Source organism: Psychrobacter sp. GP33, from assembly GCF_014119005.1.
In the GTDB taxonomy this organism is placed as follows: domain Bacteria; phylum Pseudomonadota; class Gammaproteobacteria; order Pseudomonadales; family Moraxellaceae; genus Psychrobacter.
The window spans coordinates 173,014-288,356 of sequence record NZ_JACGYX010000002.1 but is presented as its reverse complement, the minus strand read 5'-3'; the positions used below and the strand labels follow the sequence as shown (position 1 = coordinate 288,356).

At 42.7% G+C, this 115,343-nt stretch carries 102 protein-coding genes, 4 tRNA genes and 1 riboswitch (2 of these 107 only partly in view); of the genes, 40 read left to right on the top strand and 66 right to left on the bottom strand.

The window, feature by feature from the left end; all coding sequences use genetic code 11:
- From H2245_RS03740 to panD, 10 genes are all read left to right on the top strand, one after another.
- Positions 1 to 95 carry the final stretch of a hypothetical protein gene (locus H2245_RS03740; protein ID WP_259365067.1) on the top strand. The gene continues 1,858 nt to the left of window position 1, outside the view, so 95 of the gene's 1,953 nt are visible here — the last part of the coding sequence; its start codon lies off the left edge, out of view; its stop codon occupies positions 93 to 95.
- A 210-nt stretch (positions 96 to 305) separates the two neighbouring features.
- Complete coding sequence (gene lolB / locus H2245_RS03735; protein ID WP_182406016.1) at positions 306 to 935, top strand: lipoprotein insertase outer membrane protein LolB; 630 nt, start codon at positions 306 to 308, stop codon at positions 933 to 935.
- An 89-nt stretch (positions 936 to 1,024) separates the two neighbouring features.
- Positions 1,025 to 1,999, top strand: a complete 975-nt coding sequence (gene ispE / locus H2245_RS03730; RefSeq protein WP_182406014.1) for a 4-(cytidine 5'-diphospho)-2-C-methyl-D-erythritol kinase — start codon at positions 1,025 to 1,027, stop codon at positions 1,997 to 1,999.
- A 130-nt stretch (positions 2,000 to 2,129) separates the two neighbouring features.
- Positions 2,130 to 2,708 (top strand): hypothetical protein, encoded by a 579-nt coding sequence (locus H2245_RS03725; RefSeq protein WP_182406012.1) that lies wholly within the window; start codon positions 2,130 to 2,132, stop codon positions 2,706 to 2,708.
- Positions 2,709 to 2,870: 162 nt separating this feature from the next.
- A tRNA-Gln gene (locus tag H2245_RS03720) sits at positions 2,871 to 2,946 on the top strand.
- A 216-nt stretch (positions 2,947 to 3,162) separates the two neighbouring features.
- Positions 3,163 to 3,238, top strand: a tRNA-Gln gene (locus H2245_RS03715).
- Between the two features lie 91 nt (positions 3,239 to 3,329).
- Positions 3,330 to 4,274 (top strand): ribose-phosphate pyrophosphokinase, encoded by a 945-nt coding sequence (locus tag H2245_RS03710; RefSeq protein WP_182406010.1) that lies wholly within the window; start codon positions 3,330 to 3,332, stop codon positions 4,272 to 4,274.
- 405 nt (positions 4,275 to 4,679) lie between these two features.
- Positions 4,680 to 5,339 (top strand): 50S ribosomal protein L25/general stress protein Ctc, encoded by a 660-nt coding sequence (locus H2245_RS03705; RefSeq protein ID WP_182406008.1) that lies wholly within the window; start codon positions 4,680 to 4,682, stop codon positions 5,337 to 5,339.
- 247 nt (positions 5,340 to 5,586) lie between these two features.
- On the top strand, positions 5,587 to 6,168 hold the full coding sequence (gene pth, locus H2245_RS03700) for an aminoacyl-tRNA hydrolase (protein WP_182406006.1): 582 nt from the start codon (positions 5,587 to 5,589) through the stop codon (positions 6,166 to 6,168).
- Positions 6,169 to 6,382: 214 nt separating this feature from the next.
- Positions 6,383 to 6,763 (top strand): aspartate 1-decarboxylase, encoded by a 381-nt coding sequence (panD, locus tag H2245_RS03695; protein ID WP_182406004.1) that lies wholly within the window; start codon positions 6,383 to 6,385, stop codon positions 6,761 to 6,763.
- A gap of 181 nt (positions 6,764 to 6,944) precedes the next feature.
- Here the strand turns inward: panD and H2245_RS03690 are convergent, their stop codons facing one another.
- The 3 genes from H2245_RS03690 to H2245_RS03680 form a co-directional block, all read right to left on the bottom strand.
- Entirely contained in the window at positions 6,945 to 7,625 is a 681-nt protein-coding gene (locus H2245_RS03690) for an RDD family protein (RefSeq protein WP_182406002.1), read from the bottom strand.
- A 290-nt stretch (positions 7,626 to 7,915) separates the two neighbouring features.
- A tRNA-Arg gene (locus H2245_RS03685) sits at positions 7,916 to 7,992 on the bottom strand.
- A 181-nt stretch (positions 7,993 to 8,173) separates the two neighbouring features.
- Positions 8,174 to 8,263 (bottom strand) — tRNA-Ser (locus H2245_RS03680).
- Between the two features lie 491 nt (positions 8,264 to 8,754).
- Here H2245_RS03680 and H2245_RS03675 point away from each other — a divergent pair.
- Positions 8,755 to 9,552: a hydroxymethylpyrimidine/phosphomethylpyrimidine kinase gene (locus H2245_RS03675; protein ID WP_182406000.1), complete on the top strand. Its 798-nt coding sequence runs from the start codon at positions 8,755 to 8,757 to the stop codon at positions 9,550 to 9,552.
- 100 nt (positions 9,553 to 9,652) lie between these two features.
- On the opposite strand, the gene H2245_RS03670 is transcribed toward H2245_RS03675, so the two are convergent.
- From H2245_RS03670 to H2245_RS03640, 7 genes are all read right to left on the bottom strand, one after another.
- Positions 9,653 to 10,222: a YggT family protein gene (locus H2245_RS03670; protein ID WP_182405998.1), complete on the bottom strand. Its 570-nt coding sequence runs from the start codon at positions 10,220 to 10,222 to the stop codon at positions 9,653 to 9,655.
- 208 nt (positions 10,223 to 10,430) lie between these two features.
- On the bottom strand, positions 10,431 to 11,261 hold the full coding sequence (proC, locus tag H2245_RS03665; protein WP_182406242.1) for a pyrroline-5-carboxylate reductase: 831 nt from the start codon (positions 11,259 to 11,261) through the stop codon (positions 10,431 to 10,433).
- 233 nt (positions 11,262 to 11,494) lie between these two features.
- Entirely contained in the window at positions 11,495 to 13,099 is a 1,605-nt protein-coding gene (tilS, locus tag H2245_RS03660) for a tRNA lysidine(34) synthetase TilS (protein WP_182405997.1), read from the bottom strand.
- Between the two features lie 203 nt (positions 13,100 to 13,302).
- Entirely contained in the window at positions 13,303 to 14,112 is an 810-nt protein-coding gene (locus H2245_RS03655; RefSeq protein ID WP_182405995.1) for an acetyl-CoA carboxylase carboxyltransferase subunit alpha, read from the bottom strand.
- A gap of 239 nt (positions 14,113 to 14,351) precedes the next feature.
- Positions 14,352 to 15,881 carry an exopolyphosphatase gene (ppx, locus tag H2245_RS03650; protein WP_182405993.1) on the bottom strand — a complete coding sequence of 510 codons (1,530 nt, stop codon included), beginning with the start codon at positions 15,879 to 15,881 and terminating at the stop codon, positions 14,352 to 14,354.
- A gap of 276 nt (positions 15,882 to 16,157) precedes the next feature.
- On the bottom strand, positions 16,158 to 17,459 hold the full coding sequence (hemL, locus tag H2245_RS03645) for a glutamate-1-semialdehyde 2,1-aminomutase (protein ID WP_182405991.1): 1,302 nt from the start codon (positions 17,457 to 17,459) through the stop codon (positions 16,158 to 16,160).
- Positions 17,460 to 17,507: 48 nt separating this feature from the next.
- A complete protein-coding gene (locus H2245_RS03640; protein WP_220464371.1) occupies positions 17,508 to 17,861 on the bottom strand; it encodes a zinc ribbon domain-containing protein YjdM in 354 nt (117 codons plus the stop codon).
- Positions 17,862 to 18,174: 313 nt separating this feature from the next.
- On the opposite strand from H2245_RS03640, the gene H2245_RS03635 reads away from it, so the two are divergent.
- The 4 genes from H2245_RS03635 (at position 18,175) to H2245_RS03620 (ending at position 21,743) form a co-directional block, all read left to right on the top strand.
- Positions 18,175 to 18,948 carry a folate-binding protein YgfZ gene (locus H2245_RS03635; RefSeq protein WP_182405989.1) on the top strand — a complete coding sequence of 258 codons (774 nt, stop codon included), beginning with the start codon at positions 18,175 to 18,177 and terminating at the stop codon, positions 18,946 to 18,948.
- A gap of 391 nt (positions 18,949 to 19,339) precedes the next feature.
- Positions 19,340 to 19,543, top strand: coding sequence for a CsbD family protein (locus H2245_RS03630; RefSeq protein WP_182405987.1), 204 nt, complete (start codon positions 19,340 to 19,342; stop codon positions 19,541 to 19,543).
- Between the two features lie 924 nt (positions 19,544 to 20,467).
- Positions 20,468 to 21,112, top strand: coding sequence for a hypothetical protein (locus H2245_RS03625; RefSeq protein ID WP_182405985.1), 645 nt, complete (start codon positions 20,468 to 20,470; stop codon positions 21,110 to 21,112).
- 259 nt (positions 21,113 to 21,371) lie between these two features.
- Positions 21,372 to 21,743: a hypothetical protein gene (locus H2245_RS03620; RefSeq protein WP_182405983.1), complete on the top strand. Its 372-nt coding sequence runs from the start codon at positions 21,372 to 21,374 to the stop codon at positions 21,741 to 21,743.
- A 59-nt stretch (positions 21,744 to 21,802) separates the two neighbouring features.
- Here H2245_RS03620 and cutA read toward each other — a convergent pair whose 3' ends face one another.
- On the bottom strand, positions 21,803 to 22,114 hold the full coding sequence (gene cutA / locus H2245_RS03615) for a YqfO family protein (RefSeq protein ID WP_182405981.1): 312 nt from the start codon (positions 22,112 to 22,114) through the stop codon (positions 21,803 to 21,805).
- A gap of 62 nt (positions 22,115 to 22,176) precedes the next feature.
- Positions 22,177 to 22,824 carry a DNA-3-methyladenine glycosylase gene (locus tag H2245_RS03610; protein ID WP_182405980.1) on the bottom strand — a complete coding sequence of 216 codons (648 nt, stop codon included), beginning with the start codon at positions 22,822 to 22,824 and terminating at the stop codon, positions 22,177 to 22,179.
- Positions 22,825 to 23,169: 345 nt separating this feature from the next.
- Here H2245_RS03610 and H2245_RS03605 point away from each other — a divergent pair, with 345 nt between their 5' ends.
- Entirely contained in the window at positions 23,170 to 23,652 is a 483-nt protein-coding gene (locus H2245_RS03605; protein WP_182405978.1) for a hypothetical protein, read from the top strand.
- A gap of 145 nt (positions 23,653 to 23,797) precedes the next feature.
- Here H2245_RS03605 and purC read toward each other — a convergent pair whose 3' ends face one another.
- The 4 genes from purC to H2245_RS03585 form a co-directional block, all read right to left on the bottom strand.
- Positions 23,798 to 24,511: a phosphoribosylaminoimidazolesuccinocarboxamide synthase gene (purC, locus tag H2245_RS03600; RefSeq protein ID WP_182405977.1), complete on the bottom strand. Its 714-nt coding sequence runs from the start codon at positions 24,509 to 24,511 to the stop codon at positions 23,798 to 23,800.
- Between the two features lie 117 nt (positions 24,512 to 24,628).
- The gene (locus H2245_RS03595; protein ID WP_259365066.1) at positions 24,629 to 24,946 is read right to left on the bottom strand and encodes a hypothetical protein; all 318 of its coding nucleotides are present in this window, start codon (positions 24,944 to 24,946) and stop codon (positions 24,629 to 24,631) included.
- A 136-nt stretch (positions 24,947 to 25,082) separates the two neighbouring features.
- Positions 25,083 to 25,988: a 4-hydroxy-tetrahydrodipicolinate synthase gene (dapA, locus tag H2245_RS03590; protein ID WP_182405975.1), complete on the bottom strand. Its 906-nt coding sequence runs from the start codon at positions 25,986 to 25,988 to the stop codon at positions 25,083 to 25,085.
- A gap of 399 nt (positions 25,989 to 26,387) precedes the next feature.
- On the bottom strand, positions 26,388 to 27,851 hold the full coding sequence (locus tag H2245_RS03585) for a Do family serine endopeptidase (RefSeq protein ID WP_182405973.1): 1,464 nt from the start codon (positions 27,849 to 27,851) through the stop codon (positions 26,388 to 26,390).
- A gap of 410 nt (positions 27,852 to 28,261) precedes the next feature.
- On the opposite strand from H2245_RS03585, the gene H2245_RS03580 reads away from it, so the two are divergent.
- Complete coding sequence (locus tag H2245_RS03580) at positions 28,262 to 30,430, top strand: sodium:proton antiporter (RefSeq protein WP_182405971.1); 2,169 nt, start codon at positions 28,262 to 28,264, stop codon at positions 30,428 to 30,430.
- 97 nt (positions 30,431 to 30,527) lie between these two features.
- On the opposite strand, the gene tmk is transcribed toward H2245_RS03580, so the two are convergent.
- Together tmk and mltG are read right to left on the bottom strand one after the other, a co-directional pair.
- The gene (tmk, locus tag H2245_RS03575; RefSeq protein WP_182405969.1) at positions 30,528 to 31,214 is read right to left on the bottom strand and encodes a dTMP kinase; all 687 of its coding nucleotides are present in this window, start codon (positions 31,212 to 31,214) and stop codon (positions 30,528 to 30,530) included.
- 72 nt (positions 31,215 to 31,286) lie between these two features.
- Positions 31,287 to 32,651 (bottom strand): endolytic transglycosylase MltG, encoded by a 1,365-nt coding sequence (mltG, locus tag H2245_RS03570; RefSeq protein WP_220464370.1) that lies wholly within the window; start codon positions 32,649 to 32,651, stop codon positions 31,287 to 31,289.
- 95 nt (positions 32,652 to 32,746) lie between these two features.
- Here mltG and H2245_RS03565 point away from each other — a divergent pair, with 95 nt between their 5' ends.
- Complete coding sequence (locus H2245_RS03565; protein ID WP_182405967.1) at positions 32,747 to 33,511, top strand: DpnI domain-containing protein; 765 nt, start codon at positions 32,747 to 32,749, stop codon at positions 33,509 to 33,511.
- Positions 33,512 to 33,521: 10 nt separating this feature from the next.
- Here H2245_RS03565 and H2245_RS03560 read toward each other — a convergent pair whose 3' ends face one another.
- The gene (locus tag H2245_RS03560) at positions 33,522 to 34,100 is read right to left on the bottom strand and encodes a hypothetical protein (protein ID WP_182405965.1); all 579 of its coding nucleotides are present in this window, start codon (positions 34,098 to 34,100) and stop codon (positions 33,522 to 33,524) included.
- Positions 34,101 to 34,267: 167 nt separating this feature from the next.
- Between H2245_RS03560 and H2245_RS03555 the strand changes: the two genes are divergently transcribed.
- Positions 34,268 to 34,456: a DpnD/PcfM family protein gene (locus H2245_RS03555; RefSeq protein ID WP_182405963.1), complete on the top strand. Its 189-nt coding sequence runs from the start codon at positions 34,268 to 34,270 to the stop codon at positions 34,454 to 34,456.
- A 5-nt stretch (positions 34,457 to 34,461) separates the two neighbouring features.
- Here the strand turns inward: H2245_RS03555 and H2245_RS03550 are convergent, their stop codons facing one another.
- Together H2245_RS03550 and H2245_RS03545 are read right to left on the bottom strand one after the other, a co-directional pair.
- Positions 34,462 to 35,379 carry an aminotransferase class IV gene (locus tag H2245_RS03550; RefSeq protein WP_220464369.1) on the bottom strand — a complete coding sequence of 306 codons (918 nt, stop codon included), beginning with the start codon at positions 35,377 to 35,379 and terminating at the stop codon, positions 34,462 to 34,464.
- Between the two features lie 68 nt (positions 35,380 to 35,447).
- Positions 35,448 to 36,134 carry a hypothetical protein gene (locus H2245_RS03545; RefSeq protein WP_182405961.1) on the bottom strand — a complete coding sequence of 229 codons (687 nt, stop codon included), beginning with the start codon at positions 36,132 to 36,134 and terminating at the stop codon, positions 35,448 to 35,450.
- 435 nt (positions 36,135 to 36,569) lie between these two features.
- On the opposite strand from H2245_RS03545, the gene aroE reads away from it, so the two are divergent.
- On the top strand, positions 36,570 to 37,445 hold the full coding sequence (aroE, locus tag H2245_RS03540; protein ID WP_259365065.1) for a shikimate dehydrogenase: 876 nt from the start codon (positions 36,570 to 36,572) through the stop codon (positions 37,443 to 37,445).
- Here aroE and H2245_RS03535 read toward each other — a convergent pair.
- The gene (locus H2245_RS03535; protein WP_182405959.1) at positions 37,442 to 38,554 is read right to left on the bottom strand and encodes an FUSC family protein; all 1,113 of its coding nucleotides are present in this window, start codon (positions 38,552 to 38,554) and stop codon (positions 37,442 to 37,444) included. The two genes, aroE and H2245_RS03535, sit on opposite strands and share 4 nt — an antisense overlap.
- Before the next feature lie 364 nt (positions 38,555 to 38,918).
- On the opposite strand from H2245_RS03535, the gene H2245_RS03530 reads away from it, so the two are divergent.
- Both H2245_RS03530 and H2245_RS03525 read left to right on the top strand, forming a co-directional pair.
- Entirely contained in the window at positions 38,919 to 40,739 is a 1,821-nt protein-coding gene (locus tag H2245_RS03530) for an acyl-CoA dehydrogenase C-terminal domain-containing protein (RefSeq protein ID WP_182405957.1), read from the top strand.
- Between the two features lie 189 nt (positions 40,740 to 40,928).
- The gene (locus tag H2245_RS03525; protein WP_182405955.1) at positions 40,929 to 41,417 is read left to right on the top strand and encodes a hypothetical protein; all 489 of its coding nucleotides are present in this window, start codon (positions 40,929 to 40,931) and stop codon (positions 41,415 to 41,417) included.
- Between the two features lie 57 nt (positions 41,418 to 41,474).
- Here H2245_RS03525 and H2245_RS03520 read toward each other — a convergent pair whose 3' ends face one another.
- Together H2245_RS03520 and ybaK are read right to left on the bottom strand one after the other, a co-directional pair.
- A complete protein-coding gene (locus tag H2245_RS03520; RefSeq protein ID WP_182405953.1) occupies positions 41,475 to 41,849 on the bottom strand; it encodes a 5-carboxymethyl-2-hydroxymuconate Delta-isomerase in 375 nt (124 codons plus the stop codon).
- Between the two features lie 121 nt (positions 41,850 to 41,970).
- On the bottom strand, positions 41,971 to 42,441 hold the full coding sequence (gene ybaK, locus H2245_RS03515) for a Cys-tRNA(Pro) deacylase (protein WP_182405951.1): 471 nt from the start codon (positions 42,439 to 42,441) through the stop codon (positions 41,971 to 41,973).
- A gap of 251 nt (positions 42,442 to 42,692) precedes the next feature.
- Between ybaK and plsB the strand changes: the two genes are divergently transcribed.
- Positions 42,693 to 45,452 (top strand): glycerol-3-phosphate 1-O-acyltransferase PlsB, encoded by a 2,760-nt coding sequence (gene plsB / locus H2245_RS03510; protein WP_404944653.1) that lies wholly within the window; start codon positions 42,693 to 42,695, stop codon positions 45,450 to 45,452.
- Between the two features lie 153 nt (positions 45,453 to 45,605).
- Here the strand turns inward: plsB and ettA are convergent, their stop codons facing one another.
- Positions 45,606 to 47,267: an energy-dependent translational throttle protein EttA gene (gene ettA / locus H2245_RS03505; RefSeq protein WP_182405946.1), complete on the bottom strand. Its 1,662-nt coding sequence runs from the start codon at positions 47,265 to 47,267 to the stop codon at positions 45,606 to 45,608.
- A gap of 80 nt (positions 47,268 to 47,347) precedes the next feature.
- Positions 47,348 to 47,527: a hypothetical protein gene (locus tag H2245_RS03500; RefSeq protein ID WP_182405944.1), complete on the bottom strand. Its 180-nt coding sequence runs from the start codon at positions 47,525 to 47,527 to the stop codon at positions 47,348 to 47,350.
- A gap of 198 nt (positions 47,528 to 47,725) precedes the next feature.
- Here H2245_RS03500 and H2245_RS03495 point away from each other — a divergent pair, with 198 nt between their 5' ends.
- Together H2245_RS03495 and H2245_RS03490 are read left to right on the top strand one after the other, a co-directional pair.
- Positions 47,726 to 48,019: a GNAT family N-acetyltransferase gene (locus H2245_RS03495; RefSeq protein ID WP_182405943.1), complete on the top strand. Its 294-nt coding sequence runs from the start codon at positions 47,726 to 47,728 to the stop codon at positions 48,017 to 48,019.
- 269 nt (positions 48,020 to 48,288) lie between these two features.
- Complete coding sequence (locus H2245_RS03490; protein ID WP_182405941.1) at positions 48,289 to 48,582, top strand: 4a-hydroxytetrahydrobiopterin dehydratase; 294 nt, start codon at positions 48,289 to 48,291, stop codon at positions 48,580 to 48,582.
- A 141-nt stretch (positions 48,583 to 48,723) separates the two neighbouring features.
- Here H2245_RS03490 and H2245_RS03485 read toward each other — a convergent pair whose 3' ends face one another.
- Positions 48,724 to 48,879, bottom strand: a complete 156-nt coding sequence (locus H2245_RS03485; RefSeq protein WP_025646712.1) for a DUF1328 domain-containing protein — start codon at positions 48,877 to 48,879, stop codon at positions 48,724 to 48,726.
- Between the two features lie 358 nt (positions 48,880 to 49,237).
- On the opposite strand from H2245_RS03485, the gene H2245_RS03480 reads away from it, so the two are divergent.
- Positions 49,238 to 50,560 (top strand): trans-acting enoyl reductase family protein, encoded by a 1,323-nt coding sequence (locus tag H2245_RS03480; RefSeq protein WP_182405939.1) that lies wholly within the window; start codon positions 49,238 to 49,240, stop codon positions 50,558 to 50,560.
- A 794-nt stretch (positions 50,561 to 51,354) separates the two neighbouring features.
- Positions 51,355 to 51,780, top strand: coding sequence for a hypothetical protein (locus H2245_RS03475; RefSeq protein ID WP_182405937.1), 426 nt, complete (start codon positions 51,355 to 51,357; stop codon positions 51,778 to 51,780).
- A 147-nt stretch (positions 51,781 to 51,927) separates the two neighbouring features.
- Here the strand turns inward: H2245_RS03475 and H2245_RS03470 are convergent, their stop codons facing one another.
- The gene (locus H2245_RS03470) at positions 51,928 to 54,480 is read right to left on the bottom strand and encodes a Tex family protein (RefSeq protein WP_182405935.1); all 2,553 of its coding nucleotides are present in this window, start codon (positions 54,478 to 54,480) and stop codon (positions 51,928 to 51,930) included.
- 379 nt (positions 54,481 to 54,859) lie between these two features.
- On the opposite strand from H2245_RS03470, the gene ompR reads away from it, so the two are divergent.
- Positions 54,860 to 55,627 (top strand): two-component system response regulator OmpR, encoded by a 768-nt coding sequence (gene ompR / locus H2245_RS03465; protein WP_259365064.1) that lies wholly within the window; start codon positions 54,860 to 54,862, stop codon positions 55,625 to 55,627.
- An 84-nt stretch (positions 55,628 to 55,711) separates the two neighbouring features.
- A complete protein-coding gene (locus H2245_RS03460; RefSeq protein ID WP_182405933.1) occupies positions 55,712 to 56,866 on the top strand; it encodes a GTP-binding protein in 1,155 nt (384 codons plus the stop codon).
- Between the two features lie 134 nt (positions 56,867 to 57,000).
- On the opposite strand, the gene H2245_RS03455 is transcribed toward H2245_RS03460, so the two are convergent.
- The 5 genes from H2245_RS03455 to ubiG form a co-directional block, all read right to left on the bottom strand.
- Complete coding sequence (locus tag H2245_RS03455; RefSeq protein ID WP_182405931.1) at positions 57,001 to 57,267, bottom strand: DksA/TraR family C4-type zinc finger protein; 267 nt, start codon at positions 57,265 to 57,267, stop codon at positions 57,001 to 57,003.
- A gap of 135 nt (positions 57,268 to 57,402) precedes the next feature.
- Positions 57,403 to 58,197: a substrate-binding domain-containing protein gene (locus H2245_RS03450; RefSeq protein ID WP_182405929.1), complete on the bottom strand. Its 795-nt coding sequence runs from the start codon at positions 58,195 to 58,197 to the stop codon at positions 57,403 to 57,405.
- Positions 58,198 to 58,372: 175 nt separating this feature from the next.
- The gene (locus tag H2245_RS03445) at positions 58,373 to 59,167 is read right to left on the bottom strand and encodes a YciK family oxidoreductase (protein WP_182405927.1); all 795 of its coding nucleotides are present in this window, start codon (positions 59,165 to 59,167) and stop codon (positions 58,373 to 58,375) included.
- A 129-nt stretch (positions 59,168 to 59,296) separates the two neighbouring features.
- Complete coding sequence (locus H2245_RS03440) at positions 59,297 to 60,007, bottom strand: HAD family hydrolase (protein WP_182405925.1); 711 nt, start codon at positions 60,005 to 60,007, stop codon at positions 59,297 to 59,299.
- 11 nt (positions 60,008 to 60,018) lie between these two features.
- The gene (gene ubiG, locus H2245_RS03435) at positions 60,019 to 60,855 is read right to left on the bottom strand and encodes a bifunctional 2-polyprenyl-6-hydroxyphenol methylase/3-demethylubiquinol 3-O-methyltransferase UbiG (RefSeq protein WP_182405923.1); all 837 of its coding nucleotides are present in this window, start codon (positions 60,853 to 60,855) and stop codon (positions 60,019 to 60,021) included.
- 450 nt (positions 60,856 to 61,305) lie between these two features.
- On the opposite strand from ubiG, the gene H2245_RS03430 reads away from it, so the two are divergent.
- Positions 61,306 to 61,926, top strand: a complete 621-nt coding sequence (locus H2245_RS03430; protein ID WP_182405920.1) for a thiol:disulfide interchange protein DsbA/DsbL — start codon at positions 61,306 to 61,308, stop codon at positions 61,924 to 61,926.
- A 103-nt stretch (positions 61,927 to 62,029) separates the two neighbouring features.
- Here the strand turns inward: H2245_RS03430 and yjgA are convergent, their stop codons facing one another.
- The 8 genes from yjgA to mazG all read right to left on the bottom strand — a co-directional run bounded on the left by yjgA (position 62,030) and on the right by mazG (position 70,258).
- Complete coding sequence (gene yjgA / locus H2245_RS03425) at positions 62,030 to 62,539, bottom strand: ribosome biogenesis factor YjgA (RefSeq protein ID WP_182405919.1); 510 nt, start codon at positions 62,537 to 62,539, stop codon at positions 62,030 to 62,032.
- 91 nt (positions 62,540 to 62,630) lie between these two features.
- Positions 62,631 to 63,572: an RNase adapter RapZ gene (rapZ, locus tag H2245_RS03420; protein WP_182405917.1), complete on the bottom strand. Its 942-nt coding sequence runs from the start codon at positions 63,570 to 63,572 to the stop codon at positions 62,631 to 62,633.
- A 122-nt stretch (positions 63,573 to 63,694) separates the two neighbouring features.
- Positions 63,695 to 64,585 (bottom strand): pantoate--beta-alanine ligase, encoded by an 891-nt coding sequence (gene panC, locus H2245_RS03415; RefSeq protein WP_182405914.1) that lies wholly within the window; start codon positions 64,583 to 64,585, stop codon positions 63,695 to 63,697.
- A 47-nt stretch (positions 64,586 to 64,632) separates the two neighbouring features.
- Positions 64,633 to 65,433, bottom strand: coding sequence for a 3-methyl-2-oxobutanoate hydroxymethyltransferase (gene panB, locus H2245_RS03410; RefSeq protein WP_182405912.1), 801 nt, complete (start codon positions 65,431 to 65,433; stop codon positions 64,633 to 64,635).
- Between the two features lie 60 nt (positions 65,434 to 65,493).
- Positions 65,494 to 66,084 carry a 2-amino-4-hydroxy-6-hydroxymethyldihydropteridine diphosphokinase gene (folK, locus tag H2245_RS03405; RefSeq protein ID WP_182405910.1) on the bottom strand — a complete coding sequence of 197 codons (591 nt, stop codon included), beginning with the start codon at positions 66,082 to 66,084 and terminating at the stop codon, positions 65,494 to 65,496.
- A 161-nt stretch (positions 66,085 to 66,245) separates the two neighbouring features.
- Positions 66,246 to 68,711 carry a polynucleotide adenylyltransferase PcnB gene (gene pcnB, locus H2245_RS03400; protein ID WP_182405908.1) on the bottom strand — a complete coding sequence of 822 codons (2,466 nt, stop codon included), beginning with the start codon at positions 68,709 to 68,711 and terminating at the stop codon, positions 66,246 to 66,248.
- Positions 68,712 to 68,922: 211 nt separating this feature from the next.
- Positions 68,923 to 69,360 (bottom strand): helix-hairpin-helix domain-containing protein, encoded by a 438-nt coding sequence (locus tag H2245_RS03395; protein WP_259365063.1) that lies wholly within the window; start codon positions 69,358 to 69,360, stop codon positions 68,923 to 68,925.
- Positions 69,344 to 70,258 carry a nucleoside triphosphate pyrophosphohydrolase gene (gene mazG, locus H2245_RS03390; protein ID WP_220464368.1) on the bottom strand — a complete coding sequence of 305 codons (915 nt, stop codon included), beginning with the start codon at positions 70,256 to 70,258 and terminating at the stop codon, positions 69,344 to 69,346. Before mazG ends, H2245_RS03395 begins: the two co-directional genes overlap by 17 nt.
- Before the next feature lie 198 nt (positions 70,259 to 70,456).
- Between mazG and H2245_RS03385 the strand changes: the two genes are divergently transcribed.
- Complete coding sequence (locus tag H2245_RS03385) at positions 70,457 to 71,944, top strand: phosphomannomutase CpsG (protein ID WP_182405906.1); 1,488 nt, start codon at positions 70,457 to 70,459, stop codon at positions 71,942 to 71,944.
- Between the two features lie 115 nt (positions 71,945 to 72,059).
- Here H2245_RS03385 and H2245_RS03380 read toward each other — a convergent pair whose 3' ends face one another.
- The 13 genes from H2245_RS03380 to sdhC form a co-directional block, all read right to left on the bottom strand.
- Entirely contained in the window at positions 72,060 to 73,424 is a 1,365-nt protein-coding gene (locus H2245_RS03380) for a UDP-glucose/GDP-mannose dehydrogenase family protein (protein ID WP_182405905.1), read from the bottom strand.
- Between the two features lie 80 nt (positions 73,425 to 73,504).
- Positions 73,505 to 75,166 (bottom strand): glucose-6-phosphate isomerase, encoded by a 1,662-nt coding sequence (gene pgi, locus H2245_RS03375; protein WP_182405903.1) that lies wholly within the window; start codon positions 75,164 to 75,166, stop codon positions 73,505 to 73,507.
- A complete protein-coding gene (locus tag H2245_RS03370; RefSeq protein ID WP_182405901.1) occupies positions 75,159 to 76,031 on the bottom strand; it encodes a UTP--glucose-1-phosphate uridylyltransferase in 873 nt (290 codons plus the stop codon). The genes pgi and H2245_RS03370 overlap by 8 nt, the downstream gene beginning before the upstream one ends.
- 79 nt (positions 76,032 to 76,110) lie before the next feature.
- The gene (gene galE, locus H2245_RS03365; RefSeq protein ID WP_182405899.1) at positions 76,111 to 77,151 is read right to left on the bottom strand and encodes a UDP-glucose 4-epimerase GalE; all 1,041 of its coding nucleotides are present in this window, start codon (positions 77,149 to 77,151) and stop codon (positions 76,111 to 76,113) included.
- 120 nt (positions 77,152 to 77,271) lie between these two features.
- Positions 77,272 to 78,147 carry a succinate--CoA ligase subunit alpha gene (gene sucD / locus H2245_RS03360; protein ID WP_062534534.1) on the bottom strand — a complete coding sequence of 292 codons (876 nt, stop codon included), beginning with the start codon at positions 78,145 to 78,147 and terminating at the stop codon, positions 77,272 to 77,274.
- Positions 78,148 to 78,247: 100 nt separating this feature from the next.
- On the bottom strand, positions 78,248 to 79,414 hold the full coding sequence (gene sucC / locus H2245_RS03355; RefSeq protein ID WP_182405897.1) for an ADP-forming succinate--CoA ligase subunit beta: 1,167 nt from the start codon (positions 79,412 to 79,414) through the stop codon (positions 78,248 to 78,250).
- 138 nt (positions 79,415 to 79,552) lie between these two features.
- Positions 79,553 to 81,001: a dihydrolipoyl dehydrogenase gene (gene lpdA / locus H2245_RS03350; protein WP_182405895.1), complete on the bottom strand. Its 1,449-nt coding sequence runs from the start codon at positions 80,999 to 81,001 to the stop codon at positions 79,553 to 79,555.
- Between the two features lie 340 nt (positions 81,002 to 81,341).
- Complete coding sequence (odhB, locus tag H2245_RS03345) at positions 81,342 to 82,571, bottom strand: 2-oxoglutarate dehydrogenase complex dihydrolipoyllysine-residue succinyltransferase (protein ID WP_182405894.1); 1,230 nt, start codon at positions 82,569 to 82,571, stop codon at positions 81,342 to 81,344.
- Between the two features lie 196 nt (positions 82,572 to 82,767).
- The gene (locus H2245_RS03340) at positions 82,768 to 85,632 is read right to left on the bottom strand and encodes a 2-oxoglutarate dehydrogenase E1 component (protein ID WP_182405892.1); all 2,865 of its coding nucleotides are present in this window, start codon (positions 85,630 to 85,632) and stop codon (positions 82,768 to 82,770) included.
- A gap of 1,077 nt (positions 85,633 to 86,709) precedes the next feature.
- Positions 86,710 to 87,420 (bottom strand): succinate dehydrogenase iron-sulfur subunit, encoded by a 711-nt coding sequence (locus tag H2245_RS03335; RefSeq protein WP_182405890.1) that lies wholly within the window; start codon positions 87,418 to 87,420, stop codon positions 86,710 to 86,712.
- Between the two features lie 195 nt (positions 87,421 to 87,615).
- On the bottom strand, positions 87,616 to 89,466 hold the full coding sequence (gene sdhA, locus H2245_RS03330; RefSeq protein ID WP_182405888.1) for a succinate dehydrogenase flavoprotein subunit: 1,851 nt from the start codon (positions 89,464 to 89,466) through the stop codon (positions 87,616 to 87,618).
- A 269-nt stretch (positions 89,467 to 89,735) separates the two neighbouring features.
- Complete coding sequence (gene sdhD, locus H2245_RS03325; RefSeq protein WP_310734118.1) at positions 89,736 to 90,122, bottom strand: succinate dehydrogenase, hydrophobic membrane anchor protein; 387 nt, start codon at positions 90,120 to 90,122, stop codon at positions 89,736 to 89,738.
- 20 nt (positions 90,123 to 90,142) lie between these two features.
- On the bottom strand, positions 90,143 to 90,529 hold the full coding sequence (sdhC, locus tag H2245_RS03320; protein ID WP_182405885.1) for a succinate dehydrogenase, cytochrome b556 subunit: 387 nt from the start codon (positions 90,527 to 90,529) through the stop codon (positions 90,143 to 90,145).
- Between the two features lie 1,245 nt (positions 90,530 to 91,774).
- Here sdhC and gltA point away from each other — a divergent pair.
- Complete coding sequence (gene gltA / locus H2245_RS03315; protein ID WP_182405883.1) at positions 91,775 to 93,067, top strand: citrate synthase; 1,293 nt, start codon at positions 91,775 to 91,777, stop codon at positions 93,065 to 93,067.
- A gap of 126 nt (positions 93,068 to 93,193) precedes the next feature.
- Here the strand turns inward: gltA and H2245_RS03310 are convergent, their stop codons facing one another.
- Positions 93,194 to 94,093, bottom strand: coding sequence for a hypothetical protein (locus H2245_RS03310; protein WP_182405881.1), 900 nt, complete (start codon positions 94,091 to 94,093; stop codon positions 93,194 to 93,196).
- A gap of 130 nt (positions 94,094 to 94,223) precedes the next feature.
- Positions 94,224 to 94,748 (bottom strand): type IV secretion protein Rhs, encoded by a 525-nt coding sequence (locus H2245_RS03305; RefSeq protein WP_259365062.1) that lies wholly within the window; start codon positions 94,746 to 94,748, stop codon positions 94,224 to 94,226.
- 267 nt (positions 94,749 to 95,015) lie between these two features.
- Here H2245_RS03305 and H2245_RS03300 point away from each other — a divergent pair, with 267 nt between their 5' ends.
- Together H2245_RS03300 and ribBA are read left to right on the top strand one after the other, a co-directional pair.
- Positions 95,016 to 96,305 carry a replication-associated recombination protein A gene (locus H2245_RS03300; protein ID WP_182405879.1) on the top strand — a complete coding sequence of 430 codons (1,290 nt, stop codon included), beginning with the start codon at positions 95,016 to 95,018 and terminating at the stop codon, positions 96,303 to 96,305.
- A gap of 154 nt (positions 96,306 to 96,459) precedes the next feature.
- Entirely contained in the window at positions 96,460 to 97,572 is a 1,113-nt protein-coding gene (gene ribBA / locus H2245_RS03295; RefSeq protein WP_182405877.1) for a bifunctional 3,4-dihydroxy-2-butanone-4-phosphate synthase/GTP cyclohydrolase II, read from the top strand.
- Between the two features lie 149 nt (positions 97,573 to 97,721).
- Here ribBA and H2245_RS03290 read toward each other — a convergent pair whose 3' ends face one another.
- From H2245_RS03290 to H2245_RS03265, 6 genes are all read right to left on the bottom strand, one after another.
- Positions 97,722 to 98,099 carry an acyl-CoA thioesterase gene (locus tag H2245_RS03290; RefSeq protein ID WP_404944657.1) on the bottom strand — a complete coding sequence of 126 codons (378 nt, stop codon included), beginning with the start codon at positions 98,097 to 98,099 and terminating at the stop codon, positions 97,722 to 97,724.
- Positions 98,100 to 98,303: 204 nt separating this feature from the next.
- Positions 98,304 to 99,218 carry a hypothetical protein gene (locus H2245_RS03285; protein ID WP_182405874.1) on the bottom strand — a complete coding sequence of 305 codons (915 nt, stop codon included), beginning with the start codon at positions 99,216 to 99,218 and terminating at the stop codon, positions 98,304 to 98,306.
- 71 nt (positions 99,219 to 99,289) lie between these two features.
- Positions 99,290 to 100,279 (bottom strand): uroporphyrinogen-III synthase, encoded by a 990-nt coding sequence (locus H2245_RS03280; RefSeq protein WP_182405873.1) that lies wholly within the window; start codon positions 100,277 to 100,279, stop codon positions 99,290 to 99,292.
- A gap of 97 nt (positions 100,280 to 100,376) precedes the next feature.
- Positions 100,377 to 101,390: a hydroxymethylbilane synthase gene (hemC, locus tag H2245_RS03275; protein ID WP_182405871.1), complete on the bottom strand. Its 1,014-nt coding sequence runs from the start codon at positions 101,388 to 101,390 to the stop codon at positions 100,377 to 100,379.
- Between the two features lie 147 nt (positions 101,391 to 101,537).
- A complete protein-coding gene (locus H2245_RS03270; RefSeq protein ID WP_182405869.1) occupies positions 101,538 to 102,275 on the bottom strand; it encodes a LytTR family DNA-binding domain-containing protein in 738 nt (245 codons plus the stop codon).
- 417 nt (positions 102,276 to 102,692) lie between these two features.
- A complete protein-coding gene (locus H2245_RS03265; protein ID WP_182405867.1) occupies positions 102,693 to 103,844 on the bottom strand; it encodes a histidine kinase in 1,152 nt (383 codons plus the stop codon).
- Between the two features lie 128 nt (positions 103,845 to 103,972).
- On the opposite strand from H2245_RS03265, the gene argH reads away from it, so the two are divergent.
- The 3 genes from argH to thiC all read left to right on the top strand — a co-directional run bounded on the left by argH (position 103,973) and on the right by thiC (position 108,255).
- Positions 103,973 to 105,346, top strand: coding sequence for an argininosuccinate lyase (gene argH / locus H2245_RS03260; protein WP_182406232.1), 1,374 nt, complete (start codon positions 103,973 to 103,975; stop codon positions 105,344 to 105,346).
- 169 nt (positions 105,347 to 105,515) lie between these two features.
- Entirely contained in the window at positions 105,516 to 105,812 is a 297-nt protein-coding gene (locus tag H2245_RS03255) for an oxidative damage protection protein (RefSeq protein WP_182405864.1), read from the top strand.
- A 135-nt stretch (positions 105,813 to 105,947) separates the two neighbouring features.
- Positions 105,948 to 106,071: riboswitch (TPP riboswitch) on the top strand.
- Between the two features lie 240 nt (positions 106,072 to 106,311).
- Entirely contained in the window at positions 106,312 to 108,255 is a 1,944-nt protein-coding gene (gene thiC / locus H2245_RS03250) for a phosphomethylpyrimidine synthase ThiC (RefSeq protein WP_182405862.1), read from the top strand.
- Between the two features lie 101 nt (positions 108,256 to 108,356).
- Here thiC and H2245_RS03245 read toward each other — a convergent pair whose 3' ends face one another.
- Together H2245_RS03245 and H2245_RS03240 are read right to left on the bottom strand one after the other, a co-directional pair.
- A complete protein-coding gene (locus tag H2245_RS03245) occupies positions 108,357 to 109,247 on the bottom strand; it encodes a fructose bisphosphate aldolase (RefSeq protein WP_182405860.1) in 891 nt (296 codons plus the stop codon).
- Between the two features lie 252 nt (positions 109,248 to 109,499).
- A complete protein-coding gene (locus H2245_RS03240; protein ID WP_182405858.1) occupies positions 109,500 to 110,387 on the bottom strand; it encodes an EamA/RhaT family transporter in 888 nt (295 codons plus the stop codon).
- A 332-nt stretch (positions 110,388 to 110,719) separates the two neighbouring features.
- Here H2245_RS03240 and H2245_RS03235 point away from each other — a divergent pair, with 332 nt between their 5' ends.
- From H2245_RS03235 to H2245_RS03225, 3 genes are read left to right on the top strand one after another with little or no spacing between them, the layout of a single operon-like run.
- Positions 110,720 to 112,630 carry an ABC transporter ATP-binding protein gene (locus tag H2245_RS03235; RefSeq protein ID WP_182405856.1) on the top strand — a complete coding sequence of 637 codons (1,911 nt, stop codon included), beginning with the start codon at positions 110,720 to 110,722 and terminating at the stop codon, positions 112,628 to 112,630.
- Between the two features lie 30 nt (positions 112,631 to 112,660).
- Complete coding sequence (locus H2245_RS03230; RefSeq protein WP_182405854.1) at positions 112,661 to 113,551, top strand: alpha/beta fold hydrolase; 891 nt, start codon at positions 112,661 to 112,663, stop codon at positions 113,549 to 113,551.
- Positions 113,552 to 113,559: 8 nt separating this feature from the next.
- Entirely contained in the window at positions 113,560 to 114,177 is a 618-nt protein-coding gene (locus H2245_RS03225) for an alpha-ketoglutarate-dependent dioxygenase AlkB (RefSeq protein WP_182405852.1), read from the top strand.
- 31 nt (positions 114,178 to 114,208) lie between these two features.
- Here H2245_RS03225 and H2245_RS03220 read toward each other — a convergent pair whose 3' ends face one another.
- Entirely contained in the window at positions 114,209 to 114,403 is a 195-nt protein-coding gene (locus tag H2245_RS03220; protein WP_182405850.1) for a hypothetical protein, read from the bottom strand.
- A protein-coding gene (locus H2245_RS03215) for an NADP-dependent oxidoreductase (RefSeq protein ID WP_182405848.1) crosses the window boundary here: on the bottom strand, positions 114,404 to 115,343 show its 3' portion. It continues 59 nt past the right edge of the window; the window shows 940 of its 999 coding nt (coding positions 60-999); its start codon lies off the right edge, out of view; the stop codon is at positions 114,404 to 114,406. It lies immediately after the preceding gene.

The following is a 115,343-nucleotide window of genomic DNA, read 5'->3' as shown; positions in this document are numbered from 1 at the left end:
GTAACACCGATAAAGTAAATGCCCTACTCGCGGATTTGCAACAGCGGTTTTCCTTCGGGCAAGACAATGTGACAGATCGTATTCAGCTGTATTAACCATAACTCATTTAAATATCCGCTGAGCTATTTAGTCGTCATTGCTCGCTTGTCATCAGCCTTTAAGCTATCTATCAATAAAAAAAGAACAACATGCCATAACTGAGTAACAAAAAACCGTTAAGCTTAAGCGTTTGCAAGTTTCGGTTGCATTTTTTGCAATCATTTTTCTAATTGATTTTTTTAATTGATATACTTTGAGGAAATGTTATGTTTGCTACCCAAGCAGCCCCCTTTAAACCTACAAATAAATCCACAAAACTTGCCATCTTTGGCGCAGTCACTGCTATTCTGGCACTGACGACTGGCTGCCAGTCACTACCTAAAGCCAATACCACACAACCAATCCCAACCATTCAAACGCAAAAACTCGATAACTTTAATATCACAGGTAAAATTGGTGTTTCGGCGCCAGCAAATGGTGAAGCCCAAGGCGGCAGCGCATTTTACGCTTGGGCTCAAGAAAACGAGCGCTTTGCCATTGAATTAATCGGTGCATTGGGAATTGGCAAAACCAATATCGAATATGACGGTAAAACGGCAACATTGGTTAGCGAAAAAACTGGCACCTTAACTGCCAATAACCCAGAAACTTTGCTGCAAAAAGCCACGGGCTGGCAAGCGCCAATTTCTCAAATGCCTTACTGGATTTCTGGACGTGCTGCGCCATCCGATAGATCGCCACAGGTTGATAACCAAAATCGTTTGGTAAGCTCTGCAAATGGCAATTGGACCGCAAGCTTTACTTATAAGGGCAATGATAAGTTGCCAAATAAAATCAGCGCCACCCAGCCCACGGGTCAAAAAGTAGTGATGACTCTTAACCATCAAGGTCGCTAAGCGATATATGGTTATTAATGACTGCTTAATAATCATTAACAGCTAAAAGTTAAAACTAAAAAACGGATGGCTAATAAAGATATATGACTATGGCTAAAAGCATCTTCCTAGCACCAAGCGTCCAAAACAATAAACAATGTACTATTACGCGCCTATCTCCGGCAAAAATTAATCTGTTTTTGCATATTACTGGTAAGCGTTCGGATGGTTATCATGATCTGCAAACCGTGTTTCGTTTGCTTAATTGGGGCGACTATCTGCATTTTTTGGTATCAGATAAAGCAACAGTTATAGATAAAATAGCAGATGTTGATTGTCTTTGTCGCCAGTTACTCTTATTACATGGTGCCGATAGAATAACCAGCCATTTAGAAGACAATTTGATTTTCAAAGCCGCACACGCATTATTGGCAGCGGCGATAGCATCAAATAAGCTGCCCAAGCAACTTCCTCAAATAAAAATTAGGTTAGATAAACATTTACCAATGGGCGCAGGCTTGGGCGGTGGTTCATCCAACGCTGCCACAACATTAATGACGCTCAATGAGATGTGGCAATTTAATTTTAATCGTGATGAGTTGATAAAAATCGGTACCGAAATTGGTGCGGACGTACCGATATTTATCTTTGGGCAAGATGCCATTGCGATGGGTATTGGTGAACAATTGACTACCATTGATTTGCCTGCCCAGCAATATTTAATATTAACGCCTGCCGCCCATGTCAACACCGCTGAACTGTTCGCGCACCCAAATTTACGACGAGATATTGCCCTCTTATTGATTGAAACCATTAAAAACCAGTCCAATGATTACATGCAATATTTAAATACGCCTTATCGAAATGTCTTTACGCCTGTGGTAACGAGCCTCGCACCAGCTGTCGATACAGCCTTACGATACTTACAGGGTTTAGAAAAAATATCATGTGGCACAGCTCGTATGACCGGCTCTGGTAGTACGGTATTCTTACCGCTGGATACAAGTGTTGCTAGTGATAAGGTACTTTTAGCAAAGTGGATTGAAGATGCACCTTGTAAGGCGTATGTAGTGGGAAGTTTATGATATGGGCTATAAATTATATTAGATTAAAATATTACTAACTCGACATATATTTGCTTACGAAGCAAACTAGTAGGTCGTTTGTTTTAAAAACGAGAATATCTTATAAACTCTAAAATAAGTTGCTATTAATATGAGCTACTCATATCTAAATAAGAGTCTAATAATATCCACAGTTTTTGTTTGCCTGTCATTAAATTTAACTGGGTGTATACCACTATCCAAATCTCATGATGAATCTAATTCTAATGGATCATCTGATAATATCGCTTTGCTACAGCAACTAGAAACAGAAGCAAAAGATGACTCTCAAAAAATTGCTACTTCTCATCAGGATGCTAAAGCCAGCTCACATGCTGAACTGTTTACTTATGCAACTACTCTTTCAATGCGCGAGATCAATTTTGTTTTGAAAGGCAAATACGTTATCAAAAATAACTGCTTATACTTTGTTCAAAATAATAATACGTACCTTAGTCCTATTTTTTATCCAGATAGAGCTATTCTTTTTGAGAATGAAAACGCTATCTCTCTAAATGGAACCAAAGTTAAACTCGGTGAGGAAGTTATTACGAGTGGTAAAATTAAAGAACGTATAGGTAACTACTATTTACGAAAAGGTGACACTGTTATCGATGACCCAGAGAATACAGCTTGTTTGACAGAACCCGCTGTGTTTATGAGTGGTAGAGTGGTGAATCCTCTCGTCTAGAGGAACCTCGTACAGAATCAATTTACGGTTCAAAAACTTAATAAAAAACTTCTATCCACTGCAATAGTAGCGATACAACCCACACTGAATAACTTAGTTTTGAATAAAAGGCTCAAATGACTTGCAAAGTCTGAATATTTATTTATAATAGGTCGCCTCAATAGGGGTATAGCCAAGTTGGTAAGGCATCAGGTTTTGATCCTGACATCCGTTGGTTCGAGTCCAGCTACCCCTACCATATTTTCAGTTCGCATGATTCTGATAGCTCATTTAATATGAACTATAGGATAGCAATTGACAACACCCTTCCAATTTCGGTATAGTTCGCAACGAACACCGTTAAGGAAAGTTGGTTATTAGACAGTCTATCTGTGTAGTAAGCAAATCAAAAAGGCAGCAACGTTATGCTAATGTTATTTATTAGCCAACAGCGTATGTTTAGCCTGAACATTACAGGGGTATAGCCAAGTTGGTAAGGCATCAGGTTTTGATCCTGACATCCGTTGGTTCGAGTCCAGCTACCCCTGCCATTTTCTACGATTCATCCATCACATTTTCTTAATTTGAGCAGTGTACACTGCTTAGCGGTCGCTGCTTGAGTTAATCAATAGGACTTCAGTCATGCCTTATTTGGCGATTTTTACCGGTACTGCCCACCCTGAATTAGCGAAAACCGTAGCCGACCACCTTCACATTCCTCTTGGTAAAGCTGACATCACGCGTTTTTCTGATGGCGAAATTGCTGTTGAAATCAAAGAACATGTCCGCGGTAAAGACGTCTTTATCATGCAGCCAACTTGTGCGCCGACCAATGATAACTTGATGGAGATCATGATGATGGCGGACGCATTGCGTCGCTCAAGTGCCGGTCGTATCACTGCTGTAATGCCCTATTTTGGTTATGCCCGTCAAGACCGTCGTCCACGTTCGGCGCGTGTGCCTATCTCTGCGAAAGTCGTTGCTGATATGCTTAACATTGTGAGCATTGACCGCGTAATGACTGTTGACTTGCACTCAGATCAAATTCAAGGTTTCTTTGACATTCCTGTTGATAATATTTATGGCACGCCTGTGTTATTAAATGACTTACAAAAACAAGATTATGACAACATCATGGTGGTTTCACCTGACGTTGGCGGTGTAGTACGTGCGCGTGCTATGGCAAAACTATTAGGTGATGCCGACCTAGCCATTATTGATAAGCGCCGCGCCCGTGCCAACGAATCGCAAGTGATGCATATCATTGGTGATGTTCGTGACCGCGATTGCGTGATTGTCGATGATATGGTTGATACGGCTGGTACGCTATGTAAAGCCGCCCAAGCCTTGAAAGACAACGGCGCGCGCCGTGTCCTTGCCTACATTACTCACCCAGTATTGTCTGGTAATGCACTGAAAAATATCAGTGAATCATCATTAGATGAAGTGGTGGTTACCGATACTATCCCATTATCTGCTGCTGCTAAAGCTTGTTCTAAAATTCGTCAAGTTTCTATCGCGCCAATGCTGGCTGAAAGCTTACGCCGTATTAATAATGAAGAATCTATCAGCGCAATGTTTGAATAACACCGCTGCTTGTACCCATTAAGCGAAATCTTTATATATTATCTATAACCAGACGCATCCTAGCTAACCCTCAATGAATGAGATTTGGCAGGATGCGTTTGCTGTAAGCCTTTATTATTACTACAAAAGCACGTATAATGCGCGCCTGTATTGACTAAATGCTTGTATAAGCTGGTCGGTATTATTCGAAGTGTGGATTACCCTGCGTATGACTGTCTGTGATGGTAATAATATTACCGTCATCATTGATGATTATGTGTAGTGGATAGCTCATAGTTTCATTATTAACGATAAACGTTATGGTTGATAATGAAGTATCAAAGTTATCTTTAGGCATTAGTGGGCTGGTCGCAAGCCTACTATTTAGATCCGCGACTTCATTACTCTTTTTATAGGATTATATCCATGAGCACTAATCATTTTGCATTAAATGCCGTTGACCGTTCTGCAGACCAACAAGGTAAAGGTGCGAGCCGCCGCCTACGTAAGCAGAATCTAGTTCCTGCTATCATTTATGGTGGTAACGAAGAGCCAACAGCAATCGCTATCAAGCATAACGAGTTGGTAAAAGCGCTTGAATTTGAAGCCTTCTTCTCTCATATTTTGACCATCAACGTTGATGGCGAAGAGTATCAAGCAGTGATTAAAGCGCTACAGCGCCATCCTGCTAAAGGCTACCCAATGCATGCTGACTTCCAGCGCGTTGTGAAAGGTCAAAAAATCAACATGAATGTTCCTCTACATTTCACTGGTGCTGAAGATGCGCCTGGTACTAAAAAATCTGGTATCCTATCTACAGTAGTCACTGATGTTGAAATCGTTTGCCTACCATCACAGCTACCTGAATATTTAGCAGTAGACGTATCTGGCATGGAAATTGGCGATTTGTTCCGTTTATCAGACATTAAATTGCCCGAAGGCGTTATCATCTTTGACCTTGATATGGAAGATGCACACGACCGTACTATCGTGAACATGCAAGCACCTACTGTTGAAGAAGTTGATACCGATGCTGTCGATGCTAGCGAAGTTCCTGCAACTGCTCAAACTAAAGACGCAGAATAATAAGCAAAACCTATATGGTTGTTAAGTTGCGTACGATATACGCTACTATCAATCTGCAGGCTTGTTATTAAACTCAGCAGGAGATGCATGTCTCCTGCTGTTTTTGTAAGTAACATATGGAAATCTAGGGAGTTTTAAATACCTGCCAGATTCCTGATAGTTATATTCTTATTGACCGTCATTTTTAGTTACTGTCACCCTTTTTTAGCGTCACCTGTTATTTATTGATTATCAGCAGAGTATTCTTATGTCCATAAAACTTATCGTTGGTCTTGGCAATCCTGGTCAGCAATATATGTTTACGCGCCATAATGCGGGCTTTTGGTTTGTTTTCCATTTAGCCGAGCAGTTTAATATTGCGCTCAGTCCTGACAAAAAATTTCACGGTCTGACTGGTCGTGGGCAGATTCATGGGCATGATGTGCGGTTATTATTGCCACAAACCTTTATGAATAAGTCTGGTGACTCTGTCGTGCCGATGGTGAATTTTTATGGCATTGATAATGATCAGATGCTGATTGCGCATGATGAGCTTGATATACCCGCTGGTAGCATTAAGCTAAAAACAGGCGGTGGTCATGGTGGGCACAATGGTCTACGTGATATCACACCGCATCTTGGCAGTGATTTTCATCGTCTGCGCGTGGGTATTGGTCATCCGGGTCATAAGTCTAAAGTCAGCGGTCATGTGCTGTCTAAAGCTTCACCTGATGAGCAAATTGGTATTGATAGTGCACTGACAGCAGCATTTGAGGCATTGCCATTAATTATGAATGGCGATCTTGAACGCGCTCGTGAAAAAATTAACGGCTTTAAACTACCTAGTTAATACTCATTTTATTATTGATACTGAAATCAATCAGCTATGATTATTTCTATTTACGCTTAGCCTTTTTACATTTAGCTTTTTGACTATGCTATAGCGCCTGACTCTGTTATAAGCCTTATGCTTGTTTATATATGATGCTCATGCTTTTATTAATTGTAACTCGTCCCCATTAACAGATTACTTTTTTACTTTTGTTACGCTAAGGAAGCACCCTATGCTACTTAATATGCTGAAATGCAAATTGCACCGTGCCCGCGTCACGCATGCTGAACTCCATTATGAAGGCTCATGCGGCATCGACAGTGATTTACTCGACCTTGCTGGTCTGCGTGAAAATGAGTCAATTGACATCTATAACGTGACCAATGGTCAGCGCTTTCGCACCTACGCTATTCGCGCGGAAGCAGGCTCTGGCATTATCTCGTTAAATGGCGCTGCCGCTCACATGGCAGATCTTGGTGACATCGTCATCATTTGTGCGTATGCTCAGTTTAGTGAAGCAGAAGCCGATGTCTATATGCCAAAATTGGTTTATTGTAACGAAGACAATAGCGTCAAAGACACCGCCAATATTATTCCGGTACAAGTTGCCTAATCGCCAACATTAGGCTGATAAGTGCGATTTTTTGTCTTAAAAGATTTATAATTCAAAAAAAAGGCTAAGTCGCAATAGACTTAGCCTTTTTTATATTTTTAGATTCAAAACCGGAAAAACTAAAGTTAAAATTATCGCTAATAGTTATCACTCGCTAATAGTTATCACTCGCTAAATAGAACTAGCGATTCTTTTTACGATTTCTAAACCCGCGCCATAAGCCTTCTTGGGCAACTTTTGGCATTTTTAAAGTAATGGTGTTTGAGAGCATGTCTTGTACCGCAAGACCGCGGCGGTTAAACAAACAAAAGATATAATTAAAAATAAAACCAAAAAAGGCGCTGGTCAATAATACTGCACGTGAGCCACCAATTAGACTACCAATAATCACGCACAATACCGGCATCAAGCAAGCCGCTAGAATACGTTTGAAAGACTGCGCCCATGTTAGCAAGTGACCAGCATTATTTACCGTTTTAAGCCGCCACGTTTGCATACCTAACGTCTGCCCGCCCCGCCGCCAAAACATGCCATAGAAGCCTACTAGCGTCAGCACAAATGAGGGCGTCATAATAAAGTTCTGATACCAAGTTGGCAATGACTGCGCCTGTGCTGATTCAGTACCCGTCTGCATAGTCAGCAAAGTGCCAATCACTGTTAGTACGGTGCCAACCAAAAACAGTAATGCCAAAATCAACATCCCATCATAGACAATAGCAACAACGCGCTCCATTGGATGGGCAATCATTGGCTCATGGATGGGTTCCTGCATATTTGGCGGGCGCTGCTGCGACGGTGGCTTACCTTGAACGCTAGAGGTAACCGCAGATTTTGGCGTACTTTTTGGCATAGTTTTAGACATGGCACGAACTCATAGCAAGCAAGAAACAGTGCCACTATTGTACCGTAATTTGGGCTACATATCGGATATTATCCGTCACCAATATAAAGCAGATAATGGGCAAATTTTACAATGATGAGCGCTAAAAAAATTCTGATGAACAAATAAAATGATAAGCGGTAGCGATAAAAGTTATGCAGGAAAAGCCATGGAAGAATGGCTAAAGAGAAAGCAAAAATTAACAGACATAAAAAAACCGCCAAATTGTCATAAGACAGGCGATTAATTTAGTGTTCTAGTGATAATGCAAATGGTGCGCTTGGAGAGATTCGAACTCCCGACCCCTTAGTTCGTAGCCAAGTGCTCTATCCAACTGAGCTACAAGCGCGTACTTTGCACATCATCTACTACGCAGTGTTTAACTTTGTAGTAAATTAGGTTGGTTATTATATAGATAATTTAGCAGTTGTCAATATCTTTTTTCATTAAAATCTAAAATTCTTATTTTAATTACTAGCCAATATTCTGACGCTTGTTGCTATATTAACTCTACTAATAAACCGAATTAATGGCGGTGAAGGAGGGATTCGAACCCTCGATACGCTTACACGTATGGTTCCTTAGCAGGGAACTGGTTTCAGCCACTCACCCACTTCACCGAACGATGTAAGACTCTTCGTATGACAACTGATCATCATATAAAAAACGGTATCAATGCTAATGATACGTCTTATGTCGTGGGCGCTCATTATAGCAAAGCCAAACAGAATTGCAAGCCTTAGCGGACGATTTCCTCATACTTTTGCAATAATTTCATTCATTCGAACAAATTTATTGCGTTATTAGGTGAATTTAGAGGTTGAGCAGCGTTATTTTAGCTGTGTTAGGCTGGTTTTAAGGGTTTAAATATCAAGGATTTTGTCATAGCGTATTATTTGTAAGCGAGCATTATAGAATAGTGGCTAAAATGACAACTTACCTAATATCGCTACTATGGCTTTTTAATGGCGGGAGCGCTATAGTCTTGAAGCGGTAAGGCAATAAGATAATTTAAAAAAATAAATACTTTGCCCTACTTTATCCAGTGATACCGTATTGATTCATTTCTTAATACTAATACCGATACTAAAAAAATAGATAAGGAGACGTTATGCGTCCAGTTGTGCTGTGTTTTTCAGGACTAGATCCATCAGGTGGCGCAGGACTACAAGCCGATATCGAAGCGATTGGGCAAGCTGGTGCACATGCTGCCATTGCGTGTACAGCGATTACGGTACAAAGCTCGCAGCAAGTATTTGGTTTTGAAGCCTGTGCAGCTAATTTGGTCAAGGCGCAAGCGACTACGGTGCTTGCGGATTTGCCCGTCAGCGTGATTAAGTCGGGGATGCTGGGCACGACGGATAATATCGCCATGCTCACCCAGCTATTTGCCGATACCATTATCCCAGCGCGTACGCCCTTTGTGCTCGATCCGGTGCTGGTTGCCAATAGTGGCGGTAGCTTAGGCGATGAGCAAACGTTGGTTGCTGCCTTTCTTAAGCTATTGCCCTACGCGACGTTAATCACGCCCAATACGCATGAACTGCGAGCATTAAGTGGCGAGCAGGATTTGCATATTGGCGCACAGAAGCTTTGCGCACAAGGGACACATGCAGTACTGGTAAAGACGTCGCATGATTTTGAGACAGGCGATATTGAGCAGTATTTATATATTAAAGGTGAGATGGTGCATAAAAGTGTGTTACCGCGCTTAGACGGCGAATTTCATGGTTCTGGCTGTTCACTTGCAAGCTTTATTGCTGGACGCTTAGCCATGGGTGATACGGTGGTTAATGCGGTTATGGCAGCAGATAGTTGGATTACGCAAACGCTGCGGACTGCCGACGCGCCACATCCGAATAATGCTCAAGCGCAATTAATCCCTAATCGCTTTGTATCTTTTAAATAATAGCTTTACATAAACTGCTTATTCAAGCATAAAAAAGACGCGTTATTATTGAGTAATAACGCGTCTTTTTATTAAAACTTTTTAAATAATTTTAACTAGCTTAGCCCAGCATAGGCATAAAATTCGAGGCGATGCCGCCAATAAAAATCTCAAGTAAGTAAAAGGCAAAGAAGGCAATCATGGGTGATAGGTCAAGCATGCCTAAGTTTGGCGTGATACGGCGAAATGGTGCTAAAATCGGCTCTGCCAAACTCATGATAATACCAATAATCGGATGCTGAGACTGTGTAAAGACCACAATCCAACTCACAATAATTGACCCTATAACAAGGTAACGACACATACGCAAGAAGTCGAGTACTAGACTAATTGTACCGGTAAAAAACAGTGGCACGGGCGCAATGCCTGTATGCGTCAATGCGGCCTTGCCGGCAATATCAATCAGTCGAATCAGAAGCATCAATACAATCGCTGCAAGGCTGATACGCCCTTGGGCAACGGTCGGAAAGATACGCCCAAACACATCGACAATATGGGTGGCTTTATAAGCTGGAGCAACTAAAGGGTCGCGTGCATCCATCCCAGCAAATTGCAGCATAAAACGGATAAACACCAATAGCATGGCAAAGGTGGTGACCAAATCAAAAAGTTGTAATAACGTATTGTTCATGAAGCGCTACTCAATATGCCTGTGCTAATAAAGAATAACAGCCAGATTAACGGCGGCTAAGTAAGGGGGACTGCTCTTGCTACTTGTCTATATGGTTTAAAATGGCGACTTTTATAATATCTATATTTAGAACGTTTATATTAAAAATTCCTAAGGTTATAAAGACCGCTACTTTTACATAATTTGCATAAAATGTTTTTAAATCGATTTATTTTATCTCTTCGCTGATCGCTTGGCTACGCGCGTAACAGGCTTGCATTGCTTCAGCAATATGCTGTCCAATCTGATTGTCTTGCATCGATTCAATCGCTGCATGAGTGGTGCCTTTAGGCGATGTTACTTTGCGGCGTAGCTCAGCAGGACTATCTTGACTGCCCGTTGCCATAGTTGCAGCGCCAAGCACTGTCTGCATCGCTAGCGCTGTGGCTTGTTCTTTATCCAGCCCCAATGCAACCGCGCCATCGACCATCGATTCAATAAAATAAAATACATAGGCAGGTGCAGAGCCGGCAACTGCAGTAACGGCATGCATGTGTGCTTCATCCGTAACCCACATCACCAAGCCTGACGCTGCCATCACTGCTGCTGCCAACTGTTTTTCAGCGGAGCTAATGGATTCAGTAGCATACAGTCCAGTTGCGCCCATTTGGATAGTAGCCGGGGTGTTGGGCATGGCACGCACAATATTCGGATAGCCACCCAGCATTTGTGATAACGCGGCTGTCGATAAACCTGCCGCCACTGAAATAACCAGCTGTTTATCTAACACGTCGGCAAATTCACTGACAACAGTTTTCATCATCTGCGGCTTGACCGCCAGTATCACCACATCGGCATCAATAACGGCAGCTTTTGGCTCGATGCTGGCATCCACAGTATTGATCTGTTGGGCAGTGAAAATATCTCTAGTCTCAGAACTTGGCGCTGATACGGTAATCAGCGCAGGCTTAACACCACAAGCCAGCAAGCCACTAATTAAGGCTTGCGCCATATTACCGCCGCCAATAAAACTTATCTTTTTATTATCTAATGCATTCATTAATTCAGACATTCAACTCTCCTCATCACCGTCCTGCACTGCGCAAATAACCGCATTTTTAGCGTGACGGCAGGGCATATAAAAGGACACTTAGTCTATCATACTGCTACTTTTGCCGTTTAATAAATTGATAGGACATAAAAAAGGCAACGGTAAATTTTTAAATCCAGCCCAATGCGGAGTGAAACTTAAGGGATAGTAGCTGTAAAGCCGAATGATAAGGTGCCTGTGCGTCATTTTGATGACAAGGTACAGTGCAAATGACTGCTTATGCTACTGTCTAATACATTGCCAAAATCATCGCTCGTACTATCTATCGACGACTTATCTATCGACGACTTATCTATTCCTAACACCCAGCTGGTAAATGGAGATAGTAATAATAATGGCAACTCTACATCGGTATCAGGCAAGACTACGCTAACAACCACTAAGCTATCACGCAGCCATACAGGTATGCTAAGCGTTTGCATCAATTTTTTACCAGCTTGAGGGCGAGTAGCTAGTGCAGTTTGTAGCCGTTGTTGCCGACCTAATAAAGTAATTTTTATCAGTAGGGTGTCTGTATTGTTAAAGTGAGGATGCAACTGATTTGAGATTAGTTTTAATAAATGCTCATATATATCCGGTATCAGTTGTAATTGCCAGCTGTAGCTCTTATCGGCACGTAAGATGATATTATTTGGCTTATCATCAGAACAGTCATTAGAAGAATAGACGGATGTTAATAATTGCGTTTGCTCAACTAGTGGCATAGCAAGCCAATCTAAAAAGGAATGGCTTAGCCTAAATAGTTGCTGACGATAGCGATGAATGCGGTAAGTATTAGTATTGGCATACCAATCTAGTGCTGTTTGATGATTGGCATCAATACGGGCTATGAGCGCCAGCATATCATCAACCAGTTGCTTTGCCGGCGGTAGCGGCTCATCTTGCGCCAGCCAATAATGCAGCAATTGGCGTTGCCGATAAGGAGGCAACGTAGATAGTTTATCAATATCAAGTACACGCTGAAATGGCGGATAACATAGTGAAGTAATAGCAGTGTGCTGACAATCCTCATGAGCTTGCGCGCTTACACTAGCATGCGCATCGGCAAGCAATTGGGCACTACGCGCAATATTATGCACCACATTGGCATTATAACGGGCTAATATCGGCATGATATCGCGGCGCAGCCCGCTACGTACGTTATCGCCACTATCATTAGTAGGGTCATTGATATAAGGCAGCTGTAAGCGCTCAGCATAACTTGTAATATCTGCGCGACTGACGCTCAACCAAGGTCGCCATAAACTATTATGCCGTGCGCCCTGTCTGTGTTCACGCCATGCTTGCATCCCTGATAAACCATTCACTCCCGCCCCTTGTATCAAGCGCATGAGCACAGTCTCGGCTTGGTCATCGGCATGATGGGCAAGGACTAGCACATCGCCCTGATTAATATGCCTGTACATCGCTTGATAGCGCGCTTGCCGTGCTGCTTGTTCATCCTGCCCTGCTACCGTAACTGGTAGAATATAACAAGGCATCTGCTGTACTTGCGCCCAATTTGCCACATGCTGTGCCCAGTTATCACTATCTACTTGCAAGCCATGATTGACATGTAGAAGCTGCGGTAAAAAAGGCAATTTACCGTTCCGATATAGCTGCAAACACAAGGCAGCGAGTGCCAAAGAATCCCGTCCACCACTGCATGCTAGCCAAATTCGACGACCCTGTAGCTGTTCACCACATTCAGCCAAACTGGCTAATAGCGCTGCTGCTAAATTTTTATCTATCGGCACTGAAGCGTTTATGGGCTCAATAGGATAGGAACGGATGGCACGGCTACTCATAATTTATCCTATGAATTTATTGGCTTTTACTAACACGGCTTTTGTTAACTTATGGTCTATTAATATGGATTTTATTAACATGGTTTCATTTATTTTACATATAAAAAAACGTGCCACTAAGTAGCACGTTCATTATTGTATCATTTGTTATCTTGTCACTTAATCTTAAAATTAATAGCTCTTAAAATCAATTACCCTTAAGATTAAACAGCTAAAGGTAACATCACGTTAGAATTAAAAGTTTTAAGCTTCTGATAACGCTGTTCACAACGATCGGTCGCGTCCATTTTCTGCAGCTCATCCATCTGCTCAGTCAGCAACGCTTTAAGCGAGTTCATCACCGGCTGCGGATGAATGTGCGCGCCTTCACCTTCTTCAATAACGGCATCAATCAAGCCCATCTGATATAAATTCACAGCATTTAATTTCAGCGCTTCACTGGCATCTTTAGCTTTTTCAGCGGTTTTCCATAAAATTGACGCACAGCCTTCAGGAGAGATGACCGAATAAATACTATTTTGCAGCATATTTACTTTATCACCAACGCCAATGGCGAGCGCGCCACCTGAACCACCCTCACCAATAATCGTGACGATAATAGGCACTTTTAAGCTAGAAAACACTGCGATGCTCTCAGCAATGGCTTGCGCCTGTCCACGTTCTTCAGCGCCAATACCAGGATAGGCGCCTTGGGTATCAACAAATGTCATCACTGGAATATTAAAGCGCTCTGCCATTTTTACCAAACGTATTACTTTGCGGTAGCCTTCAGGATTTGCCATACCAAAGTTATGTTCGATACGTTCTCGCGTACTGCGTCCACGGTGCTGACCAATGACCATCACCGGCTTACCGTCTAAGCGCGCCAAACCACCAATAATGGCTTTGTCATCGGCATAGGCTCGGTCACCATGCAATGCATCAAACTCAGTAAACAACTGATTAACATAATCCATAAATAATGGACGTTTGGCGTGACGTGCTAGCTGAACGCTATCCCAGACGGTACTCATAGACGTATCCTTTTTTATCGTTTTATAAGGGTGATGATAGAGGGTAGACCTGTTATATGGGTGAGCAGTACACTTGTATACTCAACAAAAGCTATAGTAGCACAGTTAATATGCCATGACATTACTGAGCACACTGCTTTTGTAATAGGATAATAAGAATAAATTGTCACGCCTGCATGAGATGATAAATCAGTGTTATTCACAATATTAGCACTGCGATACTAAATTATAATTCCAAGCTATTCTGCTTCAACAACATTAAGCTTGATACCCCATTTAGCAAACTGGTCTATATCCGCGTAAAGATCGGAATATAAAAATGCGTAATGCTCTTTATCCGTGCTCACTGTAATCTGCCAGCAATTGGTGTCGGTCACGACCAGCTGCATTTGAGGCAAGTCATATTCACTACGGCTATGATGCGCTAAAACCGAAAGCCTGAGCAGCAAACATAAATAGACCAGTTGCTCACCACCAATCGTAATGGTTTGCTCAATCATATCACTTTTTAACTTGCGTCTATGACTCAGCATCAATTGCGCCATGCGTTTTTGATCCACTTGTGAGAATCCCGGAATGTCTGAGTTCTCAAGCAGATATGCGCTGTGCCGATGGTAGTTGGTATGACTGATCGCCAAGCCAATTTCATGCAAAAATGCCGCGCGTCGTAGCAAGTCGCCATCATCATTACTCAGCTGCAAGTCGTCTTGAACTTGTTTGAATAAATGACGACTGGTTCTGACCACTTGGCGGGCTTGTTTTTTATCTACCGAATAGCGCTTAATCATCGCCAGCACGCTTCGGTCGCGCACGTCTTCACTGGCAAAACGCCCCAGCATGTCATACATTACGCCCTCGCGCAGCGCCCCATCCGAGTAAGCGATGGTCTCAATACCAAGCGCCTTCATAGCTGCCCGTAATACCGCAACCCCTGCCGGGAAAACAGCTTTACGGTGCTCTTTGACCCCTTCTAGTTCGATATCATCAACATTACCGATTTGTATGAGTAATTTCTCTAATTTCTTAACGCCATCATAAGTGATGCGCTCTTGCTCGTCTGCCCAGCCTTCTGCTACCAGCGCATTACGCACCGCCTTAATCGTGCCACTTGAGCCGATAACACTGCTCCAGCCCATTTTTTGGTATTGACCATTAATGGCAAGTATTTTTTTACGGGCAGCGGTTGTGGCATTATGAAAGGCTTTTTCAGTAATTTGACCGTCCGCAAAAAACAGCTGGGTGAATGCCACACAACCCATCTGTAAACTTTCAGTCAATAACGGATCAAAGCCCTGACCAATGATAAATTCAGTCGAGCCACCACCAATATCAATCACCAGACGCTTATCACTACTGGCATTAGTGTGCGATACGCCTAAATAAATCAAACGTGCTTCTTCACGTCCAGCAATCACCTCAATGGGCTTGGGCAATATTTTATTAGCCCGGCTGATAAAGTCATCAGCATTTTTGGCTTGACGTAACGCATTGGTCGCGACAATCCGAATACGATCATGTGATACTGAATCAAGACGCGCCACAAAACGGCTCAGACAATCAAGCCCGCGTCGCTCAGCTGCTGCCCCTAATATATTATTTTCATCCAAACCTGCAGCTAACTGCACTTTTTCAGATAAGGAAACCACCTTGCGCACCTCGCCATGATCAAGCCGAGCAATAGCCAAATGAAAACTGTTCGAGCCAATATCAATGGCAGCCATTAATTCATCTTCAGCGAGCGGCGTAGTTGCAAAAGTGTTATTAAGCATAAGTTAAATGGTTACCGTATGGAAGGAGTAAAATAATTGAGATAGTAAGGTAGGTTAGTGAGAATACACGAGCCAAGAATTTCGTCATTAAAACATGTCTGTCAAACCCTGGCAAGCCACATAAAAAAGCCAGCACCGTCGCTGATGCTGGCTTTTTATTGTTGCCAATGACAAAACTATATTAAGTTCAAAATGATACTAAGCACGAAATGATACTAAGCACAAAACACTCAAGGCAAATTAACAATGGCTATATAAACCGTATGCCCTAACTTATTATGCTTGTGCCATTGCCGCCAATACCTCATCAGCAGCTTGAATAGACACATCCAAATCTTCCTGACTGTGCTTGATTGACATAAAACCTGCTTCATAAGCAGAAGGCGCAAGATAAATGCCGCGATCTAACATGCCATGAAAAAAGGTATTAAAGGCGGCAATATCGCACTCGGTCACATCATCAAAATTCTTTGGCGTTGCCGTCGCATTCTCTTTAACAAAGAACATGCCAAACATACCGCCAAGCTTATTGGTGCGTAGTGGAATCGCATATTTATCTGCAGCAGCTTGTACGCCATCGATAAAGTAATCTACCTTATCTGCCAACTCGTCATAAAAACCAGCAACGGTCAAATCTTCAAACATGGCAATGCCTGCGCGCATAGCTAGTGGATTACCAGATAATGTGCCTGCTTGATAAACGCCACCAAGCGGCGCAATGCATGACATAATTTCTGTTTTGCCACCAAACGCCCCAACTGGCAAGCCTGCACCGATAATTTTACCAAAACAGGTTAAATCAGGGTCGATACCAAAATGCGCTTGGGCACCGCCAAGTCCGACGCGAAAGCCGGTCATCACTTCATCAAATACCAATACTGCACCATGCTCGGTACATTGAGCGCGCAACGTATCATGAAACGCTTGCTCAGGAATAATCATATTCATGTTGCCCGCAATAGGCTCAACGATGACGCAAGCAATCTCAGCGCCCCATTTATCAAAGCAATCAATAATCGCTTGCGGGTCATTATAAGGCAAGGTCAGCGTATGCTTGGCAAAGTCAGCCGGTACGCCTTTTGAGGTTGGCTCACCGATATCAAGCATCCCTGAACCAGCTTTTACCAATAAGCTGTCCGAATGTCCATGATAACAGCCTTCAAACTTCACGATTTTGTCGCGTCCTGTAAAGCCGCGCGCCAAACGAATGGCACTCATCGTGGCTTCCGTACCAGAGCTGGTCATACGAATCATCTCAACGCTTGGCACAAGCTCGCAAATCTTATCGGCAACCGTAGTTTCAAACGGCGTTGGCGTACCAAAACTTAATCCATCATCGGCGGCTTTTTTAACGGCATCAATTACTTTCGGATGCGCATGACCCAAAATCATTGGACCCCATGAGCCCACATAATCGATATATGCATTATCTTCAGTATCATACATCTTACTACCATTGGCGCGGTGCATAAACACAGGTGTTCCGCCAACCCCAGCAAAGGCACGTACTGGAGAGTTTACGCCACCCGGGATATGCTTGCGCGCTTGGGCAAAAAGCTGTTCGTTTTTAGTGCTCATAACGGTTCTCTATTTAATAATTATCTATTTTATTAACCATACAGCAGCTTACGCTTTTTTAACCACAGATGATTTTAATTTCATCGGACCATAGCCATCGAGTCTACAGTCAATATCGTGACCATCGGTCGCATCCGGTAGTAGGCGAATACTTTTTGCCTTGGTGCCTACCTTAATGACAGTAGACGACCCTTTCACCTTTAAGTCTTTAATAACCGTCACCGCATCGCCATCTTGCAGCTCGTTACCAACAGCATCACGAATCACGGCGTCCTGCTCATCTGCTTGTGCTGCATCGTCTCCAGCTGCTGACCACTCATGAGCGCACATCGGGCACACCAGTAGCGCACCATCTTCATAAGTATATTCAGCAGCGCATTTTGGGCAATTGGGTAAGCTCATAATATCCTCGTCAACCATCATTAATTAGAGTTATTCTACTAGCAATATTGTACCTGAAGTCCAAAGCTTTCACCAATTCACTCAGCTATCGTCAAAGCGTCGTATACCATTTAGAATCTAAACCATAGTGAACAACGAGGTGATTTTTGTACGACTGTTTTTTATGCTACTCTTCTTGCCACCTTTCCCATTATCATCAACTTCACACTCGTTATAGTCATGATATTTATATTAGCCTCATTTAATCAGCCTATACTCCTAACTTATAACGGTCTGACTTTATAAATACTTTTTCATTACAAGGATAATAACAATGACTGATTTATCAAACCAAGCGGGGCAAGCGTCACTTCCCCAATTCGTGCAACTGACTCTTGAAGGTATGGATGCCGAAAAGTTCTTACAAGGTCAACTGACCTGCGATGTAACCAAACTTGGGCTTAGCTATCAAGCTGCTGCCATTGGCAACTTAAAAGGTCGTATTGAATTTGGTATTTGGATAAAAAAACAAGCCGAACAGCACTTTGATATCGTCATCAGTGCCGATTGTGCCGACGCTTTACAAGCGCATCTAAAGAAGTTCGGTGCGTTTTCCAAGTTTGAGACCAGTACACCAATAGCGATTTATCCGTGTGTATTGGACGAGCTACCGACCTTTAGCCATAACGAAGCGCATGATACGGTTGAGAATATCCAAGCATGGATGCAAGCCAGCCTTGCACAGGGTAACTACTGGATAGTCGCTGCTACCCAAGGTGAGTTTCAGCCGCAAGAGCTACGTCTGCATCAACGCGGCGGTATGGACTACGATAAAGGCTGCTACCTTGGGCAAGAAGTCATCGCCCGTATTTATTTTAAATCAGCACCCAAAGCCTTTTTACATTACGTCAGCGGTACAGGCAACACACCAGTCGCAGGCGAGCACTTAGGTAAAATCCAAGTAGTAAATGCCATAGCTACTGGAGCAGATAACGAATCTGACTTTAAAGCGCTGATTGTTGCGCGCCCAGAACACCTAATTGACAGTAAGCTAGTTATACTAGATTTGCCAACTGCATTACAAGCCGACGTTGCTCGCCCAAAATAGCGTTGTATATGTAAAACTGCATCTATAAAACAGCAGTGCGTGTCACATAAATAGGTTAACACTTACCATTATTGTTACTTATTATAAATAAAGTATCACCTACGCTCACACAACTACTGGACTAATAACATAGCACAGGCATTTACCATCATTAAGCAACACTATAAACATTGCTCATACAGACAGCGTTCCGCGAACTGCTTATATTAGACATCAGCAGTAAGTAAGATGTTATTTATGCTGTGTTGATACTGCGAAGCACAATATGAGCAAAACAGACATGTACAACAATTTATGATCATCTTTAATAAAAGGCGTTACCTATTTGGTCAGAGCAGTTTTTACAGCTCACTAAATAAAATGCGCGATAACTAGAATAAGGAATAATAAAATGAACGAACATACGCTAAAAGGTGAATGGAACCAAATCAAAGGTTCAGTAAAACAGAAGTGGGCAGACCTGACTGACGATGATTTATTACACGTAGAAGGTAGCCGTGACAAATTGGTTGGTAAAGTGCAAGAGCGTTATGGTCACAGCAAAGATGATGCAGAGCGTGAAGTTGATGCATGGCGTACTGATAACAAATATTAATAGAAGACTATAAACTGACGTAGTTTATTAGTATGAATAAAAAAAACCGCATTGATTTATCATGCGGTTTTTTTTATTGCTGTTAATATATGGCTGATAATTAATGATTTTATCAAACGACAAATACGATAACACCGCATAGCAATAAATTGTTATGCGGTGTTATGGTTAACGATCCTTGTTACCTATCATGACTGCAATACCCTGCATCCTTGCAGGTCATTCAGTATAGTATGACAGTTGAGCATCCTGCTCATTTTTACAACTACTGCTGGCAGTAACTGCCGTCAGCATAGGTTATGTGTCCTTACTTCAATAACTTTTATCATCCTGATGCCAGTTATTAAATTGTTATCCTTAACACGGTATACTCAATCCTTGAGTCACATTCCCTAATGCCGTGCAGCTATAATGTCAAAATATTGCACCCTTGTTAAGTCGCGTTAACGACATTACGCGTAAGCATATGCTTACATGGAATACATAGATTGTCTTTTTCAAGCTTATTTTTAAGCACACATCAGTATGACAAAAACTTAAATTATTATTACTAGATATTTCATAAATTATCTATGGCATGCTTAATAAATACACTGAGGTCTTATGGTGTATGACTATCGTAAGAAAAACCAGCTTGAGCATTAGCGATAAATGGACGTTTGTGCAACCCCTTCCTCACCAAAAGCTTGGTATTCTTACGTAAGCGCGTGCTTTATTTACAACTTAATAACGCCCAAGACATCTCCCACCAAGTTTTTAGCCGTAAGATAGGTATGTAAGCAATTATTTCAAGAAACTATTAATAGCGGGTTTTAATTAGGATTTTGAAATTACTAATTAAAAATAATGCTAAATATTTTTAACTAAAATGGCGTTTATTAAAATAACTAACTGCTGAAAAATAAATTATTAGGATATTTTTTTATGAAAGTTGTACCACGTTTTAATATGAAAACTATCTTATCGTCGACACTAACTGCTGCCTTGCTGACTACGACTATTGGCTCTACTGCAATGGCATCGGATTATGGCAATCAGAACTATAACAACCAAAATCATAATAATCAGTCATCTGTTTATCGAGATGGAAACTTTGGTACTATCGCACAAAAGCTGCGTAGAGATTTGAGCCGTAGTGGCTATCAAGTGATGGATGTTCAAGCCGATACCTATCGTGGCAACCAATCGCTTGTCGTCTATGCTAAAAAGAACAACCAGCCGTATGAGATTAAATATACTTACCCTGGACTAAAGCTTATCAGCTCAAGCCAAAAAGACTGGTCGAACGTATGGAAAGATAAAGACCGTCAACATGGCAATAATTATCATAATAATAAGCACAACAACAATGATGTTGAAGATAACATTAAAAAAGAAGCACGCTATTCTGCGGTCAAACAGCGCGCGATTAATAAAGTCAGAGAGATGGGCTATACCATTAAAGATATTGAGCTAAAAGAAAAAAACAATCGTGGCATATTTGAAATAGAGGCAAAACGTGGCAATCAGGACTATGACATAGTCCTAGGTTATCCTAACTTGAATGTGATTAAACTTGAAAAAGATTGAGAGTAAAATACTGCCTAATAAAAGAGTAATCGAAAGAAAACTATGACTTACAGAACCCTTAATTACAGAACCCTTAATTACAGAACTATAGGATTGCGGTATTAAAAGCAGTATTAAGATAAGTTTCGGCGTCGGTTTTGATTTGACGCCTTTGGTCAAATAAATCAGTCCTTGGTTTATTTGGCTTTTTTTTATAAGATTTTAACCTGTCCTTGATAGTTCTTTCTAAAAATAACAACCCCGATAATGAGATTGCATTATGAGAACCAAATTATTATTAAAAACGGCTGCTGCCACTGGCATTGTCGCCGCTCTACTAACAGTCACCACAGGCTGCGCCACGACGCCCGGCTATAATGCGTATGGCGACATTTATGAAGATGTCTACAAAGACAGCAACCTGTATAAAAAACATAAAAAAACCATCAAGTCGATTGATAAAGATTTGTACCAGCCAGCAGTTGAGCAAACTGCCGCCAATAAAGTCAATAGTATGGGCTATCGGGTCAAAGACGTTAAGTATAAGAGAGGCGATCGCATCATTAAAGTAAAAGCTGAGCGCGGTCGTGAGGATTATAAGATCGAGCTGGGTTATCCTAACTATAATGTGCTTAATGTGAAAAGAGACTAGCAAGTTACTGGCTACGAAATCAGTGCTCTATAAACTTAGTATTTTATAAAGCCAGTGCGCTACAAATCAAGCACTTCAACCACATCATAAGCAGGCGTCTCATAAGGATGCGCCTGCTTCAGTGCAGCAATAACCTCAGCGATTCTCTCTTCATCCACCACCATTTCAACCCGCCATTCCTCAACAGTCTCTAAATTATCTTGCGAGCCTATATGAGGATTGCTACCGTCTAGCGGCATAAACTGCCCCGCTCCCTTTACCTGCCAACAGCACTGCTCATAATTGCCAATACTGCCAGCACCAGCGGCAAATAAAGCCGATTTAACAACTTCTAAAGCTGCTTCTGGAATAAAAACGGTGAGTTTATACATAAGATAGCCTTAATAAAAATACGTATTGATAAGAAATAGCCATTTATAAGATAAAACGGCGTTTATTTCTTAGATAATGAAGGGTGATTCGTCCATATATAACGCAGTAGCCAGTCCTTTGCATCGCCTGCGTAATCGATACCGATACGGGGTCGGAGCGATACTGGTGGCTGGCAACCATCATCTTCAATCCATACATCTGATTCTGGCTCAATGGATTTGCCATATAAACTACGATCAATCTCTAAACGTAGCGTCAGTTTCCCTGGTCCAGCAAACTGTTTTGGATGCATAAATTGTTTGTCTAAACTGAGCTGTTGCTCTTCAATCAAGCGGTCGCTATTTTCAGTTAGAAACCCTGCTCGTATCAGCACGGCTTCAGGCGATTCCGCCATGCCAGTCACCAGATTAAGCATATGATGGATACCATAAGTCAGATAGACATAGAATATGCCACCCTGCTGATACATCACCTCTGTCCGTGCCGTACGCGTACCGGCATGGGCATGACAAGCGGCATCACCCTCACCAATATAAGCTTCGGTTTCAGAAATACGCATTCGCAAGACTTTTACCTTACCGTCACTATCTGTCAGCTGACGGCACAAGACTTTCCCAATCAAATCCGCTGCAACAACACAAGTTGGACGGGTAAACCAGCTCGGCTTCAAAATAACGGGCAGCGTTAATGACTGTTTTGGCGTTAGCATATTCTATGACCTTTTTTATTTATAACTACTTTATGGATAACAATATAAAATTAGCATAAATAAACAAGTGATCGTGTTGATGATGTGAATAAAGACTGTTTTAAACACTTTAGGGATAAGTATTATTTAATGAGCTATCATTTAGAAAAAAATAGTTCATTACACAAAGCGCGTAAGTAATCACATAAGAACAAACAATAAAGCTCATATGTATACTTCAGGTGAAGTTAAGGCAGCCTCATTACCTATCGCAACCTATGATATACAGACAGTTAACGCAGTAAAATAGTACTCTTGATTGTAGTTATACAACACTAAAAATAACGACACTAAAGGGATAAAACTATGAGCAACGATAAATCAACAGAAAAAAATAAGCATAATGACAATAAACAAGCAGACAATAAAAAAACAGATGTAAAGGATCAAAACTCTGATTCTAAAGATCAAAACGCTACTGAAAATTCTAATAATAAGGATGATAAGAATACCAACCAATCCAAATCTGAAGATAATAAAGAAAAAGACAACAAATCGTCAAAAACAGAAAATAAAGAAAAAGATGATAATAATGGCGCTAATAAAAATAGCTCCAACGATAAATCAGATTCCGATAAAGATAGTTCGGATAAAGACAGCTCAGATAAGAACGCTTCTGACAAAGACAGCGCTGATAAAGATAGCAAAGGTGATGACTCTAGCGATGAAACCTTAGCAGAAACGGCGACTACTAAAGCAAAAGAAATGGTTGGTACGCTTGCTGATAAAGCAGCAGATGCGATGGAGTTCGCGGCTAAGAAAATTAAAGAAGTGCGTAAAGAAGACTGATTTGAGAAAGTAGTAACTTACCAACCATTAATTACAAAAAGCCCTATCATAATTAGGGCTTTTTTATATGACCATTTAAAACAAAAAACTGAGCACATGGCTCAGTTTTTTTTTATTCTTTACTGCGTTTCAGCTTTAGCAAAGTCTAATCTAAAGGTACGCCAATACGTTTTGCTACTTCTTCATAGCCTTCAATAACGTCACCTAATGACTGACGGAAACGGTCTTTGTCCAGTTTCTTTTTTGTGGTTTTGTCCCAAATACGACAACCATCCGGCGAGAACTCGTCGCCTAGCACGATACGGTCATGAAATACGCCAAATTCTAGCTTGAAATCTACGAGCATTAAATCACCAGCATCAAAGAGCGCAGTCAATATCTCATTAACCTTATGGCTTAATACTTTCATTTCTTCCAGCTGCGCATCCGTTGCCCAGTCTAGCGCCACAGAGATAGACTCATTGACCATCGGATCACCAAGTGCATCGTCTTTATAAAATAATTCAAAGGTTGGTGGCGTTAATGCCGTGCCTTCTTCTAAACCAAGGCGGCGCACAATGCTACCTGCAGCAAAGTTACGCACCACACATTCAACAGGAATCATATCAAGGCGCTTAACCAGTACTTCATCGGCTGACAGCTGCTTTTCAAAATGCGTCTCAACGCCCGCTTCGCTCAGCTTTTGCATGATAAACGCATTAAAGCGATTATTAACCACGCCTTTACGCGCCAACTGTTCGATGCGTTTGCCATCAAGCGCAGAGGTATCATCACGGAAATGGAGAATTAAAAAATCATGGTCTTCAGTTTCATAGACAGATTTTGCTTTGCCTTTATATAGCAGTTGTTGTCTTTGCATCTTAGGTTCCTGTTCGTTCAAGCGGATATAGTGAAAACGCGCAGCTATCGCCAAAATTTAAATAACGTAATTTCTAAGTACGATAAAAACCTTAGCGATATAGGTGAAGATTAGTGCTTATTCAGAGGTGGCAGCAGTTACAGCACGCTCAGGCTTTGGCAATTGGTACTGCTTGCCTGCGTCATTTTGTAATGTCAGAGTATTTTCGCCCACCGAAGGCGTTGGGTATAATGGTACAAAAGCTGCCGTGTTTTGATTGGCTGGCAACTGTAGTGGGGCCATCTTTTTGCTGTCTTGATAGTCAAGACTGCCGTTATCACGTTTGCCAATAACGCCTTTTGCCGTCTGGCAGCCACTCAAAACCAAGGTGCTACCCAAAATTATGGTCAGCATGGCAGGGAGTATTTTTGTGGTGGTCAATGCGGTATTCATCATAATATCTCTACGTTATAGGCTGTCTAATCTAAAAACGATCTAAACTAACCTTTTAAAAATAGTGCTTATTAAACGGCATTCATTAAATACCGGTCATTAAAAGAATGTCTTTAAAAGACATTCTTTCAAAAAACGATTAGATAATTTTTGCTTGAGTTAATGCGTTATCAATCGTCGCATAATGCTCTTCTGCGAGCCAAACCAGGGGCAACCGTATACCAGTGTCTATCATGCCCATTTTATATAAGGCATATTTGGTTGGCATTGGGCTTGAGTCAATAAATAAGTCATGATGCAGATGTTTAATCACATCGTGCGCAGCATGAGCGGCATCGTAATCACCGCGCAGAGCAGCAGCAAAAGTTTCGCTCATCGCTTTTGGCGCGACATTGGCAGTCACCGAAATATTACCTTTAGCGCCAACTTTCATCAGCTCTAATGCAGTGGCATCATCACCGGATAATACTACCATTCTATCACCAACGGCTTTAATCAGTTGCTCACCGCGCTCTAATGAGCCAGTCGCATCTTTAATCGCAACGATATTGTCAATATCTGCCAAACGCTCAACCGTCTCTTGTGAGATATCGACCACGGTACGACCGGGTACATTATAAAGCATTTGCGGAATATCGACTGCTTCGGCAATGGCTTTGTAATGCTGATATAAGCCTTCTTGCGGCGGCTTGTTATAATAAGGAGCAACCAATAACGCGCAATCCGCACCAGCATCAGCAGCTTCTTGGGTCAGCTTAATGGCTTCCACAGTATTGTTAGCGCCAGTCCCTGCAATGACAGGAACGCGACCATTGACATGCTGCACAAAAAAGCGAATCACATCGCTGTGCTCTTGCATAGATAAAGTGGCAGACTCGCCTGTGGTACCGACAGCGACAAGGCAATGAGTGCCTTGTTCAATTTGCCAATCTATGAGGTCTGCAAGACGTTCATAATCGACTGTGCCGTCGGGATGCATGGGCGTTACCAAGGCTACCATCGAGCCTTGAAGTCGGGTTTTGATATCGTCGTACGCTGTGCTCATAACTGTGCCTTACTGTCGTATCCTAGCTTTTATAAAAGCTATTACATGATAGGTCGTGGGCAAGGATATAAAGAAGCCTTGCTCAATAGGGGGTATTTGCAGCTTTGCAAATGATAGTTAACACGTATGTGACGTTTAAATATCACGTTAAAACCGTTCAATAGTGTAGCATATTTTGATTTGCCAACCAGCTATCAATTATGCGCTTCTTACTGCCCGTTTTGCTGATATAAGGCAGTAAAACGGGCATTTTGAACTACGCTGGTTGTGGCATATCTTTGTGTTACTAAATTTATATTAGCTAACCAAGTTAAAAGTTAGTGTAGCGTAATTGCTAGTTATGAGTAAAAAATATTTTTTACGTGTTTTGAAGAGTTTGATTTTTTTCATCAAACACATTTATTCAATACGTAAGCCAATGATGGCAGGAATACCTTGGCGCATAACTTCAATGGTAACCACGCCTTTTTTGGGTAAGGATGCTATAGCGCTAGAAAAATCAGTGACTTTCGTAATTTTCTTTTGGTGCAAGTTAGTGATGATATCACCTGTCATCAGACCTGAGCGCGCTGCTAATCCGGTGGGATCAACGGCAGTGATTAACACCCCTACAGCCCCAGTTTTACCGTTGCTCGACATCTCAGCTTTTTCCTCAGGGGTCAAATTGCGCAAGCGCAGCCCTAAGCGTACCTCATTAGCCATCTGATTGGCGCTATCAGCAGGGACATCACTTGGCGCAGTGCTCAACGTACCGCTGAGCAATAATGGTTTGCCATCACGCTGGAGCTGCACGCGAAACGCGTCATTAGGACGGGCACGATTGATTAAATTGAGCAAATCTGATGCTTCGATAATCTTAACATCATTATATTGCAAAATAATATCACCGGACTTTAGGCCTGCTTTTTGTGCTGGAGAGTTGGGCGCAACACGCGTTAATAGTGCGCCTTGCGGACGCGATAACTTATAAACTTCAGCTAAATTGCGATCGATATCTTGCGGATAAATACCCATATAAGCGCGAGCAACGGAGCCGCTAGTTTTAAGCTGCTGATAGATATCCATTGCCGCATCAATTGGAATGGAGAACGATAAGCCCATATAGCCGCCCGTGCCACTAAAGATACGCGAGTTAATGCCTATTACTTCTCCACGCTGATTAAATAAGGGACCGCCTGAGTTACCCGGGTTTAGCGCCACATCAGTTTGAATAAAGGGTACGCTGGTCTCACGAGAAAAACTACGTGATTTGGCACTGACGATACCAGCAGATGCTGAATAATCAAAGCCAAATGGCGAGCCAATTGCCAATACGGGCTCCCCTACTTTTAAGAGATTAGAGTTGCCAATTGGTAAAGCAGGGAAATTATTGCCCTTCACTTTTAACACCGCCACATCTGAACGTTCATCGCTGCCTACTAAGGTCACATCCAGTTCGGTGCGGTCATTTAACGTCACAGTGATTTTATCTGCGCCTTCAACGACATGATGATTGGTCAGCATATACCCATCAGCGGTAACAAAAAATGCGGTGCCATAAGCGTGCTCAATTGCTGGGGTCGCAGCTTGTTCAGGAATACGCAATCGATCGCCAAAGAACTGTCGTAACAGCTCAGCCGTTTGTGCCTTAGCAAGCTCCGATTCACTAATGGTTTTGGTCACGTTTACTCGCGCAACGCCAGGGGTCACCTGCTGAACCAACTCTGAAAAGTCAGCGGTCGTCACTGCCGCATGAGCGCTTGGCATCATTGCCATAGTAAGCGGTGCACTCATTGCCGTTCCTATCATGACGGCTAAGGCGCTACGTTTTAACCAACGTTTTAATTGAAATTGTGGTGGAGTCGTCAAAAAGTTGCTGTGCATATTTTCACCCTTCTTTGGTATGAATAGCGGGAGATTAAGGTCAGTATATCCTGACTGCCTTACTCATTGTTATAGGATTTATAATGCGATTTATTATGCAAGATAATGGCGCCTATTGCTATGGTCAACGCAAGATGATGCACAGAACTATGTAGAAAGCTACACACAAAGCTAGGCAAGTCTGCACGGGCCGCCAGTGTAATCGGGAAAATAAAACATGATATGATGACGATAAGCAGCTCCAGTATACTGAGAAAGAGTGGAAAATACAGATTGATTGTCCGTCTGTTTCTTAGTATCAGGGTAGAGAGTCAATGGTGACTTATCAGCTAAATTGTGGTCATGAATAGATTAGCGTTGTGCTGCGATAGATAGGTGCAGTGTGTCACATTCAAAAAAAGGATTAATTTATGGATACCGCCCTATTGTTATCTGGCGTGGTTGGGATTGGCATTGCTGCCCAATGGTTGGCTTGGTACTTGAAGCAACCGTCCATTTTGTTTTTATTATTGATTGGTATTATTGTTGGCCCTGTTTTGGGTTATTTTGATCCCGACTTGGTATTGGGCGAGCTGTTGTTTCCCTTTATATCGTTGGGCGTGGCGATTATTTTATTTGAAGGGTCACTGACTTTAGAGTTTGATGAAATTAAACAGCACGGTAAGGTCGTCCAGCTTTTAGTGTCGGTAGGGGTGCTGATTACCATTGCTATTGTCGCGCTATCTACCTATTTATTATTCGATGTTGATCCAATTATTGCTTTGCTATTCGGGGCGCTGGTTTGTGTAACAGGTCCAACAGTGATTACGCCATTATTGCGTAGTGTGCGCCCAAATAAAACCATCTCCAATATTTTAAAATGGGAAGGTATTATCATTGACCCCATTGGTGCGATTGCCGTGGTATTGGTTTATGAATATATCATCTCAGGTGGCGAAGCAAGCAGTCTGTTGCTATTTGCTAAAATCGTGCTATTGGCAACAGCATTAGGTTTGGCGGGCGCGTGGCTATTGGCGTTTTTGATGCGTCGACATATGATTCCTGAATTTTTGCGCAATGTTTTTACCTTAGCCTTTGTGCTGCTGTTGTTTTCGATATCTAACCATTTAGAGCATGAATCCGGTCTATTAACCGTGACCGTACTTGGGGTGGCGCTTGCTAACTGGCCAAAGTTCCCACGCGAAACCATTTTAGAATTTAATGAATCGTTAACCATTTTATTGGTATCGGTGCTGTTTATTATTCTTGCCGCGCGCGTTGAGCTGACCAGCCTCATCAATGTCGGTGTTGCCGGGCTGGTGCTACTTGCCATCGTAATGTTTGTGGCACGTCCGCTGGTGGTTTGGATTGCTTCGATTGGCTCAAACCTAAAAACCAATGAAAAACTAATGATAAGCTGGATTGGTCCGCGTGGTATTGTTGCCGCTGCCATCTCCTCATTATTCGCTATTCGCTTGCAAGATTACGACTTGCAAGGCGTTGAGCTACTCGTACCTTTAGTGTTTATGGTCATTATTGGTACGGTAATGATTCAAGGTTTGGGCGCAAAAATGGTCGGCAATTGGCTTGGCGTACGTGAACCTGAGACCAATGGTATTTTAATTGTCGGCTCAAATCCTGTGGCGCTTTTGATTGCGACCTCATTAAAAGAGCAAGGCTTTGATGTGATTGTCGCGCACAGCAACTATACCAATATTGCCAGCGCGCGCATGAGCGGTTTGCGCACTTATTTCGGTAATCCGGTTTCTGACCATGCCGACCATCATCTTGATTTGATTGGTATCGGGCATTTATTTGCTTTGAGTATGGATAAGGAATTAAATACCTTGTCCGAGATTCATTATCGGCATGAGTTTGGCGAACAAAATCTCTACCGCTTAAAATTTAGTGATGAAAAAGTCAAAAGTGAGCGCAATGATAAACAAGCGAATTTTCATTCCAAATGGCTGTTTGGCAAAGACGTCACTTATACCAAGCTTGCCAGCATGCTATCCAAAAAAGCACGTATTAAAATTACCAATATCACAGACTCTTATAGCTTTGAGCAGTATAAGGCGGACAATAAGCAATTTGTACCACTGTACACCATTGATAAAGAAGGTAAATTGCACGTCATTACGGATAAATTCGATGGTACAGTGCCGCGTGACCGCAAACTTGTGGCTTTGGTCGTTGATGATGAGGTGCAGCCAAAACCTGTTGATGTGACCGCCAAGCAAGAACAAGCGCGCGCGGTGGCTGATGCTCATTTTAATGTCCATGCTAAAGCACCAGAAAAACGTAAAGAGATTGAGCTAGCAGAAGAACGTGCTAACGAACTAACTGGCGAACCTGTAACCGAAGAAGTTATAGAAGAGAGCACTCTTTTAATTAAGGAAAGCTCAGCCACTCCAATAAAAAATAATGCTAACGGCAATGCTAATAATAATGGCAAGACCAAGAGCAGTGGCAACGCAACAAAAACCAAAAAAGGCGGGTTAGACCGTAATCGTTTACCAGACTCAAATAATGGAACGGATAACAGCGCAGATAGTGTGACGGATAGCAATATAGATAACGATGACCAACCCACTCCTTAAGCATCAAGTTGTAGTGAATTAAACGTTAAAGAATAAAAACCCCCAGCGTTATCGTTGGGGGTTTTTATTGAGCCTTGATAACTCTTAAAACGTAATATTAGTTTAGCTCAAACTTTTCCTGTATCACTTGCCAAATACGCGCGCTCACTTCATCGGTGCTACCTGTCGCCTCAATACGGCAAATGCGCTCCGAATGATTGGTAGCAAGTAGCGCAAAGCCTTCATGGACGCGAGTAAAAAAGGCGCTGGCTTGCTGCTCAAAACGGTCGGCAGCACTGCGCTTACCTGCACGCGCCATGCCCTCATCTACAGGCAAATCAAGCCACAAAGTCAAATCCGGTAACTGCGGGATAAATTGCTCAATTAAAGAATCTATCTTTGCCAACATTACCGTATCACCATGCGCCCGTCCAAAGCCTTGATATGCCACAGTTGAATCGATAAAACGATCACATATCACCCACGTTCCACTCTGCAAGGCGGGCATAATCAGCTGTTGCACATGGTCGCAACGCGCGGCAAACATTAATAACAGCTCAGTATCGTCATTAATATCAGTCGCTGGGTCTAGCAATATCGTGCGTAGACGCTCAGCAAAGGGACTGCCGCCCGGCTCGCGGGTACGTACATAGTCAATACCGTTTGCTTGCAGACGCGCGCACAACGTATCAATGGCAGTGGTTTTACCAACGCCCTCTGTGCCCTCAAAGCTGATAAAGCGCCCTAATGGCAGCGCGTTTGCTATGGCGTTTGTGTCGGCTTTAGCATTTAAAGATAGTGACATGAGATTGCCTTATATAAATTATATGCGCAACTATCATTACTGACAGCTAAAACGGCTTACGTTCAAAACGACTTATTGCGCGAGTGCTTGAGCTTTTTTCTCACGCATGACGCTCAGATAGTCTTTGACCGCTTGATTGTGTCCTGCCAAGCTATTGGTAAATTTATGACCACCATTACCCGTTGCTACAAAATACAACACATCGCTGTCGGCAGGATGCAGCGTTGCTTCAATCGATGATGCTGATGGTAGAGCGATAGGTGTCGGCGGTAAACCGTCGATTTGATAGGTGTTATATGATGTTTTTTCGTCGATGTCTTTGCGGCGGATATTACCTTCATAGCCACTGCCCATACCATAGATGATGGTCGGGTCAGTCTGCATGCGCATACCTTTCTTCAAGCGATTATTAAACACTGCTGAGACCAAAGGACGCTCTTCTGGCACGCTGGTTTCTTTTTCAATAATAGACGCCATAATCAGCGCCTCATAAGGAGTTTTATACGGCAGATTGGGCGCGCGATTCTCCCATGCTTTGGTCAATGCTTTTTGTTGAAGCTTATATAAGTCGGTCAATATCTGCTTGTCCGTTGCCCCTTCACCATAATAATAAGTATCGGGTGCGAACCAGCCTTCAAGATTATGATTGACGATATAATCGCGGCTGTTGGTCACTGCGCTCGGCAGGATACCATTTAGCTCTAGCGTTTGGGCAATACTGGCATTGTCAGCGTCCTTAGTAAGTACTTCTTTTTTGATACCTTCAGCGTCGCGTAGGGTTTGGTACAAGTCCTTTGAGGTTTTGCCTTCTATGACTTGAACCTTAATCATTGCCACTTTTGCGCCTTGCTCGAGCACTTTTAGCACGCTGGCAAGCGATGGGTTTTCCGGTAATTGATAGACACCGGCATGCAATGGCGCATCAACTTGCGACTTAATATATATCTTTGCCAGACTGGTAGAGAATAACGGCACATTTTGCCACTGTGGCAGCAAGCCATAATAGGTATCGCCATGCTCTACCGTTATCATCTGTTGTGGTTGGTTAATACGTCCGAACAAGGTTTGATAAATCATTACCAAAACAAAAGCGGCAATCAACCCCAGCACTAGCAATATCTGATAGCTACGCTGCATAAAAAAAGACGAGTTATCCGCTTTGTAGCGGTGAGTACTGCTGGATTCATTGATAAGTGAGATGTCCGTTGCCGGTGCTTTATCTGCTTCTACCTTATGTGCACTATGTACAGTCTCGCTTGACACCGGCTCACTCGGTACAGGCTTACTGTTTACAGAATCGCTTGATAGAGGCTCAGCACCATCAGTCTGTATCGGCTCTGAGGCTGGCGGTACGGCTGAATGGTCACTTGGACTGCTATCATGATTGTCTGATGAATCAGTATGATGAGAAGGTTTTTCAGGGTTTGGGGTGCTCATGGCGACTCATAGGGCAGAAGTTTGCTAGAATTTAGCACTGAACCGTGTGCTTTTCAATATTATTTGATAAGACGTTAATAAAATGGCATTAATTTATGAATCTACATTTTAATAAAAAACTGGCAGAGAACTATCGCTCACCGTCACAAATCATTCGCGTGCTGAGTGAAGATTGGGTCAAAAATAATGGCTATTGTCCCAATTGCAATACACCGTCATTATCCGAATTTGCCAACAATCAACCTGTCGCTGATTTTTATTGCCCCAGTTGTGCTGAGCAATATGAGCTTAAAAGTAAAAAAGGCACACTGAGCCATATTATTAATGATGGCACGTATGACACCATGATGCAGCGTCTCAATAGTGACGATAACCCTAGCTTTTTCTTTTTAACGTATTCAAAAGAGCTGAGCGTCAATAACTTTTTAATCATTCCCAAACATTTTTTTAAGCAAGATATGATTGTTAAACGTAAGCCATTATCAATCACGGCAAAGCGCGCTGGCTGGGTTGGCTGCAATATTGATTTGCGCAAAGTACCTGAATCGGGCAAGGTGTTTTTGGTTAAAAATCAGGAAATTATCGCAAAAAATATTGTCAGCCAACAATTCCAGCAAACGATATTTCTACGCGCACAAACGCAGCGAGCGCGTGGTTGGACATTAGATGTTTGGCAGTGCATTGATAGACTTGATGAGCAGTTTACTTTACAACAAGTCTATCATTTTGTTGACGAGCTAAAAGGCAAATATCCTGATAATCATCACATTCAAGATAAAATCCGTCAGCAATTACAAGTGCTACGCGATAAAGGCATTATTGAGTTTTTAGCGCGTGGACATTATCGAAAAATAAAATAAATACTACGGCTTATATTAAGCGTTTTTCAGGATAGCCTTTAGGGCGCAACTTTCCTTTTTTATCCTTATAAGCCGGTGTCGTTAGCGTTTTTTGCTCATCCCAAAGCGGTAGATATTCGCAAGCGACCAAACGTTCATGATAACGATGAGGCGGATACTCTATTTCCAACTCGTCATTGACAGGAAAAAAGGGCTGTTCATCAATATCTAAATAGGTATAGCGTCTATTCTTGACATAATCTTGCCAGTACCAGAGCAGCTCAACGGGTGTGCGCACAGGTTTGGTGAAAGCTTGCCGTTTTATAGTAATGGCGCACATTATATATTCATAATGCGGTAAACGATGCACGCCTTGCTTGACCACATCACGCCGTAAATGCGCATATTCAAACATACCACCGTAGGCGATATATTTTTTGTAGTCTTGCAAATACATGACCCCAAATGCCTGTTTGGTATGCGGTAATAAATGAACAACTTTATTAGGTTTATGTTTCGCCTTATGGCAAATTTCATTGAAAATTAATAATCGACGAATGGGAAGTGGCAGTCGTTCTTCTTTATAACTCAAGCGATAAATTGAGCGCATCGATATCTCTCCTTTAAAACGTTCTCCTTTATAAAATAATCATTGATCGATTTTCCTGCTGACACAAGCCTGCGTAACAAAAGACGATCACTTCTTTTGAGTCGCCCCAATAATAAGGTGAGATAATATTGCCAATAAATAGTATTAAAGTTTGCGAGCGCATAGACATGAATAAAGCAGTAACCGTAAAAAGTATTTTTTATATAGAAATAACGGAAACTTTAAGCAGAGTGATTAAGGTTAATGCTAACGACGAGCAAAGCGCCCTATTAAATGTTCAAGCACTTTATCAAAATAAAGAAGTTGTTTTAGGTTCAGAAGATTATCAGAGTACGGAATTTGAAGTTGTTGAATAAAATGCTTATGCAAAATTGATTATTTCACCCGTCAGCAATCTTAGCGAACTCACTGGCATCACACCGCGCAGTGCATTACAAAAAAATAGTTGTGATAAATAAGGCAAATCCTCATCCATCAGCGGTCGTTCCATAATCGGTGTCGCAGACGTTGCAAATCCATCTAAGATAACCGCGCGCATCACGCCATGAACACCGGAACAGTCAAGCGGCGGCGTAAACCATTGGGTAGTGTCGGATTGTTCTGCTGTATCGGAAGTTTGTTTTTGAGAATTGAGACGATAAAACACATTGCTCATCGTGCCCTCAATCCAGCGCCCAGTCATATCACACACCAAGCCTTCACCAAATTTTTTATCAAGATTCGGTGCTGTCTGATTAATACCCTGTAGCTCGCCACTTGCCAGCACATTGTCTAAACGGTTTAAGCTTTTTAGTCCAGCAAGTGGTGCAGGTAGGCAAGCAAGTTGTGCAGTTAGACACACCGCAGATATGGCAGGCTGCAAGGGCACTATTAGACCATCGGGCAGCTGCCAATGTTCGGGTGTGGTGATAGTCATTGCAGTTATTTTTAGCCATATCTCGCAGGCACTACCAGATACACAGGGTAAAAATCCATAGCCGCGTATCGCTTGCGCAGCCCGAGTGATAATAAGTTTTAGCATACCTTGCTCCAACGTTTGAGCATGGGTTTGCAATTTTAATAATAAAGCATGGCTATCAAGGTTAAACTGTAAGGCTATTGCATGAGAATCGATACGCTGACGATGATAATCTTGCCATAATATTACGCCATCTATCACGCCCATCGTAGTAAAAAACCCATCGCCATATGCCAGCCCACGATTATCAAGACTGACATTATTTGCACATTGCGACTCTCGGGATTGCAAGCATATCCAGCCGTCAGAATTATTTATCATTAATTAGCGGTTACCAATTATTTTGAATAGCTTATGACTGAGGAGTGATCATCTACGAATTGTGACATTTATTTACTTTTTGCGTCTGGCTCGACGACTGCAGCTTCCGCCTCTGACTTATTGAGCACGAGCATACAGCTATAAAACTCGCATTTTGCCAGTTCTATTTTTTGACCACCAATCGTTTTGTTTTTGATAATTTGACCGTTCAACATGTCTGCAAGTACTTTACCGCCATCGTCACCCATCAGTTGCCGTGCCAATTTATATGCTTTTTTGGCGTGAGCACGGCTCAGCTCTTTTTCTTTTTCAGTGTCAGTTGGATTGGCGAAATACCAGCCTACTTCCAGATATTTGGTAGAGTCGATAAGGTCTAAGTAAGGCGCATCGGTATCCATGAAACGGTATTTAGTTGCAGGATTACTGGCATAGTCTAGACTATTCTCATCTGTACTCATAACCTTACCAAAAGTAGCTTTTATCTTATCAAAATCTTGAATAGTCAGCGTCTCAACACTGTCTTTGCTCCATGTCGATAAGTCATAATTGACTGGTGTACCTTGTCCAACTGTAGCCCCATCTAAATCAGCATCAGCAGCAGAGCGAGAGGCCAATGGCTCTTTTTCAGTACTTTGCTCGGTACTGTCTGCTGCCACATCGCCGACGGACTGATTTGCGCTATCACACGCGCTTAAGGATACGCCCGCTATCATGGTGATACCGATCACAACATTCTGTAGGATGTTATTCCGCATGGATCATTTACTCACAGTATTATAGGAATCCCTAAATAATATTAGCAAACGTATATCGCTGCCAATAAGGATAGGTATAAAAGGGTTTTTAGGGATTGCACAGCTTTATTGCTCAATTTTAATACTTGGTTTTATTAATTGATAATTAGCACTGGCAATGGTTAAATCAAGATATTTTATAGTGTACCCAACTGCTCAGCCATTGACTAGCCTTTACGTTACGCGTAACAATCGCAGGCGATACAAATTTGTTAAGAACCTTGTTCAGCGCTTATTTGATATACTGTTTAGGGAAGCTATAAAGATTTTGCTAGTGATTTTTTATTAAAAAACACTTACTCCATTATCAATATTCAGCAAGCAGCACCGTCAGTATTTTTATAGTGCTATCATTCATTTACAATGAGTAAATCACGCATGATGAGCGAAACAACTATGACCCAAGCTATGCAGCACTTTATCGTTATTGGCAATCCGATTGCCCACAGTAAATCCCCTGAGATTCATGAGGTATTCGCTAACCAAACAGGCTGTGCTATCCGTTATGGGCGTCAATATTGCCCCGATGATGCTGCAAGCTTTACTGCGGTGGTTGAGGCATTTTTTCAAGGCGGCGGTGTGGGTGCAAATGTTACCGTGCCCTTTAAGCAGCTGGCTTACGATCTGTGTTTGGCGCAGGGCGGTGTGTCTGAACATGCGCGTATTGCCGGTGCCGTCAATACGTTGTTATTAAATCAGGATATGCTGAACAATGGCGCAGCGGTCAACGAGGCGCTGTATGGTGATAATACCGATGGACAAGGCTTGGTCAATCATATCAAAAGCTTAGGCTGGCAGCTTCAAGGCGCACGCGTAGCGCTTATTGGTGCAGGTGGTGCAGCGCGCGGGACGATACTGCCTTTGATTCAAGCCGGTATTGAGACACTAACCATTGCCAATCGTACCATGAGTAAAGCCGCAGACTTGGTAGCGGAGCTAAGCGTAGCAAGCCCAAGTATTGATGCGCATAAAATAACCAGCTGCACGACAACAGAGTTATCAGGACATTTTGATGTGATTATTAATGCCACCTCTATCGGGCTGAGTGGCGATACGCTGCCTTTATCTGCCCACTTAAGCTGTAATCAGGCATACGATATGATGTACGGGCGCGAGTTGCCATTTTTACAGCATTTTACCGATCGTGGCGCGCAAATCTCTGACGGTTATGGAATGCTGATTGGGCAAGCCGCACTTAGTTTTGAGCGTTGGACAGGTCATACCATTGATGTCACGCAGGCAACGACGATACTGAAAAACCAATCCACCTAACCCATGTTTTTATTATCATCAAATTGGTTGAGTAACCAATGTTCAAATCGGCGCAGTGGTGTTCTCAGGGCAGTTGAATGCATTGCCAACCCACCACTTAATCCCATCAGACAACCAAGCGCGGTATCAAACAGCCGCGCCTGAATAATCTCAGCATACATCTCAGGCACAAGCGGCAGACCACTGCCATATTCGGCAATAAATATCGTCAATGGTGTGATAAATATCACCGCAAGCCCATAATGGCGATCAATCAACGACTCAATACTCAAAATCATAACCAATAATGCCGTTGCCACGCCCCACGCCGACAATCCCCACGATAGCATCCAACTTGCCAGCCCAATACCAACCATCGTTCCAAGCAAACGGTGCAACTGCTTGATCCATATCGTACGCAGATGAATTCCTTGGATAATAATAAAACAGCTCACCGCTGCCCAATAAGGATTGGACATCTCAAGAGTCATGGCCAGTAACAAAGTTAAGCTCACAAAAGCCGTCACAATCAGACTTTCGCTAATGGTATCTGGCTCATAAGCATAGCTTGGCGCTGGCAATACAGGGCGCGTAAGAACTAAAAACAGCGAATAAAATAGCGCCATAATAACCGCAAAGCTACTGCCCAGCAGTACCATACCTGTTGCTGGCAAAACTTGTGCTAAGGGCAATGGAATAAAAAGCGCAATCGCCATCGCCATCATAATAAACAACCCTGACGGTGGCGGCTGCCGATAATAACGCCCCAATAACACCACAACAAAGGATACTACGGTAAAAACAGGCAATCTTAAAATAGGTACTTGCTGAGCAATCAGTCCAAGCGCAAAACATAGCGACATAGCAAAGCTCCATGCCAGCATGGTCACTATTCGATACGGCAGTTTGCCTACTAATGGTAAATTCAATATCACCATCGCGCCCAATGATGCCTTTATACCTGACGGCAAATCTCCAAAGTAGACTCCCACAAATACCGGTGCACTGATGGCAATCGCCGCCATAAAGGGCACATGCCACGGTCTACGACTTTTATTAACCGTGAGCAGATGTGTGACCTCTCCATCAATTAGGCGTTTAAGGGCGGTCAAAGTCTGCGAGGTACTCATGTACAAAAATCCTAATAGATGATACTTGATTTTAGTCTATCTAATACTGATTTATAATTTAAAGTAATACACATTTATAAAAGGTATGAATATTAGTTAACTATAGTAGTTTTGTATAACTAGAAAATCTATACTAACAAGAACTCTGTAAGGCATATACAGAGTAAGCAAATCTTAAGACCTATTATAAAAGGCATTATCACAACGTTATTATGTTTACAGAGAAATATATCATTTTTAATACGACCGTTTATTACTTTTAGCTAACCGTCTTAGGCATTTAACTGAATCCATTAAAATAAATACACTTATGTGGATTCGCTTAGCACCTATTGACCACTGCCACCAATTAAAGAGAATCATTATGTTAACTTACAAAGCTCCACTACGTGACATTAAGTTTTTAATTAACGACGTATTTGACTTTCAAAAGCATTATAAAGACTTGGACAATGGTGCTAATGCCGACCCTGAAACCATCGATATGATTTTGCAAGGCATGGCAGATTTTGCTCAAGATGTGTTGTTGCCTATTTATCAAACCGGCGACGAAGAAGGCTGTCATTTTGAAAATGGTGTAGTAACTACTCCAAAAGGTTATAAAGAAGCGTACAAGCAGTTTGTGGAAGGCGGCTGGCATGGTATTTCTTATCCTGAGGAGTACGGTGGCATGAATTTGCCCATGTCAATCAACCTGATTAAAGCGGAAATCATCGGTACGGCAAACTGGCCGTGGGCGATGTATCCAGGATTATCAACCGGTTGTATCAATACCTTGATGCAATACGGCACGGATGAGCAAAAAGAGACCTATTTGCATAAATTGGTAGAAGGCGCATGGGCAGGCACTATGTGTTTGACCGAGCCACAGTGCGGTACAGATTTGGGTCAAGTCAAGACCAAAGCCATTCCGCAAGGTGACGGTAGTTATAAACTGTCTGGAACGAAGATTTTTATCTCAAGTGGCGAACATGATTTAACTGAAAATATTATACACATCGTGTTGGCACGCCTACCGGATGCACCAGAAGGCACACGTGGCATTTCATTATTTATTGTGCCTAAATTTTTACCAAATGCTGAAGGTGAAATTGGCGAACGTAATGGTGTAGCTTGTGGTTCTATTGAACATAAAATGGGTATCCACTCTTCAGCAACGTGCGTATTGAACTTTGATAATGCCACAGCTTATTTGATTGGTGAGCCAAATAAAGGTCTAAAGGCGATGTTTACCTTTATGAATACCGCTCGTATCGGTACCGGTATCGAAGGGCTGGCGCATACCGAACTGTCCTTCCAAAACGCCCTTCCTTATGCCAAAGATCGACGCTCGATGCGTGCCTTATCAGGAGTGAAAGATCCTGATAAAGTAGCCGATGCTATTATTCATCATGCCGATGTGCGCCGTATGCTGCTGATTCAAAAAGCCTTTGCCGAAGGTGGTCGCTCGATGATTTATCATGCTGCGCGTTATGCCGATAAGATGACCCAAGGCATTGTAAATAACGATGAGGCTGAGTTTGAAAAATGGGATGATAAGCTTGGTTTCTATACCCCTATTCTTAAAGGCTTCTTGACAGAACTTGGTATTGAGGCAGCAAAGCATGGTCAGCAAATCTATGGCGGACACGGCTATATTAAAGAATGGGGCATGGAGTTGATCGCCCGTGATGCACGTATTGCTACCTTGTACGAAGGTACGACTGGTATTCAGGCGTTAGATTTACTCGGTCGTAAAGTTATCTTACAGTCAAGAGGGAAGATTATCCGTGACTATACTTCGACCATCATGAGATGGTGTGGTGAGTACGCACTCGATAAAGACATGCGCAAATTCGTGTGGGCATTGACCAAAATATGCGCCGAATGGAACACCTTAACCGTGCGTTTAATGCTAATGGCGCGCAAAGACCGCGAGATTATCTCCTCAGCGTCTGATGACTTTTTGATGTATTCAGGCTATGCGATGATGGGCTATCACTGGGCGCGTATGGCAGCGGTGGCGTATGACAAGTTAGAGAATGGCGGTACAGAATCTCCAGAGTTTTATCAAGCCAAAATTCAAACCGCAGAATTTTACTTCGATAAAGTGTTGCCACGTACCTCAGGTCACGCCGAAAGTATGGTCGCGCCGAGCGAAAGCATGACCTCGATGAAAATTGAGAGCTTTGCGTTTTTAGATTAAAAATAAATTAGTTTTAATAAGTCATAAAAAAGCGCTCAGTTAAAATGAGCGCTTTTTTTATGACTAATTTTTCGGTAACAAATAAGCTTGGTAAATAATTAGTCTTATAACAATAAATTGACTACTGAACAGCTAATAAATTTTAACTACACTTAACGTTATTATTATTTTAAATAATAGGGAGTTATCATGTCACTATTATATGCTACTTCTTTCTTCCCCGTTATCGCTATTATTAGCCTAACTGCTATAACTGGTGTACAAGCGGCTACTAACAACACGCCTGCATTAAAAGCTCATCCAACCATTAAATCAACAATAGACACGCCCATCCGTTTCGCTAAAGGTCAAATCAGTACCAAGGTTACGGGTAAATTAAGCCCCAAACAAAATGAACATTGGTATCAATTTAGCGCTGCAAAAGGTCAATACGCCATCATTAATATTACGCCACTAACCGGTACTACTGAGACCGCAAATGTTGGCGTCTTATATATGCCGGATGGCACCCAAGACGGAACTAAAGGCGGTATTATTTATCGAGGTTGTTTGCCAGCATCGGGTAAATATCGACTACGTATGGCACGCAACTTAATGGCAACTGACGGTAAAACAGCAGGCTATACGACCGAGATAATCATTTTGCCTAAATACGCCAGTCAGTCTCTGTGTGAATAAAATACTGATAAAGCGACGATAAGGTGTCGATACAAAAAGTGTTACAATTTATATCAATTAACTACCGAGTATTTTCTTCTGATATATAGAGCTAAGCTCTTCTACTTCGACACAGATTTGCAATTGAGCACGTCCTGATTGCGCGTCTGCTAATTTGTCTTCTATCGTTTGCACCAATAATTGCGCAAGACTATCGCGAATAGTAGCGTCACGTCCTGGCATCAATTTTAAATGCGCATAAATAAAGCCATGCATTTGCTCATCATCCTCAACACCTACCAAAAAAGTATTTACTGGCAATATACGCGCCTTAATATCAGTAGCTTGTTTAAAATGTCCCGTATCCCAAAGCGCTTTGTTTAACGTTTTTAGCAGTGATTCGGCATGAGGAATAGAAACGTTAGGCGTTGCTTGAATGGTTAAATGTGGCATAAAATTTATCCTTAGAATGGAAGCTATGAGAGTTATTAAGATTACATGATTATCAGTTTAATTATTTATTCTCACTATAAGTTACTATAAATTGCTATAGGTTGCTGTGAATCGATACTTTTCAACTATCTGCAATATCTGCAAAATCGGCATTTAAAGTGGTTGCCAACTGCGCGGGTGGCAATTCAATCTCAAGCCCACGACGACCCGCGCTCACATAGATAGTCGCGTTATGCGCTGCCGAACTATCAATGACAGTCGATAAGCGCTTTTTTTGCCCTAATGGACTAACGCCACCTAACACATAACCGGTACTACGCTCGACTTGTTTGGGGTCTGCCATCTGTACCTTTTTGCAGCCCAGCGCCTTTGCCATTTTTTTAAAATTTAACGTGGTTGTCACCGGGACAATAGCAACCGCTAGCGCGCCTGCCTCCGTTGCTACCACCAAGGTTTTAAATACTTGCTCACCTGCCACCGCTAATTTCTCAGCTGCTTCCAACCCATACGAAGCCGCACCTTCGTCATGCGTATACTCATGAAGCTGATAGGTAAGTTTACGTTGTTTGGCAAGATTAATAGCAGGCGTCATAATGGCTCACAATGAAGAAAAAGAGATGGATAATAACTCACAACGATGGTAATAAAATTTAGGCACAAGTAATTTGATTATCTTACGCAAAAAATTTGCGCAGTGAAACGTTTGGCTACGTAAGTAACTATAATATTCCGCTCAGATACGGAGGCGATATATCGCTTTATGCACTTTTATGGCATCATAAGGGTATTATATTTCACAAAATTTGACTTCTTATTATGATACCGACGTTTCTAAAAAAGCGGATGTCTAAAGCCTCGACGCTATCTTCTGATACCGCTCTCAATAATAATACGCAAGCCGCTGATAGCCAAAAAATTGCACCGGCAACCTATACCAAAGCGCCAATCAATCAGCTGTATCGTAAGCTATCAGGGCAAGTCCTTGATGTGGCGGTTAAGCCAAAATTATTGGGCGAGCTGCCAGAGATTGCGACGGACGATGACACGCTGACTTTTTATGTGTTGCAAGATTATTCACGCTCCAACAGTATCTTGATTGATTTGCAAACGCAAGAGTGTCAATTGCCACCTGCATTGGTCGGGGTAACTGACCCTACTTATCAACTCGATGAAAATGCCGCGATAATATTTTTGCATCATCCAAAGGCAAAGGAGAATCAGCTGTCACCGCGCTTATCACGTTTGGTTGCCGCGACGTTGCAATATCCGGCGCTTAAGATTCGCTTAGTACCCGTATCGATTCTATGGGGACGCGCGCCTGAAAAGGAAGATTCTTTATTCCGTCTACTGATGACCGATGGCTGGGAAGACCCCACCATTACCAAGCAGTTATTTAATATTGGGGTGATGGGACGCGATACCTTTGTGCAGTTTCATGCACCGCAAGATTTGCGTCACCTGATTTATGAGAGTTTAGATTCAGACGACCCTTTATTTCAGACCACAACAGTTACGGATAATCCGCTTAACTCTGATGCTAGTAACAGTATTATTAATGATATTAGTACCGATACTAATATCGATAAAGAAATACTGGGTCATACGTTGGTGCCATCCGCCGATGCCAATCGAGAACTGGTACGCACGTTGCAACATCAATTAAATGTGTATCTGGATAAGCAGCGCGCCAGTATGCTTGGTCCTGATTTATCGGACAGACGCAACTTGGTAGACAAGCTGATTTACTCGCCCGCCATCAAACATGCGATAGAAAAAGAAGCCACGTCGACCGGCAAGACTGTACGTGAAGCACGCAGTGTCGCAAAAGGCTATGCCAATGAGATGGTCAATGACTACTCCTACCCCATTATCCGTATCTTCGATCGATTCTTAACGTGGTTATGGACACAGCTTTATGATGGCGTTGATGTCCATCATTTTGAGCGCGTGCGCGAGCTGGCAATGGATCATGAGATTATTTATGTCCCTTGTCATCGCAGCCATGTCGATTATTTATTATTGTCCTACGTGATTTATAAACGTGGTTTGAGTATTCCTTATATTGCCGCTGGTGATAATTTAGATGTGCCAGTATTGGGACCCTTTTTACGCGGCGCAGTAGCGTTCTTTATTCGTCGTAGCTTCCGTGGTAATGCCCTGTATACTGCCGTTTTACGTGAATATTTGCATACCCTTATCACTCGAAAAACACCGATTGAATACTTTATTGAAGGGGGACGCTCGCGCTCAGGGCGCTTGCTACCACCGAAAATGGGCATGCTGGCAATGACGGTGCACAGCCAATTGCGCCAGACTGTTAAGCCTGTGGTGTTTATTCCCACCTATATCGGTTACGAGCGCATCATGGAGGGCGGCACGTATATCGGTGAGCTAAAGGGAAAACCTAAAGAATCTGAGTCGCTTATGGGACTGCTCAAAGTCAGTCGTAAGATTGAGCGGATTTTTGGTAATGTGCATTTAAGCTTTGGTACGCCGCTGCATTTAACCGACTTTATGACCAAATTTGATGTGCCCGCAGACAGCTTACCGGATGACCGCACCGACACCCCACTGGATGCCAAAGCCAGCGCCATGGTCGATAATATCGGCATCAAAATTATGCAAAATATCAATAAGGCGGCGGTGGTCAATCCAGTATCGCTGTTATCTTTGGTATTGTTGTCCGCACCAAAAGCGGCGCTTGATGAGCAAATTTGCCGCGAACAAATCGCCCTTTATCAGAATATTGCTCGCCAAATCCCTTATGCGGACGATACGGTGATTACCGATATGAGTCCGCAGGATATTATTAATTATGGTATTAAGCTAAAGCTGATTGAGCGCACGCCGCATATTTTGGGTGATATTATCCAAGTTGCTGGCAAGCAAGCGGCGCTGCTCAGCTATTTCCGTAATAATATTTTGCATGTGTTTATTTTATTGTCTTTCTTAGCGGCACTCGTGGCACGCAACGGTCGTATCGAGCGCAGTCGTTTAGATGGTATCGTCTCACAAATGTATCCTTTTTTACAAAGTGAGCTATTTTTACACTATCCTTCTCATAACTTGACCGAAACGCTTGAGCAAAAAATAACCAATATGCAGGCGCATGGGCTGATTGTTGATCTTGGCGATGGCATCTTGAGTGTCCCTGATGCTAATAGTCGCTGTTATCAGCAGCTTGAAGTATTGGCAACGCCAGTTGGACAAAGCCTTGAGCGTTATTTTATGACTTTAGCGCTCCTTGCCCAGCAAGGCTCCGGCAATCTAACGGCTGGTGAAGTGGTTGACTTGTGCCATTTGCTCGGTCAGCGTTTATCGGTATTGTACGCCGACGATATTCCAGATTTCTTTGATCGGGCGCTGTTCTTAAGCTTTGTTAATGCGCTGATACGCTTGGATTATATCCAAACCGATGCAGAAACAGGTATGTTAACCTTTGATAAACGTATTGACGATATTGCCCATCATGCCAAATATGTGCTTAGCCCCGATATGATGCAAATATTGCAACAAGTTGCAAGCTTGGATGAGGAAGCGATTGCACACGCCATGACTGAAATTAAAAATAAGAAACAGCGTAAATTTGGGCGTAAACGTTAATTAAAATAGTTATTAATTAGTATGAGTCTGCTTAATAAGACAGTAACACCTAGCACCATAAAAAAGACCGCTAATCAATTAGCGGTCTTTTTTTATATTTTTATAGATGACTAACACTATAAGACTGAATTACTTAATCTTATAGTGCTTCAATTAGGTGGTAATCTTTTTATACTTCATACGCTTAGGATTGGCATCATCGCCCATCGTCTTTTTGCGATAGGTTTCAAACTCAGAATAGTTACCATCAAACCATACTGGACCTTCATCTTCAAATGCCAAGATATGGGTAGCAATACGGTCAAGGAACCAGCGATCATGCGACACGACCATAACAGTACCTGGGAAGACTTGAATCGCATCTTCTAATGCACGTAAGGTTTCGATATCCAAATCGTTTGATGGTTCATCAAGGAGCAATACGTTCGCGCCTTGCTTCAGCGTTTTGGCTAATTGTAAGCGGTTACGCTCACCACCAGACAATTGACCGACGTGCTTTTGTTGGTCTGAGCCTTTGAAGTTAAAGCGACCGATATACGCACGGCTTGGGGTTGTATAGTCGCCAACGGTAATGATATCAAGACCGTCAGAAATCTCTTCCCAAACGGTTTTGCTGTCGTCTAAGTTATCACGAACCTGACCAACATACGCCACGCTGACACTTTCGCCCAATTCAACGGTACCGGTATCTGGCGTATCACGTTCGGTAATCATGTTAAATAATGTGGTTTTACCCGCACCATTGGGACCAATAATACCGACAATAGCACCAGCTGGAACGTTAAAGCTCAGGTTTTCATACAATAAACGGTCGCCAAAGGACTTGGAGATATTATTGATTTCAATGACTTTATTACCCAAACGCGGACCAGGCGGAATATAAATCTCAGAGGTCTCATTACGTTTTTGGAATTCTTGTGAGTTCAATTCTTCAAAACGCTGGACACGAGATTTAGACTTGGCTTGTTGACCTTTTTTGTTGGTACGAATCCAATCCAGCTCTTTTTTCAGCGCTTTAGCAAATGATTCTTCTTGCTTATTCTGCTGCTCTAGGCGGGTGTTCTTTTGCTCGAGCCACTCAGTATAGTTGCCTTCATACGGATAGCCATGACCACGGTCCAGCTCCAAAATCCACTGGGCAACATTATCTAAGAAATAACGGTCATGGGTAATTGCAACGATTGTACCGCTATAATTCTGCAAGAACTGCTCTAACCATGCTACGGACTCAGCGTCCAAATGGTTGGTCGGTTCGTCAAGTAATAGCATATCAGGGCGCGACAATAGCAAACGGCATAATGCTACTCGGCGTTTTTCACCACCGGATAATTTGCTAACATCAGCATCCCATGGTGGCAGACGTAAAGCATCAGCGGCTTTTTCTAGCTGATTGTTTAAGTTATGTGCATCCCAAGTTTGGATGATGTCTTCCATCTTACCCTGCTCTTCAGCAAGCTTATCAAAGTCAGCATCTGGCTCAGCATATTCGGCATAAATCGCATCGAGACGAGCGAGCGCATCTAAGGCTTCACGCATACCATCTTCAACGTTGCCGCGCACGTCTTTGCTGTCATCAAGCTGCGGTTCCTGTGGTAAGTAACCAACTTTAGTACCGGTTTGCGCACGCGCCTCCCCACTAAATTCAGTATCCACGCCTGCCATAATGCGGAGCAAGGTTGATTTACCTGAACCATTGATACCTAAGACACCGATTTTTGCGCCAGGGAAAAAGGATAAATTAATATTTTTTAGAATCTCACGCTTAGGCGGAACAAGTTTTGACACGTTGTTCATCGTGTAGATATATTGAGCCATTAACACTCCGATAGACTGCATAAAAAAGGTCGAGACAGAACTGAGCGTGACTGCTAAGCTGCCGCACCTTAAAATCAGGGTTACAAATTGTCTGCCATTATCGCATTGTCAGGCAACCCCTGCAAGCTGACAGCGCGCTTTCCCGCTCGTTTTGCGCCTTTTGTATATAAACTGTCGTATAGGCATTTTTGCAGAATCACTTTTGCAGAGGAGTTGAGTGCTCGTATAAACATGGCACGCAAATAAGGCTGCGTTAACATTTTGGCTATCTACTCTTACCATCCGTCACTAGTAGCATTCGAGATAAATTGGCATACTGATTCACAGGCTTAGGCAGCCGTCTGTTTATATAATTATTCCCTGTTTAAATAACCGTTTATCTTGAATGATTAGTAATTTAAACAGTCATGATAACTACTCAACTACAATAAAAATGATGATAAAAAAGGAGTTCTCTTATGAGTACCGAATCTGAACAATCAGAACCAACCATTACCCATCGTCCGGAAGCACAACGTTTTGAAACTACTATTAATGGTCAAACCGGATATATTAGCTATCAAGAGCGCGATAACACCTTAATTTATGATCATACTATTGTGCCTCAATCGCTTGGTGGACGCGGTGTTGGCTCAGCTTTGGTTAAACGCGCGCTAGATTTTGCACATGAACATGATAAAAAAGTGATTCCACAATGTTCGTTTGTCTCAGCGTATATTAAAAAGCATCCTGAGTATCAAGATTTGCTATAGAAACTCCTATCTTAAGGAAAAATGCGCTATATTTATAACCTAACTGTTGACCGGTTTTTACTACAACTGATTTATACTACCCGCCTATCCGTTTCATATCCTTGCTCATATTTTTCTCAACAAATATATGGCAGTATGTGCAACCTAGGTGGGTTTTTTGACCTATAGCGTAACTATAATTAGTGCCACTCAGCGCTTTTATTGTTATTTTTTCCAAAATTTTTAGGCGATTTTCACACAGTCATCACACAATAATAAAGGATATTGCTATGAGTAGTTTGTCTCATCAACAAGTTGATTTGCAATTAGAAGAGTTGGCAGGCTGGGTGCGTGAGGGCGATAGCATTGTTAAAACCTATCATTTTAGCGACTTTATTGAGGCAATCAGCTTTATGAATCAAGCTGCCTTTTATGCAGAGGCGCTCGATCATCATCCTGAGTGGCGTAATATGTATAACGTAGTAGAAGTGCGCTTAACGACTGGCGATACAGGTGGTATTACCAGCCATGATATTCGATTAGCAAAACGGATGGAACATATCATTCAGCCTAAACGTTTATAGTTATTAGGAATGACTTTATTAAAGTAGCAAAGTGCTAAACCAAAAAATGTCCTCAATTGAGGACATTTTTTATACTTCTAGATTTTTAATTGCGTTAATACTTCTATTTATTTAAATAAAAGTATTAATGTGGCTTCTTATTTACATTTTGCGGCCAACAAACGCCACAATAAATAAGATAACCGCAACAACTAAGAATATATAGGCTAGGTTAGATGACAGACCAGCGACACCGCCAAACCCTAGTAAACTTGCGATAAGTGCGATGACAGCAAAGATGATAGCCCAACGGAACATAGTGATTCTCCTCAGATCAATAATGTTAATACTTTTTATAATTTACAATTTATTATTTAAAAATTTCGAGTGATTTTTTTATTAACAACAATTTTACCACTGCGCCTTGCTTGTATGATTAGAGTAGCAAGCTTTAATCATAATCTGCGTTCATTTTAGTAATTTTCGCGCTATTTTGTGTAACCTATGTAGTGTTCTTACGTGATTTGTAGCGAATTTGGTACTTTGAGCGCCTATAGATTTGCTTTTAAATGGTTTATGATTTTTTGATACCTATTTTTTGTACGAATAGAGCAAATCATTAATCATATTTAAAATTCTCACCACTTAAATCATATCAACTTCAAAGGAAACCATCATGCCTTATTCTCCAGATGCTAATACCTCTTCAAAGGCCCAGCTTAAACGTCCATACACGCTTGTTTTATATGGTGCTACTAGCTTTGTGGGACAGATTACCGCGCGTTACTTAGCGCATTTTTTATCAGATCAGGAACATCGGGACGTTAGATGGGCAATCGCTGGTCGCAATGCGGAAAAGTTAGAGAAGTTGCATTTTCAGCTTACTCAAGAACAGGACGCAGAAAAGGCGCACGATACATCAGCTGCAAACGTCGATATTATTATTGCTAATAGTGATAATGCGGCCAGTCTGGATAAGATGACCACACAAACTAAAGTGATTATCTCGACGGTAGGTCCGTACCTTAAATATGGTGAGTCGCTGATTAAATCCTGTGTAGAAAACGGTACAGACTATGTTGATCTAACGGGAGAGGCGATCTTTATTAAAGATATGCTCGATAAATATCAAGATAAAGCGCAGCAAAGTGGCGCGCGTATTGTCAATTCATGCGGCTTTGATTCGATACCGTCAGACTTAGGCGTTTACTTTACTCAACAGCAGAGTGAGACTAATTTTAATGCCCCTTGTTCAACCATTCATATGCGCGTGAAAGCCGCCAAGGGCGGTTTGTCTGGCGGTACGCTTGCTTCAATGGCAACTATTTTTGAAGAATCTGGAAAAAATAAATCACGGCGACAACAGCTTGCCAATCCCTACCTACTGAATAATGATAGTGATGCGCCAAATGTACGCCAAGACAATATCAATAAGCCTCAATATGATGCCGAGTATGGTCACTGGTTGGCACCTTTTATCATGGCAAGTATCAATACACGCATCGTTCACCGTAGCAACCAGCTACTAAGCTATCAATACAGTCGTGAGTTTAAGTATGATGAAGCCATGTGGATGCAAAATGGAGTTAAAGGTCAGCTGATAAGCTACGGCATGAGTGCAGGCATATTTGGTTTTATCACTGCTATGACCTTTAAGCGTAGCCGCGAGTTTCTCTCTAATCATGTATTAACCAAATCTGGCGATGGACCCTCTAAGTCTGACCAAGACAATGGTTATTTTGATTTACGTTTTTTTGGTAAAACAGCGAATAATGAGACTATTAAAACTAAAGTAACGGGGAATAAAGATCCGGGTTATGGCAGTACATCACAGATGCTGGCGCAATCGGCGCTGTGCTTGGCACAAGATATTACCAAAGACGAGGTTAAAGGTGGCTTTTGGACACCAGCATCTGCGATGGGGAATAAACTACTAACAAGGCTGGAAAATAACGCTGGTATTTGTTTTGAGGTAGTAAATAGTGATAAAGCTGACTGATTACTATTGGCGTATTTGTTATTGATTTTTTAAAGCTTCATTTATATGAAGAATTAAAGAAGCGTCAATATTTTATTCACCGTATCTTGGCAACAGGATGCGGTTTTTTATTGATTGAAGTTAATAAACAATTCCTAGCAAATGTTAATAAATGATATCAATATCCATATTTGATGACTAATATTGCTAAATCATTGCTATTTAAAATATTAAAATAACTTTTCTTAACGATTTGTATTATTTGTTATTAATAATTAAATTAAAATATTAGTAACAATATCAAAAAAATAAACTCTTACCTGTACTCGCGTTACCTATAACAGTAACCCAAAGCGCCTTATAAATTTAAAGAATTATCGGAATATGAATATAATTCTATATAGTATAATTAAGCGATATTTGCAGCGAAAGGTTAATATTAATATAACAACACCAATACAAGAGTTTCGCAATGTCACATGAAAACATCAAACCGTTAGACTATTAATTTATGTACTACTGAATTATTAAGGTTTTAGTTGCTACTCTTACGTTCCAAATTTCTAACAGCTAGTTCTGATCACATTAGATTTTACCTAATTGGTTTATACATTACGTTTTCCTTATCAATCATGACAATCACAACAGTGGTTATCATGATTTTATTTTAACTATATATATTTTGTTAGATATACTAAATAGATATAGTTAAAATTATAAATGAATTCGAACTTTAAGAAACAGTGATAAAAGTTAGAGCAATTTAATTGCACTTAAATAGTCACTTTAAATCTTTTAATGAAGGAATATATTGAATGAAAAATCGTACTTTATCTTTGTCGCTACTCGTTGCCGCTTCCCTTGCTATTCCAAGTTTAGCGATGGCTGCACCTGCCAAAAAACCTATGCCTCTAACCGCGAAGACTGTGACCGCTGACCAGGCACCTAAAGCTGAAACGCTTGAGAATGACGTTGAAAGTACTGATAATAAACTTGCGTCAATCCAATCGAATGCGGTAGAAATTAGTGAAACAAAGACTTTTTCTCGTTCACGCGTTAATAACAATCTTGGTCAGCAACCAATGACTACTGAGATAAAAGCGCCAAACGGTCAAGAGCCAATGACTACTGAAATAAAAGCGCCAGCAGAAGCTTTACAAGACCAAGAGTTACAAACAACTGAAATAATATCTGAAGATCCTGTACTAGATGAGCCAGAAGTTTCAGAAGAAGACCTATAAGTAAGCACTTAAATAACCGTACTAAAGCGATGATTGTTTTAAATACGATTATTAAGAATAGTTATCAAAAATAAAGTCGACATATTTGATTTAACAAAAAAGGCAGCCTAACGGCTGCCTTTTTATTATTACTCATAACACAAAGTCTTATTTCTTAGCTTTAGTCACGCCTGCTTCTTGCAATAGCGCACCAAGCGTACCCATTTTACTAGGCTCTGGCTTGTTAGACTGTGGGGCTTTGCTGCGACTGGTATTCCCACTTGCATTGCCTTTATCATCTCTATCTTGGCGCTGAGGACGCGGTGCAGAACGACGCTTATCATTACTTACATTAGCTGTGCTAGGACGATTGCTACGTGGACGGCTTGCTTTGACATCCGTATTGCTCGTATTGTCTGCTGCAGGTTTCGTGGCAGTACGTGGTGGTTTTTGAGATTCAGGCTTCATGCTAAAGCCAATACGTCCACGCGCCTCATCAATACTAATGACCCGTACTGACACGATATCGCCTGGTTTAACGCGATTCATGGGATCAGCGACAAAGTCATTTGCCATTTGTGAAATATGAACCAAGCCATCTTGATGGACACCGACATCGACAAAACAACCAAAGGCAGTCACGTTAGTCACTACACCTTCTAAAGTCATTCCCTCAGACAAATCTTTAATGCTATTTACATCATCACGGAAGGTAGCCGTCTTAAACTCAGGACGGGGATCGCGTGCCGGTTTAGCAAGTTCTTCGAGGATGGCTTTGACACTTACATTGTCATCATTAGCTGCCAATGTCGTAGTATCGATAGTATTTAACACGCCATCATTACCTAGAAGGTCACTTAAACTTTTACCAGTTTGGGCAATTAAGCTATCGACCAAGGCATAGCTTTCTGGATGCACGCCAGTTGCGTCAAGAGGATTGCTACCATCATGAATACGCAAGAAACCTGCTGCTTGCTCAAAGGTTTTGCTACCTAAGCGTGGCACGTCTTTCAATGCTTCACGGCTAGCAAAAGCACCATGCTCTTTACGATAACTGACGATTTGCTGAGCAACATTGCGATTCAAGCCAGCAATGTGAGCTAAGATAGCAGGGCTGGCAGTATTCACATCAACACCAACCGCATTTACGCTATCTTGAGTGACTTTATCAAGGCTATCAGCCAATTGCGTTTGATTCACATCGTGTTGATATTGACCGACACCAATGGCTTTTGGATCAACTTTTACCAACTCAGATAATGGGTCTTGCAAACGACGGGCTATAGATACCGCGCCGCGAACGGACACGTCCATATCACCAAGCTCATCACTGGCAAGCTCGCTGGCTGAATAAACAGACGCACCAGACTCATTAACGATAACGGCTTTAGCTGTCAACGCCTCATTAGCTGCCAAGATTTCTTTAATCATCGCATCCGTTTCGCGGCTTGCCGTACCATTACCAATGGCGACCAAATCAACATTATAGGTGCTGAGTAAGGTGTCGATAACAACTTTGGCTTCAGCCATTTTGTTATCTGGGGCAAATGGATAAACCGTTGCGACAACTGGCTTGTCCTCATTATCAAGCATGACATGACCTTGGGCATCGACAATCGCCATCTTAACGCCATGACGAATACCGGGATCAACACCCAAAATAACTTTGCGACCCGCAGGCGCTGACATGAGTAAATGCTGTAAATTATTGGCGAATACGTCAATCGCATCAGACTCAGCGGTCAGACGTTTTTCAGTCAATAGACGATGCTCGATATGCGGACGCCACTTATCTTTCCAAAGACTGGTTGCAGCTTCCGTTAAAAATTCACGACGCGCATCCGGGGCTTTGGCATCAATATCAAAATACTTGACAATTTTTGCAATAAAAGGGGCATCTTCGCCTTCGATTTTAAGACCCAAGACGTTTTCTTGGCGACCGCGTAACATGGCTAACAGACGATGATTCGGCAAACGCGCAAGACTTTCGCTGTGTTCAAAGTAATCTTTAAACTTCTCGCCCACTTCACGTTTTTCATCGCTGGCAACTGCAGATACGATCATTGCCGTTTTAGCAAAGCCGCTACGTAAGCTGTCCAGTAAATCAAGCGCTTGCGTCCAGTCGTCAACAATGATGGCTTGCACACCGGCAAGTTGCTTGCCGATATCGCTGAAATCAACCTCAATCTCATTACCGTTATCATCAGTAATAGTCGCTGGCGCTTGATAGCCTGCCAGCGCATCGATCGGGGTAATCTCTTGCGTTAATACAGCTTGAGCGGCGTTATCTAAGCCTGCTGCGCGTGCTTTTGCAGCCGGTGAACGGCGACGCGGACGATACGGCAGGTAAATGTCCTCAAGCTCAAGCTTAGATGTCGCCTTGTCGATACGGCTTTGTAGCTCATCGGTCATATTACCTTGGGTGCTCAGCAACTCGGTAATTTTAAGACGGCGTGTTGCCATATCGCGTTCATAATTAAGCGACTTTTCCAGCGCGCGCAATTGAGCATCGTCGAGATTTTGTGTTTTCTCTTTGCGGTAACGGGCAATAAAGGGCACGGTTGCGCCGTCATCGTAGAGGGTGACAAATGCGTTAACTTGAGCAGACGTAATGCCAAGCGCGCGAGCAAGTTTGTCTGAGATATTCGCGTGTGTCGTTGCGTCCAAGCCCTGTGCTTTTGTTGGGGCTTGAGAAGACGTTTGGGTATCAGTGCTACTCATATACGTATCTATCGTTGAGAAATGGTGTTTGGCATTATAGCAAAAGCTGCATGAATAGAAATCCTTTTTATCTCTTACGTGATTATCCTTGTTTTTAGGCTATCAATCCTATCAGTTCACGCTCTTAACTTACTAAGCTAATTGAACACAGCGCCTTGGTAAACAAACACCTACAGCATTTATACCAGCAAGTGATGCAATTATTGTTACAATCTTATACACTAAAGCGGTGGCGCTATAAATATGACAATCAAAAAAGCCGTTGCACAAAAGTTGTGATAAAACCATAAAAATCATCGACCGTTACTTTTACTCTGTTAAGAATACGGATTGACGATATTACTATTCATGATAATACTGTTCATTAAAGGATATCTGCATGACTGATAATAAAAGCTCAGACACCATGACTCAGCGTATTTTAGTGGTCGATGATGACGCACGGTTGCGCTCATTGCTCCAACGCTTCCTAGAAGATGACGGCTTTGTCGTTCGTACCGCACATGATGGCGCTCAAATGGACAAGCTCATGCAGCGCGAATTGTTCTCCTTAGTAGTGCTTGATTTGATGCTACCGGGTGAAGATGGCATTAGTATCTGTAAGCGCTTGCGTGAAGACAATAGCGATATTCCTATCATTATGTTGACTGCTAAAGGTGGCGACGCCGACCGTATTGCCGGTTTAGAGGCAGGCGCAGATGATTATTTGCCAAAGCCATTTAATCCAAAGGAATTACTTGCGCGTATTAAAGCGGTATTGCGTCGCCAAAATCGTGAGCTGCCCGGTGCACCTAGTTATCAGTTAGAGGTGGTTGAATTTGGACCATGGACGCTAGATTTATCAACGCGGACGCTAAAACGTGATGGTAGTGTCGTGACCTTGACCACCGGCGAATTTTCAGTGCTCAAAGCGTTGGTACAACATCCACGCGAGCCATTGACCCGTGATAAACTCATGAACCTTGCCCGTGGTCGCGAATGGGGTGCTATGGAGCGCTCAATCGATGTGCAAGTATCACGCCTGCGTCGTCTGATTGAAGACAATCCGTCACAAGCGCGCTATATTCAAACCGTATGGGGCGTGGGTTATGTGTTCGTTCCTGATGCCGATGTGGACGCTACGGTAGCAAACGTCACTCCAGAGTAATTAGGTTAAAAGGGTTGTTTTGCAAGGCTTGGCGCACGGTCAGATATTGCAAAATAACTCTTATTTTTTAAGTACTTATCTCTTATGACCATATCCTTAATGATTCAAAACATACCCTGCACGCTTGTGACAGGGTTTTTAGGTGCGGGTAAAACCACTTTAATTAATCAGTTGCTTAGCTGCAAACCTGTGGGCGCACGCTGGGCATTATTAATTAATGAGTTTGGGCGCATTGGTATTGATGGGTCGCTACTAACAACGGATAGCAACGTCCAGCAAGATATTGCCATTAGCGAGGTGAGTGGCGGTTGTATATGCTGTACCAGTCAATTACCGCTACAAATTGCCCTTAGTCGGTTGCTTAGTGAGCATCGCCCACAGCGCCTAATCATTGAGCCAACAGGGCTTGCACATCCGCGCGAGCTGTTACGCCAGCTTAGCGAACCACATTGGCAAACAGCATTAGCTATGCAAGCGGTGATAGCAGTACTGAGCGCCGTACAGTGGCAAAATCCGAAATATCGTGATCATGAGGGTTTTCAGGCGCATATATGTGCAGCGGATGTCGTGGTGATTAATCGTCATGAGCAGTTAAGCTCGAATTGCCAGCAAGCGTTGCAAGTGTGGATTGCAGCATTAAATCCGCAAGCACAGTTGATTTGGGCAGAATTACCTGAAGAATCTGAAACGGTGTTATCGAAATCAATAACCAATAAGCTCACCCGACAAATCAATACTCCCAGCCAAATATTAAGTCAGCAAACGGGCAGTCTTAGCCACTCTCGTATCCGTCTACAGCCGCCAATGCAGTTGCTAACACCTAAAACTAGCGCAATAAGTACTGATATTGTTATGGATGAGACGCTACCGTATCGCTACCATGATAGCCAGCAAGGCATATTTCAACAGCACATAATGATCGGTGGCTGGCGACTGCCTGCAGAGTGGATGTTTGATGCCGATGCACTTCAGCAATGGCTATTAGCATTACCAGAATGGCAACGTATCAAGGGCGTTGTAAATACTTCTGATGGCTGGTTGCAGCTTAACTTTACGCCTGACAGCTTGTCGACAGCAACGACCACAGCACAAGTTGATAGCCGATTAGAGATTATACTGCTCAGCACAGAAGGCAGCGATATTGATGTAGAAAAAACAACAAAGGATAAAACTCAGTCGCAACAAAGCCAAGAAAACTGGGCAATATGGGATGACGAGCTGATGGCGCTCGTTCTTTAAAACTTGTTCTTTGAAGTAAGTCATAAAAGAATTATAAATTTATTCAAAAAAAAGGCTAACATTACCAGTTAATGTTAGACTTTTTTTATTGAGTGTCTTTTGATTGATCAACTAAAGCGCTTTGCTTATCAGCACTAGCGCAACTGACTGTCTTTACTGCCACGGCGATTAAACAGCTCAGATGCTTTAGCTTCTTGCTCAAGCTCTGTCTGGCAGCGTACACAATGCTGCACACCAGGTAACGCTAAGCGTCGCGCTTCGGCAATCGGCTCACCGCATTCGTCGCAAAATTCTGCACTATCGCCACTCGGTATCGCCCGTCGTGCACGCTCTAAAGCATCATTAACCGTGGCATCCATTTGCTCGTGCTCAGCCCCATCTTTTGACCATCCACCTGCCATAATTTATCCTTTTTCTTTTATTAGTTACTTATTATTAATCATATAAAGTACTTTAAGAACAAATAGATGGGGCTAAATTATAATTCTTTCAATAGGCAAGCGCTTAACTTGATATTAATAATTATATCATTCTACTCAACGTTGCCAGCCTTCAGTTTTCATGATTTTTTGCGCTTTTTCTGTGATTAGAAAGTCGATAAAACTTTGGGTTTGAGGATCTGCCTTTGGTGATATAACAACGTTCAGATCGCGCCAGATTACTCGGTCAGCATCTATATAGACCATATCCATATCTTTAGCATTGTTAATAGCCCATTCTGGCCAAGTTAACCAAGCATCTGCCTTCTTTTCCTTAAATGCTTTGAAGCTAGCTCCAGAACCTAACGAATACGATACGATATTTTTTCTAAAACGAGCAATATCGTTTAAGCGGCCTTTGCGACCTGCAACATCTTCCCAAGTGCCATTTCCAGATGTGTTGTATATACTTTTACCATCGGTCACTACTATTGAGATGTCTTTCGCCAATAAGTCATCAAATCCACGTATTTTTTTAGGATTTCCTTTTTGTACTGCTATGACAGTTGGGCGAATATATATAGGTGTCACTTTCTCATGATCAAAAGTTTTATACGTTTCAAGAAAGGCAGTCATTGATAGCTCAGAGGTTCCCCATAGCGCGTCTGCATCGGCTTGCGCAGCAGCAGACCAACGGCTCTCAGGGCCCGCCACGATCTCTACTTTAGTTCCACCTTGCTTTTCCCATAAATCTGCCACTTTTCTCAAAGCGGTATGCGGTCCGCCCGCACCATATAACTTAATAATGCCATCTTTAGGTTTATGCACTATGGATGGATCAAAAAGTGCTGTTTGAGCAACAGCTGAAGTGCAACTCAGTAGAATGCAAGCAACAGAGATAATTTTTTTCATTGATACTATCCTTAATTAAAATTATCAATAGTTCTTACTAAAAATGGAGTAACAAATATTTTAATACGAGACCTAGTCAGACTATATCGCTAAACAAGTTACTGCCATACTGGTAAGAACTACCCACATCAGTTTGATTCATTATTTCTATTTAAGCGGTAACGACACTTTATGACTAGTCTTTTGGTTGTAGCGCCACTACTTGCCCGCGCACATCAATACTTGCATCACCCATCAAACAGACATAACCTGCCATAATATCTTCAGGCGTTTTGAGGGTCATCGGATCTTCGCCCGGAAAGGCATGAGCGCGCATGTTAGAGCGCGTACCGCCCGGATTAATACAATTAAAACGTAAATTGGTGGTATTTCTGGTCTCTTGAGTGAAAATATCACTCATCCCTTCTACCGCTTGTTTTGATAAGGCATAAGCACCCCAAAATGCGCGCGGATGCGTGCCCACCGTGCTGGTGGTAAACACAATGGAGCCGTACGCTGCATCTTTGAGTAGGGGTAACAGTGCTTGGGTTAGCATGAAGGTTGCCGTAGTATTGACGTGCATAACCTTGGCAAAGATATCAACATCGTACATCTCAAGCGGTGTCAGTGCGCCTAATAAACCAGCATTATGCAAGATGCCATCGAGCTGTCCGACTTCTTTAACAATTAGCCCTTCTAACTGCTGCATCTCCGCATAGCTGGCTTTTTCAAGATCCATCGGCAACACCGCTGGCTGCTTGCCGCCAAGGCTTTCGATTTCATCATAAACCGCTTCAAGCTTACTGACAGTACGCCCAAGTAACAGCACGGTTGCGCCATAGCGCGCATAGGTCAATGCCGCCACGCGCCCGATGCCATCCCCGGCACCCGTGACTAAGATAGTTTTGCCGTCTAGACACTGCTCAGTAGGGACAAAGTTACGAATGGCTTCATGGGTTAATGCTTGATTAGAAAGACTGCTGTTGCTCATGGTAGGACTCACTACGGATGGTTTAGTACGATTTTTTAAATAACTGGATTAAACATGAGTTGTCACAATAATTTATTAAAAAAATATTAACTGATTAAAATAGCTAAAAATATGGTTAAAAATACTGGATTATAAGTATTCAAATTTGCCAGAATTCAACAACAATTCTCTTAATTGTGCAGGCGTGTCAATAATATAATCGGCGCCCCATTTTTTTAAATTGTTCTGGTCTTCGGGTGGAATATAACCATAAGCCGCTAAAATAGTGGGCATATCGGCTGCGGCGCCTGCTTCAATATCACGTACATGGTCACCGATATACAGCACACTGCCTGCAGCTCCGCGCGGTATAGCCAGTTTTTCTAGTGCCAAATACATTGGCTCTGGGTCAGGCTTGGGGCGCGACACATCATCAGGACAGACCAATACAGAACAGCGTTCCTCTAAATTCATTACCTTCAGCAGTTGCTCCGATAAATAGCGCGGTTTATTGGTCACAATACCCCACGGTACGCTCTGACGCTCAAGGGTCGTTAAAACCTCTTCAAGCTCAGCAAACACGCAACTATCAACGCAAATATCTGCTTCATAATCGTCCAAAAACTGCTGGCGAAACGCCAATAATTGCTCTTCACTAACGCCTAGCTGCTCATTATGACGCAGCATCAGCTGCACCATGGCGGACGCACCTGCGGATACCTGTTCACGAATGTCAGCTTCATGAGGGGCTTGCCAATTGTTTTCAGCACTCATTTTACCAATGATACGAACAAAGTCCGCTGCCGTATCAATCAGCGTACCATCAAGGTCGAACAATACTGCTTTTACAAACTTAGCCATAAAAGATGCTCTTATAAGGAGGAATGAACCGTTAGCTGAGGTTTATGGACGGCTAACATATAATTAACATCGACGTTTTGCGCCAGCCAATAGCGTTTGGTCAACGGATTATAATGCAAGCCGATAATATCTTGACGGCTAAATCCGGCAGTGATTGCCATTTTATCCAACTCAGCCGGAGTGATAAATTTAGCATAATCATGCGTGCCGCGATCTAGCAAACGCAGCACATATTCTGCCCCGATAATGGCAAACAGATAGGACTTGGGACTGCGGTTAATAGTGGACAGCACGCAAACGCCGCCCGGTGCGAGCAGCTTAAAACAAGCATCGACAATGGCAGCTGGGTCTGGAACGTGCTCTAACATTTCCATACAGGTCACCACATCGAACTGTCCAGCATGCGTTGCCGCTAACTGCTCAACCGGAATATGCTGATAGCGTAGTGTTTTATCCAAGCCGCTTTGCTTAGCATGCAGGGTGGCAGCTTTTAGATTTTCTGTGCCCAAATCAATACCCGTTACATCAGCACCGCGGCGCGCCATGGACTCGGCTAAAATACCACCGCCGCAGCCAACGTCCAGAACTTTTTTACCCATCAAGCCACTGTCTACCGTTTTATCAATATCAACGCCTTGATAACCGCGCTTGATGTTGTCTTCTATCCAGTTTAAGCGTAACGGATTAATGTGATGCAAAGTGGCAAATGCGCCCGTATTGTCCCACCATTCATGAGCCAGTTTATTGAATTTATCCACCTCGCTTGGGTCGACATTGGTCGCATTAGATAGTGAAGCTGGCACTTGCGTATCAGTAGGAGAATGAGATGCAGAGACCGTTGAGCTCATGAAATATTCCTTAAAAAATGGTAGTGCCGCATAAGAGACTGGGTATGATACAGTCGGCGAAATCATGTTCTTCATGTTAGCATGAGCGTCACCTTTTTGTCGTGAACACATGGTGACCGATTGTGTATGTTAGTCGTGATTGCAGATGACTGCTATTCACATAATGGCTAAGTAACAAATTATGGCTAAAAAATTATCTTAATTTAGTTTGATAACTACCTTTCATCAGCATCAGTAAGCGCTATTAAATAATGACTCACAGCTTTACAACCATTGGTTAAGAATGCAGTTCACAAAAGTGTTTATTTTACGCTATTATAGGCAAAACCGTGCTTAACGCTTTGACTATTAACCACGGTGACTTCCGTAAATCTTGCTTTTTTTAATAACTTGACCGTCTTAACAAACTGTCTTTCTCATTGTTCAGTATTTACTACCAAAGGAAATTATATGAAACATGTCATCGCATTGACTGGTCTTGCGCTTGCCATCGGGCTTGCCAATACGGGCGCACAAGCCGCCAGTTATGTCGCTGGAAAAGATTACCGCGTTCTTGATAATCCAGAAAAAATTAGCGGTAATGCGATTATTGTTCGTGAATTCTTTTGGTATGGCTGTCCGCATTGCTACACCCTCAATCCGCATATGGAAAAATGGGCAAAAACTAAAGCCAAAGATGTGGCATTCTTTAAAACCCCTGCAGCGTTAAATCCTGTTTGGGAAGCCAGTGCGCGTGGTTTTTATGCTGCCCAGCTTTTAGGTTTTGAAAATAAAACCCATGATGCGTTATTCGATACCATTCATAAAGATGGCAAGCAAGTGTTTGACCAAGCGTCATTAAGCAAATGGTACGCCTCAAAAGGGGTTGATCAAAAGAAATTTAACAGTCTATATGACTCTTTTGCAGTAAGCACGAAAGTTGGACGCTCACAAGCAGGCGCGAAGCGTTATCAGTTGTCAGGCGTACCCGCGGTAGTGGTTCAAGGGAAATATGTGGTCACCGGTGAAGGTCCACAAGTAACTAAAGTTGTGGATTTCTTGGTTGATAAAACCCGCGCTGAGAAAAAATAAACTTTTACTATAGCTATAAAATAAAAACTCATAAAAAAGCCAATCATTGATGATTGGCTTTTTTATATTTAACTTTAACATCCATATCTCAAACTTCACACTGCTACTTAAGTTCCGTTAATATGGCCACTTCACGAATATAACTTGCCAAATCTTGCTTCGCTTCTGCCATCAGCTCATTGTCTTGAGTGTGCTTGGCATATTCAATCCAAAGTAACAATTGATAAAGACTGTTGCGCTCTGAAGCTTTGTACTGTTTGACAAATTGCTTTAACGTGCCCTCGTCATTGATATTTAGACGCTCAATCCAGCTCTCAATTTTAGAGACTTGCTCATTGGCAAAGAAAGCGTCAAATAGAGCTTTAACCAGTTCATGGCGGTTTTCTTCACTGATAAGCTTGCCGACGCGCTTGGTTTGGCGGATGCGCGCGGTTGCACTGGTGATATCAGCAAGCGCCATCAGCTCTGCCATAAAATATTCACTAGCAGGCAATTTTTTAAGCTGCTTTTTGGATAAGCTAGCAAGCGGTATCGACAGCATTTGTAAACGCTCATGGGCTTTTTTAAGTTCGGTGCGCGAGACGCGCATGTCATGTTCTGACCAGTCAATCATGGTAAGCCCTCTAATACTAGAAACAAAATTTGTGAAAGATGCCGTGTGAAGTAATAATGCACGGCAGCTTATAAAGTCATAATAGCCAGATTTACCAGCGGCTTTTTTCTCGGTGCTTGGTCACCACCGTCAATGCGGTAGGTAAACTTGCGCTAAGCGTACGCTGCAACTGCTCGGTGATGAATACTGAGCGATGCTTGCCACCCGTACAGCCGATTGCCACCGTCACAGTATGACGATTATTATGCAAAAAATCTGGCAGCCAACGCTGTAAAAACTGACTGATATCAGCTGTCATTTCAGCAACTTCTGGATAATCGGTAAAAAAAGCCCCTACTTCAGTATCAAGCCCAGTTGCTTGGCGCAATGCTGGGTTCCAATGCGGATTGGGCAATATCCTAACATCAAAGACAAAATCTGCATCAATTGGATTTCCGTACTTAAATCCGAAGGACAACAGGTTAATAATAACTTTATTTGCCACACCAATATGGTCGCGCAAACGCTCTTTTAATTGATGAATATTTAAATTACTGGTATCGATTTTGATATCAGCACAATAAGCAATCGGCTGCAATAGCGACGCCTCAGTTCTAATTGCAGACGGCAAGTTATCAGCAACTGGTATAGAATTTACTCGATCTTTTGTCATCAACGGATGCACACGGCGTGTGGCGTTAAATCGCGCCACCAAAATGGTCTCTTGCGCCGTCACATAGATGACTTTGACGTTGTACTCACCATAAGTCTGCTTTAACGTCTTATAAGTAGTCGCAAAGTTTGATAAGTCAGCGCGTGGCGAGCGAATATCAACGCCCAATGCAATTCGCTGAATACCAGATTCCTTAATCAGCTTATGCGTCGCATCTACAACTAAGGATAATGGCAAATTATCAATCGCATAATAGCCAAAATCTTCTAAAATATTTAAAGCCGAAGTTTTGCCTGAGCCTGATCGTCCTGATACCAGTAAAATACTGACGCTGTCGTCCACTGCTATTACAGGCGTATTGCTGATATCTGCTACTTCCATAATCAACTACCCCATTGCTTTACGCATTGTTTTTATTAAATTTTTTATTCATTACTCTAGAGTGAAAGCATATTTTATTGCGACTGCAAAAATATAAGCGGCAAACCCGTTAATAGAATTTATTACTCAAGCGTTACCAGCAGATTGTCAAGTAAACGCGCGCTCCCAAGCCACGCTGCCACCACAATAATTAGATGGTGCGGCAATGACTCTGTAGAATTTGTAGATTGAGACGACCTATTAGTAGAAATATTTTCTAGTTGTACGGTTTTAAGTTCTAAATAATCAATAATAAAGCCAGCAGCAGTGATGCGACTCGCGGTCTCTGTAATAAGTGCCTCAAATCCTTGTTCAATATGCGCGCCTAACTTTAATTGCTGCGCCAAGCGCTGCAGCTCTTGCTGCAATACCGGAGCAATTTTCCGCTCATCCGCGCTCAAATATTGATTGCGTGATGACAATGCTAAGCCATCAGCAGCACGTACAATAGGCGCTGCAATAATATCAATGGGATAACTTAAATCGCGAACCAGCTGCTTGATAATCGCCAATTGCTGATAGTCTTTTTGCCCAAATACCGCAACATTAGGTTGAACAATATTAAAGAGCTTTGCTACCACAATACCCACGCCATCAAAGTGCGTTGGGCGAGTTTTGCCACATAATTGCTCAGTGATAACCCCGGCGCGAATGGTAGTCGGCGGTGGTAATACCGGATACATCTCATCAATGGTGGGCGCAAATACATAATCTGCGCCGACACTTGCCAGCTTAGCCACATCTTCATTTAGCGTACGTGGATAGCTGTCAAAATCTTCGCCCACCCCGAACTGCGTCGGGTTAACAAAGATACTCACGACAACAACATCTGCATGCTTTTTAGCAATCTTAACCAGCTCTAAATGGCCGTCATGCAAATTACCCATAGTCGGCACCAAGGCAATGCGCTGCTGACTGCGAAAAGGTTTTAGCGCGGCTTGTAGGGCAGCGATATGATGATGAATAATAGGCATCACAGACTCTTTTATCTCAATAAATATAAGTATTAATGAATAAAATTTTATTTAAATTCATGTTGAGCCGCAGGAAAACTGCCTGCGCGTACCGATTGTTGATACAGCTCAAAAGCGCCCTCAATGCTATGGGTACTATTGCGAGTATCGGTCAAAAAATCATGAACAAAACGGGGAACGCGACCATGAACCATGCCTAGCATGTCATGCATGACCAAGACTTGACCATCCGTATCGGCACCAGCGCCAATTCCAATAACTGGCACATTAACACTCTCGGTTACTGCTTTGGCTAACTCAGCAGGAACACACTCTAATACCAGCAACGCTGCCCCTGCTGCCACCACCGCTTGCGCGTCCGCCATTAATTTATCTGCTGCCACGTCCCCGCGGCCTTGTACTTTATACCCACCAAACACATTGACAGACTGCGGGGTCAAGCCCAAATGCACGCATGTGGGTGTGCCTGCTTGCGCCAATATAGTCACTAGCTCACACAGCTCACGACCGCCTTCCACCTTAATCACCTGCGCACCCGCCTGCATCAACTGCCGACTATTCGCAATTGCCTCAGGTAAGGTCACATAGCTCATAAATGGTAAGTCTGCGATAATTAAGGCATGCTGATTACTACGTGCCACATTAGCAGTATGATACGCCATATCATCGACCGTCACTGGCAGCGTTGAGGTATGACCTTGTACCACCATACCTAAGCTATCACCAATTAAAATGGTATCAATCAGCGCCTTATCCATCATGCGAGCGAACATAGCGTCATAACAGGTCAAACAGGTAAATTTAGTACCGTCTTTTTTAAATGTGTTTAAAGTCGATAACGTTGTCATATAACCCTCAATTTTACTCTCGAACAACTTACTGCCTGTATATAATTACTTTATCAATAACTATCTATCATCAGGTTTATCAGCAAGAATTTTTAGCCCCGTCCAATCGCTTGCTTGCGGATAGCTGTTTATTGGCTGCCCAGCAATGACAATATCCGGTGCTAGTTGTTGCAGCGGTATTAAAACAAAATTGCGCTCGCCTAACCCTGCATGTGGAACAGTTAATCGTGGCTCAGCAATCTTTGCTTGACCATACAATAATATATCAACATCTAGACTGCGCTCACCCCAATGACGTAAGCGAGCACGCTTCGCCGATTGCTCAAGGGCTTGGCAAACAGCCAGTAAAACAAGTGGCGCTAGGCTCGTTTCAATTTCAACTACCGTATTAATAAAATCGGGCTGATCTTGCGGACCCATGGGTGCTGAAGCATAAAAAGAGGACACACGCACATTGCGAATATTGTCATGTTGGCGCAGGCCTTCAATCGCCTGCTGTACATGGACAACAGGCGAGCCAAGCTCATTAGCAATATTGCTACCCAAACCGAGATAACACGTTGTCCAATTATCCGCTTCGATATTGCTACTGTCTGTTACAGTAGTAAGCAGTACCGTACTATCTATCGCATCATTTAAAGAAAGACTCATGACTATACTTTACTCAGCAATTCAAATTTTACTCGATAACGACTAACCAATATCACCCTGTAAATAGAGACTGTATTAAGCGCCCTATCTACGGCAAGTGTAGGTTTAGACTAACTTATAATAATGGATTTATCATAAGTTAATCCAGTTACTTGCTCATGCTATTCGCTTGGTTGACGGCGACGACGCTTGGCAGGAACAGGTCCTTTATTTGCTGCATTTGGCTGAGCCGCTTTCTTCTCTGAAGAAGCTTTTTGAGAAGCAGCATCGCTGTTTGCATTGTCTGCACTCTGAGCATCAGCCGTGTTATCTGCTATTGGCAATACCTTATTTTTGGGAGTTTTGACTGGTACTTTGGTAGGTTTGGCACGTGCTGGCGATTGCTCTGCTTGTCCCGTCACTTCAACCTTAGTAGTTTCAGTCTCAGTCTGAACATCACGTTTAGGCTGATGAACTACTTTAGGAGCTTTTTTCTCGTATTTCACAGGTGTTGATTCTTTAGATACTGAATCTGTAGACTGTGATTTTTTAGGCGTTGAATGCTCAGTATTACTACTTAACGTATTTTCAGCCACACTATTTGATACACGGCGACGACGTTTATACGGTACCGGCTCATTGTCTATCGTAACCAACTGCGGTGCTTGCGCGATAGTACGTTTGGCAGTGAGTTTACTTACAGCGTGAGGTTTGACATGAGACAACTTAGTATTAGACGACTCATTATTAGATGATTCGGTATTAACTGGTTTATCTAATACTTTCCCTACCGCTAAGCTAGTGGTTGTTTGCACTTGATGCGCTTGTGCGTGTGAACCTTGCTTCGCTTTAGGCACATTTTGACTGGTTACTGGCTTTTGCTGAGCAGATTTCTGACTTTGACGACCTTGCGCAGATTCAGACTGCAACGCGTCATCTTGGACCAGTTGTCTTTTAAGCGGTGGAACGACGTTCTCATGCTCAATGACAAATAGCGGTGTCGGTGTTGATGGACGCGTGTGCTGTTTTGCAGCGCCCGCATGATTAGCCAATGACAGCTGTTGTAATTGCGATAATTCATGGCTGTCTTGCTTCATCTGCTCGGCGCGCGAAGACTGCTTAACCTGATTGGTTACTTTTACCGACGTTGATACTATTGGCACAGCTGATTCAGAAGCGTCTGATTTTTGCGTGGCACGGCGGCGACGTGCTGGAATGTTAGAGGCATCATTGACCTGTGCTGGATTATTGACTGGACGCTCAAATGCTTTTTGATTCGAGTTATCGCGACCGTTATTAGCACGCTCTGTATTTGACGGCTGATTTTGCATGTCAGCCGCTTGTTGACTGGTAGTATTTGCCGCTACGGGTTGAGCTGACTGACGATTGCGTCCGCGCCCACGCTTATAAGAACCGCGACGAATATTTTCATCGAAGTCATCAATGGCTTGCTGCTGCTCGCGTTCAGTCAGGGTCTGATAGGTCTGCCACCAGTCGCCCATACCATTAGTCGATTCTGATAATGGATGTTCAGCATCGCCACATTGTTCACGCAACAATAAAAAGTCGAAGCCCGCACGAAAACGCGGATGCTCAGACAGTTGCTCGATTTGCTTGCTACGCGGTGCCGCAAGTTTTGGCTGTAATAACCAAATATCGCGAATAAACTGTTCAGCAAATTTTGGAATGGCGGTTTTAATACGTTGACGGTCAATCACTTTGCCCGCCGCTTGCATCTGGGCATCAGCAAAAGGCATATTTCGCTTTTTGGCTTTCTCTAACTGATGGAGATAATTTTCCCACAATAAGGCGGCATAAAAGAATGCTGGATTGATACTTTTACCTGCATTAATACGCTTATCGGTATTGATAGCAACCTGTTTTACCAGTGCATTTGGCTCAGACGGTGGATAAATAATCAGGCTATCGATAGCGCCCGATTCAAACAACAATGGCAATAATGGCACTAAGTAGCCACCAGTGAACATCTTTTGCGTTTCATCATAAAGGCGATGCGGCGATATTTGCTCGAGCAGCGCCCAATTGCCTGAATGAAACTGCGCGGCTAATGCGTTATCAAACTCAAAGCCCAATTTGGCTTTAAAACGCAGGGCGCGTAATAGACGTACTGGATCTTCTTCGATACGTACGGGTGCCTCACCCAACAGGCGAATGATTTTATTATCAATATCATCAAGCGCACCGCAAAAATCATGCACCACGCCTTTTAACGGCTGATAATAAAGGGCATTAATTGAAAAATCGCGACGGGCAAAGTCTTGCTTAATATCGCCCCAAACATTGTCACGAAGAATCATGCCGTCTTGATTGGTATTGGCATCATTGATAGGTGGTCCACGAAACGTTGCCACTTCAATCAATTCGCGACCTGAGTAGACGTGTGCCAGCTGAAAGCGACGACCGATAATACGGCAGCGTTTGCCAAACACGTCTTTAATCTCATGCGGCTTGGCATCGGTGACCGCATCGAAGTCTTTTGGTTTCAGACCTAATAATGTATCGCGCACGCCGCCACCGACGATATAGGCGTCAAACCCAGCTCGGGACAAAGTGGCAATCACTTCCGTAATAGAATTGGGTAATTCAGATTTATTCAGTTCTAACTGCTTGGCGGCACGCTCGGCCATGCATCTACTCCTTGCCAATACTCTTAACCACCTCTGATGAACACAGCGTTTATCGGGCGGATGTATCCGCTAGTTTAACAAATTTTAGTCGCGCTGGGTGCGTTATGACAGATAGTTACGCGCTATTTTGTCACTGTTATAGCGTTCGACTGCCAAAGTCATACTCTTTATTCAGCCGTTTTTTCTACTATCACTGCTAAATAGCACCTGTTTAATGCTGTACTCGTAAACGTGCGCGGTTTTTTTCGATAGTTTTTGGACCAATACCTTTCACTTTTTCTAGCTCATCGACACTTTTAAAGTCGCCAAACATTTCTCGGTATAAAATAATGGCTTGCGCTTTACTGCTGCCAATACCATGCAAGGATGTCAGCTCGCTTTCTGTGGCGCGGTTAATATTAATTCCCATTTGTGTGCTCGCTTGGGTGGTGAGCTTTTCTTGTTGTAATAAGTAGTGATAGGCACTTTTTGGATTATCAAAACACGGTGCAGCTTGCGCGCTACTGATTAGCAGAATGAATATTAGCGCTGATAAAGCAATAAAGATAAGTCGCGGCACAGTTAAAGTAAATATGTTTAAAAAAGACCTACCTAAGGTAAAAACAGTCATTTCTCCATCTTGTGTCTTCATGCTATTTTGCACGTTCATGCTGCTTAGCAGCCTCCCACAATACTTCCATCTCTAGCAAATCACTATCCTCAATACGCTTACCTTGCGCTTCTAATTGCGTCTCAATGTAGCTAAATCGCGATTTAAATTTATGTACACACGTTAAAGCAGCGGCTTCAGCGTCCAGATTTAATTTACGCGCAACATTGACCAAAGCAAACATGCAGTCGCCTAACTCTTTTTCAATCTCACTAATATTGGACTTTATCTCATCTTTAGACTTAACAACATTAGACGTATCAACCAGCTCTACTTTTAATTCGCTGATTTCTTCATCGAGCTTTTCCAACGCGCCACTAAGTCCGTCCCAATCAAAGCCCAACTTTGACGCTTGTTTTTGTACGTCTTGCGCTTGCATCAGCGCACTACCAGGTTTACACGTATCCAAACGGCGGCGCGGCTTACCACGTAGCGCACGCGCTTGATTTTCTTCTGCTTTAATCTCATCCCAGCGCTCTTTAACCGCAGCGTCATCTTGCAAGTTTTCTGCATCAAAGACATGCGGATGGCGACGAATCAGCTTTTCCTGTAAGGTAGTAATAACGTCCGCCAAATCAAAGCGCCCTTGCTCAGCATACAGCTGACAATGGAAAACAACTTGTAATAACACATCACCAAGCTCACCCTTGATATCGTCATCATCATCGCTTTGAACCGCTTCGGCAAGCTCATAGGCCTCTTCTATCGCATACGGAATCAGGCTATGATTGCTTTGTTTTTGATCCCATGGACAATCGCTACGCAGGCGTGCCATTAATGCAAGTAAATCCGGCAAACTGCCTGTGGCATTGGGCGTTCCTTTTACTGGAATAGGCAACGACACCTTATTTTGGCTAGAGTTTATACTGACGGCTTCATGCTTTGTTTTTTGATTCATAACGGTTACTCATAAGCTTATGTCATTATTCTTTAGAACAGATAATAGCGTGAAGATGACTATGCCGCTACCCTATTCTTCTCTTAGATGGTGTATCATTCAATTATTGTTGGCTTATTTTTTTTGCACCTATCTCTATCTGATTTCAATCATCCTTCACCGCTACCCTGCTTATAATTAAAAAAGGAATTTATCATCATGACTGTGGCTCCTACTGTCCAATCACCCTATCATCCGCCTAATACTTTTGCATCTATTACGATTGACTCTTTTAAAGCCTATGATATTCGTGGCGAGCTTGGGGTTAACCTTAATGAAGACATTGCCTATCGTATTGGACGCGCGTTTGGTCAGCTATTAGGTCAGCGTTACTATAGCGCTGATACCACTGATGAATTAAAGGCTCTCAATCCCGCAATTGTCATTGGTTGTGACATTCGCCATTCAAGTAAGTCATTAAAACAAGCCACCATTGCTGGTATTATTGATGCTGGTATTGATGTGATTGATCTTGGCATGACGGGCACCGAAGAGGTCTATTTTGCCACCAGTCATTATGATGCATTGGGTGGCATTGAAGTCACGGCAAGTCATAATCCAATTAATTATAATGGCTTAAAATTGGTCAAAGAACACTCAAAACCGATTAGCGCCGATGACGGTTTAGCTGAGATTCAACAACTGGCAGAATCCGGGCAATTTATTTCCCCTACAGACAAAGGGAAACTACAACTACTCAGCGATAAAAGCGCTTATATCAATCACGTTATGAGCTTTGTTGATACTAATAAGTTAAAACCACTAAAATTGGTGATCAATTCAGGTAACGGTAGCGCAGGACCAGTCGTTGACTTATTGATTGATAAACTGGCACAAGCTGGCGCACCGATTGAGGTGATTAAACTGCATCACACACCTGATGGCAGCTTTCCCAATGGTATTCCCAACCCCATGATTTTAGCCAATCGTGCCACCACTCAGCAAGCGGTCATTGCCCATAAAGCCGATCTTGGTATCGCCTTTGATGGTGATTTTGACCGCTGTTTTTTATTTGATGAGTCAGGCGAGTTTATTGACGGTAGTTATGTGGTCGGCATGCTGGCACAAGCGTTTTTAGATAAATATGCTGGCGAGTCGATTGTTTACGATCCACGTGTACTATATAACACCGAAGCTGTAATAAAAGACCATGGCGGTCAAGGTGTGGTTAGTAAATCAGGTCATTCATTTATTAAACAAGTGATGCGCGAGTCAGGTGCGATATACGGTGGTGAGATGTCAGCGCATCATTATTTCCGCGACTTTTGTTATTGCGACAGTGGCATGATTCCGTGGTTATTAACCATCGAGCTGTTATCAACAACTGGCAAGACCTTATCAGAGTTGGTAACCGGCTATATCGCAGCATTTCCCAGTTCAGGCGAGCTCAATTTTCGCTTAACAACCCATAATGCGCCAACCATTATTAAAGATATTGAAGCAAAATTTAGCGCAGACATGCCTGTTAAATCAACGCTCGATGGTCTCAGTCTTGACTTTGGGGAATGGCGCTTTAATCTACGCGCCTCTAATACGGAACCATTAATCCGGCTTAATATTGAAACACGCGGTGATGGTCAATTACTGTCAACAAAAACGCAGGATATTGAACATTGGCTTGCTGAACAAGGCGCAGTACGTGCCTAATAATTATAAGTAATAATGTCATATAAGGTATTTACTATTAAAAAGGGCTGATTTATTTATTAATAAATCAGCCCTTTTTTAGTTTGATAATAACGATTTTATAGTGGCAAGCTTGCTACGATTTAGCACGACCAATGCCTATATAGTCGCTTATTAATGTCTCTATTTGCGCGCGCGTTAAAGCATTTTGCGCATCAAATATAGGCATCGCCTGCTGATTAAGTCGCGCTATATCCAAATTTTCTTGTGGCGACCAGCTAATAATAAAGACAGCTTGCACACTCTCTATTTGCTCATAAGGGCTGTCGATCAGCTGTAGTAAAGGCTGGTCATGATATAAGTTTGTCAGTTCAGGTTGTGCCTTATCACTATAGACAAGGGTAGTAATATTATATGACCATAATAAATGTAAAAGAGGATGAATAGCCGATCCGGCTGTACGACCTGAACCCGCTTTGTAGCTACCGCCCCAAATTACGACTGTTTTATGGTCAATAAATCCATCAAAATATTGCCAAAATTTGCGAAAGATAAGCTCTTTTTGGTCTTCATTAATATATCGCACCGCTTGTAAAATTGGCATCTCTACGCGACTGGCATGTCCAGCCTGTTCAAGCTGTGTTAATTCTGCTGGCAACGTATTACCACCAAAGCCCCAGCCTGCCTGCAAATAACTGCGTCCAACCCGCTCATCTAAGCCCATAATATGACTGACTTGCTGAATATCGACCTTATGACTATCAGCAAGACGCGACATCTCATTCATTAGGCTCACGCGTGTGGCAAGCATAGCCATAATACTGCTACGCGCAAACTCAATGGTAGCAATATCAGCACAATGGTAAGTACGCGCATGTTGCATTAAAGTCTGTAGAGCAGGTAAATGCTGACTACTATCAGGCGTTTTCTCACCCAATAGCCATAACGAAGGGGTCAACATTGAGCTAAAAGCGTCACCATCTTGTAGGAAAATAAACGGTACATAATACACCCACGCACGCTGTAAACGCTGAGCTAATGAGGACGCCTGACCCAATGTGCTACTGCCACTGATAATGATTGGCAGCTTTTGCTCATGACTGTGATTAAAAGCAGCTAACCAATTGTTCTCTGACCATATCGACTGCACACTGTCTAAGAATAGCCAATAAAAAGCTGCTTTCACTTGGTCAGTACCCTGATGCATTTTGGCTGCTTCATAGTTAGCAATAACCATCTCTGCACTGGGCGCTATTGCTATACTGACAATCTGCTGCTGCTGAATGTACAATTGCCACAGTGCTTGCAAGTGATACTCAAATCCGTACTGTTGTATATACTTTTCAAGTAGCATCTGATCCGCGTGTAGATGTACCACTTTTCCTAAACTTGCCAGCACCACCGCGCTGGTGATAGCCTCAATACCATGACCGATGATGACACAAACGTCAGAATTTTTAGGCATAGGCGGTTTAGCGCTATGTATAGAAACAGGTGACATGGGCTACCTTTATATGTTAAATGATTGGTTAGCAGATAAACTGCGGCGCTATATCTATATTTATATCTTCTTTAACAAGGTTAAGACAACTGTCTGATATGCGCAAGCAGCTGATTGGTTGAGCTATCAAAAGAGTCTGTGCGCTCTTGCTGCAAAGCTTGATAAACCGTCTCTGCCATCTGCTTGCCCATCTCAACGCCCCATTGGTCAAATGGATTTATGTCCCAAATACTGGCCATGACATATACTTTATGCTCGTAAAGTGCAATCAATGCACCCAAACTATGCGGGGTTAGCTCATCAATCAGTAAGGTAGTTGAGGGCTGATTGCCACGATAATGTTTATATTTATCTGCAGGACATACAGCACTTGTATCTGCGATCGCGGCATTACCAAAGGCCAATACACGACTTTGCGCCAAACAGTTGGCTAACGACAATTCATGCTGATGCTGTAGCGATTCATTTTGTACGTCATCACTATAATGACGGACGCAGGCAATAAAGTCACAAGACACGTGCTGAGTCCCTTGATGTAGCAGTTGATAAAATGCATGCTGCGCATCAGAACCAATCTCGCCCCATAAAATCGGGCAGGTATCATAATCGATATGTTCGCCATCATGAGTAACTGATTTGCCATTACTTTCCATTTCAAGCTGAGTTAAATAGCTTGGCAGATAACCCAAGCGCCCATCATAAGGCAGCACCGTATGCGCATGAATATGTAAAAAGGTGCTATTCCAAACGGCAAGCAATCCTAATAATACTGGCAGGTTATCTGCAAAATCAGCACTGGCAAAATGCACATCCATGCTGTGTGCACCTGCCAACAGTTCACGAAACTGTGGCATACCAATACGAATGGCTATCGCAAGCCCGATGGCGGACCATAGGGAAAAGCGTCCCCCTACCCAATCCCAAAGCTGCAATTGATGCTCGGGATGAATACCCCAGGCATTCATTTTTTCACTATTGGCAGAGATACCAATAAAGTGTCGACGCAGTACGCTACCCTCTGTACCGGCACGCAAGGTAGCCGTAGCAAGTAACCATGATAGTGCTGTCTTAGCATTAGAGAGTGTATCTACCGTGCCAAAAGACTTAGATGAGATAATAAAAAGTGTTGTTTCTGCGCTCAATCGCTTAAGCAAGTTATCTAATTGGCTACCATCCATATTAGAGACAAAATGCACCTTAATTGAGGTGTCTGCCCACTCATCAAGGGCAGTCGCTGCCATTAGTGGACCTAAATCAGAACCGCCAACGCCAATATTGACCACATCGGTAATGGCTTTACCCGAAAATCCTCGCCATGTGCCATTACGAATACGCGCAGATAGGCGCTCTACTTGGGTGAGACTATGATGCACATCCATCACAACGTCTTGTGTGCCAACTTGCAACTGTGCGCTAGCCGGTAAACGCAGCGCGGTATGTAAAGCGGCGCGTTCTTCACTGGTATTCACCATAGCGCCTTGTAATAGCGCTTTAATACGGTCTTGCAAATCGCCACTATTAGCGAGGTTTAATAAATTCATTAGCACAGTATCATCGATACATTGCTTGCTATAGTCCATATATAACGCACCATTTTGGGCGCTATAACGATGAGTACGGGTTTTATCGTGCTCAAATAGAGCTGCTAATGACCATGACTGATCAGCAAGAGTTTGCAATTGCGTCCAGTATTTAGACTGACGTGCACTACTGTACGACTTATTTATTATGGAATTATTCATTGATGACCAATTGTTGTTGAGCAAAATAAATGAATGCCTGCATGTAGGACTGTATATCGCCTGCATCGTAACTGTCGCCAAGCATCGTCGTCACGTTAACGCCATGCTGGTTAATCAGCGCGTCGATTGCATCGGTCAACTGAATTTCACCATCGACAGAAGGCTTAGTGTTTGTTAGATAATCAAAGATTACATTATTAAAGACATAGCGACCAACTACGGCAAGCCGTGATGGGGCATCGGCTAAATCGGGTTTTTCGACAAAGCCCGCTACTTTAAAGCTCGCATTCACATGTTTATTTTTAGTATAGTCAATTGCATCACTAAGCTTAGCAATACCGAATTTCGACACATCTTCATCGGCAACTTCCTCAACAAGTATTTGCGAATGCCCATTTTGCTCGAACTCAGCCAGCATAAAGGCTAAGTTATCGCGGTTGATATCAGTCTTAAAAGGATCAATGACTACGTCAGGCAGCAATACGGCAAAGTCATGCTGACCAATAATAGGACGAGCTGCCAATACTGCATGACCGAGTCCCAAAGATTTACCCTGACGTATCATAGATATCGTAACATCCTTAGGTAACCAATTGAGACTATCTGCCAGCTCATTTTTACCTTTATTGCGTAACTGATTATCTAGCTCAGCATTGATATCAAAGTAATTTTCAATTGCACTTTTTTGCGCATGTCCAACCAAGACGATGTGCTTAATGCCAGCAGCAATAGCCTCTTCCACCACATAATGAATCGCAGGACGATTACCTAACGGTAATAACTCTTTAGGTACGGACTTAGATAATGGCAGCATCCGCGTACCAAAACCAGCAACAGGAATAACAGCATAGGTAATTCTTTTCATAATTCTATCGCTATACTAAAATAAGTATCCATAATAAACCAGTATGAGTTAAATATAAGGTCATGAAATTAGAATACGTTTAGGATGCTTTATAGCCATATGGATTCATACTTTGCCAGCGCCATGTATCCGCGCACATGTCGGTAATCGTATGCGTTGCTTCCCAGCCCAGTAATTGTTTTGCCTTGTCAGCACTGGCATAACAACTGGCAATATCACCCGCACGACGCGCTGTGAATTGATAAGGAATTTTTTGCCCTGTAACTTCTGCAAATGCAGTGACCAACTCTAATACTGAGCTACCTTTGCCTGTACCTAAATTAATCGGCATAAAACCTACAGGGGTTGTTTGGTGTTCAGCATAGCGTAGCGCATCCACGTGACCTTTTGCCAAATCCGTCACATGAATGTAATCACGCACGCCCGTACCATCTACTGTCGGATAATCATTGCCAAAAATATTCAGTTTAGTAAGTTTGCCGACAGCAACTTGCGAAATATAAGGCATTAGATTATTAGGAATATCATTAGGATCTTCGCCAATTTGGCCTGAAGTATGCGCACCAACTGGATTAAAGTAGCGTAAGTTAATTAAATTCCATTGTTTATTAGATGTGGCTAAGTCTTCTAAAATATGCTCGACGACCAGTTTGCTTTGACCATAAGGATTGGTACAGGAGCGCTTCGAGCTCTCATTAATAGGTAGGGTTTCAGGATCACCATAAACAGTCGCTGAAGAAGAAAAAACAAGATTGGTTACCTTATATTCTGCCATAACCTCAAGCAAAGTAATGGTGCCACTAACATTATTACTATAATACATTAAGGGCTTAGCGACTGATTCGCCAACCGCTTTAAGACCAGCAAAGTGAATGACCCCAAAAAACTGATGCGCTGTAAAAACTTTTCTTAATGACTCAGCATCACGAATGTCACCTTCAATAAATTCGATGGGCTTACCAATCAAACTAGAGACACGGTTAATAGCTTCCTTACTACTATTAGATAAATTGTCATAGATAACAATCTCGTAGCCTGCTTCATGCAAAGCAATACATGTATGAGAACCGATATACCCTGCGCCACCAGTCACTAAGATTTTATTTTTATTATTTTCCATATTGACATCCAAAGCAATTTTCAAACAAAAAAAGACACCCCATTGTAGGGGTGTCTTTACTGTATATCAAGTCAGTTTATGCACTCAATGATAAACTTATGTTTATATTTCTATAACGACTTACCAGCCTGTTACTTCTTTTAGTTTCTCACCCAATTTTGATGGGTCACGCGTGTAAGCAATACCTGCCGCTTCAAACGCTTTAAATTTATCTTCAGCAGTACCTTGACCGCCAGAGATAATAGCGCCGGCATGACCCATACGCTTGCCTTCAGGTGCAGTAACGCCAGCAATATAACCAACGACTGGTTTAGTTACATGATCTTTGATATAAGCAGCTGCTTCTTCTTCAGCAGTACCGCCGATTTCGCCGATTAGGATAATTGCTTCAGTTTGTGGATCTTCTTGGAACAATTTAAGCGCATCAATCTGGTTCATACCAGGGATCGGATCACCACCGATACCGATACATGTTGATTGACCAAAACCAAGTTTCGTGGTTTGAGCAACGGCTTCATAGGTCAAAGTACCAGAACGTGAGATGATGCCCACTTTACCTGGCTGATGGATATGACCTGGCATGATACCGATTTTGCACTGACCTGGAGTGATGACGCCTGGGCAGTTAGGACCAATCAGACGTACATCGCCTGCTTCTTCAAGGTAGCGTTTGGCTTTTAGCATATCAAGCGTTGGTACGCCTTCAGTGATCACAACAATCAACTTCACACCAGCGTCAATCGCTTCAACGATAGAATCTAGTACAAAAGGTGCAGGTACATAAATAACAGAAGCGTCAGCTTGGGTAGCTGCCATTGCTTCTTTCATGGTGTTGAATACTGGCAAACCTAAATGCGTTTGACCGCCTTTACCAGGAGTTACACCGCCTACTACTTTAGTACCATATTCGATGGCTTGTTCTGAGTGGAACGTACCATTTTTACCAGTAAAACCTTGTACCAATACTTTGGTATCTTTATCAATTAATACACTCATTACTTTATCCTTGTATGCGGTTGTCTTGTAGGCATCTGCCTATCCTGCGTTAAATGTTAACGACTAAGAGTGACAGCAGACGCCTGTTACGCTTGGGCGATTAGGCTTTAACAGCGTCAACGATTTTTTGAGCAGCATCTGATAAACCTTGAGCTGAGATTAATTTCAGACCAGATTCTTCTAGAATTTTTGCGCCAAGCTCAGCGTTGTTACCTTCTAAACGGACAACAACAGGTACTTTAACGTCAACTTCTTTGATAGCAGCGATAATAGCTTCTGCAATCATGTCACAACGTACGATACCACCGAAGATGTTAATTAAAACACCTTCAACGCTGCTGTCTTCAAGGATAATCTTGAAAGCTTCAACAACGCGATCTTTAGTTGCCCCGCCGCCAACGTCCAAGAAGTTAGCAGGCTTGCCGCCGTACAATTTGATGATGTCCATCGTTGCCATTGCAAGACCAGCACCGTTAACCATACAACCGATATTACCTTCAAGGGCAACATAGTTTAGGTCAAACTCAGCCGCTTTAAGCTCGCGCTCATTTTCTTGTGACTTGTCTTGTAACGCTGCGATTTTAGGCAGACGATATAGAGCATTTGAATCGATACCAATCTTGCCGTCAACACAAACGATTTCGCCATTTTCGCGAACCGCTAATGGGTTGATTTCAAGTAAATCAATGTCGTTTTCGATGAATGCTTGATAAGCACCAGACATCAATTTAACGAATTGATTGATTTGCTTGCCTTCAAGACCCAATTTAAACGCCACTTCACGCGCTTGGAATGGCAATAAACCAACCAATGGATCAATGCTCGTTTTAAAGATTTTCTCTGGCGTATTGTTAGCAACTTCTTCAATATCAACACCGCCTTCAGTTGATGCCATAAACGTCACGCGACGTGAAGAGCGGTCAACAACAGCACCAAGATATAGCTCAGTTTGTACTGGGTACATATCTTCTGCAACCAATACGAAGTTCACTGGTTGACCAGCGGCATCAGTTTGATACGTTACTAAGTTCGTGCCGATAAGCTCATCCGTCACTTGCTTGGCTTCTTCGCGCGTCTTAACCAATTTCACGCCGCCCGCTTTACCGCGACCACCAGCATGTACCTGTGCTTTAATCACAGCGATATCGGTTGGGTTTTTATCAAAAGCAGCTGCTGCTTCGTCGCCACTATAGGCAATGATGCCTTCTTGAATTGGCAAACCGTAGCTTTTTAGCAGCTCTTTTGCTTGATACTCATGTAAATTCATTGATTGTATCCTTTATTTTTTACAATTAATAAAAGTGAAAATAAATGCGCGTCCACATCAGTTTGGCGCACTTTTGACTTTCAATGCCATACCTATAATCTAATAGGTAAGACATTAGAAGTCAGGGTAAATCGTAATTTATTTACGTTTTTTGCGCTGGATGGCATGAATAGGACGGCCATCAGCTGATAAAGCTGCTTCATGTACTGCTTCTGAGATGGTTGGATGCGCAAACGTCATCAACTGTAAGTCTTCGATGCTTGATACAAATTCCATCGCAATCATACCTTGATGGACGATGTCACCAGCGCCAGCAGCGATAGCATGCATACCTAGTAGACGATCCGTTTTAACATCAGCAACGACTTTGATAGAGCCTTCGCCTTCACTTTGAGCCAAGGCACGACCATTAGCTGCTAGGCTAAATGAGCCAGTTTTAACTTCAAAACCTGCCTCAGTAGCTTCTTGCTCAGTCATACCTACCCATGCGATTTCTGGATGCGTATAAATGACGTTAATAATAGTGTCATAGTTAACTTGGGCTTTTTCGCCATGAATGCGCTCAACGGCCATGATGCCTTCTTCTGATGCTTTGTGCGCAAGCATAGGGCCACGTACTAGATCGCCGATAGCATAAACGCCATCAAGATTGGTTTTACATTGATCATTAACGTCGATTAGGCCACGTTCAGTCAAGGTAATGCCGCTGTTTTCACCTAGCAATTTTTCTGAGTAAGCACGACGACCAACACAAACGATGAGCTTATCAAAACGCTGTTCTGTTGACTCGCCTTTGTTCTCACTAGTGACCACAACTTCATCACCATCGATTTCTGCTTTGATAACTTTGGTATCAACACGGATATCAAGGCCTTGCTTTTTGAACATCTTAGCAGCTTCTTTAGCGATGTCTTTATCAGCAGCAGCTAAGAAACTAGGTAGCGCTTCGTATACTACTACTTCTGAACCTAGACGACGCCATACAGAGCCTAGCTCAAGACCGATAACACCAGCACCGATTACGCCTAAACGCTTAGGTACTTCAGTGAAGTCTAATGCACCCGTTGAGTCAACGATACGGTCATGATCAGTTTTGGCAACTGGAATATCGATAGGGATAGAACCTGAGGCAAGGATAACATTCTTTGCGGTAATAGTAGACTCAGCAGCATCTTCAGCTGTGAATTTAACTTTTTTGTCACTACCTTTACCGTCAACTAAAGTACCCCAACCTTGTAGCCAGTCGATACCGTTACCTTTAAATAAACCCTCAATACCACCGGTTAATTGCTTAACGATAGCTTCTTTGCGGCCAATCATGGTTTCGATATCGATAGCAACTTCACCAGTGCTGATACCATGCTCATCAAGGTCATGCTTAGTTGCTTCATAACGATGCGAACTATCAAGTAAGGCCTTTGATGGGATACAACCGACGTTTAAACAAGTACCGCCAAGTGCAGGCGTGCCTTTATAAATACGCTTTTCGATACAAGCAACGCTCATACCTAGTTGAGCTGCACGAATAGCAGCTACATAACCACCAGGACCACCGCCGATGACGACTAAATCATAATTATCTTTCATAGTAATACGCTTCCATGTTTTGTTTATCGTGTCACTTATTCTGCATATCTTTAATAAAGCCAGTATTCTCTATAAAACTATTATTGTTTGATAAACATAGTGCACGCCTTATAGCCAAATGGGCTTGAAGACATGGGTGTTTTATCAGTTATTTATAGTCACAAATAACGATTAGAATTATAAAAATATGATTTTTGACGCAATAAGAGATAGAGAATTATTAATATCTCATATTTTAATATACAAGATGTTAAGAGTTATCCTATGAGACTACAAGATACACCCGTATTACAGGGTTTAAAAAGCTTGTATCAGCCATTGCCAATACAAGCTTATCAACTTATAGGTCTAATAAAAGTAGTGATGGATCTTCAACCAACTCTTTAATAGTAACTAAGAACTGTACTGCTTCTTTACCATCAATCATACGGTGGTCATAAGATAGCGCAAGATACATCATTGGTAGAATTTCAACTTTACCATTAACTGCCATTGGGCGATCGTTAATAGCATGCATCCCTAGAATAGCCGTTTGGGGTGGGTTCAAAATTGGCGTTGACATCAATGAACCAAATACGCCGCCATTTGAAATGGTAAACGTACCGCCAGTCATGTGTTCTAGACCAAGTTTGCCTTTTTGTGCCAAACCGCCCAATTCACGGATTTTGCCTTCGACATCAGCCATGCTCATGCGATCGGTATCACGTAATACTGGTACTACAAGACCACGATCTGAAGATACCGCAACACCGATATCGTAGAAACCGTGATAGACGATATCATCGCCGTCTAATGAGGCATTAACCGCTGGGAAACGTTTTAATGCTTCAGTAGCAGCACGTACGAATAAAGACATAAAGCCTAAACGTACACCATGACGTTTTTCGAAACGGTCTTTATATTGCGCACGGAGCTCCATCAATGGCTTCATGTTCACTTCGTTAAAAGTAGTTAACATTGCCGTTTCTTGAGAAGCGGCTAGCAGACGATTCGCAACTGTCTTACGAAGACGCGTCATTGGTACACGTTTTTCAGTACGCTCACCGACAGACTCAGCAACTGGACGACCACTATCAGATTTGATAGAGCTGTCTGATTTTAGCGTTGGACTTGCCATATCTGTTTTGGTAACACGGCCGCCACGACCACTGCCTTCAACATCTTTAGGATCAACGCCAGATTCTTTAGCTGCTTTGCGCACTGCTGGGCTTTGATCTTTATGATCTGCTTCCACACCGCCAGTACTAGCGTTTGCTTGTACAGGTGCGCCGCCATCAGTTGCTTGTTTTTCTTGAACTGGAGCAGACTCAGCTGCAGGTGCGGCACTAGCGCTTGCGCCGGCTTCGAATTCTGCAATCAGCTCATCTGACAATACAGTATCGTCAACATGCTTAACAATTCGAGTTACAACACCATTATCTGGTGCAACCACCTCTAATACTACTTTGTCAGTTTCAATTTCAGCTAATAGATCATCACGATTAACCTGTTGACCTTCAGTGACATGCCATTCAACGATTGTACCGTCGGCAACCGATTCTGGAAAAACGGGGGCTTTAATCTCAGCCATCGATATACTCCTTAGATGTAGATATTACTATTTATTATGAAGTCGTGATGAACAACCCGTATCTATCATCCATAGTAATGCTATAGGTAAAAACTATGGATAAATAGTCTAATAGATACTGGCTGCCATCGCCTGATTGATAAAATGTTATTTAACGCTTTAAAATTCTTGCTGAAATTGTCATAGCTGGAATAAGTTATTTAGCCAACTCATCGACGCTAATGCCAAGACCACCAGCAACCAATGCTTGCTGCTGCTGTAAATGTATTTTAGCAGAACCTGTAGCTGGTGCTGCACTAGCAGGACGCGCAACCGGATCAAGAATACGAGCTTTAGTTGGATGTGGCACAACGATACGGTACATCTCAGGCGCTAAGTAATACCAAGCACCTTGATTGAGCGGCTCTTCTTGTGTCCATACAATCTCAGCTAAGTTGCTGTATTTTTCAATTTCAGCTACTAAGCGCTCTTCTGGTAGTGGATACAACTGCTCGATACGAGCGATCGCGACATGGTCAAGACCTAAAGCGCGGCGCTGTTCAAGCAAGTCATAATAAACCTTACCACCACACAAGACGAGACGTGTGATTTGTTCTGGATTGACATTATCGACATCTGATAAGACTGTTTCAAACTTGCCAGTTGCCAATTCTTCTAGTTGAGACGTTGCCAGCTTATGACGCAGCAAGCTCTTTGGCGACATAACAATCAAAGGCTTACGAATCGGGCGAACGCCTTGGCGACGTAACGCATGATATATCTGGGCTGGAGTCGTTGGCGTGATAACTTGCATATTGTCTTCAGCACACAACTGTAAGAAGCGCTCAAGGCGAGCAGATGAATGCTCAGGACCTTGACCTTCAAAGCCGTGTGGTAACAACATGGTCAAGCCGCAAACGCGCTGCCATTTGGTCTCGCCACTAGCGATAAACTGGTCGATAACTACTTGAGCACCGTTAACAAAGTCACCAAACTGCGCTTCCCAAATGATTAACGCATTAGGAACAGTGGTTGCATAACCGTATTCAAAGGCTAATACCGCTTCTTCTGATAACAATGAGTTATAAGTGGCAAAGCGGGCTTGGTCTTCGCTAATATGGGCAAGCGGCACATACATGCTTCCATCTTCCATATTGAACAGCTCGCTATGACGATGCGAGAAAGTACCACGACCAACGTCTTCACCGGTGATACGAACCATCAGGTCATCGTTATCAACTAAAGTGGCATACGCTAACGTTTCAGCCGCACCCCAGTTTAATGGCTCTTCGCCTGTTTGCATAGCTAGACGCTGTTCAACGACTTTTTGTACCTGACGCTGTAACTTGTAGCCTTCTGGCATCTCAGCCATACGGCGACCATAGGCTTTTAGTTTTTCAATATCGACACTGGTATCCCAGTCGTCTTGCAAATCATGATTTAAGTATGGCGACCAATCTACAAATAAGTCTGAAGAAGGCTCAAGAACCAGAGAGTTCGCTACATATTCGCCACGATCTAATGATTCACGATACTCATCTTCGTATTTGGTTTCTTCTTCAGCAGTCAGCACGCCTTCAGCAATTAGCTTTTGGGCATAAATAGTGCGGGTCGTTGGTAATTTTTTGATGACTGCATACATGAGTGGCTGAGTTGCAGACGGCTCGTCCGCTTCGTTATGACCGTTACGTCGATAGCAAAACAAGTCAATAATGATGTCTTTACCAAATTCATGGCGGTAATCAAGCGCAAGCTGAGCCGCAAATATAACGGACTCAGGATCATCACCGTTAACGTGCAGAATTGGCGCATGAACCATTTTTGCCACATCGGTACAATATTCAGTAGAGCGCGCATCTTCTTGACGGCTGGTGGTAAAACCAACTTGGTTATTAATAACGATACGTACAGTGCCACCAGTGGTATAAGCACGAGTTTGTGACATCTGGAAAGTCTCTTGCACCACGCCTTGACCGGCAAAAGCAGCATCACCATGGATAACAATAGGTAAAACCAGATTACCAGTAGTATCGTTACGACGTACTTGGCGCGCGCGAACTGAACCTTGAATCACAGGAGAAACGATCTCAAGATGCGATGGATTAAAACCAAGGGCTAAATGCGTCTCGCCGCCTGGAGTCATAACGTTAGAAGAAAAACCGTTATGATATTTAACGTCGCCTGAGCCTTTTTCTGGCTGTACTTTACCATCAAACTCATCAAACAAATCAGCTGGGTTCTTGCCTAGAACGTTAACCAATAAGTTTAAGCGTCCACGGTGTGCCATACCAATGACTACTTCCTTGGTGCCATAACCGCCAGCACGTTGGATGATTTCATTGATAGCAGGAATAAAGCTTTCGCCGCCTTCCAAGCCAAAACGCTTCACACCGGTATATTTACGAGCTAGATACTTTTCAAGCCCTTCAGCTGCCGTCAAACGCTCAAGAATAGACAAACGCTTGTCTTTATCGAATTCGATATGACCGTGATTGGTTTCTAAATATTTTTCCATCCAACGCTTTTCAGTGCTGGTGGTCACGTGCATATATTCAATACCGATATGACGGCAATAAACACGCTCCATGATTTCAATAATTTCGCGTAATGGTGCTTCAGACTTACCGATGCTCAAATCGCCCGTAGAATATACGGTATCAAGATCAGCGTCTGATAAGCCATGATACGCTAACGTTAAATCTTCAACCGCAGCGCGCGGATGTAGCTGTAACGGATCAAGCTGAGCGCGGCGATGACCACGGCGACGATAAGCAGAAATAAGCTGTTGAACGCCCATCTGTTTAGGGTCAGCACAGTTTGCCGTACTACCAGACGTGCTAGTAGTGCCAGTTGGTACCTTATTCGCAGTTTGATTGCGCGCAAGCAGTAAGAACTGGTCTTGAATGGCATTATGCGGCGCGTCATTTGGCGATTGGTATTGTTTAAAATAATCCTGCCAATCCGCATCGACGCTATCAGGGTCGCTTAAAAACTGCTCGTAGAGGGATTCGATATAATGGGCATTGTCGGCAGCGAGTTCTGTATGATCTACATTAACTGCTTGTTTAGTTATACTATTCATAATAATCGTCTATTTGATAGATAAATGAATGGAATCGTGCTTATTGTTGTGTAATCCGTTATATGCAGGGCGCTATACAGTGGCGTATACCATAGGATACTATTTGCAAGGAATGCGATTGCTGAGAGGTTATTACTGACTGCCAGTGTTCTATAAACTCAACGTTGATAATGCTTGAGCTTACAAAGTTCTGCAAGTTGCTACCATAGATACATCGAATGAATATAGACTAGGTGGCACCATCACTACTGACAGTGTTAATTATTTGTGAACGTTCGGTCTTGTTTCTTGCCTCGTTCCACAAAATTAACTCATATATACTGACATCAGCCATAGTCTATTTATGATTAACGTACCTTGTAAGGCAATAACCTCAACCTTTAAAAGGCTGTATTAATAGATATATCATTCAGCTAGCTAATTACTCAGCTATTTCCTGCTGCAAAAGTCTTTCCTTGACTGATAAACGCTGTTTTTTGCCAAACATACATTGCTATCTAGGGTAACACGTATAAACCACAAGCCATAGTTTGTTTGTTCAATACTAGGTATTTATGTAATAAATACCCATTATCATCAGGCTGCTTATAGCTGTGTTATCCAGATGTCGTTTAATCGAGGTAAAATTTGGTTATTGCTAACCATAGATAAATTTTAACGTTGCTATAATAACACCTTTATAAGCATATTTTTATCCCAAGTTTTAAGATATTGCTATTTTTTTAGCAAAATCTTGCCTAGCGTACCAGCTTAAACAAATCTTTTAGTAAAAATCCTTATGAGAAACTCTGTTTTAATACTCTTAATGGCATCTTTAGCAAGCCAATAAAGATTACTAAGTAATTATTGATAAACAATGCCACTATACGGATAGATGGTAAATTTAGGGTAATTTTTTACATGGTATCAACGTGATATTGCCTTAGCATTACATCGAGAGATGTCTCTGTGACCTGAGCAGCTCTGTATGAAAGACAGTTAACAATTGGCAGCTTATTATATTACGATAAGCATAAAAAAACACCGCTCATATATGGGCGGTGTTTTTTTATAGCAATTAGGCAGTCAGCAGCTATATTAGCCCGCTTGATCTAGTAGTAAATTACGCAGATGACCAATGGCTTTGGTTGGATTCAAGCCTTTTGGACACACCATCACACAATTCATGATACCGCGGCAACGGAATAAACTAAACGGGTCGTCCAGACGCGCTAAACGGGCGCGCGTATCAGTATCACGGCTATCGACAACAAAGCGATTGGCGTTTAATAATGCTGCTGGACCTAAGAATTTATCTGGATTCCACCAGAACGATGGGCAGCTCGTTGAACAGCAAGCACATAGAATACACTCATACAAACCATCCATTTTTTCCCGTTGTTCAGGAGATTGCAAGCGCTCAGTAGGTGGCGCTGGCTGATCGTTAATTAAGAACGGGTGAACTTTTTCATACTGTTCATAAAATTGGTTCATGTCGACGACCAAATCACGAACGACTGGTAAACCTGGTAGAGGACGAACGATTACTTTTTCTGGCAAGGTGTTCATGTTAATCAAACACGCCAAACCATTTTTACCATTGATGTTCATCCCATCCGAGCCGCAAATACCTTCACGGCATGAGCGTCGGAAAGTTAGGGTTTCATCTTGAGATTTTAAACGTAAAAGTACGTCAAGCAACATACGATCGGAGTCAAGTAGCTCAATCGTATAGGTTTGCATACGTGGCGCTGCGTCCTGATCCGGATCGTAGCGGTAGATTTCGATGGTGCGAGTACCACGGCTCATAAGCTAAACTCCACACTTAAGATGATGGCTGGCGGACAAAAGAGGTCTTATGTCAGCACTAGAACACATGCTCTAGTACTGATATAACATTGTCGCTGGCGGTCAACTTTTTAATAAATTAATAAGGGATAAAACGTTTAAGCTATTCGTGCCTATAACGGACACGATTGCTTATTTTGCTAATAATTGGGCTAATTAGTAGACACGGACTTTTGGTTCAACATAATCTACAGTCAGTGGGATTTTGCGCACTGGCTTATAGATGATTTTGTTACCTTCAGCATACCATAAGGTATGCTTCATCCAGTCGTGGTCGTTACGACCGTTTGGTGCGTAGTCATCATCTTCAGGACGGTCATAGTCCGCTACACTATGCGCGCCACGACTTTCATGACGATGTGCTGCTGATACCATAGTCGCTTTCGCTACTTCATATAAATTTGCCACTTCAAAAGCTTCAATACGCGCGGTATTGAATACTTGTGATTTATCAGCAAGATGAATCTGATCAATCTTGTCTTCTAGCGCTAGAATTTGTCTGACGCCTTCATCCATCATGGCTTGGGTACGGAATACGCTGGCATGTGTTTGCATGATGGCACGAATTTCATCTGCTACTTCTTGTGCATTGTATCCTGAAGTTGACTGCTGCAACTTGTCTAAACGCTTAACAGTATAGTCAAGAACATGGGTATCTAATGGCTTGTAGTTGTGATCTGTTTGATGGAATTCATCGACGATATGTTTACCAGCTGCACGACCAAAGACGACTAAGTCGAGTAATGAGTTGGTACCCAAACGGTTGGCACCGTGGACACTGACGCAAGCGCATTCACCAATCGCGTAAAGACCTTTAACCACATTGCCTTTTTGATATAAGCCGTCTTCATCTGCACCAGCTTCTAGGTCAGGGGTGATAACTTGACCATGAATGGTAGTCGGTATACCGCCCATCATATAGTGAATGGTTGGGATAACAGGGATTGGCTCTTTGGTGATATCAACGTTTGCGAAGTTTTTACCAATCTCAAATACCGATGGCAAGCGCTTCATGATGGTTTCAACACCCAAATGTGTCATATCCATCACGATATGGTCAGCATTCGGACCACAGCCACGACCTTCTTTGATTTCTTGATCCATAGAACGAGAAACCAAATCACGCGGGGCTAAGTCTTTTACGGTTGGCGCATAACGCTCCATAAAGGCTTCGCCATCTTTATTGCGTAAGATTGCGCCTTCACCGCGGCAACCTTCGGTCAATAGCACGCCAGCGCCGTGAACGCCGGTTGGGTGGAATTGCCAAAACTCCATATCTTGTAATGGAATACCTGCACGAACTGCCATGCCAATACCATCACCCGTATTGATATAAGCATTGGTTGATGCAGCAAAGATGCGACCTGCGCCGCCCGTTGCCAGTACTGTAACCGGGGATTGGAATACTGCCACTGTGCCAGTTTCTTGCTCCAGCGCAATCACGCCATTGATGTTACCCTCTTCGTCTTTAATTAAATCAAGCGCAATCCACTCGATAAAGAACTCAGTTCCTTGCTCAAGGTTTTTTTGATATAACGTATGTAGTAGCGCATGACCTGTACGGTCAGCCGCAGCACAGGCACGTTGAACCGCTTTTTCGCCATAGTTTGAGGTATGACCCCCAAACGGACGCTGATAAATTGTGCCATCTTCGTTGCGGTCAAACGGCATGCCCATGTGTTCAAGCTCATATACCACTTTTGGCGCTTCACGGCACATGAACTCAATAGCATCTTGGTCACCTAACCAATCTGACCCTTTAACGGTGTCATAAAAGTGAAAGTGCCAGTTATCATTGCTCATATTACCGAGACTGGCACCAATACCACCTTGCGCCGCCACAGTATGTGAACGTGTTGGAAACACCTTGGTTAGTACTGCGACCTTCATGCCTGATTGAGCTAAGTGCAATGATGCCCGCATCCCTGAGCCGCCACCACCAACGATGACCGCATCATAGTTAAGGGTTTTGATATTACTGATTGTATTGTCTTGTCTTGTTGCCATTGTAGTTTTCCTAATGCCTGTTAATGCTTGTGAAGTAAAGACAAAGGCGGTGTGAACCCCTTTAACCACTTACTAAAATGTGCATATCAATGTGCATAATCATCGTCATAAAGTGTGCCATTAATACGGGCATTGTCCACTTAATCCGACTTGATGACTTTAATATGGCTATTGACCCATTCCTTCTAAAGAAAGACGGTCGCATTAAAGCTGACGCTACCGTACATACATTTAGTTGTTTTATTCAATGAGTCAATAAGATTTAAAAGTTAAACGGCAACGACACCGAAGCCACTACCCCAAAAAATCATGATGCCCCAAAATAAGAAAACTAAAATAGCGATAATCATTAAAGACTGTAATACCAAACGTAGACCTGAGGCACTAGGACCCAACTTACCCGTCGTGATGTAATCCGTAAATACTGTCCACATCCCAACCCAAGCGTGCCCTGCAAGCGCAAGTACCGCAATCAAGCTAAATAGGCGCATGGGCAGACTGGTCATAAACCCTGACCATTCATAAAAGTCCACATCACCGTGGGTTAGAAAGAATCCCAGCAGCACCACACTATAAACTGCTAAAACAACGGCACTGATACGCTGAACAATCCAATCGCGGCTACCTGAACTTGTCAGACCAGTGGCGCTTTTAATACTTGAATCATGTTTATTCATTAGAACATCACCCATACAAATGACGCGGCAATTAGAATGGCGGCAATCACGAAGCTGACGATAGACGCCGTACTTGCAGACTTAAATTCTTCGTTCGTGCCCATATCAGCAAATAAATGCTTCATACCCATCACAAAGTGATAAGCAATGGCCGCGACAAATATCCACGCCAAAAAGCGTACGAGCACGTTATCGAACACCGTCTCAAAGCTCTCAGGCGACGCCAAAGAGTTTTGCAGTATCCATAACATAACTGGAATAAGTAAGAATAAGATAATGCCGGAGATTCGATGCAGAATTGAAGCAATCGCAATGGGTGATCGATTAACGCTAATCACTTGGCTCAGTGGCAGATTTATGGGTCGGTTGCTTTTCACAGCGGGCATCCTTTTGCGGTTATACTTTTGCAGTAACTAGAGACACCAGCGGGCTATATGCACCCTAAAAGTATGTAGCACTGCACGAGACGAATAAGTTAAGGGATAGCTAGCTAGCTGACCTTGTTAATGTAAAGTTAATAGCGTGTAAATAAATCATGATAGTGACATATAACATAGGGAAATGCCGCTCATATACCATATAACAGGAACAAAACATATATAAAGCACATCCACCCACTTAATATGAGCATATCATCATTCCCAAGCGCCTTAACATAAAAAAAATAACTTTTCTTAGCCATCTTTTATTAAGGAAAACTACATGACGACTACTTTTAAAATAGAACATATAATAGAAACATTCAAGACACAAAAGTTTGCTGAGTCAGTAAAATGTTTAGTCAATCGTAACAAAACATAAAAACCTCTGTTTTGTAAACGTCGATATATCCTATTTATTAGCTAATGGATACTACTTCACTTCATTGTCGTTGATACCTGTCATCATTATCAATTTGCACGCCATTTACCATCAAAACTAATTGCTACAACATAGCTCTATACAAAAAAGCCTTATATAAAAAAATTAAGACTGTATTGACAAATTTCTAATCTCAAAATCTTAATATAAAAATACTGTTTTAAAAAGCGTTTAAGAAATCGGCTAAACTAAACGATAAGTTATGAGAAGATTTGATATACCATCATATTAGCTTTGTATAAAACGATTTGTTTTAAATCATGTTAATTATAAAAGGGCGGACCATTAAATACAAATTTATCCCATAAATAATTGTGACGTGCTCTACTGTTTAAGAAGATCATCAGTCTGTTCATAATTTTCATAAACGATTTACTACTTTCATGGCTTAAACGAATAAAATAGGTCTACGCTCATCCATACGCTGTCTATCACTACCAAAATTCTTATAGAAATTGTTGTTAATATGTTATTAAAAAGATACGTTTATTATCACTATAACATCTGATTGATTATGGCGCAAAACGCTTAAGAACCGTGCAAAATTACCAAGCAGACATATTTTGATACAAAAATTACAGGCAGTAACCGTCTCAAAAGCATGTAAATTGGGCGCTGGCGTACTAAAACTCTTTTCAAATGTTGCAGCTTTACTGTTAATATAACTAGATTGTTAGATCAGACAGTAGGCGATGATCGCTTTTGACTGGTCGTACTCGACATTATACGTCGATAGCATCTTTACTCTAAAAACCAATGGAGAGGAAATTATGGCTGAGAATGTAGCTGAGAATAATGCCACGCTAACAGTAGATGGTAAGGATTACCAACTTCCTATTACTGAAGGTACTTTAGGACCGTCAGTTATCGATGTCGCTGCTTTTCAAAAAGCGGGCTACTGGACTTATGATCCAGGTTTTATGGTAACGGCTCCTGTTGAGTCAAAAATTACTTTTATCGATGGTGGTAAAGGCGAGCTATTATATCGTGGCTACCCTATTGATCAGTTGGCAAATAACGCTGAATATTTAGAAGTAGCTTACGCATTGATTAATGGCGAACTGCCAAACGCTGAGCAGAAAATAGAGTTTTATAAAAAAATCCATAGCCATACTGCAGTACACGATCAATTGCGTAAATTCTTTGAAGGCTTCCGCCGTGACGCGCATCCGATGGCAATTATGGTTGGTGTAGTTGGTGCTCTATCAGCGTTCTACCATGAAGGCTTTGACGTCAACGATGAGCGCCATCGCGAAATCACTGCGATTCGCCTCATTGCTAAAATGCCAACACTTGCCGCGATGAGTTATAAATACTCACAGGGTGAACCGTTCATGTACCCACGTAATGACTTCACTTATGCGGAAAACTTCGTGTATATGATGTTTGCTACGCCTGCTGATGTTAATTTTCAAGTGAACCCAATCATCGCTAAAGCGCTAGACAAAATCTTCACGTTGCATGCGGATCATGAACAAAATGCCTCAACGTCTACAGTACGTTTGGCTGGTTCTACGGGCGCAAACCCTTACGCTTGTATCGCAGCGGGTATTGCTGCGCTATGGGGTCCATCACATGGTGGCGCGAACGAAGCTGTTCTTGAGATGTTAGATGAAATCGGTACGGTTGAAAACGTGCCTGCATTTATGGAAAAAGTGAAGAGCCGTGAAGTAAAACTTATGGGCTTTGGTCACCGTGTTTATAAAAACTTTGATCCACGCGCACAAGTGCTCAAAGAGACGTGTGATGAAGTATTACAAGCACTTGGTATCAACGATCCTAAGCTTGAGCTTGCAATGGAGCTGGAAAAAATCGCTTTAGAAGACCCGTTCTTCATCGAGCGTAACCTGTATCCAAACGTTGATTTTTACTCTGGCATTATCTTAAAAGCCATCGGTATCCCAACGTCAATGTTTACCGTGATTTTCTCGCTAGCCCGTACTTCTGGCTGGATCAGCCATTGGCTTGAGATGCACAGCGAGCCATTCAAAATCGGTCGCCCACGCCAGTTATATACCGGTGAAACGCGTCGTGATTTTGTTAAAGTTGAAGAGCGTAAATAATCTACGCTTAAGTGCCATTTAATTAAAATTATTAAAAAAATCCTGCCGCGTGCAGGATTTTTTATTGCTAAAATTTGTGTCTGCCCTTAGTTAGAAGTCTAAATTAAAACCGCTAAGCAACCGGCATTATTTAAATTCTTTTAGCGTTTGCTCGTATTTGGCAATTTGCTCATCATAACCTTTAATAGTGTCATCAAACTTGGTCATGAGCGTCTCAAACTCTTGCTGCTGCGTTTGCTTCAGTTGCTGCATATCGAGGGCTTGTTGCACCTCTATTTGTTGCCATACTTGATATTGGACAATCAAACGACCGAGCGCTGGACTTTTTAAAGTGAGCCGCGCTGCGATTTCAGGATGTTCAAACAGCTGCGGCGTTAAGGTAACGATATTAAGCAGTGTGTCGATATCTTGCGCACTTAATGCGGTTGCGGTGGGCTGATACAGAGCTTCCATAGCTTGTTGATAGCGCTTAATCAACTCATCTTCTGGAAGTAATTGAGGCTCATACACCTCAAGACTCAAGCTTTTTAACACTTTTAAATCGCGCTCGCCAACTTCAGTACTGGTGTTGATATCTAGCGAGGTGGCAACAGTTTCGTCTTTAGGTTTTGCTTGGTTCGTCGCAGTCGCTTGGCTACTGTCGTTTGTAGATTGGGCATTGTTTCCAGAAACCGACTCGCTATCTGAAGTGTCTGCTGCTTGTAGCGACTCATACTCTGCTTGCAAGCGCCGCTGTAACCCTTGCATTTGGGTGACATATAATGGCTGGAACTCAGCAATACGCGTGGCAGCCTCATCACTTTGCACCGCAGATTTATTAGCGTTGGCATATTGTTGTTCAACAGTCTGACCGCCCTTATCCATAATATCTGTCTCTGCTTGCTGCTGGCAGGCACTGAGTAATAGGATTGCTGTGAGCATACCAGTAACAACCGTTGATTTCTGCCGTCCACAAGGTGCAGATTTGCGTGCCGTTAGTGCAGCAGCCGAGCTAGTATAAGGCGTTGGTGTTAAAAACTTAAACATGACATCACAGTTCCTATATCAATTACGCAGATAAAAATAAGAGCAGAAATAATGAGAATTAAACTAAAAAGCAATCTGAGGATAGATAGAAAATCGGGCTAACGATGAAGGGTAGTCATGACATGATACCTCACACGTTAACAGCCGACTTGCTCTGCAAAAATGGAATACAGGCTATAAACATCTGGCAGTCTTGCCCACGCTGCTGACGTATAAAATAATCCTGTACCATACGCGCTTGCTGCTCAATGCCATAATCAAAAAACGGTTTTCCGATCACTAATTCATACTGATAGCGTCGATTCATGAGCGCACCGCGTACCACTTTTAGCCCTTGTTGCAGCTGCCAAACGTGCGTCAGCTCATGAATCAGCCACCCCTGCTTACTGATAGATGCCTGAGTAAAATCAGTGATCCAATTGTCGCGATGGAAATAAATATTACCATTAGGACTTACTGCGTAATTCCTAAGCACCCACCATGCTGTTTTTAGATGGACATTATCTAAATTGATATGGTTACCAAAAATGGTACGAGCAAAAGTAATCTCAGCGACATTAAGCTTACGGATTCTTTGTGAATGGCATTTAAAAAAAGCACGCTGTTTTGACTGGTCAGATTTCTCAGTAGACGGTTTTATAATTTGCCTTGGCATAAGCGGTCATTGACTCCATAGTAATGACTTAAGGTGCGTTTATAATTTATTTTTATAACGAACCTCAGTTTGATTTAGGTATTACCAATACAGCTTAAATAGGGCTGATAACGCTAAAATAAAAGCGCTGCGGACATAAGCTGTACAGTCAGGTGACTTTTTTTAACATGGTTTTGCGTTAGCCTGTTATATCTACTAGCAACAATAGCTTTATTAATTATTTTTTAAATCACTTTTTAATCCTTTATTTTAAGTTATGAGAGTCTCATGTCATCCTCCTTCCATAGCGATACGCCGCTTGCGCAGCGAATGCGCCCAACCTCCCTTGATAAGATTATTGGTCAAACGCATTTATTGGCACAGGGGGCACCGTTGCGGCGTTTGATTGAGCAACAGCATTTGCCCTCCATTATTTTGCATGGTGACGCAGGCATTGGTAAAACGACCATTGCTATGCTGCTTGCCGATGCGGTAGGTCGCCCCTTTCACGCATTATCGGCATTGAATACGGGAGTCAAGCAGCTCCGCGAAGTATTGGATAGTAAAGACTCATTAAATTTTGCAGCGCCGGTAGTTTTTATTGATGAAATTCATCGTTTTAATAAGGCGCAGCAAGATGCGCTACTGGGAGCGGTAGAGTCTGGAGACATTACCCTAATTGGGGCAACCACAGAAAATCCCTCTTTTAGCGTCAATAATGCGCTGCTGTCGCGTTGCCAAGTGTATCGCTTGCAGCCGTTGAGCGCAGAGCAGATTAATGCTGTGTTGCAACGTGCAATGAATGAGGATATTAAATTAAAATCGCTATCTATCGACCTACAAGCTGAACAATTTATCAGCGAATTGGCGCATGGCGATGCGCGTAAGGCACTCAATATACTGGAGCTGGCGATTCAAACCGCTGACCCAAAACTGACACCCCTTATTATCGATAATGAGCTGGTCAGTCGAGTCGCACAAACGGCATTGGTACGCTATGACAAGGATGGCGAGCAGCATTATGATATTGTCTCTGCACTGATAAAGTCGGTACGTGGTTCAGACCCAGATGCGGCATTATATTGGATGGCGCGGATGTTAGTTGGCGGTGAGCCTGCTGATTTTATCGCTCGGCGATTGGTGATTTTAGCCAGTGAAGATATCGGCAACGCCAATCCCAACGCCTTATTACTCGCTGATGCTGCCCTGCGCAGTGTGCAGTCGATAGGCATGCCAGAAGCGCGCATTATTTTAGGGCAAGTAGTGGTGTATCTAGCGACCAGCGCCAAAAGTAACAGTACTTATAATGCTATTAATGCGGCGATGAAATTAGCAGAAAAAGATGCCTCGCCTGTGCCGCTACATTTGCGTAATGGCGTCACTAAATTGATGCGTCAAGAAGGTTATGGCGATGGTTATCAGTATCCGCATAATTATCCCAATCACTATTATCCGCAATCTTATTTACCTGATAATCTCGTGGGTACGCAGTTTTATAAATTTGCAGACAATCAGCGTGAGCAACATAGCAAGCAATTTATGGAATGGCTCAGAGCACAAGCGGCAAGTAATGAATGAGTAGTCACTCTCTTAACGCTATCATTTTAGTGCTTTTATTTTAATGATAAATGACTTTTACTAAGCACTACAGCGCGCCTGAGCCTCAGCTGTTACAATAGCCACATGAGTTTTATATTCACCCTTATTTTTACATAATAATATTGAGATTCTTATGAGCTTAGACAGTATTACTGACATTATTGACGATATTCGTGCCGGCAAAATGGTCATCTTGATGGATGATGAAGACCGCGAAAATGAAGGCGATATCATCATGGCAGCCACCCATGTGCGCCCTGAAGATATTAACTTTATGATTACTCATGCGCGCGGCTTGGTTTGTTTGACCTTATCACAAGCTCGCTGCCAGCAATTAGCATTGCCGTTAATGTCGGATCGCAATGAGGCAAAATTTAGTACCAACTTTACTGTATCTATTGAAGCGGCTGAGGGCGTAACTACAGGCATTTCAGCTGGCGATCGCGCGCGTACTATTCAAGCGGCTGTGGCATCAGCTGCAAAGCCTTGCGATATTGTGCAGCCGGGTCATATTTTTCCAATTATGGCTCAAAATGGTGGCGTGTTACACCGCGCTGGGCATACTGAAGCGGGCTGTGATTTGGCGCGTCTTGCCGGACTTGAGCCAGCAGCCGTGATTGTTGAGATTATCAATGCTGATGGCACTATGGCACGCCGCGATGACCTTGAGATATTTGCCAAAGAGCATGATCTTAAAATTGGTACGATTGCCGATTTGATTAATTATCGCATTGCCAATGAACAAACGGTAGAAGAAGTCGAAGTTCGTCCATTTGAAACCGAATATGGCACTTTTACCTTGCACCGCTTTCGTGAGTTTGGCGCTACAGAGACGCATTTGGCATTGGTAAAAGGTGATGTCAGTGCAGGTGTCAGCACTGTACGTGTACATGGTTTTCATCCCTTGCGTGACTTATTTGCTGCCAAAAATGACACCACAGGTCGTAGTGGCTGGAGCGTACAGTCGGCATTAGAGGAAATCAATGCTAGTGAACGTGGCGTATTGGTTTGGATTGGCAATCACGAGCCTACTGATTTAGGTGATGCGCTCGATAAAGCCGCGGCGAATGAAGCCGTCTCTACCCTTATTCAACAGCCATACCGCAGCATTGGCGTTGGTGCGCAGATTTTGCGTCATTTAGGGGTGCGTGATATGCGCTTATTGTCCTCGCCAATGAAATTTTATGCGTTATCAGGGTTTGAGTTGAACGTCTTAGAGTTTGTGCCTGCACCTAAGCAAAAATAATGCTTAACTACTTTATTTTTTCAAGTTGGTTTATAAGGAATTAGTAAACAGCTGGTTAATAAATAAAAAAGCAATGATAAAGAGGCACGTTAATTATAGTTAACGTGCCTTTTTTTTGCTAAATTTTTATCATTATAAATACTAACGTATTACATATCAGGCGCATGTCCAACTGTATTTTCTAACGTTTTCAGGCGTGCGCGCTCCTCAATTGTCCATGGTACTTTGTTCTCGCCCTGACTATCTAATCGAACCACAACCGCATCGGCGGTGGCAACGATAGCTTGCTGCGCACTGCTATAGTAGCTATATTCCATGACAATACTGGTCGTGCCCAAGCGCTGACAACGAACGCCCAATAATAAAGTATCTGGATAAGTCACTGGACGCAAATATTGGCAACTTGAGGCAGCAAGTACAGTCACCATATCGCCATCGAACATCCCGAGCGCTTGCAAATACGCGATACGCGCAGACTCCGCATAGCGATAATACACTACATTATTTAAATGGCTAAAGGCATCCATTTCACCCCAATGAATAGGCTGTTGATGAATTACCGGATACTGCGCCAATGCATCTGGTATAGCAGCGCTACTGTCTTGTATGCCGATAAAAGGGCTTGGTATCTTCTTAGTATCATTCATGGTTTACCATCTACCTTTTGTTTAAGAGCTACCCTAGATTTTTTTACTTATTTAGGACAAACCTTTTATTTTTTATAAAAAAACTTAGCCTTTAGACTGCTCTAAAATCTGCGTGGTCATTAGCGGTGTCACTGTTGGCGGACTGGCAATCAATTTATCAAGCCACGCGATAACCTCAGCAATCGTGTTGGGTGCTCCCATCGTTACTGTGCTCGTTTGGTCGGTTGATGCAGAGGCGGTATTTTTAGATTGATTAGGCGTTACTGATGGCGTCGTTACAAGCGGTTGCAGCTGTTTGCGAGCTTGGCGCAAATAGCCGGCAAGTTGTTTTTGCTCACGCATATTGCCCGCTTGCATGGCTAAATTCAGCGTCATAATGACTTCATGAACAGTCAGTTGCTGACGAGTAATCGCTGCATTATTCTTTGAACGCTCAAGGCTGGATAAAAATATTTGAATATTTTGGATAGCAATATTTTGTAGTTGCCAAGGGCTAGGCTGGGCGCTTTGTGTTTGTAGACGTGCAATATCTTTGCTTAAGCTTTGTTGGATCACTTGTCTTAAAGCTGGCGCAATCTCATTGTTACTTTGCGACAACTGCCATTGTAAGCCACGTAATAATCCTAGCGCGGCTTGATCCTTATTATCCGCCACTAAGCTATCCGCCGCTTCAAGTTGCAAGCGTAATAAATTCAGCTGATTTTGCGTTTGATTGTCTTCTGTTAGCGTGGACACTTGCTCTGTTTTGGGCGTCGCTTCTTGATTAAGGGCAAAAATTCGATCGTCCATATCATTTAAACGGTTCACTACTTGTTCATTGCTTTGCAAGCGCTCTAACATCTGGTTTTGAAAGCGCTGCTGACTGACGTATAACCAAACAAACCCAACTATTAGTAGCAAAATAAATAACCACTGTAATCGTAATAATAATACACTCGCCTGGCGTCGCTGTTGACCAGCTGTAGGCGTTTTAGATGAGGGTTTAAAATCAGTTGGCATAAAGGTGTACCGTTAGTGATAGAAATGAATAAGCTTTAAGTAGGTATAAGCTAAGTCATATTTTAAAGCTATTAGCTCGATATCGCTGCTAAAATCGTTGTCGGTGCCAAATCTTCTACTTGCCAATAGTCAAGCTGGCGTGCCGCAACCATATTCGCTAGGCGCGTCCCTAATACCACATAACAAAAATCATTGAGCGTTAATGGCGTTACTTGATGACCAAGAGTATCAGATGCGCTGACCTGCGATTGGGCAACCATATGTAGCCAATGCTCAAATGCCGTGCCACTACTAACAATGACGATAGGTTTTTCGGCTTGCAATGCTGATTGGGTTTTTGTTGGTGCTGGTGATTGTGATTGGCGTGACTTATCTTGTGAGCGTGATGCGGTATTAAAGTGCTGTTGCCAGTGCTGATATTGTACACTTGCTGCCTCTGGCATAATGCGTTCATACCAAGCAATGCTATCAATATGCACGCCGCGCGCTTGCAGCGTATCAACCAACAGTCTCCGTCCGCCCAATCCACGCCACACCAATAATTTATCTCCTGCCTGTAACAGATTAATCTCAGGCATAGCCAGCATGCCTTCATTATTGGCTAGGATGGGCTGCAATACGTCATAACGAATGGGCAGGCATTCACCTGCTAACACAGCTGCCGTTGCTTGACCGACCGCAATAATATGACTTGGCGCTTTTAAGACACTGGAGCTACTTGGCTTATTTCGCTGTTCATTCTGAGGCTTATCATTACTGCTAGTTAGCTTAGCTTTATCTTTCAAATCTCTTAATTGTTGCCAAACTGCCAGACCAGACGCCGCTGCAGTTGGGCTAACAATGACTAGTGCCTGATACTCACCAGCCAGCCACTGGCGCATAATATCAATATCAGTTTCTGATACCGTACGCGGCTGTAACGCCAGCATAGGAATGTCCACGACGCTAAAACCAGCCATTTGTAGATGAGCGGTTAACGGAGCGGCGCGCTCGACAGGTCGCGTATTAATGACCACACGCGCGGGCGCGATACCAGTAGAGAACGGAACAGAGGGAGTCATAAACCAACCATGATATATAAAGAAGATTCAGCGCATTGATAGAATTAAAGCAGTGATAGCGTCAAGCTTAGATTTAAATGTCATTTTAGAATGAACATCAGTCTTCAGGATGATAAATCGCGGATAAAATAGCGCCCGCACCAGCCGCGAGCAGCATATCGGCAACGTCAATCCCCAACTGGTTGGCTTGCGCTTCTTGCTGAACTTGACTTCCAGTTAACACCACACGATTTTCTGCTTTAAGTAAGGCACTGCCATCCGCTTGTCCCACCCGTCCGCGCAGCCATAATGTATTACCATTATCATCATTGGTATAGTCATTAGCGTCTTCAGCAAGCAGCACAGCGTACGCTGCAATCGGTACTTGGCAGCCACCTTCCAAATGACGATTAAGCGCACGCTCAGCAACTAGGCGAATACGCGCTTTATCATCATTTAACGGTGCAAGTAACGCCAGTATTTCAGCATCTTCCTCACGGCATTCAATCGCCAATGCTCCCTGTCCAACCGCAGGTAAACACATATCGATATCCAGCTCGCCACGAATACGTGCTTCAAGCTCAATACGCTGTAGACCACTGGTAGCCAAGATTATCGCATCATATTCGCCAGCATCCAGCTTACTCAAACGCGTGCCCACGTTACCGCGCAATGTTTTAATCTGCAAATCCGGACGATAGGTTTTAATCTGACATTGGCGACGCAAACTTGATGTCCCCACAATTGCACCTTGCGGTAGTGCATCGATATTATCATAAGTGTTAGAAACAAAAGCATCTGTTGGTGCCGCACGTGTACAGTACGCACCTAGCATCAAACCTTCTGGCAAATCCATCGGCACATCTTTAAGTGAATGCACCGCAATATCCGCCTGCTTGTCATACATAGCTTGCTCAAGCTCTTTAACAAACAAACCCTTGCCACCAATTTTTGCCAATGGGGTATCCAAAATTTTGTCACCCTTAGTGACAATTTTTAGCAAATTAACCGTTAAACTTGGATACAGCTCTAGCAGGCGATCACGAATATGTTCTGCCTGCCACAACGCCAACGGACTTTGGCGCGTGGCAATATTTAGGGTCTTGATAGTAGGTTGGAACGTGGTACTCATAAGGAACCTCAGTAAAATTGATACTATAAATTAGCCATGCAGTAACGCAAAAAAATACCCCTATTTAAGCATAAATAAGGGTTTGATGATATGGCGCGTTTAGGTGACGCATAATAGTCAAATTAGACGCCTACACACTTTTGACATCTACATACTGTGTATCTTTTCTCGCAATGACGGCAAATGACGACGGCTCACTGCTAAAGTCTCATCAAGACCTTTAAAACGTACCTGATATTGACCTGAATCGACCGTTTCTAAAAAATCAAGATAGCTAAGATTAATAATCGCATTACGATGTACTCGGAATAATTGATCACCGAATTCTTGTTCCAAATCTTTTAAGGTATCATCAATTAATACCACGCCATTTTTATGGCGAACTTTGACATATTTTTGATCTGCCGTGCAATAATAAATATCTGTAAGCTTAATCAGCTCAACCCCGCGATGGGTACGTGCGGTAATATGTTCACGTAATGGTCTTGCGGTTGGATCCTCTAGCTTTCGAATCCCGTTCAATTGGGCAGCATTAAGGTTGCGAGCTTTGCCTAAAGCTTCTAGCAGCTCATCTTTATTGGCAGGTTTCAACAAATAACCAATAGCATTAGTCTTAAAAGCAACGATCGCATAGTGATCATAAGCCGTCACGAAAATAATTGCTGGAGGATTTTCCAGCTCGTTAAGAGCTATTGCACAGCGAACCCCATCCATCTCTGGCATTCGAATGTCCAGTAGTATCACATCAGGTTGATGCATTTTTACCGCAGTAATGGCTTCTAAACCAGTCATCGCTTGAGCAACCACTTTATGACCAGACTCTTGTACAATCCTAGCCAAACGTTCACGTGCTAATGGTTCATCATCACAAACTACAATACGCATGTTATTCTCTCGTTAGCAGACTTACGGACAGCTATTGATCGCTATCAATATAATTATTAATGGTTGTTACCTTATTTTTACTAAAGCTCATTTATAGAGTCAGAAACATAAAATTATGATTTACAAATTATATAGGCGTTATTAATAGCCCTTCTCCCTACAAAATTTGCCAATTTATGAAAAAGAGCAGAATAAATCAATATACTATCATTTACATAAAGCAGTCAAAAGTTTATCTAAAGTAACATAATATAATAGTTGCAATAACTGTGCCACTACATTAGTTTACTGTAGAGCAAATCAGTGAACAAATTTTAAGTATAAAAAAATCTATCATGTTAGGTATAAAGAATTAATATGCATTACAAATGTTACATATAAGAAAATATTGATATGACTAGTCAGCTACAGGAGCGGTTAAAAACTCACATCCTGCAAGGGATAGTTGATAATGGTGACAATTTGTTTGCTATCAAAAGTACTCTGAATATCAGCGCTCTGACCAAAATGGGCGCGCAGCCGTTCTGCCTGAATACTAAAATCAATCTGTTGACGTAATTCGTGAGTGACCATAAAAGTTTTACTTGGCAACTGCACAGTGACATTGATAGTCACATGATGCTGCTCCCACATCACAATGATATCCATAACGATGGTTTCAGTCGTCATCTCCACAACATTGAGCAGCATTTTTTCAAGCACGATTTGTAAGGTCAACGCTGTAATGACCATATCGTACATCATGTCTTCTTCCGGCAACTGCCATCTGACTTCCAGCTTATCTGCTAAACGATACGATTCAATCGCCAAGTAATGCTCGCATAGGGCAACCTCTTCCTCAAAACTAATTTCAAATGCACCGTTAAAGCTGGCTCGAAATAGTGCCGATATATGCTGTAACAGATCAGCAGCTTGCGGAGAATTGGTCTCAGTTAAAGATACTAAGCTATTAATAGTATTAAAAAAGAAATGCGGGGAAATACGAGACTTCAAGATATCATCTTGGGCAGTGAGCTTGTCTTCAAACGATTGTTTGAGCGATATCAGTTCACGGTGACGACGCAAGAAGTACAATAAAAATACGAAGATAAAACCTATGGTGATCATTACATTAAATAGAATATTCAATAAAAATGATTGGCGGTCGTATTCAAGCCATCCTGCATTGATCATCACAAGCATAATGAGAGTAACGGATACCACAGAACTTGTAGCAAAAAGCGTAACGATACGCGCACTAACTTTAATAGGATTAGCGTATTTAAAAGTCGGACGAAGATAATCAATAATATATAATGCTGGAATTACAGTGGCCAGATACTGGAAAATGCGACTGATAAATTTAACTAAGAACTCTGACCACGTGTCTAAGTCATGACGGTCAATAATAGTAATAAATAGGGACCAAAAAAAGATGTACAGCAGCCACTGCCAAGGTCTCATCACATCCATGAGCTTGGGGATAAAAAACTCTAAGCGCTCAGCTAGTAAGGCAACCTCATCCTTTGCTATACTGAAGTTCTTATTCTCCTGACTTGTCTTAGACCGATATGAACGCCAATTCTTCAAATAATAGTAATCCTGAACAAAATAATAATCCACGTGCATCTGATTCTAGCACAGATGTTTCTACAACGAACAGTCCTAGCCATGACAGATCTGCGCCCACAACTACCAGTAGCGGGCAAGGTCAACAGATGTGGGGCGGACGTTTTAGCGAAGCGACTGACAGCTTCGTTGCTGCCTTTACTGCATCAGTTGGCTTTGACCAACGCTTTGCCCGTCACGATATTCAGGGCTCAATCGCCCATGCGACGATGCTAAAAGAATGCGATATCTTGGAAGCTGACGACGTTGCGACCATTATCGATGGTCTGCATCAAGTTCTGCGCGAAATCGAAGCCGGTGAGTTTAACTGGTCGATTGCGTTAGAGGACGTCCATATGAACGTCGAATCACGCTTGACCGATATCGTCGGCGCGGTCGGCAAAAAACTGCATACTGGTCGCAGCCGTAATGACCAAGTCGCCACCGACATTCGCCTTTGGTTACGTGAAGAAACCGATAACATCATCGCGCTATTGGTACGTTTGCAGAGTGGCTTATTAGATTTGGCTGAGCAGCATACTGATACTATTATGCCGGGCTTTACCCATTTGCAAACGGCGCAACCTGTCAGCTTTGGTCATCATGTGATGGCATGGTTTGAGATGCTGTATCGTGACACCGAACGCCTAGTTGATGCGCGTCGCCGTATCAATCAGATGCCGCTTGGTAGTGCCGCCCTTGCTGGAACGACGTTCCCGATCGACCGCACTATCACCGCTGAATTATTAGGTTTCGAAGGTATTTGCCAAAACTCACTTGATGCCGTATCAGACCGCGATTTTGCCATTGAATTCACCTCAGCCGCTTCTATCTTGATGATGCATTTGTCACGTATGAGTGAAGAGATTATTCTGTGGATGTCAGCACAGTTTAACTTTGTGCAAATCCCTGATCGCTTTTGTACTGGCTCCTCTATCATGCCGCAAAAGAAAAATCCTGACGTACCAGAGTTGGTTCGTGGTAAAGCTGCGCGTGTGTTTGGGCAATTGATGACTTTATTAAGTCTAATGAAAAGTCAGCCACTTGCCTATAATAAAGACAATCAAGAAGACAAAGAACCGCTATTTGATTGCGTCGATACCTTGACTGGTTCGCTACTAGCATTTGCTGATATGCTGCCAAATATCACCCCTAATAAAGAAAATATGCGCGCCGCCACCATGAAAGGCTACGCCACTGCTACTGACTTAGCTGATTATCTGGTGCGTAATGGCGTAGCGTTCCGTGATGCTCATGAAGTCGTTGGTAATGCCGTTGCGTTAGGTATTAAAGAAGGCGTTGATTTAAGCGATTTATCCTTGGCGCAACTGCAGCAATTTAGCGATGCGATTGGCGATGATGTCTTTGAGTACTTAACCTTAGAAGGCTCATTAGCAGCGCGTGACCATTTGGGCGGCACGGCACCCAATCAAGTCAAGCAAGCGGTTAGCCGTGGTCGTACTCGCTTAGAAATATTTGCTTAAACGCTTTTGTTTAACTTCTATGCTGATTACTGCTAAATAACGTGAAGTTTTTACCAGAAAACGCCCGCCATTGTTGCGGGTGTTTTTTTGACCAGAATCAGGTACAGTAATGGGTAATCTTCTCTCTTCTTAAAATCATTAAAAAACCGCTATACATCAGGAGTTATTCATGACCGAAACCTTTAACCCGCAAGCCAATACTGTATTTTGCCGTAAATATCATCAAGACTTACCAAAAATGCCACATCCACCTTTTCCTAATAAAAAAGGTCAAGAGCTACAAGAGACCGTTTCTGAAAAAGCTTGGAAAGAATGGCTTGAGCAGCAAACGATGCTGATTAATGAAAATCATCTCAGTATGCTCGACCCAGAAGCCAAAAACTTCTTAATAGAACAGCGCGATAAATTTTTGGATAATGAAGATTATGAGCGCGCGCAGGGCTGGACACCAGAAAGTAAAGGATAGTCACATGTTCAAATTTTTATAGGCATTTAGCTATAGAGATTTAGCAACAGTGATAAACAATACCTCAATAAATAAAGCAGACAAATGACTAGGACTTGTCATCGAAGTTTGCTAGTATTAAGAAGATTTGCAACACTGACAGACTCGGGGTGCGATATATATTGACTGCTTAACACGCAGTTAACGTATGGTCGCTGAGAAACCACCCGCCGAACCTGATGCGGTTAGTACCGACGCAGGGAAGTCTTAAGCCTATGTTGTACCTGTATAAAGGGCACGCAGAAATGCCTTTTTATTATTGTCAGCTTTTAGCAGCGCTTTATAATGCTCTATGCCAATAAATAAAAATGACGCTCACCAATCCTTTATAGATGACTTATCAAAACTTATTTTGATAGCACCATTATTTTGCGATTGAATTTATCAGTATGATATAGGCTTGCTCCGCAGCTACTGGCGGTGTTGATTTTATTCAAAAACCAACACGCTAGGACAGCATATGACTATTTCAAAAGCCAATTCAAAAGCTACTGCTAAAGCAGATGCGCTAAAAACCCCAGCCCATCGCAGCGAAACTGACGCCCGTTTTGAAGAAGACGCGCGCGACTTACACCGTATTTTACCTGCCTCGCGCAAAGTTTATATCGAAGGCTCACGCCCTGATATCCAAGTGCCGATGCGTGAGATTACCCTTGATCCTACCCCTATTCAAGGCGTGTCCGAGTCCGAGTGGGAACAAAATCCGCCGTTCTATGTCTACGACACCTCAGGCGTTTATACCGATCCCAATGCCACCATCGATTTGACTAAAGGTCTGCCAAAATTACGTGAAGGTTGGATAAATGAGCGGGGCGATACCGAACAGCTCCCTGGTTTATCCAGTTCATACGGTCTGGCGCGCGCGCGTGATATAAGTACCGCTAATTTACGCTTTGCTCACATCGATAAGCCTCGCCGTGCCAAGGTAGGTCAAAACGTTACTCAACTGCACTATGCCCGCCAAGGTATTATTACCCCAGAAATGGAATATATCGCCATACGCGAAACTCAAAAACAACACGCCTTGACCGATATGCGCCAACACGCAGGCGAGACTTTTGGTGCTAATACGCCCACTGTGATTACCCCTGAATTTGTCCGTAGTGAAGTTGCCGCGGGTCGCGCCATTATTCCGAATAATATCAACCATCCTGAATCTGAGCCGATGATTATCGGGCGTAACTTCTTAGTGAAAATTAATGCCAATATCGGCAACTCTGCACTAGGTTCTTCTATTGATGAAGAAGTGTCGAAAATGACGTGGGCGACGCGTTGGGGTGCAGATAACATTATGGATTTATCCACCGGAAATCATATTCATGAAACCCGTGAATGGCTGATTCGAAACTCGCCCGTGCCGATTGGCACCGTACCAATTTATCAAGCCCTAGAAAAAGTCGATGGCGTTGCCGAAGATTTAACGTGGGAAATTTTCCGCGATACGCTCATTGAGCAAGCCGAACAAGGCGTGGATTACTTCACCATTCACGCAGGTGTATTGCTGCGTTATGTGCCACTAACGGCAAATCGCTTAACTGGTATTGTCTCCCGTGGTGGCTCCATCATGGCGCAGTGGTGTATGTTTCACAATAAAGAGAGCTTTTTATATACCCATTTTGAAGATATCTGTGAGATTATGAAGCAGTATGACGTGGCGTTTAGTTTAGGCGATGGCTTACGTCCCGGTTGTTTGCAAGATGCCAATGACGAAGCGCAATTTGGTGAGCTGCGTACCTTAGGCGAGTTGACCCAAGTGGCATGGAAGCATGATGTACAGGTCATGATTGAAGGTCCCGGTCACGTGGCAATGAACCGTATTAAAGAAAATATGGACCTGCAACTTGAAGTTTGTGCCGATGCACCTTTTTACACCTTGGGACCTTTAACCACCGATATCGCACCGGGTTATGACCATATTACCAGTGCTATTGGCGCGGCAATGATTGGCTGGTTTGGTACAGCGATGCTGTGCTATGTGACCCCAAAAGAGCATTTAGGCTTGCCTAATAAAAAGGATGTCAAAGACGGTATCATCACTTATAAAATTGCTGCCCACGCTGCTGATTTGGCAAAAGGTCATCCGGGTGCGCAAGCGCGTGATAATGCGTTATCAAAAGCACGTTTTGAATTCCGCTGGGACGATCAGTTTAATTTGGCGCTCGATCCTGATACCGCGCGTGAATTTCATGATGAAACGTTGCCAAAAGACGCACACAAATCAGCGCATTTTTGCTCGATGTGTGGTCCTAAGTTTTGCTCGATGAAAATCACTCAAAATGTGCGTGAATATGCGAAAGGGTTAGATACGAAAGAAGGTAGCGCCAAAGCTGCAGAAAATATAGCTGTGGATGCTATGACCGCAAAGTATCATAAACAAGAACGTCAATTGTACAAAGAAGTGTAGTAGAAATATAGCAACATCGCTAAACCTATCTTATTTTGACCATAAAAAAGCCCCTATATCTTTATAGAGGCTTTTTTTACTTTAACAGTCATACTTAAAAATTATACTTTAGATGCTTGATAAATTTCATCAATCGAAGTATTAATGGTATCGGCAAATTCTTGATCGCTTTGTTGTTTGCTAAGTCCTTCGGTAAAGGCACGTGAGAAGCTGGCAATCATACCCGGATTTTGCTTAAGTTTTGCACAAGCATCCGTGCGACTATAGCCACCCGATAATGCCACTACTTTTAATACTTTTGGATGGTCAATCAGCTCTTGATAAAATCCTGCTTCTTCAGGCAAGGTCAGCTTGAGCATCACTTGCTGTTCATTATTTAAGCGCTCAAGGTTATGTAAAATACTGGTCTTAAGAATCAGCTCACAGTCATGCTTTTTATCACTATTGATATCTACTTCTGGCTCAACGATTGGCATTAGACCCTTTGAGATAATTTGCTTTGCCACATCAAATTGCTGCTGAACGACCAACTCAATGCCGTCAACGTTTGGCTCATAAATCACAGAGCGCATTTTAGTCCCAAATACTGGATAGGTTTTCGCCTTATCCAATAAGAGGTCTAAATTTGGCATCGGGCGCATGACTTGAACGCCATTCATACGTTCTGCTAAGCCTTTATCGACCTTTAAAAACGGGACAATTTGCTTGTCTTCCCATAAATAATTGGCGGTAGGCTTGTCATTCACCTCACGCTCCATGGTATCTTCGAACAAAATCGCGCCAAGCACACGCTCATTATCAAAGCAGCCGCACGTCATGATACGCGCGCGCATCTCATGCACTTGGTCAAACATGGCTTCATCATTGTCATAGGCATCGCCCATAACCCCATAATTCTCTAATGCTTTTGGCGTGCTGCCGCCACTTTGGTCAAGTGCCGCGATAAATCCTGAACCATTTTTGATACGTTGTAATTGCTTTTGGTATTCCATGGAACGAGCATCCTATTTTTATAAGTAAAGGTTTTATAAGTGAAGATAAAAATTGAACGAGCTAAACGGCTGTGTAATAGAAATTATCTGCGCACCGTTTGGAGATAACCTTATCATAGGTCACGCTATGTGCCTAATATAGATGGGTTAAAAGTACGTTAAATAAAGATAAAAATCGACAATAGTTAATTATAGTGATAAGTAAGTCAAAATTATTTTCAAACCACAATTGTCTTTAGATCAAAACCATTTTTAAGCCAAAAATAGCACCGCCACACAGGCAATCGCTAATAATAGCCCGAGCATATTAATACGATTGAGCGATTCTTTAAAAATACCTACGCCAATTAGGGTTGCTACGGCAATCACGCCGACATTCATACCCGTAAAGACGATACTTGGTGAATCAGATAACACTTGATGGGCGCGAATATAGGCATAAATATTACCGACATTCAGCGCACCTAATAATAATCCAGCAGCTAATGCCCGACCTTGCCAGCGCACACGAACAATAATTAAGTAAATGAACAACAGTAAACCTGCCAGCCCAAAGCTGACAAATAACGTCAGTGGAAATGCTGCTCCTTGTTTTGCTACTTGCTTAAACAAGATATCAATAATACCGTAGCCTACCCATACGCCAAATAACCATATAGGCGTACGTAAGGCATATTTTTGCAGCGTGGTATTAGGTTGGTTATCATCGTTAGTAGATGTAGCTTCTAGCTGCTGCGGACGATAAATAAGTGCACAGAGTGCCAAAAATCCAAGCAATAAGCCAAAAACACGCGTACCGGTTAATACTTCCCCAAATAGTAGAAAAGCGGCAATGATGGGAATAATTAACGATAAACGCTGAGCAGCATCGGTAGCGACCATGCCCACCGCCGCAATTGCGCGACCAAGAATAATAAATACGGCTGGTAGTAATATACCTAGCGCAATGATAATTCCCCAAGCGCTACCAAGCGTATTAATAGCACTCAAATCTGGCTTAAGTAAAAACCATGTGAGCAGAAATGCAACTGGATAACCAGCAACGATAGTTTGGCGAATATCTAACTCTTGTTGTCGTAATATTTTAAGCAGCACAGAAACCGCAACACTACACAGCACTGCGATTATTAAATACATCATTAGCATTTACCTTATTGAACCAGCACTTTATTTATTCATCTTTAACTTTCATTAGCTCAGAGCTGCTGATAATCCATCCAAAAATAGAGAATGTAACAAGGTATGTCATTTACAGCAATCTATTTATTATTATTTAGCAAATATGGACTGACATAAGGCCGAGATTTATGGTTTATATAGTGTCTACCGAGTTCAAATTACAATTACCATGCAGGTGTGATTGCGAAGTTTTGCTAAAATAGAGTGCTATTTTACTAACACAAATCACAGTACAGGATGACGTTGAATAACGCCTATCTTGACCTACTGTTATTGACCTATTGCTACTGCCTATGAATGCTCTATTTCGCTTTTTTGAATCCCGCCTGTCCGCTTTTCCTGATACGCCAATGCCATTGCCCCGTGATGGGCTGATTAAGTTTCTGTGGGCGTGTACCGAGGGCTTGCGCGGCTGGCTACTACTATTTATGATTCTGTCCGCTGGTATTGGTATCTATGAAGCCATGCTATTTGCGTGGATTGGTAATTTGGTCGATTGGCTGGGTACTTATACACCGCAGAATTTATGGACCGAGAAAGGCGATATGTTGCTGCTGATGCTGGCAGTCCTAATTATCAGTCCCTTTTGGATTTCCTTATCGTCCTTGATTCGTTTTCAGTCTATTCAAGGCGTGTTTCCGATGCAGATGCGCTGGCGTTTTCACCAGCGGATGCTGGGTCAATCCATGCAGTTTTATCAGGATGAATTCTCAGGTCGTGTTTCTGCTAAGGTCATGCAAACGGCACTGGCTGTGCGCGATACGGTAATGACGGTCACTGATATGCTGCTGTATGTCCTCGTCTACTTTATTACTACTGGGGTTATTTTATTTAACTTAGACGTTTTATTGTTAATTCCATTTTTGATTTGGTTCGTACTGTTTGGTTTGACCATGTGGTTCTTTATTCCTAAGCTCAAACGTACTGCCATTGTGCAGGCTGATGCGCGCGCGCTGATGGTTGGTCGTATCACCGATGCGTATGCCAATATTATGACGGTGAAGCTATTTAGCCATTCACGCCGTGAGCTTAGCTATGCAAAAGATGCGATGGGGCAGTTTTTAGGAACGGTACACTCACAAATGCGCTGGGTCTCACAACTCGAAATCGTTAATCATACCATCAGCGTTATTTTAATTGGTACGACCGCTGGCATTGGTTTATATCTCTGGGAAAATGGCACGATCGGCGTGGGCGCTATTGCAGCAGCAACCGCTATGGCATTACGGTTAAATGGTCTCACCAAAATGATTATGTGGCAAACGGCCAGCTTGTTCGAGAGTATCGGTACGGTACAAGATGGTATGCGTACCTTATCCGCGCCGCAGACCGTCGTGGATATACCTAATGCGAAAGCATTAGTGGTCACAGATGGCAATATTGTCTTTGAGCATGTTGATTTCAGTTACGAGAGTGACGACGTTGTTGATGATATCGAAGGCGAGCATATTGATGAAGTAAATCCTAGGATTGCTTCGCGAGTTAAATTATTAGACGACTTTCATTTAGATATCAAACCGGGTGAAAAAATTGGTCTGGTAGGGCGTTCAGGTGCGGGTAAATCTACTTTGGTTAATTTACTGTTGCGCTTTTTTGATGTTGATAGCGGTAAAATTCGTGTCGATGGGCAAGCAATTGATGAGGTTACTCAAGAGTCGTTGCGTCAGCAAATTGGTATGGTCACCCAAGATACCTCGCTGCTACATCGTACAGTACGCGAAAATATCGCTTATGGCCGTCCTGATGCTACTGATGATGAGATTATCTTTGCGGCAAAACAAGCACAGGCATGGGAATTCATCAAAGACTTGTATGATGATAAAGGCAATACGGGTCTTGATACCCAAGTCGGTGAACGCGGTGTCAAACTCTCTGGCGGTCAACGTCAGCGCATTGCTATATCACGTGTCATGCTGAAAAACGCACCGATTCTATTACTTGATGAAGCGACCAGTGCCCTTGATTCTGAAATTGAATTTGCCATTACTGAGAGCCTCAACGATATTATGACTGGAAAAACGGTCATTGCCATTGCCCACCGTTTATCAACCATTGCGGCACTTGATAGGCTGGTGGTGATGGATAAAGGACGTATTATTGAACAAGGTAGTCATGACGAATTGTTAGAGTTACACGGTGTTTATGCGCGCTTATGGCATCGCCAAAGTGGTGGTTTCTTAGGTGAAGACAGCGAGCAGGATTAAACGACAAAGGGAAATAGTAAGGTGGGTAATATGGAAGCGTTTGCAAAAAGTATCACGGTTCATAAAAAAAATGCACGCTATTATGAATTAAGTCAGCTTAATCCTTTGGCAAATAATCCTAATAGCGTGCGCCCACCGGCACATTTCTATGGCGGTAACGGTTTTACGGTCGGCGCTTATACGCCCTTATTGGAGACGCTTGCATTAGGCTTTACGCTCAGCTCACTTGCGATGCGTGGCTATTGGTATGATAAGCCAACCAGTCGCTGTCTAACGCGCGCGCAAGATGCGGATATGCTGATTGAGTTTTTAGAAAAAACACAAGACGCGCCTATCGTTGGTATTGGTCATTCACAAGGTGCTACCGCTACTGCTATCGCAGCGGCAAAGCGTCCTGATTTGTTTTCGCAATTGTACTTAATAGAGCCGGTGACCTTTACCAAAACACAAACGCGATTATATAATTTAACACCGCGCGTGCTAAAGCTCACTCGTGAACCCTTTAAAAGTACGTTAACAAAACAAGCCACGTGGGCAAGCGTTGCAGAATTTTATGAGCATCTGCGCGCCCAACGCGCATATCGTCGTATCAGTGATGCACATCTGCAAGTGTTCGCTGAAAATAGCTTGGAGCAGCAGCCGGATGGTAGCTATACTTTATTATTTAGCCCTGAGCAGGAACTCGCCAACTATTTTGGCACGCCGTATATCGATGATGCCCTCAAACAATTACGTTGCCCTTATACCATTATTACCGGCAAACCCACCTTATTTATCAGCGATAAAGTCAGAAAAAATTGGGCGAAATTCATTCCTAATGAAAACATAATATCCTTGCCAAAATATGGACATTTACTGCCCATAGAAGCACCTGAACTCTGTGCTCAAGTCATCATCAACCATTATCAAAACGATAAATAAGTAGCGCTATGACAGACCTTTTCTCCCCTGTACCCACTGATAATATATTGCCTTATGACGGTCAGGTTCATGACTTAGGGGTTATTATTGATTATCCCAGCCCCTTATTTTATAACCTAGTAACCGAGCTACCTTGGCAAGCGGATGTCGTCACTTTATTTGGTAAAACGCATCTCACCACGCGGCAAATCGTATGGATGGGTGATAGCGATATTGACTATCAGTATTCTGGTCATGTGCGTCAAACCATACCTTGGACAAATACTATCTTGTCTATCAAACAGCATATTGAGCAACGGTTATCAGACATTGGGATTGAGGCGGATTTTAATTCGTGTTTGCTGAATTATTATCCATCAGGCGATGATGGTATGGGCTATCACGCTGATGATGAGCCGGAGCTTGGTGCGCAGCCGCTCATTGCCTCTTTATCGCTTGGTGCCACCCGTAAATTTGTGTTTAAGCATAAAAAAACTCAAGGTAAAGTGGCGCTTTATCTTGAGTCCGGTCAGCTGATTGTCATGCGAGGCGATACGCAGACCTTTTGGAAACACAGTATCACCAAAACCACTACGGTAGCCGATGGGCGTATTAGTCTAACGTTTCGGCACATGCTTACTGGTTAATCTAAAAGAATTAAAAATAAAATAATCGTGCCTATTTTCCTCTTAACCGATATTGTTTAACCAGCCATTGAATACCTATTGCCAGTGTTAATACTATTAACAATAGGTAAATAATAACTAAATCAGTACGAATATTCGTAGTCGCCGACCAACGCTGCGTTATAAAATGGTAAGGAACGAACAATATCCACGCGCCTAACGTCACTTTTTGCAATGCGGTCAGCATTTACATAGCCACTTCTAATATAATTTTGCCAAAGGCATCGCCTTTTTGTAGCTCGTGATGGGCAGCTACAGTCTCAGACAGCGGATAGCTCCGCAGTACTTTTAACGTCAATTTACCATCTGCTACCTGCTGTAGCACTCGTGCCATATCCTCACCATTTGGCTTAACCCCATAACCATCCACACTCAAATTTTTATCGCTCCCCGCCTCTTTAAGTTTATCAACCCAAATTGAGGGTAAAACTTTAACGCGCCCGCCAGATTTGAGCACGCTCAGCGCACGCACCCCTGCATTATCACCGACCAAATCTAACAATACATCGGCTTGTAAATTAGGAAACGCTTCATCTTTTGTATAATCAATCCAGTCCGCAAGCTTATCTTTATCAATTAACGTATCGAGTTTAGCGTATTTTTCTGGCGAGCAAATTACTGTTAGCTTGATATCGTCTTGTGCAACTTTATCCATAAGCATCTGAATTAATAAATGACCAACACCACCAGCCGGTGCGTTCATCACAACATGCTCGCCTGCTTTGATATCAGAAAATTCTAGAAACTGCAATGCGGTTTGACCAGCACAAGGCAAAGCGCCCGCCTGTTTTAACGTGACGTTGTCCGGTACGATAGCTAATAAATTTGCATCTACGACTACGTATTCTGCATAGCAACCGCTGGCAAAACTTAATGCTGCAACCTTATCACCAACAGCAAATTTATCACTACGACTAGCAACGATTTCACCAGCGACATCAAAACCTAAAATCGCGGGTTTATCATTATCAAACTTTTCTTTTTGAATATTGGCAGCGCCCCAGCCTTTACCTTGACGGGTTTTATAATCGACTGGATTAATGCCAGCGTAAGCGACTTTTACCAATACTTGATCTTCGCCAAGTTCAGGAACGGCAACGCCCTCTTGATACTTCATCACTTCCGGT

Excerpts from the sequence above, each read along its gene's own strand:
- H2245_RS03565 (WP_182405967.1), top strand. The coding sequence starts at position 32,747 with ATGAATCTACATTTTAATAAAAAACTGGCAGAGAACTATCGCTCACCG.
- pcnB (WP_182405908.1), bottom strand. The coding sequence starts at position 68,711 with ATGGCCGAGCGTGCCGCCAAGCAGTTAGAACTGAATAAATCTGAATTA.
- H2245_RS03395 (WP_259365063.1), bottom strand. The coding sequence starts at position 69,360 with ATGAACGTGCAAAATAGCATGAAGACACAAGATGGAGAAATGACTGTT.
- H2245_RS03340 (WP_182405892.1), bottom strand. The coding sequence starts at position 85,632 with ATGAATAGTATAACTAAACAAGCAGTTAATGTAGATCATACAGAACTC.
- ubiG (WP_182405923.1), bottom strand. The coding sequence starts at position 60,855 with ATGAGCTCAACGGTCTCTGCATCTCATTCTCCTACTGATACGCAAGTG.
- H2245_RS03585 (WP_182405973.1), bottom strand. The coding sequence starts at position 27,851 with ATGCACAGCAACTTTTTGACGACTCCACCACAATTTCAATTAAAACGT.
- H2245_RS03710 (WP_182406010.1), top strand. The coding sequence starts at position 3,330 with ATGCCTTATTTGGCGATTTTTACCGGTACTGCCCACCCTGAATTAGCG.
- H2245_RS03495 (WP_182405943.1), top strand. The coding sequence starts at position 47,726 with ATGAGTACCGAATCTGAACAATCAGAACCAACCATTACCCATCGTCCG.
- H2245_RS03445 (WP_182405927.1), bottom strand. The coding sequence starts at position 59,167 with ATGAGCAACAGCAGTCTTTCTAATCAAGCATTAACCCATGAAGCCATT.
- cutA (WP_182405981.1), bottom strand. The coding sequence starts at position 22,114 with ATGTATAAACTCACCGTTTTTATTCCAGAAGCAGCTTTAGAAGTTGTT.
- H2245_RS03300 (WP_182405879.1), top strand. The coding sequence starts at position 95,016 with ATGTCATCCTCCTTCCATAGCGATACGCCGCTTGCGCAGCGAATGCGC.
- proC (WP_182406242.1), bottom strand. The coding sequence starts at position 11,261 with ATGAATGCATTAGATAATAAAAAGATAAGTTTTATTGGCGGCGGTAAT.
- gltA (WP_182405883.1), top strand. The coding sequence starts at position 91,775 with ATGGCTGAGAATGTAGCTGAGAATAATGCCACGCTAACAGTAGATGGT.
- panC (WP_182405914.1), bottom strand. The coding sequence starts at position 64,585 with ATGCCTATTATTCATCATCATATCGCTGCCCTACAAGCCGCGCTAAAA.
- H2245_RS03490 (WP_182405941.1), top strand. The coding sequence starts at position 48,289 with ATGAGTAGTTTGTCTCATCAACAAGTTGATTTGCAATTAGAAGAGTTG.
- H2245_RS03555 (WP_182405963.1), top strand. The coding sequence starts at position 34,268 with ATGAATAAAGCAGTAACCGTAAAAAGTATTTTTTATATAGAAATAACG.
- H2245_RS03705 (WP_182406008.1), top strand. The coding sequence starts at position 4,680 with ATGAGCACTAATCATTTTGCATTAAATGCCGTTGACCGTTCTGCAGAC.
- H2245_RS03255 (WP_182405864.1), top strand. The coding sequence starts at position 105,516 with ATGACCGAAACCTTTAACCCGCAAGCCAATACTGTATTTTGCCGTAAA.
- ompR (WP_259365064.1), top strand. The coding sequence starts at position 54,860 with ATGACTGATAATAAAAGCTCAGACACCATGACTCAGCGTATTTTAGTG.
- panD (WP_182406004.1), top strand. The coding sequence starts at position 6,383 with ATGCTACTTAATATGCTGAAATGCAAATTGCACCGTGCCCGCGTCACG.
- H2245_RS03235 (WP_182405856.1), top strand. The coding sequence starts at position 110,720 with ATGAATGCTCTATTTCGCTTTTTTGAATCCCGCCTGTCCGCTTTTCCT.
- lpdA (WP_182405895.1), bottom strand. The coding sequence starts at position 81,001 with ATGAAAGATAATTATGATTTAGTCGTCATCGGCGGTGGTCCTGGTGGT.
- H2245_RS03625 (WP_182405985.1), top strand. The coding sequence starts at position 20,468 with ATGAAAGTTGTACCACGTTTTAATATGAAAACTATCTTATCGTCGACA.
- H2245_RS03545 (WP_182405961.1), bottom strand. The coding sequence starts at position 36,134 with ATGCGGAATAACATCCTACAGAATGTTGTGATCGGTATCACCATGATA.
- H2245_RS03655 (WP_182405995.1), bottom strand. The coding sequence starts at position 14,112 with ATGAGTACCGTCTGGGATAGCGTTCAGCTAGCACGTCACGCCAAACGT.
- sdhA (WP_182405888.1), bottom strand. The coding sequence starts at position 89,466 with ATGGCAACAAGACAAGACAATACAATCAGTAATATCAAAACCCTTAAC.
- H2245_RS03520 (WP_182405953.1), bottom strand. The coding sequence starts at position 41,849 with ATGCCACATTTAACCATTCAAGCAACGCCTAACGTTTCTATTCCTCAT.
- folK (WP_182405910.1), bottom strand. The coding sequence starts at position 66,084 with ATGAGTCTTTCTTTAAATGATGCGATAGATAGTACGGTACTGCTTACT.
- H2245_RS03460 (WP_182405933.1), top strand. The coding sequence starts at position 55,712 with ATGACCATATCCTTAATGATTCAAAACATACCCTGCACGCTTGTGACA.
- purC (WP_182405977.1), bottom strand. The coding sequence starts at position 24,511 with ATGCAAAGACAACAACTGCTATATAAAGGCAAAGCAAAATCTGTCTAT.
- sucC (WP_182405897.1), bottom strand. The coding sequence starts at position 79,414 with ATGAATTTACATGAGTATCAAGCAAAAGAGCTGCTAAAAAGCTACGGT.
- H2245_RS03335 (WP_182405890.1), bottom strand. The coding sequence starts at position 87,420 with ATGAGCCGTGGTACTCGCACCATCGAAATCTACCGCTACGATCCGGAT.
- hemL (WP_182405991.1), bottom strand. The coding sequence starts at position 17,459 with ATGAGCACTAAAAACGAACAGCTTTTTGCCCAAGCGCGCAAGCATATC.
- H2245_RS03450 (WP_182405929.1), bottom strand. The coding sequence starts at position 58,197 with ATGAAAAAAATTATCTCTGTTGCTTGCATTCTACTGAGTTGCACTTCA.
- H2245_RS03635 (WP_182405989.1), top strand. The coding sequence starts at position 18,175 with ATGACTGATTTATCAAACCAAGCGGGGCAAGCGTCACTTCCCCAATTC.
- H2245_RS03290 (WP_404944657.1), bottom strand. The coding sequence starts at position 98,099 with ATGGATGCCTTTAGCCATTTAAATAATGTAGTGTATTATCGCTATGCG.
- plsB (WP_404944653.1), top strand. The coding sequence starts at position 42,693 with ATGTCTAAAGCCTCGACGCTATCTTCTGATACCGCTCTCAATAATAAT.
- sdhC (WP_182405885.1), bottom strand. The coding sequence starts at position 90,529 with ATGCCCGCTGTGAAAAGCAACCGACCCATAAATCTGCCACTGAGCCAA.
- panB (WP_182405912.1), bottom strand. The coding sequence starts at position 65,433 with ATGACAACGTTATCGACTTTAAACACATTTAAAAAAGACGGTACTAAA.
- thiC (WP_182405862.1), top strand. The coding sequence starts at position 106,312 with ATGACTATTTCAAAAGCCAATTCAAAAGCTACTGCTAAAGCAGATGCG.
- H2245_RS03440 (WP_182405925.1), bottom strand. The coding sequence starts at position 60,007 with ATGGCTAAGTTTGTAAAAGCAGTATTGTTCGACCTTGATGGTACGCTG.
- yjgA (WP_182405919.1), bottom strand. The coding sequence starts at position 62,539 with ATGATTGACTGGTCAGAACATGACATGCGCGTCTCGCGCACCGAACTT.
- H2245_RS03225 (WP_182405852.1), top strand. The coding sequence starts at position 113,560 with ATGACAGACCTTTTCTCCCCTGTACCCACTGATAATATATTGCCTTAT.
- H2245_RS03550 (WP_220464369.1), bottom strand. The coding sequence starts at position 35,379 with ATGATAAATAATTCTGACGGCTGGATATGCTTGCAATCCCGAGAGTCG.
- ispE (WP_182406014.1), top strand. The coding sequence starts at position 1,025 with ATGGCTAAAAGCATCTTCCTAGCACCAAGCGTCCAAAACAATAAACAA.
- H2245_RS03285 (WP_182405874.1), bottom strand. The coding sequence starts at position 99,218 with ATGCCAACTGATTTTAAACCCTCATCTAAAACGCCTACAGCTGGTCAA.
- H2245_RS03380 (WP_182405905.1), bottom strand. The coding sequence starts at position 73,424 with ATGTCACCTGTTTCTATACATAGCGCTAAACCGCCTATGCCTAAAAAT.
- sucD (WP_062534534.1), bottom strand. The coding sequence starts at position 78,147 with ATGAGTGTATTAATTGATAAAGATACCAAAGTATTGGTACAAGGTTTT.
- H2245_RS03385 (WP_182405906.1), top strand. The coding sequence starts at position 70,457 with ATGACTGTGGCTCCTACTGTCCAATCACCCTATCATCCGCCTAATACT.
- H2245_RS03310 (WP_182405881.1), bottom strand. The coding sequence starts at position 94,093 with ATGTTTAAGTTTTTAACACCAACGCCTTATACTAGCTCGGCTGCTGCA.
- pth (WP_182406006.1), top strand. The coding sequence starts at position 5,587 with ATGTCCATAAAACTTATCGTTGGTCTTGGCAATCCTGGTCAGCAATAT.
- H2245_RS03525 (WP_182405955.1), top strand. The coding sequence starts at position 40,929 with ATGTCACTATTATATGCTACTTCTTTCTTCCCCGTTATCGCTATTATT.
- tilS (WP_182405997.1), bottom strand. The coding sequence starts at position 13,099 with ATGAGTAGCCGTGCCATCCGTTCCTATCCTATTGAGCCCATAAACGCT.
- H2245_RS03245 (WP_182405860.1), bottom strand. The coding sequence starts at position 109,247 with ATGGAATACCAAAAGCAATTACAACGTATCAAAAATGGTTCAGGATTT.
- H2245_RS03595 (WP_259365066.1), bottom strand. The coding sequence starts at position 24,946 with ATGATGAATACCGCATTGACCACCACAAAAATACTCCCTGCCATGCTG.
- odhB (WP_182405894.1), bottom strand. The coding sequence starts at position 82,571 with ATGGCTGAGATTAAAGCCCCCGTTTTTCCAGAATCGGTTGCCGACGGT.
- dapA (WP_182405975.1), bottom strand. The coding sequence starts at position 25,988 with ATGAGCACAGCGTACGACGATATCAAAACCCGACTTCAAGGCTCGATG.
- H2245_RS03305 (WP_259365062.1), bottom strand. The coding sequence starts at position 94,748 with ATGCCAAGGCAAATTATAAAACCGTCTACTGAGAAATCTGACCAGTCA.
- hemC (WP_182405871.1), bottom strand. The coding sequence starts at position 101,390 with ATGAGTACCACGTTCCAACCTACTATCAAGACCCTAAATATTGCCACG.
- H2245_RS03475 (WP_182405937.1), top strand. The coding sequence starts at position 51,355 with ATGAAAAATCGTACTTTATCTTTGTCGCTACTCGTTGCCGCTTCCCTT.
- pgi (WP_182405903.1), bottom strand. The coding sequence starts at position 75,166 with ATGAATAATTCCATAATAAATAAGTCGTACAGTAGTGCACGTCAGTCT.
- H2245_RS03480 (WP_182405939.1), top strand. The coding sequence starts at position 49,238 with ATGCCTTATTCTCCAGATGCTAATACCTCTTCAAAGGCCCAGCTTAAA.
- mltG (WP_220464370.1), bottom strand. The coding sequence starts at position 32,651 with ATGAGCACCCCAAACCCTGAAAAACCTTCTCATCATACTGATTCATCA.
- H2245_RS03430 (WP_182405920.1), top strand. The coding sequence starts at position 61,306 with ATGAAACATGTCATCGCATTGACTGGTCTTGCGCTTGCCATCGGGCTT.
- H2245_RS03230 (WP_182405854.1), top strand. The coding sequence starts at position 112,661 with ATGGAAGCGTTTGCAAAAAGTATCACGGTTCATAAAAAAAATGCACGC.
- H2245_RS03530 (WP_182405957.1), top strand. The coding sequence starts at position 38,919 with ATGTTAACTTACAAAGCTCCACTACGTGACATTAAGTTTTTAATTAAC.
- H2245_RS03270 (WP_182405869.1), bottom strand. The coding sequence starts at position 102,275 with ATGCGTATTGTAGTTTGTGATGATGAACCATTAGCACGTGAACGTTTG.
- H2245_RS03620 (WP_182405983.1), top strand. The coding sequence starts at position 21,372 with ATGAGAACCAAATTATTATTAAAAACGGCTGCTGCCACTGGCATTGTC.
- H2245_RS03640 (WP_220464371.1), bottom strand. The coding sequence starts at position 17,861 with ATGAGCTTACCCAATTGCCCAAAATGCGCTGCTGAATATACTTATGAA.
- H2245_RS03605 (WP_182405978.1), top strand. The coding sequence starts at position 23,170 with ATGAGCAACGATAAATCAACAGAAAAAAATAAGCATAATGACAATAAA.
- ribBA (WP_182405877.1), top strand. The coding sequence starts at position 96,460 with ATGAGCTTAGACAGTATTACTGACATTATTGACGATATTCGTGCCGGC.
- aroE (WP_259365065.1), top strand. The coding sequence starts at position 36,570 with ATGACCCAAGCTATGCAGCACTTTATCGTTATTGGCAATCCGATTGCC.
- H2245_RS03535 (WP_182405959.1), bottom strand. The coding sequence starts at position 38,554 with ATGAGTACCTCGCAGACTTTGACCGCCCTTAAACGCCTAATTGATGGA.
- ettA (WP_182405946.1), bottom strand. The coding sequence starts at position 47,267 with ATGGCTCAATATATCTACACGATGAACAACGTGTCAAAACTTGTTCCG.
- H2245_RS03280 (WP_182405873.1), bottom strand. The coding sequence starts at position 100,279 with ATGACTCCCTCTGTTCCGTTCTCTACTGGTATCGCGCCCGCGCGTGTG.
- ybaK (WP_182405951.1), bottom strand. The coding sequence starts at position 42,441 with ATGACGCCTGCTATTAATCTTGCCAAACAACGTAAACTTACCTATCAG.
- mazG (WP_220464368.1), bottom strand. The coding sequence starts at position 70,258 with ATGAATCAAAAAACAAAGCATGAAGCCGTCAGTATAAACTCTAGCCAA.
- H2245_RS03240 (WP_182405858.1), bottom strand. The coding sequence starts at position 110,387 with ATGATGTATTTAATAATCGCAGTGCTGTGTAGTGTTGCGGTTTCTGTG.
- H2245_RS03485 (WP_025646712.1), bottom strand. The coding sequence starts at position 48,879 with ATGTTCCGTTGGGCTATCATCTTTGCTGTCATCGCACTTATCGCAAGT.
- ppx (WP_182405993.1), bottom strand. The coding sequence starts at position 15,881 with ATGCTTAATAACACTTTTGCAACTACGCCGCTCGCTGAAGATGAATTA.
- H2245_RS03725 (WP_182406012.1), top strand. The coding sequence starts at position 2,130 with ATGAGCTACTCATATCTAAATAAGAGTCTAATAATATCCACAGTTTTT.
- H2245_RS03670 (WP_182405998.1), bottom strand. The coding sequence starts at position 10,222 with ATGAACAATACGTTATTACAACTTTTTGATTTGGTCACCACCTTTGCC.
- tmk (WP_182405969.1), bottom strand. The coding sequence starts at position 31,214 with ATGTCACTATCTTTAAATGCTAAAGCCGACACAAACGCCATAGCAAAC.
- H2245_RS03455 (WP_182405931.1), bottom strand. The coding sequence starts at position 57,267 with ATGGCAGGTGGATGGTCAAAAGATGGGGCTGAGCACGAGCAAATGGAT.
- galE (WP_182405899.1), bottom strand. The coding sequence starts at position 77,151 with ATGGAAAATAATAAAAATAAAATCTTAGTGACTGGTGGCGCAGGGTAT.
- H2245_RS03560 (WP_182405965.1), bottom strand. The coding sequence starts at position 34,100 with ATGCGCTCAATTTATCGCTTGAGTTATAAAGAAGAACGACTGCCACTT.
- lolB (WP_182406016.1), top strand. The coding sequence starts at position 306 with ATGTTTGCTACCCAAGCAGCCCCCTTTAAACCTACAAATAAATCCACA.
- H2245_RS03675 (WP_182406000.1), top strand. The coding sequence starts at position 8,755 with ATGCGTCCAGTTGTGCTGTGTTTTTCAGGACTAGATCCATCAGGTGGC.
- H2245_RS03580 (WP_182405971.1), top strand. The coding sequence starts at position 28,262 with ATGGATACCGCCCTATTGTTATCTGGCGTGGTTGGGATTGGCATTGCT.
- rapZ (WP_182405917.1), bottom strand. The coding sequence starts at position 63,572 with ATGGAAGTAGCAGATATCAGCAATACGCCTGTAATAGCAGTGGACGAC.
- H2245_RS03630 (WP_182405987.1), top strand. The coding sequence starts at position 19,340 with ATGAACGAACATACGCTAAAAGGTGAATGGAACCAAATCAAAGGTTCA.
- H2245_RS03500 (WP_182405944.1), bottom strand. The coding sequence starts at position 47,527 with ATGTTAACGCAGCCTTATTTGCGTGCCATGTTTATACGAGCACTCAAC.
- H2245_RS03370 (WP_182405901.1), bottom strand. The coding sequence starts at position 76,031 with ATGAAAAGAATTACCTATGCTGTTATTCCTGTTGCTGGTTTTGGTACG.
- argH (WP_182406232.1), top strand. The coding sequence starts at position 103,973 with ATGTGGGGCGGACGTTTTAGCGAAGCGACTGACAGCTTCGTTGCTGCC.
- H2245_RS03690 (WP_182406002.1), bottom strand. The coding sequence starts at position 7,625 with ATGTCTAAAACTATGCCAAAAAGTACGCCAAAATCTGCGGTTACCTCT.
- H2245_RS03610 (WP_182405980.1), bottom strand. The coding sequence starts at position 22,824 with ATGCTAACGCCAAAACAGTCATTAACGCTGCCCGTTATTTTGAAGCCG.
- H2245_RS03470 (WP_182405935.1), bottom strand. The coding sequence starts at position 54,480 with ATGAGTAGCACTGATACCCAAACGTCTTCTCAAGCCCCAACAAAAGCA.
- H2245_RS03220 (WP_182405850.1), bottom strand. The coding sequence starts at position 114,403 with ATGCTGACCGCATTGCAAAAAGTGACGTTAGGCGCGTGGATATTGTTC.